Raw genomic sequence first — 106370 nt, 5'->3', positions numbered from 1 at the left:
TCATCGACCATGCCGATCGCGACGCCTTCATCGCCAGGTTCGTCCACGACTACAACCGGACTCGCCTCAAATGCCTCGGCTACCAGGCCCCGATCCAGGCCGTTGCTAAACTCACGGGACTGAACACGTTCGCAGGGACGACACCGAGGATGTTGTGCAGCAGGTGGTCATGAATCCGCATTCTCGCGACATGATTTGTCCGATCACACCGGTAGCTTCAGCTCCATCAGATCCTTGGCCACCACGATACGGCCGGAATAATTCTTCTTCACGTCCCGCGTCCAGTCATCGTCGGTGACCTGCCGATCGTCGCCGGGGACGAAGTGGCTCAGCACCAGCGTCTTCACGCCGGCGGCGGCCGCGATGCGGCCGACGTCCTCGGTCGAGGTGTGGCTGTCGAGCAGATGCTTCTTCAGCGTGGCGCCGTTCTTGGTCGTCGCGACCAGGCGATCGACCGCGGGGACGTAGAGACATTCGTGCACCAGCACGTCGACGCCCTTGGCAAACTCGGCGAGCTTCGGGTTGTAGGCGGTGTCGCTGGAGAACACGATGGCGCCGTCCGGGGTCTCGAACTTGTAGGCGAAGTTATCCGTGATCGGCGGGTGCGGCGTGCGGAACGCGGTCACGGTGACGTCCGATGTCTTCAGCACCACGCCGTCGTCGCTGATGTCTTTCGCGATCAGCAGCTTGCGCGGGTCGGGCCGGCCTTCGTCCTCGATCCGGGTCTCGACGTCGAACTTGTTCAGCTCCCAATATTCCTTGGTCATCGCCTCGATGCCCTTGGGGCCGAACGAATGGATCGGCGTCGAGAGGCCGGCCGCCCAGGCGTTGTAGAACAGATTGCCGTATTCCAGATTGTGATCGGAATGATGATGGCTGATGAAGATGTACTTGACCTGCGGGATCGGCACGCCCGCGCGTACAAGCTGGCGGCTGACGCCCATGCCGCAATCGATCACGAACGGGGTATCGTTGACGACGACGAGATTGGCAGGGTTCGAAGCGCCGTTGCCGACGCGCGGCCCGCCCTTGGTGCCGAGGAACACGATGCGGGTCCGCGCCTTGTCGGTTTGCGCGCGCACGCCCGGTGCCGCGAGCACGGCGGCGCTGCCGAGCGCCAGTTTCAATGCGTCGCGGCGATCGATCATCGGTCTCTCCCTGGTCTCTTTTGAGTGCTGCGACCCTAGCCGCCGCGCAGGATGCCATCAAGCGCCGGCAGGCCGACGATGACGGCAGCGGCGATCAGCGCGTAGCAGATCGCGCGAAACACCTTTTCGCTCGCCTTGCCGAACAGCGCGGCGCCGAACCAGACGCCGATGCCGTAGATCGGGCCGACGATCAGCGAGAACTTGACCGATTCGATCGTGATCAAGCCGGTGAACCAGTAGCTGACCAGCGAGAAGAAGTCGGAGGCACCGAAGAACAGCACGATATTGGCGCGCGAGATCACTGACGAGATCGGGCGGCCCAGCCAGTAGGCGACGATCGGCGGGCCGCCGGTCTGCGCGAGGCCGCTGCAGAAGCCGGAGAGGCCGCCGACGCCGACGGAGAGGGCGACGTGCTCCTTGCCGTGGTAGCGCCAGCCCGACAGCAGCAGTGCGAGCAGCGCCGCGACGAAGCAGGAGATGATCCAGCGCGTCGTGACAGGCTCGAGCACGGTCAGGAAATAGGTGCCGATGGGAACGCCGACCAGCGCGCCGGCGACCATGACCGCGGTCGCCTTGCGGTCGGCATGGGTCCACGCGTTCGGCAGCAGCGGCGTGGCGGCGATGAAGTCGATGACGAGCAGCAGCGCCGCCACCAGCCGCGGCGCCGCGACGCTGCTCGCGAGCGGCATGAAGATCAGCGCGGAGCCGAAGCCCGAGAAGCCGCGCGCCGTGCCCGACACGAACGCGATCGCGCAGATCGCGAGCGCGATGCTGGTCGAGATGTCGGAGGGGATCAGGCTGAAGGAGGTCATGAAAGGATAACGAGATTCGACTAGCTGGCTGGCAACTCAAAGCGCCCCTACTCAGACCCGTCATCCCCGCGCAAAGGCTTCGCCTTTGTCGCTGGAGGTGCGAGCAGAGCGAGCCTCGAAGGATGCACGGCCACAGGCGGGGCCGTCGACCCTTCGAGACGGCCGCTACGCGGCCTCCTCAGGGTGACGGTGCAATAGACCGCCTATGGTTCACATCACCCCCGCAACGTGCCGCCGGTCTTCTTGGTCACCTCGGCGACGACCTTGGCCGCGACGGCGTCGATTTCCTGGTCGGTCATGGTCTTCTCGCGCGGCTGGATCGTCACCGCGATCGCGATCGACTTCTTGTCGGGGTCGATGCCCTTGCCTTCGTAGACATCGAACACGGTCACATCAGTGATCAGCTTCTTGTCGACATTCTGCGCCGCGCGGACGATGTCGCCCGCCTTGACGCTGCGATCGACGATGAAGGCGAAGTCGCGCGACACCGGCTGGAATGCCGAGAGCTCCAGCACCGGCTTGGCGCGCGTCGCCCGCTGCTTGCCCTGCGGGATGCGCTCGAGGATCACCTCGAACACGATCATCGGGCCGTCGGCGCCGAGCGCCTCGGCCGCACGCGGATGCAGCTCGCCGAAAGTGCCGAGCACGTTCTGCGGGCCGATCTGGATGGTGCCGGAGCGCCCCGGATGCAGCCACGCCGGACCGCCGGGGACGATCTGCAGCGCCTGCATCGGCGCGCCGGCGGCCGCCAGCACGGCGAAGGCGTCGGCCTTGGCATCCAGCGCATCCGCCACGGCCGAGCCGGTCCAGTGCCGCCCGATCCCCTTCGACGAGGCGAAGCCATGGCGTACGCCGGAGGCGGCCACGAATTGGTCCTCCGGTCGGTCGCCGCGGAACACCTGGCCGACCTCGAACAGCGCCACATCGGGATAGCCGCGATTGATGTTGGCCTGAACCGCCGCGACGAGGCCGGGCAGCAGGCTCGGCCGCATGTCGGAGAGATCGGCCGCGATCGGGTTGGCGAGCACTAGCTCGCTCTGGCCGCCGCCGAACAGTTTTGCCGCGTCATTGGTGATGAACGACCAGGTCACGGCCTCCACCATGCCGCGCACGCCGAGCGCGCGCTTGGCGCGGCGGGTGCGCAGCTGCATCGGCGTCAGCACCGGCTTGCGCGGCTCCTCGCCGCGCTCGAACGGCGTCATCGGCACCTTGTCGACGCCGACGATGCGCACGATCTCCTCGACGATGTCGGCCTTGCCGTGCACGTCGGTGCGCCAGGACGGGATCGCGATCTTCACCACGGGGCCGTTGCCGGCCAGCATGAAGCCGAGCCGGGTGAGGATCAGCTTCACCTCGACCAGCGGCACCTCGATGCCGGCGAGGCGCTTCACTTCACTGAGCGGGAAGTCGATGACGCGATCCTCGCCGAACTGCTTGCCGACCACGACGTTCTCGGACGGCGTGCCGCCGCACAGCGCCAGCACCAGTTTGGTCGCTAGCTCGAGCCCGGGCACCATGAAGGCCGGATCGACGCCGCGCTCGAAGCGATAGCGCGCGTCCGAATTGATGCCGAGCTTGCGGCCGGTCTGCGCGATGTTGATCTCGTTCCAGAGCGCCGATTCGATCAGCACGTCGGTGGTGTTGTCGTCGCAGCCCGAGGCTTCGCCGCCCATGATGCCGGCGAGCGATTCGACGCCGTGCTCGTCGGCGATCACGCAGATGTTGCTGTCGAGCGTATAGGTGCGGCCGTCGAGCGCGAGCAGCGTCTCGCCGTCCTTGGCGCGGCGGACGGTGAGGTTGCCCTGCACCTTCTTGGCGTCGAACACGTGCAGCGGGCGGGCGCGGTCGTAGGTCATGAAGTTGGTGATGTCGACCAGCGCGTTGATCGGGCGCAGCCCGATCGAGGTCAGCCGCTTCTGCAGCCATTCCGGCGACGGGCCGTTCTTCACGCCGCGCACCAGCCGCAGCGCGAAGCCCGGACACAGCGTGGCGTCTTCCACCTTCACCGCGACCGGGCAGGGGAATTCGCCCTTGATCGGCCTGATGCCGGGGTCTTTGAACTTGCCCATGTCGGCGGCGGACAGATCGCGCGCGATGCCGTGCACGCCGGTGCAGTCCTGGCGGTTCGGCGTCAAGTTGATCTCGATGGTGGGATCGCCGAGCCCGGCCCAGTCGGCATAGCCCTTGCCGAGCGGCGCGTCCGCCGGCAGCTCCATGATGCCGTCGTGGTCTTCCGAGATCTGCAGTTCCGCCGCCGAGCACAGCATGCCGCGGCTCTCGACGCCTCTGATAGTGCCGACGCCGAGGGTGATGTTCTTGCCGGGGATATAGGTGCCGGGCGGCGAGAACACGCTGATCAGTCCGGCACGCGCATTCGGTGCGCCGCACACCACCTGCACCGGCGCGCCGCCGTCGCCGGTGTCGACCATGCACACGCGCAGCCGGTCCGCATTCGGATGCTGCTCGGCCGAGATCACGCGCGCGATGGTGAACGGCGCCAGCGCCTTCGCCTTGTCCTCGATGTTCTCGACCTCGAGCCCGATCATGGTGAGCTTGTCGGCGAGCTTGTCGAGCGGCTCGTCGGTCTCGAGATGTTCCTTCAGCCAGGAGAGGGTGAACTTCATGACGATGACTTCTCCAGTCCCCTCTCCCGCTTGCGGGGGAGGGTTAGGGTGGCGGCTTTCTTCACAATGGGACCGAAGACAAGATTCACGAACTCAAGCCTCCCGCGATCGACGGGATGTCGAGCGGCTTGAAGCCGTAGTGGCTGAGCCAGCGCACGTCGCTGTCGAACAATTGGCGCAGGTCGGCGATGCCGTATTTCAGCATTGCGATGCGGTCGATGCCCATGCCCCAGGCAAAACCCTGGTAAACGTCGGGATCGAGGCCGCAGGCGCGCAGCACGTTGGGGTGCACCATGCCGCAGCCGAGAATCTCCAGCCAGTCCTCGCCCTCGCCGAAACGGATCTCGCCCTTGTCGCGGCGGCACTGGATGTCGACCTCGAGCGACGGCTCGGTGAACGGGAAGAACGATGGCCGGAACCGCATGTTGATGTGGTCGACCTCGAAGAACGCCTTGCAGAACTCGTGCAGGATCCATTTGAGGTGGCCGAGATGCGAGCCCTTGTCGATCACCAGGCCCTCGACCTGATGGAATTGCGGCGTGTGCGTCGCGTCGGAATCGATGCGATAGGTGCGGCCCGGGCAGATCACGCGGATCGGCGGCTGCTGGGTCAGCATGGTGCGCACCTGCACCGGCGAGGTGTGGGTCCGCAGCAGCATGCGCGAGCCGTCCTCCTTCGGGTTGAAGAAGAAGGTGTCGTGCATCTCGCGCGCCGGATGGCCTTCGGGGAAGTTCAGCTTGGTGAAGTTGTAGTCGTCGGTCTCGATGTCGGGACCTTCGGCGACCGCAAAGCCCATGTCGGCGAAGATCGTGGTGAGCTCGTCCCAGACCTGGCTCAGCGGATGGATGCGGCCGGTCTCCGCCGGGGCCTCGCGCAGCGGCAGCGTGACGTCGATGGTCTCGGCGGCGAGGCGCGCATCGAGCGCGGCCGCTTTCAGCACGTCGCGCCTGGCCGCGAGCGCCTGCGTCACCGCATCCTTGGCGAGGTTGATCTTCGCGCCTTCGGTCTTGCGCTCGTCCGGCGACATCTTGCCGAGGGTGGCGAGCAAGGCCGAGATCGAGCCCTTCTTGCCGAGCGCCGAGACGCGGACCGCCTCGAGGGCGGCCTCGTCAGCGGCTGAGGCGATCTGGTCGAGGATGGATTGTTCGAGCGTTGCGAGGTCGGACACGGTCAATTCCTGCGCTTGAGCGGAGCATGATCCGGTGGGAAGAACCGCTGCCCGAACCGGTACCATGCGCCAAAATTCGGCTGGGTTGTCGCCGCCCGAAGGCGGTAACGTCAAGCAAAAAGCCGGTCATTTCGGGCCGATGGCCGGCAGCATTGAACCCCGCGCGGAGGCCGGGCTACCCAAGGGGAGTTCAAGGAGGCCCATGCGATGTTGCTGCGATCTTGCCTGGCCGTGCCGGCGGTGTTGTTGATGCTCACCACGGCGCATGCCGCGACCGAGGAATGTCCCGCCAAATCGACCCAGATGGACGACATCATCGCGGAGCTTCAGAAGGCGCCGAGCTGCAACCGCGCGATGAAGATCTTCGAGGCGTGCGAGTACGGCGCCAGCGGCGACGTCCAGTTCGGTGCCGTGGTCGAGAAGAGGTGCGAGGGGGACTTCCTGTCCGGCCTCGGAGCGTCGCAGAAGAAGGCCTATGCCGGCCAGCTCAAGCGCTGCGACCACAAATACGACAACGAAAGCGGCACCATGTACCGCTCGTTCACGGCGTTCTGCCGGGCGATCGTCGCCCAGCGCTATTCGCAGAAGGCGCTGAAGGCGGGCCCCAAATCGCGTTAGGGCCGCCCGCTAGGATCAGGCGGCCAGCGCGGCCTTGGCCTTTTCGGCGATCGCCTGGAACGCAACCGGCTCGTGGATCGCGAGATCCGACAACACCTTGCGGTCGACGACGACGCCCGACTTGGAGAGACCGTTGATAAACACGCTGTAGGTCATGCCGAACGGACGGACCGCGGCGTTGATGCGCTGGATCCAGAGCGCGCGGAAGGTGCGCTTCTTGCGCTTGCGGTCGCGGAAGGCGTACTGGCCGGCCTTTTCGACGGCCTGCTTGGCGACGCGGATGGTGTTCTTGCGGCGGCCGTAATAGCCCTTGGCGGCCTTGTAGACTTTCTTGTGCTTGGCGTGAGCGGTCACACCGCGTTTGACGCGAGACATGACGGAAATCCTTGATCTGGAAGAGGTGACGGGGCGCCGCGCAGTCGCGGCGGGGGTTCAAGCGATCGGTGCGATCAGGCGTTCGGCAAGAAGTACTTCTTGACGTTGTCGCCGTCGGTCTTGAACAGCACACGGGTGCCGCGGAGCTGACGGATCTGCTTCTTCGTCCGCTTGATCATGCCGTGGCGCTTGCCGCGCTGGGCGTGCATGACTTTGCCAGTGGCGGTCACCTTGAAGCGCTTTTTAGCGCCCGACTTGGTCTTCAACTTGGGCATTTGGCTCTCCTGTCGCACAGCACGAAAATCGCCCCGAGAGGCGTCCGGCCGGCTAAAATGCTCGTTAGAGCGTTGAAAGTGCTAAGGTTTTTTCCGAATTGAAAGAACCTGCACCAGACGTCGCCACGGCAGCCCTTGATCAGCCGGGCGGCGAAGGCCCGGCTTATGACAGAGGATCGGCGGTTTTGCAACGTTTCAGGCGGGAAATCGGGGCCGGAACCCGGTAGCCCGGATGGAGCGCAGCGCAATCCGGGGCAGGTCGCGCCGCGGACGCACCGGCCCCCGGATTGCGCTGCGCTCCATCCGGGCTACGGAAACGAAACAGCCCGCCAGATCGCCTGACGGGCCATTTCATTTCAACAAAGCGACAAATTCGAACTAGCGCGGCGCCAGCACCATCACGACCTGGCGGCCCTCGAACTTCGCGTCCTGCTCGACCTTGGCGAATTCGGCGACGTCGGCCTTGACCTTGTCCAACAGCTTGGTGCCGATCTCCTGGTGCGCCATTTCACGACCGCGGTAGCGCAAGGTGATCTTGACCTTGTCGCCTTCCTCGAAGAAGCGCTGCATCGCGCGCATCTTCACGTCATAGTCGTGATCGTCGATCATCGGGCGGAGCTTGATCTCCTTGATCTCGACGACCTTCTGCTTCTTGCGAGCTTCGGCAGCCTTCTTCTGCGCGGAATACTTGTACTTCCCGTAGTCCATGATCTTGCAGACGGGAGGGCTGGTATTCGGCGAAATCTCGACGAGATCCATGCCGGCTTCCATGGCCATCTTGATGGCCACCATGGTTTCGACGGTGCCCTGATTGACACCCTCCGCATCGATCAGCTGGATCTGTGCGTTGCGAATCTCGTCATTGGTGCGCGGCCCTTCTTTGGCGACTGTGGGCGGGGCTCTATTGGGACGGCGAATGGGTAACTCTCCAAAGTTGTGAAAGGGAAGGCCGATATTTTGAAGCAAGATGCTGCAACGGGCAAGCGAACTCGCTTCCTTAAGCGGCAAAACCGCCAATTGCGAGGCATTTTGGCCACGCCCGGCACATATAGCGGGCGCGTCTGCTCCGCAAGGCGGGGGCGCAGCCGTTGACCGGTGCCGCGCGACAATTGAAAAGCAGATGTCTGACACGCGAGTGACCGAACCATGAGCCAAACCGCCGCATCGGAACAGGAACCTGCCTTCATCGAGGTCGGCGAGGGCAGTGAGGCGCGCCGGATCGCGGTGCGCGCCCGCGCCGGCAGCAGCCCGGGACTGATCTGGCTCGGCGGTTTCAAGTCCGACATGGCCGGCACCAAGGCGCTGGCGCTCGATGCATGGGCGGCCGAGCACGGCCGCAGCTCGGTCAGGTTCGACTATTCCGGCCATGGCGAATCCGGCGGCGAGTTCGCCGACGGGACCATCGGCCGCTGGCTCGAGGAGAGCGTGGCCGTGTTCTCGCAGTTCTGCAGCGGGCCGCAGGTCGTGATCGGGTCTTCGATGGGCGGCTGGATGGCGCTGCTGCTTGCGCGTGAGATCGCTAGGCGCGGGAACGGGAAGGCACAGCTCGCCGGCCTCGTGCTGATCGCGCCGGCGCCCGACTTCACCGAGGAGCTGATGTGGAAGGCCTTCTCGCCGGAGGTCCGCGCCGAGATCGAGGCCAAGGGCATGTGGCTGCGTCCGTCCGACTATGGCGACGGCACGCCCTATCCGATCACCCGCAATCTGATCGAGGAGGGCCGCAATCATTTGCTGCTCGGAAGCAAGATCGACGTCGGCTGCCCGGTGCGCATCCTGCAGGGCGCGCAGGATCCCGACGTGCCGTGGAAGCACGCCTTCGCGCTGGTACACCGCCTGCCGGCCGAGGACGTCGTGCTCACCATGATCCAGGACGGCGACCACCGCCTGTCGCGTCCGCAGGACATCGCCCGGATCATCGCCGCGGTGGCGGAGATCGGCTAAGCTTTTTTCCTTCTCCCCTTGTGGGAGAAGGTGGCGCGGACGATGTCCGCGCCGGATGAGGGGTTCTCTCCGCGGACACAGACCCCTCACCCGTCTCGAATGAGCTCTCGCTCATTCGATCCACCCTCTCCCACAAGGGGAGAGGGAAGAAGAAGCGAGGAGCCGGGAGAGAATACCAATGGACACGACAACGATGCTGCGCGCGTTCTGCGACGCGGTCGAGCAGCGCAACGGCAAGGCCTTCGCGAGCCTTTTCACCGAGGACGGCGTCTATCACGATGTGTTCTACGGTGCCTTCAAGGGCCACGGCAAAATCGCCGAGATGATCGACGACTGGTTCTACCGGACCGCGACCGATTTCCGCTGGGTGATGCACGATCCCGTCAGCGACGGTACCACGCTCTACGCGCGCTACACGTTCAGCTACCGCTCGACCTTGCCGGAAGCCAAGGGCGCGCGTGCGATGTTCGAGGGTGTCGCGATCATGCGGCTGCGCGACGGCAAGATCACGGAATACCACGAGGTCGCCAACACCGCGCCGGCTTTCGTCGATTTGAACTTCGCGCCGGAGCGCATCGCCAAGATTGTCGGCAAGCAGGGCGCGGAGCTGAAAGCGCGGCCGGAGATGCAGCGGCATCTGGCGTGAGGACTCTCCGTCGTCATTGCGAGGAGCGAAGCGACGAAGCAATCCACGCCTCGGCAAGCCGAGACATGGATTGCTTCGCTTCGCTCGCAATGACGACGGTGAGAGCCTACGGCGGTGGCGGATTGGTCATCGGCTTGCGCTGGGCGAGCGCCGCCACCGTGGAGGTGCCGATCGGACCCTTCTCGTCATAGAGCCAGCATTCGCCGATCGCGATGCCGTCCGTGGCGTGATGGTTGACGACCTCGAAGCCGATCCAGTTGGTCACCGGCAAGCGATGCAGGTAGATCGTGACGTCGCTGTTGATGTAGCCGAGCCCCTGGTCGCCGGCATTGGCGAAGGGGCTGGCGAAATCCGCGCCGGTCGCGACATGGACGAACGGCGTCATCTTCACGCCCGCGACGAGCTCGCGCACCTCGCTCATCCAGAGCCGTCGCTCGCCGAGCGAGCCCATATGGCCGACGATCGGCCGCGTCTCCCATTTGCCGTTCATGCCGAGCCTCGGATCGGTCGGCTTCGGAATGTCTGATGGCGCCGGCACCTGCCAGTTCGGCGGCGACCACACATTGCCGGGGGCATTTTCCGTCCGGCGCAACAATTGGCAGGAGGCGCGCGCCATGCTGGTGCCGCCGGAGACAAACTCGGCCTCGATCATCTTGATGCGCATGCCGTCGCGCACCAGCTTGGTCGTCACCTCGATCGGCGTCGTGATGTTGGGCAGCCGGAACATGTCGACCGTCAGCCGGGCGGGGACGAAATCGTCGGAGCCGTGGCGCTCCTCGATGACGAAGGCGAGCAGGCCGATCACGACGCGGCCGTGCAGGGATTCCGGACTCCACGGTCCGTTCGCAACGGCCGTCGGCATGAAGCCGTCGCCGTGCCTGGTGAAGAAGGGCTGGTTTGTCATGGCGTGCGACCATGACGGGAATGGCGCGATGAAATCAAGAGGCGGTGGCCGCGCGCCACTCCTGCTGCACGGTGACGTCGGGCTCGCCGCCGGCGCGCGATGCCAGCGCCGCGAATGCTTCGCGGGCGATCAGTTGCGACAGCGCCCACACCGCGGCGCCGCGCACCAGCGGGCTCGCGTCGTCGAGCAAACGCCGCGCTTCGCCGACAAGGCTTGCGTCACCGGAGTTGCCGATCGCGATCAGCACATTGCGGATGAAGCGGTCGCGGCCGATGCGCTTGACCGGCGACTTTGTGAACAGTGCGCGGAATGCGGCATCATCGAGCCGTGCGAGATCGGCGAGCGCGGGCGCCCGCAACGTATCGCGCGCGGCGAGCTTCTGCTCGCGCCCCGCTTGCGCGAACTTGTTCCACGGACACACCGCGAGGCAATCGTCGCAGCCATAGATGCGGTTGCCGATGCTCTTGCGGAATTCGTGCGGGATCGGGCCCTTGTTCTCGATCGTCAGATACGAGATGCAGCGCCGCGCATCGAGCTTGTAGGGCGCGGGGAACGCCGCGGTCGGACAGATGTCCTGGCAGGCGCGGCAGCTGCCGCAATGATCGGCCTCGGCAACATCGCGCGGCAGCTCGGTAGCCGAATAGATCGCGCCGAGAAACAGCCACGAGCCGAATTCGCGCGACACGAGGTTGGTGTGCTTGCCCTGCCAGCCGATGCCGGCTGCCTGGGCAAGCGGCTTCTCCATGACAGCGGCGGTGTCGACGAACACCTTCACCTCATCGCCGGTGATCGTGGCGAGCCAGCGCGCCAGGACCTTCAGCCGCTTCTTGATCACGTCGTGATAGTCGTCGCCCTGCGCATAGACCGAGATCGCGCCATGCGACCGGCGTGCAAGGATGTCGAGCGGGTCGTCGTCGGGCCCGTAGTTGACGCCGAGCATGATGATCGAGCGCACGCCGCCCCACAGCACGCGCGGGTCGGCGCGCCGCTCCGGATTGGCCGCGAGCCAGTCCATGTCGCCCTGGCCGCCGGAGCCGAGGAATTCGAAGAAATATTTTCCGGCCTCGCTGGTCGCATCAGGCGCGGTGAAGCCGACGGCGTCGAAGCCGAGCGCATGCGCCTCGCGCTGAAGCGCTGCTTTGAGATCGGAAGGGGAGAGCCTGACCGCCGGGTTCAGAAGTCGAGGTCCACATAGGTGCGCGACGCCGGCACCCCCGCCAGCCATTCGCTGAGCAGCGGGCGGAACGACGGGCGGGACTTCACCCGCGCGTACCACGACTTTGCCGCGTCGTCCTCGCTCCATGGCACGTCGCCCAGATAGTCGATCGCCGAGAGATGCGCCGCGGCGGCGAGATCCGCGTAGGTCAGGCGGTCACCGGCGAGATAATTCCGCGTCTTCGCCAGCCAGCCGATATAGCTCAGATGATAGCGCACATTGACCTTGGCGGCGCGCATGATGTCGGGCGCCGGCGGGCCGCCGCCATTGTCCTCGCTCATGAAGCGCTTGTAGATCCGCTCGGTCACCAGCGGGTTGGAGGCTTCCTCGAAGAATTTCTCGTTGAACCACGCCATCAGCCGGCGCACCTCGACGCGCTCGGCCGTCGACGTCGGCAACAACCGCCGATCGCCGGCATCGAGGCCGTGCGTCTCGTCGACGTATTCGGCGATCACAGGCGCACCCGGAATCGGCGGAAAGCTCTCGGCGATCAGTACCGGCGTGGTGGCTGCCGGATTGAGCGCCAGGAACGCCTCGCGCCGTTCCCACACCCGTTCCTCCACAAGACGCAAATCGAGCCCATACTCGCCGAGCACGAGGCGAATGAAGCGCGAATGCGGACAGAACGGATGGTGATACAGCGTGTACATGAAGCCCTTGGTAGTTTCGCGGCGCTTAAGAAATCATCAACCTGTGCGGCCTGGACCTGTGCTTTGGCCAGACCAGTTCCGGTCGTCTCTATGTCGCGTCAGCACGCAAACCGGTAGCCACCCCCGCAGATGGTGCGGGTCACAAAAACGCTATAGCTCAGCAAATCGGCCGGGTAACCCATTGTTTGACGATTTTTTGCGATTGCGGCCAATGTGCGAATAAGCGAGAAGAATCCCGTTTTCCACACAGGGCAGGCCACAACATGATGACGGATATGCTGCGGGCGGTGATTCTCGGCATCATCGAGGGCGTCACGGAGTTCCTGCCGGTCTCCTCGACAGGCCACCTGCTGCTTGCGGAGCGCTTCTTCAATCTGGGCGAAGGCAATTTCTGGAAGAGCTTTGCGATCCTGATCCAGCTCGGAGCGATCCTCGCGATCCTCGCGCTCTACTTCGTCAAATTGTGGCGCGTGGCGCTTGGCATGTTCACCAATCCCGACGACCGCCGCTTCGTGATCGGTGTGCTGGTGGCGTTCCTGCCCGCGGTCGTGATCGGCCTGATCGCCGGCAAATACATCAAGGAGTTCCTGTTCAATCCGTGGGTGGTCTGCTTCACGCTGATCGTCGGCGGCGCCGTGCTGCTGTGGGTCGATCAGCTCGATCTCAAAGTGTACGAGGACGATGCGACCCGCTTCCCGCTGCTGATGTATTTCTGGATCGGCGTCGCGCAGTGCCTGGCGATGATTCCGGGCGTGTCGCGCTCGGGCGCCAGCATCGTGGCGGCGATGCTGCTCGGCGCCGACAAGCGCTCGGCGGCGGAGTTCTCGTTCTTCCTCGCGATCCCGACCATGGTCGGCGCGTTCGCCTATGATTTCTACAAGAACCGGGCCGACTTCACCTCCGACAATCTCAGCGTCATCGCGGTCGGCTTCGTGGTGTCGTTCATCACGGCGATGATCGTGGTGCGGGCCTTCCTCAACTTCGTCACCCGCCGCGGCTTCACCTTCTTCGCCTGGTGGCGCGTGATCGTCGGCACGCTCGGCCTGATCGCGCTGGCGATGGGACGGTAAGGCGCGACGGACACCATCCCATCACCCTCACCCTGAGGAGGCCGCAAAGCGGCCGTCTCGAAGGGCGACGGCCCCGATCTCGGCCGTTCATCCTTCGAGGCTCGCCCAGCGGCGCAATTGCGCCGCAAGGCTCGCACCTCCAGCGACAAAGGCAAAGCCTTTGCGCGGGGATGACGGGGAAGGGCTTGGTAGCGTGGGAAAAACGTAGTGGTGCCGTGCCGGCTCGCGCGGAGCCTGTCATCGGGCGCGCGTTCGCGCGACCCGTTGGCTTGGCCGGGACGACAGGTGGAGAAAGCTGCCTACGCGCTCTTCTTCTGGAACTGACCCGTCGCGCGGAAGCGCCAGAGATATTGCGGGGCGATCGCTTCCATCGAATCCGGCGCGATGCCGAGGCCTGCGAAGGTCAGGCCGGCGGCCCTGGCGGCGTCGGACACCACATTGTCCGAACGCAGCATCTCAACCTGGTCCGGCGTCAGCGTGAACGGCCCCGGCGCGAACTGCAGGAAGTACGACTGGAACTTGGCGAGGCCGAACGGCAGCGGCGCCAGCATGCGATCGCGCTGGGTGATCTTGAGGATGATCTGCATCACCTCGCGCATGGTCAGCACTTCCGGCCCGCCGAGCTCGTAAGCTGCGCCCTGCTTCGCCTTGCCGTCCACGGCATGGACCACGGCGTCCGCGACGTCGCCGACATAGGCCGGCTGCACCGTGTTGACCCCGCCGCCGACCAGCGGCAGCACCGGTGACATCCGTGCCAGCGCCGCAAAGCGGTTGGTGAACTGATCCTCGGGCCCGAACAGCAGCGACGGTCGCATGATGGTGGCCGACGGCAAGGCCGCCAGCACCGCCGCCTCGCCCTCCGCCTTGGCGCGGAAATAGCTCGAGGGCGAATCCGCGTCGGCCCCGATCGCCGAGACATGGACCATCCGCCCGCCGGCAGCGGCCGCCGCCGCCTTGGCGATGGTCTCGGCGCCCTTCACCTGCACGGCATCGAAGCTCTGCCCGCCGCCCTCGGCCAGGATGCCGACCAAGTTGATGGCGATATGCGAATCACGCATCGCCGCCTCGACCGAGGCCGGGTAGCGCACATTGGCCTGGACGGCATGGATCTGCCCGACCCGGCCGAGCGGCTGCAGATGGCCGGCCAGCTCGGGCCGCCGCACCGCGACTCGGACGCGGTAATCGCGCTTGCAGAGCGCCCGGACCACGTTCCGCCCCAGAAAACCCGATCCGCCGAAGACCGTGACCAGCGTGTCCAGGTTCGATGCCATGGGGTGATTCCTGTGGGATTCGAGAGCGATTGACGTAGGTTAACCGTCTGGCGATACGCCATCGGCCTTATCCTGTACAGGGTATTTGAATTTCCAATCGCGAATTTGACAAGCGCGCAACCGATCCTTACTAAGCCGCTCCACATGCCCAGGTGGCGGAATTGGTAGACGCGCTGGCTTCAGGTGCCAGTGGCTTAACGGCCGTGAAGGTTCGAGTCCTTTCCTGGGCACCACCGTTCTTTTAGGTGATTGTTTCTCCACAACTAATGCAAAATCAGAGACTTAGGGCTACCGGCTTGGTACAAAAGGCTGGTACAAATGCCCCTCACTATGTCTCGTCCCTGGAAGCATCCCGACAGCGGTGTCTATTGGTTTCGCAGAGCCGTTCCCGCGGAATTGCGCGCGCTCGTTGGCAAGCGCGAAGAGAAGCGCAGTCTGCAGACGAAGGACCCATCGATCGCCCGGCGTCGGCACGCCGAAGCACTGGCTGAGGTCGAGGCCCGGTGGGCAAACCTGCGCGGCGGGGTCCGCACGCTAAGCGAACGAGAGGCTCACGAACTGGCCGCCCAAGCGCATGATCGCTGGCTGGCGGCCTACAAGGACAATCCTAGCGGACAAACCACCTGGCGGGTGGATCTCGGCGAACGGCTATGGAGTTCCCCAGCTGCTCTCGCTGGCCCGCTGACGTCAAACTTTCTTTCTGAATACGATCCGGACGCCGCCAAGCTTCGCGACATGGAGAATTGGTGCCGTGCCAGTGCCAAGGACTGCCTTGCCGCGAAGGGTCTGGTGGTCAACCCCGACAGCGAACTGGTTCTCGCTAAAGCGCTCAGTTTTGCGATTCAGCGCGCCAGCCTAACGCTTGCGCGGTACGCGAAGGGCGAATTTGGCATCGACTCCAGGGCTGGCGGGATGTGGCAAGCCAACTCTCCGACGCCCGGCGCGGGCTCGACGGTGCCGCTAGCCGAACTCATCAAAGGATGGTCCTCCGAGCGCAAACCCGCGCAGAAGACGCTTTATGAATGGAACCGTGTGCTGCGGCAGCTCGAGGCGTTTCTTGGACACGATGACGCCGGCAGAATTTCGAGCGAAGACCTGATCACCTGGAAAGGCTCAATGGTAGAGGCCGGCTTGCGGCCGAAGACGATTCAGGACGCCAAATTGGCACCGGTGAGGGCGATTCTGCAGTGGGGTGTCGATAATCGCCGGATCGCTAAGAACCCAGCCGATCATGTCACGATCGAGGTAAAGGCGATAGCTACCGAGAAGAAGCGCAGCTTTACCGATGAGGAAGCCCGTGTGATTTTGGCGGCATCCTTGCTGGAGAAAGATGCGGTCCGCCGCTGGGTACCGTGGCTCGGGGCCTATTCTGGCGCGAGGGTCTCCGAACTTTGCCAGTTGCGGGTCGAGGACGTAGTTGAAATCGACCGGATCTGGTGCATGAAATTTGACCCGGAAGCGGGTCCGCTCAAAAATAGCAGTTCGGAACGCACCATCCCACTGCATCCCGCGCTGATCGATCGCGGGTTTTTGAAATTCGTTGCAAGCGTTAAATCGGGCCCACTCTTTCCTCATCTGCCACCCGATAAGTTTGGCAAACGAGGTGGAAACGGCACGAAGGTCATCGGCCGATTTGTGCGTGCGCTCGGCATTGTCGATCCACGCCTTTCGCCCAGCCATTCCTGGCGGCATCGAATCAAAACGCTGGGACGTCGGCACGGACTTGCGAAGGACATCCTTGAGGCAATCACCGGTCACGGGCAAAAGAGCGTCGCTGACAGCTATGGCGAGTTTCCGATGGAAGCCTTGTTTCGCGAGTTGAAGAAAATTCCAGAGCTCGATCTCGAGGCCACAAAAAATCCGGACGGGGGGTGAGAATCCCTCCCTCTTCGGGGCAATGCCAACACTCGACGATCAAATGCCAACCTGTCCCTCCCCTCCATACCATGGGCGTCGCTCCGCCGTTGGCTGGAGAAGATCGAAGCGATCGACGTGGACGGAGCGACGCTAGCTCAGTCGCTTTAAGCACCGGACGATGTCGTCGATCAACCTCGGCCGGCGACCTCATTCGTCATCTCGCCTTCTTGCCCGACAGCCGTTGCCGGAGGTTGTCATCGAACATCACGGCGGGGGAAATCATTGCCCCCGTTGATTGGATCCAGAACTGCAAAGACGGAATCGACGGGTCTCATATCAGTGTTCTCTTGCGTACGAACCCTGGCGCCAGCGAGTCAGCGGGTGAGCCGGCGTGCAGGTAAGCAACCTATCAAGCCGACGAACTGGCAAGTAGACAGGTTAGCAAGCGAGCTAGGCCACGAGCCAACAAGCTAGCAAGTCGGCAAGTTAAGAAACTAGCAGCCAGCAAGTCATCGGGTTATCGAGATGGCGAGCTAAGGATTAGCAAGCCGACAACTGAACAGGCGAGCAATTTAGCAAGTCAACGACTAAGCACAGCAACGAAACGACCATCGTTTGGCACGTCAACACATCCTATGATCAATTGCTCTGCGTCCGATGGCTTTCGCCAGATCGGATTGGGAATCAGAGCAGCAACGACGTAGCCTCGCTGACTACCTTGGTTCTGTGCGGGCAGCGTGCCGTGACTCGCTGGTCGTTCATCGTATGTGGTGCTCTTCTTCTTCTGAACAGAACCTCTCTGAGGCCCAGACGGAGGGGCGCGTTGTAAGCGCCAATGGCCAAGGAACCGGCGCTGGTATAACTTCAGCCGTGAAGGGATTATAGCTGCGCGCTCGCGACGGTCAGCTATCCCGCAGCTTTACGCCTTCCTCCTGACAGACCCGTAGGATCCTTTGGACATCGATAGTGCCGAGACTCGACTGGGCGTAAAGGTCCGAACGGGAGATTCGGCCAAAGTCGGATAGCTTTTTGACGCCGATGCCCCCGAGCACATCGACGACACGATCTGAGAATCCGATTTCGCTCAATGTGATCTCAACGTTAGCGGGCGGCCTCGCGAGCGACCTGGCATAGTCCTTCAAAGTCGCGATTTTTTTTCTGCTGAGGTGCGGGGCGAGCACTTTCTCGCTTACGTTGATTAGTTCGCGCAGTGACCGTATATTCAGTGAATGCAATAGCGCCATGTCTCGGGCCGGTAGGCCTAGCACCTCCAGGCTCCCTGCACGCGCAATCGTCCTCAGGTGTTGAGCGGGCTCGCTATCAACAATTATGGTAGACGTGATCGAGGCAGCGGATTGCTGGGTCCGCCGTGGCTTGATGGTAGGGCGCGCACCAAGAGAAGCTTGCATTAAACGCGTCTTGATTATTTCTCGGGCTACTGGGCCAAACGTAGAGCCGCCGCCGGTCGCTAGATCGTCACCAAGTGAGCCCATTGTCTTCCACTTGAGCCGTCGTTGCGTCCCCGCCTGAAGCAGGCCCCGCCCATCGACGACTTCCTCAAGCTTTTGTTGAAGGTCGACTTCAAGTCCCCGCGCGTAAGGAGTGTAGATGAACTCGGATCCTGTAAGTTCGCGAACGTCCAGTATGTCCACGTCAGGAAACTCTTGGAGGAATCCCGGTAAGCTCAAATCCGGTAAATCATCCAAAGCGACCACGTCCGACCACTTCGAAGTAGGCACCTCCAGGTTAGATAGCCAATCGCAGATTGTGCCTGAGTAGGACAGAATCAGCTGGGTTTTCGCTCGCGTCATTGCGACGTAGAATTCGCTTGCGCTTCGAAAAACTTCCTGCTCGGGAGCCCATGAAGGCGGCAGATTTCCCTTGGCGCAGTTTACGATCACCATCGTGTCGAATTCGTAGCCCTTTGTTTGTTCCAGGTCAGACAAAAATCGACTGCCGCGAAGAAATTGTGAAGCGCCATCGAGCACAGGTACCCCAATATCTTTGCCGTACTGCTGAACTTCGTAGCCAGAATAGCCTACTAGCGCGATGCAGCCCGAGTGAGTGCCTCCGCGTCGCGCGGCAAGCTCGTCATTGTAGTCGAGAAGCCGAAGTGCAGCCGCAATCTCGACCTGGAGGGAAGGCGCTTCTAGGATCAGAGGTTCGGACGAAGACCGATAGGACAATTCGGGATCAGAAATCTCCATTTCTCCAATCTCGAAATGGAATTCGGAAAGATTTGATGTTAGCACCTTGTGTGCCAGCCTAAGAATCTCCCTGCTGTTTCGGTAGTTGCGGCGGATAGCAAAGGATCGACCCTTAACGTCTATTCCTGCGGATTCGAACGATTGGTGCTTGGGTAGGATGTGCTGCGCCGCGTCACCGCAGAGGAAGATGTCATTCTTGTCAGGCTTAACGAGGCGCCGCAGGATGGAGAGCTCGACGCTACCGAAATCCTGAGCCTCATCGACGAGGATGCAGCGGTATTGGGGCTCGATTTGTTCGGTGTGCTTTGTCAGCGCTGTGACCACGCCCATGTAGTCGATGACGCCAACGGCGGACATCTTCCGCTCCCATCCGCCCAGCCCTTCGAGTATGGCCGGCCTATGCTGCTCGGAGATCTTGTAGCCTCGCCCTTGTCGCGCAATCGCGTTGTAGTCGGCGCGATTGTCGCGTCCAAGCGCACTCCGGATCCAGTCAAATTCCTCGGCGAGGTATCGCTCCGCCTCGATCGACTGTGAGGTCAGTAGACGGTGGATAGGGCGAAGGACTTCAGCGTCCTTGACGTTGTTGAGACAACGGTAGAACTCGCGATAGACCTCATCCTTGTGCTCCTCAAGCCGCCACGTCACGTCGCGGTACAGCTTGGCGCTCATGGGCTCAAATCCCACGAGCAGACGTTGGCAAATCGAAAAAAGCGAGTTCACTTCGATTCGCGACCTGAGGGCGGCGTCATCTCCGCACGCGAAATCCACGATCTCGGAAATGAACTCGCAGAGTGCCCTATTCAGGCTCAAGATCAGTATCTTGCCGTCCTGGTATTCACTGGCCAGCCGCACCGCGCGCTTGATGGCGATACTCGTCTTGCCCGAGCCCGTCACTCCTGAGAGCTTCGCAGGACCGGAGTAATCCGCCAGTACCAGCTTCTCCTGTTCGGGATGCATAAACAGGAACCATTCAAACGGATGCTTCGTTTCGATGAAGCGTTGAGCCCACTTATTGTATTCTACAGAGCCGATCTCCACTTTCCTTGTACTGTCACCCATGTCGAGCTCGACAAGTTCGTCTGGCGAAAGTTCTGAAAGTGGTTTGAACATCCCGAGGTGGTGTAGCACCCTGTTTTGCGCTTCGTCGAGGGCGCCATTGTTGAGGAGAATGAGGATGTCGAAGAGGGCCGTTCGCAAGCTCTCATCGGCCAAATGTGCGAGTTTGCTCTTGACGAGACCTTCTGGACTCCCCGCAAGAAGTTCTCGTATTGGTTTTACATCTCGAAAGGGAAGATGTCCCAACAGCTGTTCAGATAGATCGTCTGGCAGCCTGTCAATTAGAATGCCGGACCAATTATCTGGTTCGTTGCTAATCGATATCCCCCTTTTCTCATCTGAAATCTTTGTCGTTCCAAGAAGGTTGCCCTCAACTGCGCCGATTGTGAGTCCTCGGTGCTTCTCAATCCATGTGTCTGTTTCGTTGTGGTCGCCCACGTAGAGCAAAAAAATGCAGCCGTTTCCAACAACGGTGACGAGACGACAGAAATCTTGCAGGTCGTATTTTACGCACCCTGAAATTCTGGTTTCGCCATGTTTCGTAAGTCGGAGTGCGTCAAACGGGTCCTCAAAACGCGAAACGCTACCAAGCATAGCGAGCACTTGGCTTGCAGCTTTGCTTTTCCTGCCGCCGGAGAGCTTCATGGTTCTGAGAGCGTTCATGAAGTCCTTGGTCTCGTAGAGTTCGACGTCCACGTTTGCCTCCTTAGCGCCTATTATTTTATTTGTTGCAAGAATCAACAGCGCTGCCCAGCGTAGTTGCGCTGGAGTAACCATACAATTTGAGTGGGTTAGCAGAGTTCTGAGCTGTCGATCAATGGTTCATTGAACCATGTCGGTTAAGGGTGACGGGCTTGCTTGCTCCTGCGTCGGACAGGTCGTTGGCTCGCACGTGCTGGTTTGGGATTATCCCCGGGGCGGCTGCCTTCGTTGCAAGACCTCCTCATTGAAGAGGTCATGATGAGTGGGGCTGGCGGGACGCTTGCGTGATGACATCGGTCGCCTTCCTCTCAGGCCGCCTTCATCCGGGCCGAGGGCGAGACAGTGACCACCGTGCCGGTGGTCATCAACACGATCAATCCCTGCTCGGCGCCAGTCATGTCGAGATAGGTCCGGACCTGCGAGCGATAGTGCTCGAGCGTCTGATGATCGGGGTTCACATCGCTCTTCCAGTCAACCACAACGGCGGCGCGGCCATCGGCGGTCAGTGTCAGCGCGTCCGCGATGCCGGTGGTCGCCGTCTCCTCGTCGCTGTCGGCATAGGCGGCGTATACGGGAAACTCGGCCAGTAGCCCCAACCGCAACGTCGCGATCTCCGGCAGGGCCATTGTGCGAACGATGCAGCGTGCCAGTTCTTCCGGCGAAAGTCCTGCTGCGGGATCAGCAACGGGCGACCGACCAAGCTCTCGGATCAGGTCGTTCGCGCGTTCCATGACGGCTGGAGCGGCATCATCGATTTCCCCACTCAGGACCTCTTCCATCAGCTTGTGGAGGATCAGCCCGCGCTCACGTCCGCCCTGGACCTGAATCGTAGCCTCCAGATTTCGAGGCTGATCGTCGGCGGCGCTTATCCAGATCTCGGCTTCTTCTTCTTGGAGCACCGCGCCAGAGGCGTTTTCGTCGCGGCTGGGCGCCAGCCAGGTGAGGTGCGTCTGCCGCGCAGCGATTGCGGCGGCCTCGGCAGCAAAGATTTCGCGTGTCTGGGTGTTGCTCGGCCCGGCGTCAGCGGCCCCTTCTCCGAGCGGCCGATGGGGGACGTCGAGTGCGGGAAGTTCGGCGAGCGATAGATCGAGAAGACCGATCCAGGCCGATCTTGCAGGAGTCACATCGAGCCGGGGCAGCACGAGCAGTTCGCGGGCGCGTGTCGCAGCGACATACCAGAGTCGGATGCGCTCGCGATCCAGCTCATCCTTCTCTGCTTGCTGCGCAGCGTCATAGCCGTTCGGCTCGACGCCGAAGACCGGGCAATAGAAGGCATCATTCTGCCGGTCGACTATCGCGCTGTCGGGTGACATGATGCCTGTCATGGTGTTGACAGGGATGACGATTGGCCATTCCAGGCCTTTCGCGGCGTGCATCGTGAAGAGCGCGACGGCTTCCTCCTGCGCGTCCGGGCGTCCTTCCACCACACGTGCTTCATCGGTCCAAGCTGCGGTCATGGCCTCAGCGAAAGCGCGAAGACCGCGCACAGCGTAGCGGGTCGACAGGCTTAGATATAGATCGACATTGGCGAGCGCGCGTTCGGCCTGACCGCGATGACGCTCGTGAAGAAGGGGGCGCACTCGCATCACGTCGACGGTCTGCGAGAGAAGCTCATGAGGTGTTGTGCTGTTGCCGCGCCGGTAAAGCGCCTGCAGCTTCTCGATCGCTTCGCGTGCGAGCGAATGGGTGATGTTGGCGGCATCGACGTCGAGATCCAGGCGGGGAATCCGGTCAGGCTCTTCCTCCGAACGCGGGAGCGTCCAGACAATATCGAGCAGTTCCTCTTCGGTGAGGCCAACCAAGGGACCACGCAACAGCGCCCCGAGCGCCAGCGTATCGCGCCGATCGGCGAGCACACGGGTCAACGCGATCAGGTCTTGGACCTCTTGCCGGCGGAAAAGGCCCTTGCCAGCCTGCGTCGCCACTGGAATTCCCCGACTTTCCAGCGCCTCCTCATAGCGCCACAGCTCGGCGCCGGTTGGGGCCAGCAAAGCGATGTCGCCCGGCTGGCAGATCCTTTCCGCGCCGTTACGCCGGTCGACAATGCGTTGGCTGCCAATCAGGCGCGCGCATAAATCCGCCACCGCATTGGCTTCGGCGTCGCGCTGCTGCTCGCTAGTCGCCTTTCCGTTCTCATTGGCGACCGGGATGTCGAGGGCGGCAACGCACAATCCGTCGCGGGGATCCTCATGGAATGGATCAAGGGCGGCGAAGCCGGGTTGCCCGTCCGCCGACAGCACGGCCTCGAAGCGCTCATTGACGAACGTGAGAATCGAGGCGCAGGAGCGAAAATTCGTCGAGATCGACAGGAGGCTGTCGGGATACTGGGCGCGAAAAGTGTCGCGTGCCTGCACATAGGCGCCGACGTCGGCACCGCGAAAGCGATAGATTGCCTGCTTGGGGTCGCCAACCAGAAAGAGCGCTCCTGGTCGGATCCGAAACCGAGTCCAGTCGGTCTCTCCAACGGCGGGCTCGCCGCAGAGCCGCCAGAAGATTTCGGTCTGCTGGGGGTCCGTGTCTTGGAATTCATCGACGAGGACGTGCGCGAAGCGCTGCCCCAGCGAGCGCCGCACATCATCATGATCGCGCAGCAGGTTGCGCGCGGCAAAGATCAAATCGTCGAAGTCGAGCTGGGCGCTCGCGCGCTTGTGCTCGCGATAGCGTTGCAGGATCGGACGTGCTTCCTGGATCAATGACGTCAGAACATGGCTGGCCGTGGCCTGAAGAAGCGATGTCCAGGCATCGCAGCAGGCGATGTAGTGGCCTTGGGCGGCGACGTTCAATCGCTCACCATCCGCCTTTGAGAGGCCTGCCTGCTTCGCCGCTTCAGTCCATTTCCCTTTCTTACGGTAGGAGGCGAATGCACCTGCCTTCGTGCAAAGATCAGGATGCAGTCGCGAGGCAAGGAGGCGAACCAAACCCGAGGGCATCGCAGGACCGAAGCCTGCGGCAAGCGCGGCCATCATGTCGGTCAGACGGTCGACAATCGCCGACGTTTCGGGTTCGATCGCTGCAGCGTTGCGGAGGAAAGCTGCAAAATCCGTCGTCGCTTGCCGGAAGGACGCCACATGATCGTCGAGCGGAGTCGCGGGTGGCGCTAAGAGAGTGCGTCGGCGCCTGAGATTTTCGGCAATCTTGTGAATGAGCTTTACGGTCTCGCCAGGGCTATGCAGCACCATTTCAGCGAGAATGCCGGCGCGATCACTGGACAAGCGCTCGCGCAACCAACCATCGACGATCTCGATGAAGGTGAGATCAGCCTGATTGGGGTCCATGACGCTGGCGCCCGGATCGATATCGGCTTCGGCCGGAAAGGGCTTGATCAAGCGCTGGCAGAAGCCGTGGATGGTTGAGCAGGCGATTTCGTCGATAGCGGCGCTCGCGGCTACGAGATTGTCGCGCTGCGACTGCGACAGCCCATCGGGCAGCGCCACACGGAGCTCGGCCGCAATACGTCCGACGGTGAGGTCGGCAACAAATTCGCGAACACGTGAGAGGAGCTCGCTTGCCGCCAGTTCTGTAAAGGTGACGGCGGCAATACTACGGGGCGGGATGCCCTCTGCAAGCATGAGAGCAATGCGCCCGGCCATGACGGCGGTCTTACCCGAGCCCGCGCCGGCTTCCACCAGGATTGATTGATCATGAAGGCTGATCGCGTTGCGGCGAGCGCCGTCGTCCCTGAGAGCTTTGGATACGCTTCTCATCATTCTGCCTCCCAGATCTGAGCAATATCGCCAAGCCGCTCGATCGCGGCCGGCAGCTTGCGTTTGCAATAAGTGGCGCTGGCGTTCGCCGGCAGAGCGAAAGCCAACTCGTCATAGTCGCCGCCCGTGTCTGGGCCAGGCAGTGCAGCGCCGCCCAAGACGCTGTTCCTCGCCGAGCGAAGATAGCCGGTGATCTCAGCAAGCACCGCCTGAGGATCGTCAAGCTGGAGATCGATCTGCTCACGCGGGAATAGTAAGGAGGCGGTGATCTCGACATCGCCCAAGAGCGCCTTCACCGCGAATGCATAGAGGCACCGCTGAAGCTCGCGACCGCCGTTCAGCCGGATTTCGGTCCGCGGCGGTCGTCCGGTCTTGTAATCGCGAACGAGTGCGCGCCTGCCGTCGCCGGCTATGTCGAGCCGGTCGATATAGCCTGCGATCTTGAAGCCCGCGTCGGGTATCGAGACCGGCAAGGTGGGATCCCAGGGGGGCGCCGCCGTCGACTTGGGCGCCGACCCACCGAATGGCACCTCAACATATGAGCGAGCGCCCGGCAGACCATTGTCGCGATAGGCGAGGGCCCGGCTCGCCAATAGGCGTACATCGTCCAGAGTGCGCTCCCAGATAACGGCCGGCGGGACCCCGCGCTTGTTCTCCCAATCGGCGGCGATGAGGCGAGCGGCATTGTCTACTGCCGTCATGATCGCCGCGCTGTCGGCCGACGCGAGTCCGCCCGCGCTTTCAAGGTCGCGCAAGGCGCGATCGAGAACCATATGGACGAGATCACCGACGTCGATCGCGTCGAGTACCAAGGGTTCGGCGGTGCTTTCGGGCAGGCGCCAGCCGAACGCATAGACCCAGACGAAGCTCAGCGAGTTGCGCAGCAGACGCCGGAGCGAGCTGGCCGACTGAGTGCGGCTCAAGATCGCAAGAATGAGTGGATGATCAGGCCGAACGAGGCCGTCGTGCGCGGTGATCTCGGTGCGATGCCAGTCACGCCAGCAGCCTCGTGCGCTGATCGCCTGCGGATATGCACTGAACTCCTGCGGCCGAGCTGTGAGACGGTCGGTTTCGCTGAAGGCATGTAGTGGCACAGCGTTGCGGCGGAGATAGATCTCCTCGCCGTGCCCGGCGAGGAGCGGGCTCCGTCCCAAGAGACGTCCGTCGCTGTCGCGTCGGGCGCGTGAGAGCACGACCTCAACCGTTGTAGTGGCCAGGATCGTCTCGAAATCCCGGCGATCGGCGAGCCCGACTGGCAGCGGATCGAGTTCGGGGGTGGAGATGATATGATGTGGGATCAGCCGGTCTTCGGCGATCCCGCGCGGCCAGCGAGAGGAGTTGAGGCCGATCAGGCGCACGAAGCGGCGCGGGGATGCCGCTAGCATGCTGGCCGGCATCCATGCGACGGACACGCAGGCTTCCAGCCCGTCGTCTTGCTTTAGCGTTTCAAGCGTGGTGTCGATCGAGGCCGCCGGTCCGGCGAGAAGGGCTTTACGCCAGACGGCTAGCGCCCGGCCTTTGAGGAAGGCATCGCCAATCTCTTGCGCCGCGTTCGGCCCCCTGGCGAGCAGATTCACAGCCGCGCGCAGTGTCGAAGAGTGATCTACACCATCGGGCCAGTCCTGGGGGGTCAGCCGCGCCAACAGGCGGCCCCAAGCGTCCGGCGTCGACAATGGCGCATCGCTCGGCAGGACGCTCAACCATCCCTTAGGCAGGAACTCGAAGGCCGCCGAATCGGTGCAGAGCGTAGCGAGACGCCGAAGGCGTGACTGCGACAGGCCGCGAACAACAATATCGGCTAAAGCCGCAGCCGCCTGTCCGTCGCGAGTGGTGACAGTCCTTACGCCTTGGGCGAAGTGCAGATCGATGTTGGCATCAGCACGCAGCGCCAGGAAGTGATCATCATAGTCGGCGGTCGAGGCGGAGGCGATTGCGATGTCGGAGGGTGCAGCCTTGCCAGAGGCCAAGATCGAACGCACCCAACGCATCGCCTCGATTGCTTCGTGATAGGCCGTGGCTGCGCTGACGACGCTGACGGCAGGCGAGGTAGATGGCGCCCGCGTCACACGCACGCCTGTGCTTTCCAGCCAGGCCGGCGTTGTTCTTGGCCCGGCGGTCCATTGCACCGGGATATGCTCCGCAAGCGCTCTCAGCAGAGGCCGCCAGCAGGGCGAAAGTTCGGTGAGGCCAACGATCTCTATCGATCCGAAGACCGCTGGCGCGTGGACGATACGTCTTGTAGCCGCGGCGACGATATCGACGGGACGCATCATGCCGATTGGAAATTGCGCCAGGACCGCGGCCTCAAGCTCAGCAATTGCGGCGAGCCGCGGATGGTCACCCGCGCGAGCCGAAAGATCGATGCCGGCGCGCCAGACCTTGTGCAGGGTGTCCGCCGCCGCATCGATCATGCCGGGGAGCGACTTGATGCCTTCGAGCTCGCCCATAGGCGTGGTGCGAAGTACCGCCTGGAGAGCTGCGCGTAAGCTCTCATCATCGATCGTCTTGGTGAAGCCGCCAGCAAGGCGCGCCGCCGCTTGCTCGAAGGGCATGATCTGGAGGCCGTGACGACGCTCTCGAGCGGCGGACAGGCGGCCTTCTCGCGTGGCCAGGCGGCCATGCACGACAAGTGTTGATCTACACGCGACGGGCATGACCGCTTCCTCCCAAGACTATTTCTTGTTCGGACGCTGGGTCAGCGCCGACCCCGCCGCCGTCTTGGCCGCCTTGCTACTTTTCGGGTCCCGGAGGACCTTGGAGGCAGCGCTCGCCGCCTTCTTGCTGGTGACTTCCTGATTCGAGCCGCGCTTCGCCATTGTTTTCCCTCATCAATATCCAGCTCGTCCCTATTGACGAGCATCGTTGATAGGGATAATAAATACACGGGTATCGTTCCTATGTCCATATAGTTTTTATACGGACGTATTTTTTATACGTACCCGGAGATTGGATCGATGAAAGAAGGCGCTGCGGCGTTGAAATGGGGTGTGGAGCGCCGGCTCGAGTTCATCGAGTTTCGGCTGTTCTGGGAGGGCGGAGTCAACCGCTCGGACATCATCGAGATGTTCGACGTCTCCGTTCCGCAAGCCTCGAAGGACCTAACGCTTTATCAGGAGCGCGCGCCTCAGAATGCGATCTATGACAAGAGTGCGAAACGCTACGTCGCGAGCCCGCAGTTCTCACCGATTTTTCTGAAGCCCGATCCGGACAGTTATCTCTCGCGTCTCCGCTCCCTCGCCGAAGGACTTACCGACCCCGGTGACTCCTGGATAGCCAATCCGCCGCAGACGGACATCGCTCTAACCCCGCGGCGGGAGGTCGATCCGATCGTGCTGCGAGCAATCATCAGTGCGATCCGTGACAAGCGCTCTATTGAAATCTACTACCAATCGATGAACCGGGAGCGGGCAGAGCCGATGTGGCGTCGGATGACACCGCATGCCTTTGGTTATGACGGGTTACGCTGGCATGCGCGCGCCTATTGTCACGTTGACAAGAAGTTCAAGGATTTCCTGCTTACCCGTATTCTCGATTTGCGCGAGATGGGTAATCCGGGACCTGGCCGCGATCAGGATACGTTGTGGCAGGAGACTTTCGACGTGGAGATAGGTCCTCACCCGCACCTGACGCCGAGCCAGCGCGCGGTTGTCGCGAAGGATTACGGGATGACGAATGAGCGTGCCGTCCTCACGACACGCTATGCAATGCTCTTCTATGTATTGAGGCGTCTTGGTCTTTTGGGCGACGCAACCCAGCAGGATCCCCGAACCCAGCACATTGTTTCCCTCAACGCGGCCGAGACGGCGCGCGCGCTGAAGCGTGCCGAGTTCGAACTTGACGACCCCGCGCCATCTGCAACTCTCAGCGGGAGTGCTTGATGCAGAGCGCGGAGCAGCGTCCCTACCTTATGTCCTTCGGAACCGGCGGCCTCTACATCAATGAAAGTGTGGCAGTCGCTCGTCTTCATCTTCCTGGCGCTGATTGGGATTCGACCTTGGCCGCGGCTCAGGAGAAAGGGGCATTTCCGGTTCGCAAGACAAGTTCAGCGCGTCGGTCAATCCGCGAGATCGTGAATCGCCTCAAGCTCCTTTCCCCTGACGAGCTGGCTCTGTTCATCGAAGGGGACCGGAGTGAGCAGGCCGCGCTCCTGTGGCTCGCCGCCTGTCGAGCCTACAGATTTATCGGCGAGTTTGCGGTTGAGGTCGTGAGCGACAGATTCCTGTCGTTGCGGACCCACCTAACCTACGATGACTTCGATAGGTTTCTGTCCGCGAAGGAGGAATGGTGTCCGAAGCTTGCGGCTCTGTCTACCTCGACGCGGGCCAAGCTTCGCGCCGTGCTTTTTCGCCTCATGCGTGAGGCTGAAATCCTGTCGCAGGATGACCGAATCCTCGGTGCGATGCTGTCGCCGCGCGTGGTCGCCCTGATTCAGGCCGGCAACCCGGAAGAGCTCCGCTTTTTCCCGGGCGCCGAACGACAGTTGCGGAGAAGCTAACGATGTCGCGAACGAGCAAGGCGCTGAGCCCCAAAGAACGCTTCGATCACCTGCTAGAAGTGATCGCGAGCGAGCGCTTCCTGAAGAAGCAGGGCCTCGGCAATGAAGTGCCGTTCTTCATCTGCCCCTATCCGGCTGATGAAGGAGCCGCCATGGATGCGATGCGTGCGAGCCTAGTGAAGCAACTCGAAAACCGCGGCGTGCGTGTAGTCGAGATCAACATCTACGACCTCAGCGTTGCCTTGCTGCGCGAACGCGGTATCTGGGACGAGATCCTTGCGGCGGAGCCTGGCATCAAGAAGGACGAACTGAAGGAGCTTCTTCAAGGTGTTCTGGATCCCGAGACGCACCTCATTCCCGAGATCGCCGCGCGACTCTCAACCCAGGAGTTCGATGTCCTATTTCTGTCGGGCGTAGGCGAAGTCTATCCCTACGTCCGGTCGCATAATGTATTGAACAACCTCCAGAGCACCGCGAAGGAAAAGCCGACCGTGATGTTCTTTCCAGGAAAGTACACGCATAGCCTGGCAACAGGCGCATCGCTCGATCTATTCGGAATTCTGCACGACGACAAATATTACCGGGCGTTCAATATTACGCACTACGAGGTCTGAGGGGGCTATGATGAATCTTCGGGACATTTTCGAGAAACCCGTCGATCGCGCGATCGAGGGAGTCATCAAGGCCGATGACGAGGCGAGCCTTCGGGTTGAACTCGGAGAATATGTCATCACCAATGAGATCGAGCGTCAGCTCGAAAGATTCCTCGACGCCTACAACAATTATGAGACAGCCAACGGCGTGTGGATCTCCGGCTTCTTTGGGTCGGGCAAATCGCACCTGCTGAAAATACTGGCGTTGCTTCTTGAAAACCGAAATGTCGGTGGATGCCCGGCCTATGAGCTTTTCAAGCAGAAATGCACCCGCAATGAGATCCTAGCGGCCGATCTGCGGAAGGCTGTCTCAATTCCATCGAAGAGCATCCTGTTCAACATAGACCAGAAGGCCGATGTGATTTCAAAGGAGCAGATCGATGCTCTGCTTTCTGTGTTTCTGAAAGTATTCGACGAAATGTGCGGCTACTACGGGAAGCAACCTCACATCGCTCAGTTCGAGCGCGATCTGGATAGCCGCGGCTTGCTCGACAGATTCCGCGCGGCCTATCAGTCAATCGCCGGCAAGTCGTGGGACCGCGGACGCGAACAGGCGCTGCTCGAAAACGCAAACATCGCTAAGGCCTATGCACAAGTTTCGGGGGGTAATCTGTCCGAAGGACAGGGAATCCTCACTCGGTATCGGCAAGATTTTCGCTTGTCGATCGAGGACTTCGCCGACAAGGTGAAGGCCTACATCGACGCGCAGAAGCCGGGTTTCCGGCTCAATTTCTTCGTCGATGAAGTTGGCCAGTACATTGCCGACAACCTCAAGCTCATGACTAACCTGCAAACGATCGCGGAAAGCTTGAACACAAAGTGCCGCGGTCGGGCCTGGATAATCGTGACGGCCCAGCAGGATATGGGGGCCGTCATCGGCGACATGAACCATCGGCAGGAGAACGATTTTTCGAAGATTCAGGCGCGCTTCGCGAACAGGATACCGCTTAACAGCGCCGATGTTGCGGAGGTGATCCAGGAGCGCCTGCTCAAGAAGACCGATGCGGGCATCGAGATGTTGTCCGATCTCTACCATCGCGAGTCGAACAATCTGAAAACGTTGTTCGATTTTTCGGACGGCTCAATACGACTGGAAAACTTCCGGGATCGCGATCACCTCATTCACAGCTATCCTTTCATCCCGTACCAGTATCCGCTGTTCCAGGTGGCTATCCAGAATCTGTCCCAACACAACGCTTTCGAGGGCAAGCACAGCTCGGTCGGCGAGCGGTCGATGCTGGGCGTCTTTCAAGAGGTTGCAGTAAGGCTTGCGGACATTCCGGTCGGAGGTCTCGCTACCTTCGACCAGATGTTCGAAGGCATCCGAACAGCGCTCAAATCGAATGTCCAGCAGTCGATTCTGATTGCCGAGAGGAATCTCGGTGATCAGTTTGCAACGCGGGTTCTGAAGGCCCTGTTTCTGGTCAAGTATGTCAAGCCGTTCAAGTCTACGCCCCGCAACGTCGCGATCCTCATGCTCGATAGGTTCGACACCGATCTGACAAAGCACAAGCGGCGCGTCGAAGAGGCACTGAGCCTGCTCGAGCAGAATACGTACGTTCAGCGTAATGGTGAGCTGTTCGAGTTCCTGACCGATGAGGAGAAGGACGTCGAACAGGAAATCAAGGCGATCGAGGTCGATACGGCGGAGATCGCCAAGGAGTTGGAAACCCTGGTTTTTGACGGGGTTATCAAGGTCCGGAAGCTCCGACACGAGGCGTCGTCGCAGGATTACTCCTTCGCGCGCTATCTCGATGACCGGCCGCTCGGCCGCGACTATGAGCTTGCGATCAATGTCATTACGCCATTCCACGAGCAGAGCGGGAATGCGGAGGGGATCGCGATGCACACGATGTCGAGGGACGAGCTTGCCGTTGTTCTGAACCCTGACGCGCGCTTCGTCAGTGACCTGATGATGGTCAAGCGGACGGATAAGTATGTCCGCCAAGCCCGCGCGGTGGCCCAGCAGCCTACCATCGAACGCATCATCCGCGACAAGGGTGAACAGAACAGCAGCCGTCAGCGTGATCTCGCGCTCAAGGCCCGCGCCCTGGTGGGCGACGCCCGATTGTTTGTACGAGGCGAGGAGATTGACGTTCGCTCGGAGGATCCGCAGGCCAGAATCGAACGCGCGTTTCAGGTCCTCATTGACAAGGTCTATGTCAATCTCGGCATGCTGCGCGGCATTGCCTACGCCGAGAACGAGATCGGCAAGTTCCTCACATACGGCAATGACGGCATGCTCGGCGACGGGGCCGCCAACCTGACGGAGGCCGAGCAGGAGATCCTGAACTATGCGCAGTCGAACGCCCGGAACGGCATCCGGACGACGGTGAAGGCTGTCGTCGAACGGTTCGATCGCAAGCCTTACGGCTGGTCTTATGCCGCGATCCTGTGCACCACAGCCAGCCTACTCGGCCGCGGCAAGCTCGAGGCACGCTCGGACGGCAGCCCGTTGGAGGGGGACGCTCTGCTGCGCGCCCTCCAGAACGCACATACCTTGGGTAATATCGTGCTCGAACTGCAGGTGGAGTTCACGCCTGCGCAGACACGCAAGCTTAAGGAGTTTTACCGCGAGTTCTTCGACTCGCAGCCGGCTGGTACCGACGGAAAGGCGCTCGGGTTCGAGACGGCTGCGGCCTTTGCAGCGCTCAAGCAGGAGCTTGCGGGGCTAGAGGCGCAGGCGTCACGCTATCCGTTTCTCGGTGCGCTGAGCAGTGTGCGGGAAGCCGTGCGCGAGATCACGGGCAAACCCTACGCATGGTATCTGCAGGAGCTCGGCCGCCATGAGGACCGACTGCTCGATTTGAAGGAGGGGATCCTCGACCCGATCCGTCGCTTCATGGGTGGGGCTCAGAAGGCGATCTATGACGATGCCCGCGCCTATTTGTCCGATCAAAGCGCCAATTTCGTCTATGGCGGGGACGACAAGGCCAACGCTATGCAGGCGGTTCTGGATGATCCGAATTGCTACAAGGGCAACACCATCCAGCAGATGAAAGGCACGTTCGATGCTCTGAAATCCGAGCTCGATGCCCGGATCGCGGAAGAGCGCAAGGCGGCGCTTTCCGCCGTGGAAGAGCTTCGGGAGAAGCTGCTGGCGCTCCCCGAATTCGCTGCCGTCGCGGATTCTCATCGCTGCGAAACTGAGGCTGCATTTGCTGCGATTCTCGAGACGGTCAGAAATAGCAAGCTTATCGCGGTGATTCGCGAGCGCGCAAGTGGATTCAGGTCGTCAGTATATCCGGCGCTGCTCGGCCGCGTAACGGCGGCTACCCCTCCGTCGTCGCCCTCCCAAAAGGCTGATACAGGCGGAGAACGGCGGGGGTTCGATGGAGGCGTCAGCTCGCCACCATTGGCTTCGCCACTCGCCCAGCTCGAATATGTCGCCGTCAGTGGGCTGCGCGTCACCTACGCCAAGCCGTATCTTGCCGACGAGCGAGATGTCGAAGCCTATCTGAGTACTCTGCGCGAGAAGCTGATTGCGGAGATCCATGCTGGCAAGAGGATTACGATCTAATGGATATGATCTCCGCCAAGAGCCTTGTGGACCGGATGCCATTGGACACCGGTGCCCTGAAGAAATTCGCGCAGGAAGCGCGCCGGCTGCTGCGCGATCAAGTGTCAGCCAAGCTCGTCCGGGTTTTGGTCGAAAACAGTGCGGCCCGGCGCGAAGCACCCAAAGCGGTTCGGGAGCTCGAAACTGAGATCGTTCGCACCTCCCGTGATCGGATTATCGAACGCGTCGCCTATACATGGTTCAACCGCATGACTGCGCTGCGCTTCATGGACGCCAATGGTTATACGGCGGTCCGAGTCGTGACGCCGGCGGACGGACAGACACGCCCCGAGGTCCTGTCGGAAGCCATGGCCGGCGTGATCGGCGACGAGGTTTCTGAAGCCGCTGCGGCGCAGGTTCGCGCACTGCTCGATAACCGGACGCCGTCGCCCGACCCGCAGGGCGAAGCGTATCGTCTCTTGCTGGTTGCGACGTGCAATCATTGGCATGCCGCGATGCCCTTCATGTTCGAGAAGATTGCTGATTACACTGAGCTTTTGATGCCAGAGGATCTCCTGTCGCAGGGCAGCATTCTTGCCAAGTTGCGCGCAGTGATGACAGATGAGGCCTGCCTAGACGTCGAGGTCATTGGTTGGCTTTACCAGTTCTATATCTCCGAGAAGAAGGATGAGGTGTTCGCTGGGCTGAAGAAGAACGTCAAGATTTCGGCGGAGAATATTCCGGCTGCCACGCAATTGTTCACGCCGCACTGGATCGTGCGCTACTTGGTCGAGAATTCGCTTGGGCGGCTCTGGATCGTCAACCGGCCCGACTCGCGTCTGAAGGAGCGAATGGAATACTACATAGCGCCGGAAGAAGCGGAGACGGACTTCCTGCGCATATCTTCGCCGGAGGAGATTACGATCTGCGATCCGGCGTGCGGTTCTGGACACATGCTGACCTACGCCTTCGACCTCCTGCACGCGATGTACGAGGAGGAGGGCTATGACGCTAGCGAGATCCCCGGCCTGATCCTAGCGAAGAACCTTTATGGCATCGAGATCGACGACCGGGCCGGCGCGTTGGCGGCGTTCGCCCTAACAATGAAGGCGGCTGCGCGTCGGAAGCGGTTCCTACGACGGACTGCCAAGGACGGAGTGCAGCCAAACGTGTGCGTGCTGGAGAATGTCAGCTTTAAGGACGATGAACTCGCCGATTATGTGAACGAGATCGGACGTGACCTGTTCAGCATGGACTTGCGCGAGACGCTCGGCCAGTTTCGCGAGGCGAAGAACTTCGGCTCGCTGATCGTCCCCAAGCTGAAGGACGTTGCCGAGTTGCGCCGAGTGATTGCTGAGAAGCAGTTCGACGACAACCTGTTGCTGCGCGATGTTCACGAGCGGGTGCAGGTTGTGCTGCGCATGGCTGACTATCTGATCTCGAGATACCATGTCGTGGTAGCCAACCCGCCATATATGGGTGGGAAAGGGATGAACGGGGCGTTGGATTCGTTCGCGAAGGAGTACTACCCGGACTCAAAATCTGACCTCTTTTCGATGTTCATTGAACGTTCGTCTGCGCTTGCAAAGACGCACGGCCTTGTAGGCATGATCACGATGCAGAGTTGGATGTTCTTATCCCGACACCAAAAACTGCGCGAAAGCGTGATCGAAAATACTCCCATCAGAACAATGGCGCACCTTGGCACAGGAGCATTCGATTCTATTGGCGGCGAAGTGGTGTCAACCACCGCCTTCGTCTTGGAAAAGGAGGGCAGTCCATCCACTTTCGGCGATTTTATCGATCTTCGGGAAGGACGCTCTGAAGCACTTAAATCTCTCGAGTTGCAGAAGGCGGCTCGCGGGCAAGGGACCATTCGTCGCGCAAGCACCGAGACATTCGAAGTTATTGATGGGTGTCCAATTGCTCACTGGATCTCTCCTCAGTTCCGTTCATCGTTCAGTGAGCTTTCAGCGATCAAAGATGTGTTCAAGCCAGCAGTTGGATTGAATACTGGAGATAATGACCGATTTCTGAGGCAGTGGTACGAGGTGGGGAATTTAGACATCTGCTTTGACGCAAACAGCATTCAAGACGCTGCCACGAAATCACAGAAGTGGTTTCCCTATAACAAAGGCGGTGGTCATAGAAAGTGGTATGGGAATCAAACCTACATTTTGAACTGGCAGAGCGACGGTTCGGAAGTCAAAGCGTTTGCAACCGAGCGAAATAAGGGAAAGCATTGGTCGCGCTATATACAGAATTTGGATAAGATGTTTCTTGAGTGCGTAACTTGGTCGGATATTTCGACAAGCTCCTTCGCGGCTAGATACTCTCCAGCAGGCTTCCTTTTTGATGTTAAGGGGTCTTCTGGTGTACCTCATGATTCCAGCGACCTCGCGCCCGTCTTAAGTTTGCTGTGTAGCAAACTCATGCCTGAATTCATGAGGTGCGTTAATCCTACTGCGACTTTTCAGGTCGGCGATTTGGCGCGCGTCCCGTATGCGAGGCCAAAAACGTTCCAGAATAATAGCGCTGTAAACTTGACAGTAGTTCAATTCGCTCGCGCCGACTGGGACGCTTTTGAAACTTCTTGGGATTTCAGGACGCTCCCGCTGCTCTTGCCCGACCATCGGGCCGAGACGCTGCAGAACACCTATGCCAACCTCCGCACCCATTGGCGCGACATGACGAAAGAGATGCAGCGGCTTGAGGAAGAGAACAACCGCATTTTCATCGAGGCTTATGGCTTGCAGGACGAGCTGACGCCTGACGTGCCTCCGGAGGAGATCACGCTCACCTGCAATCCGGCCTATCGCTATGACGGTCAGAAGGCCGAGGCAGAGTTGGAGGCGCTGCTCCTCGCCGATACGGTCCGAGAGTTGGTGTCCTATGCCGTGGGCTGCATGTTCGGCCGCTACAGTCTGGATGCGCCTGGCCTGGTCCTCGCCAATCGGGGCGAGGGTCCGGAGGACTATCGCGCCAAGGTCCCGAACCCGTCCTTCGAGCCAGATACCGACAACGTGATCCCGGTGCTCGATGGCGATTGGTTTGCCGATGACATCGCCGCGTGTTTCCGCCGCTTTCTGCGAGTTACCTTTGGTGAGAAGCACTTCCAGGAGAACCTGGCGTTCGTCGAAGAGGCGCTCGGGAAGGACATCAAAAAATACTTCATCCGCGAGTTCTTCAACGATCATGTAAAGCGATACAAGAAGCGGCCCATCTATTGGATGTTTTCGAGCCCAAAGGGCACCTTTAATGCGCTGATCTATATGCACCGCTACCGTCCTGACACGGTGAGCGTGGTTCTGAACGACTATCTCCGGGAGTTCCGTTCCAAGCTGGAGGCGTATCGCAAGGCGCAAGAGGCGCTCAGCATCAGCGCTGATGCATCCCCGACACAGAAGACCAAGGCCCTGAAGGCGATCGAGGCGACGGCCAAGCAGCTCGATGAGCTGGATGACTGGGAGCGTGATGTCCTTTTTCCGTTGGCAACGCAAAAGATCGAGATCGACCTCGATGATGGAGTGAAGGCCAACTATCAGAAGTTCGGCGCTGCCCTAAAGCCTATCAAGGGCCTCAATGATTCGGATGATTGAGCATGCTCGATCGGATTGCCAAGGGGCTGGCTGCTCAGTTTGACAGGCACCGGATCGTCTTCTGGTACGATCCGAACCACGAGTTTCGGCAGGCGTTCGAGATGGTGGCGCTCGACGGCATTGAGAAAGTCGAGCTGGCGAACACAGAGTTCGCAGTGAAGCATCGTGTCCTGCGAGAGAAGCCGAAGCAGCGCTTCTTGCTCTATCGAGAAGGGCCGCGTCCAGCCGACATCGATAACTGGCTGCTCGACGTCGAGCTGGCGCATGGGGTTTTTAAGGCCGATCAGATCGCAATCTGGCTGACGGACTTGGGTTTGCCGGTCAGCTTTGAAGCTCTCGCACGGGAACATCAGGAATTCTTCCGCTCCACCCGCCGGCTAGAGAGGCTGAAGGCCGTCATCCGCGGAGACGATACGAAGCCTTTGCTGCGCCTGCGGATGCTCGTCATCTGCGCCTGCGCTGACGGCGATTTCGACACTGTCGTCGAAGCATTGCTGGGGGAGCTTGCGCAGGGTAAAGACGACAGCTTGCGCCTGATCGGCCGTGTTGGCCTACACGAATTCCTCTGGGATCAGATAGCGCGAATCTTTGGCTACCGAGCCGAAAAGCCAAGCATCGGCGATTTCGCGATCACGCTGTTCAAGTCCTGCTATCAGAGCGCAGTCGGGGGCGAAACGATCCTAACATCCGAGGCTATGGTGTTCTTCCGTCGCTGGAAAAACAACCGGAACGCTGAGGACGCTTTCGCAAAGCTGTCGGCCGACTATGCGGAGGTGCTGGGTATTGCACAGGATCTCGCTAGGCGCGACTTCCGCACCCTGATCGAAGTCGACTACTTCGAAGAGGTGGATCGTGCGATCATCCGTGCGCTAGTCCATGAGGTTAGCAACCAGACCGCGGCGCAAGCCGATGTCGCGAACTGGATCCGTCAGCGCCGGCAAAGCCATTGGTATAGCGCCTATCGCGATCTCTACGAGGCGATCGGCTTCGCCGCGGAATTCCAGCAGTCGATGGCGCAGGTAACCGTAGGTATGACCAGCCTCGCGGAAGGTGTTGAGCGTTACGCCATAAGCTGGTTTCGTATCGACCAGCTCTATCGGAAATTTATCTGGCGCATGCAGAAATCCGGGCAAGCAACACTGATGCGCGAGCTGTTCGAGCAGGTCGAAAACCACTACGTCAATAATTACCTTCTGCGCTTAAACGATGTTTGGCAGACCCACGTAGATGCGGCCATATCCTGGTCGGCGCCACCAATTCTGCCGCAGCGGAGCTTCTATCGAGAGCATGTGGGTGAGTTCCGCCGGCGTGATCAGAAGGTCTGCGTTATCATTTCCGATGCTCTGCGCTACGAAATTGGCGAAGAGTTGTTGGGCCGCATCCGTAGTGTTGACCGCTATGAGGCTGGGATCGAGCCAATGTTGGGGAGCCTCCCCAGCTACACCCAGCTTGGAATGGCGTCTCTCCTTCCCAACGGCGACCTGCAGATTGCCGATAACGATTCCGGCACCGTTCTCGTGAACGGCCAAAGTTCACAGGGGCTAGATAACCGCAGCAAGGTTCTGGCGACTGGACGGGCTGGCGACAGGACGACCGCTGTAAAAGTCGAAGACCTGATGGGGATGGACAAGGAAGAGGCCCGGGCGCTAGTTCGCGATCACGACGTCGTTTACGTCTTCCACAATCTGATCGATGCGATCGGTGACAAGCAGGTGTCGGAAGATCGCGTTTTTGAAGCCGCCGACGATACGATCGAGGAACTCGTTAGGGTGGTCAAAAAACTCAACGGCGCCAACGCCAACAATCTGATCGTCACGTCCGACCACGGCTTCATCTACCAGCACCGGCCGATTGAGGAGAGTGACTACTCCTCGGCGCAGGTCGAGGGTGATACGATCTTGTTCCGCGACCGGCGGTTCATCCTCGGGCACGGCTTGAAGGGCAATCGGGGCTTGCGGCGCTTTACGGCAGAGCAAGCGGGCCTCGAAGGCTCAGTTGAAATGCTGATCCCCAAGTCAATCAGCCGGCTGCGACGCCAGGGTTCGGGGAGCCGGTATGTGCATGGCGGGGCGACTCTGCAGGAGATCATCGTCCCGGTTGTCAAGATCAACAAGAAGCGTCAGAGCGACACTTCGGCGGTCGATGTCGAGATCATCGGCAGCACCAACCAGATGATTACGTCGAGTCAGATTTCAGTGCGGTTCTACCAAGTTGCGGCCGTTACAGAGAAAACGCAAGCGCGCACGCTCAGAGCTGGAATCTATGCGCAATCGGGCGAGCTGATCTCTGATACCCATGAGCTGGTCTTCGACTTCCGGTCCGAGAACCCGCGCGAGCGCGAAGTGTCGGTTCGCTTCCTGCTGTTGCGCCAGGCCGACACATTCAATGGTCAGGAGGTCATCCTGAGGCTTGAGGAACGGCACGGCGACACGTCCCATTTCAGGGAATACCGCACGGCTCGCTATACGCTGCGCCGCAGCTTCTCGAGCGATTTCGATTTTTGAGGGGAGAGCGATGACCGCGCTGGACGACAAGATCAATGAATGCTTCCCGGGCCTCGTCGTGCGCAAGGACCTGGTCAAAGCCGTGAAGGGTAACGCGATTGTCCCTTCCTACGTCCTGGAATTCTTGCTCGGCCAGTACTGCGCCACGAATGACGAGGCTTCGATCCAGTCGGGAATCGAGACGGTCAAGGAGATCCTGCGCAAGCATTACGTCCATCGTAACGAGGCGGGACTGATTCGATCTAATATCCGGGAAAAGGGTCGTTGGAAGGTGATCGACAAGATAAGTGTCGATCTCAACACAGACAAGGACGCCTATGAGGCGACCTTTGCCAATCTGGGTATCAAGAAAGTCATCATTGATTCCGATACGGTGAAGGCACATCCTAAGCTGCTGGTGAGCGGTGTCTGGTGCATCGCCGATGTCGAGTATGAGCACAGCGAGGACAAGAACGTCGAGCCGTGGATCCTGGGGAGCATCAAACCGATCCAGCTCTCCAAGTTCGATTACGACGCCTTTCTCAAGGCGCGCGCCGGCTTCACAACCGATGAATGGATAGACCTGTTGTTCCAGACGGTTGGGTTCAACCCGGAAATGTTCGGCCGTCGCAGCAAGCTCCTGCAACTGATGCGCCTCGTGCCCTTCGTTGAGCGAAACTACAATCTGATTGAGCTCGGCCCCAAGGGAACAGGCAAGTCGCACATTTTCTCTGAATTCTCGCCGCACGGCATCTTGATTTCAGGTGGCGAAGTGACCGTACCCAAGCTGTTTGTCAACAATAGCTCGGGCAAGATTGGCCTCGTCGGCTATTGGGATGTCGTGGCCTTCGACGAGTTCGCGGGGCGCCAAAAGCGCGTCGACAAGGCCCTGGTCGACATTATGAAAAACTACATGGCCAACAAGAGCTTCTCGCGCGGTGTGGAGACGCTCGGGGCCGAGGCCTCGATGGTGTTTGTCGGGAATACAAAACACAACGTTCCCTATATGCTGAAGCATACGGATCTGTTCGACGAATTGCCCGAGAAATATTACGATTCGGCCTTTATCGATCGCCTTCACGCCTACGTGCCGGGCTGGGAGATTGATGTCATCCGCGGAGAGATGTTTGCGTCGGGATATGGGTTTGTCGTCGATTACCTTGCCGAAATCCTCCGGCATATGCGCAACGACGACTACTCCAACCGATATCAAGGACTGTTCACGATCTCGTCCGATATTTCGACGCGCGACCGCGACGGCGTGAACAAGACCTTCTCTGGGATGATGAAGCTTCTTTTCCCCGCCGATAACGCGGCCGAGGCTGAGGTGGAAGAGATCCTGCACCTGGCTGTGGAGGGGCGGAAGCGCGTCAAGGATCAGCTCCTCCGGATCGATAGCACCTATCCGGAAACGGACTTCTCCTTCACGGCACGGGACGGCCGTAAGGTCAGCGTCACGACTCTCGAGGAGACGGAGTATCCGTCATATTATTACAGAAAGCGCGCCGCTGACCAAGAGAACACGACGCCGGCAGCGGATGAGACGAATGGCCCTCTTGCGCCAGCCATGCTTGCACCGAGGGAAATTGAGGTCGCGCCAGTACGGCCGCGTGAAGGGCACAAGATCTTCATCGAAAACCAGAAGGGCGTTGCGTTCGCCGACTTATTCTGGCCCTGGATTGACGGGGCGACCAAGGTTGTTATCACCGATCCATATATTCGCATGTTCCATCAGCTTCGAAACCTGATGGAGTTCGTCGAAATGATTGCACTACGAAAAGCGCCGGAGGACGAGCTCTCGGTGCATCTCATCACATGTGTTGATGAAAACCATCCGGAGAAGCAGCAGTCTAATTTACTGGCCGTGGAGGCAGCGGGTGCAGCCGCCGGCATCAAATTTACCTGGGAATATGATGGCACGAACACCATTCACGCGCGCCATATCACGAGCGACACTGGCTGGAAGATCAGCCTCGATCGCGGTCTCGATATCTATCAGAAGTTTGAAATGAACGACGCATTTAGCCTCACTAATCGATTGCAGGTATTTCGTCAGGTCAAAGCGTTCGAGATCACCTATCTCAAGATAGCATCTTAGCTGGGGTAGTTGATCGAGGAAGTTAGATTAGCTGGGCTTGCACGAGAAGTGGATCACGACGCATCTTGCGGTGCGTGGCTATTGGCGCGTCGGGCATAGGCTGAGCTTCCTGCTCCCTGGGAAGGCGTCGTCTAAGAGAGACCATGTAGAAACAAAATCATGAGGCGACAATGTTTGTCACCAGACGTTCTCTCTTTAACGATGCGACTGCGGCCTTCGCCTCTTTTACCGGTTTTGGCATTGCGCCGGGACAATTAAAAGGCGGCACCCGGAAGGTTTCGCAAGATGAGCTGACGAGTGCAATTGCCGACCACGCCGCATGGCTCGACGATGGGAAGCAAGGGCAACGAGCCGTCTTTAGCAACTGCGATTTATCCGGCCTAGATTTTGGAAGTCGCGTCGATTCACTCACCAATTTGAGAGGAGCGGACTTCAGCGGCTCCGATATGACGGGCGTTACGGGAAGAGACGTCAGTTTCCTTCGCGCTGCTTTACACGGCACAATTCTTTCCCAATCGCGCTTCGAAAGAGTGGTGTTCTCTTACGCGAGCTTGAGGCGAGCGAAGTGCGACAACGTTGTCTGGGGTTGGGACCAGGTATCTCTCAACCAGCCAGTCAGAGTTGAGCCGGGCTACGCATCCGATTTTCAACACACGGATGCCGGAATGGCAGACTTTACCCAGGCCAAGATCCGAGGGTTCTTCTGGGAATCGTGTTTCACCGGGGCAAGGCTCATTGAAGCGGATTTTTCTTACTCGCATTTTTGCGGAACCGGATGTTCCGAAACAACGTTCCACGCAGCAGAACTCACTTCAGCGAAATTTCGATGCACGAGGTTATCGCACGTCAAATTTTCGCACGCGAACTGTACCGAAACTGATTTCGAGAACGCCGACATCGGTCCACGAGTACGATTTGATCGACCTTCGTCGTGTTAGCGAGCGGCGGGCAGTAATGCGGCGTTTGCTTAGGCGTTGAATGTTGCTGCAAATCTGACGTCAGACAAGGGAGGAGCTAAGTTTCATGTCGCAATACAAAACAGCGTACAGGTGCGTGTCTACAGGCGTCAGCTTCTTAGGACCAGAAGATGTGCCGAAGTATGATATCTTCGTATCTCTCTTATCGTATGGCAATCGGGCCGGACTCGGTCCACCTCCGTTTGATATAGAGCCTCGAGTTCGCGGCCTTCTCCGGGAAGATGCCATTTTCTGGGCATTGGGATGCGCAAGCCATCTGGAAGCCGGAGGCTGGCGCATCACGAGACGTGATCTCGAAGGGGACAAGCTGAGATACGAAATTTCTCTCGAAGACCAGTTGGGAGCGCGCCGAGAGATCGTAATATCAGAAGACAGTGAACGGAATATTAGGTGAGCGCTAACAACGCACCCGCGCGACGGGCAGTAATAGCGGTGCCGCGAAACGATAGCCCTTCGTGCGAGCGCCTCCGGCGAACGAACAATTCGCGATACCACAACGTCTGTACTGGTAACCCACAGTTGCGCTAGGTGTAGGTATCGCTCAGATGCATTTCACCCCGACCGGAGCGGCTAATGCGTTTACCACAGCCCACCCACCTTAACTATTCGGCCCTCACGGCAGACATCGAACGAGGGCGGATCAAAATTCCGCAATTCCAGCGGGACTTCGTTTGGTCCGTCGAACGCTCGGCCAAGCTTCTCGACAGCGTGGTCAAAGGCTATCCAATTGGCACGATGATTTTTTGGGCGACACGCGATCGGCTGCGGAGTGTAAAGAACATCGGAGGAATCGATCTTCCCGCCCCAATCGAGGGCGAGGTTGTGAAATATGTTCTCGACGGGCAGCAGCGGCTGACTAGCCTGTTCGCCGCCCTGAAAGGACTGACCGTCGTTAGGGCATCCGGCACTAACGACGAGTTTTCAGCGATCTATCTCGACCTCGCAGCGTCTGAAGATCAGCAGATCGTTGTCACAGATCTGGCGGGCCGAGATGCAGCTTTATGTATTCAGCTTCGCGATTTGCTGGGCGGGTCATTGAAGAAGCTCGCTTCATACCCGGAGCACACTCACGCAAAACTCGACGAATACAAGCGGCGGATCGAAGCCTATGATTTCGCGATCGTCGAAGTCCAGGATGTTCCGATTGATGTGGCGACGGAGATATTCACCCGGCTGAACGTTGGGGGGCAGGCCCTATCTCTGTTCGAGATCATGGTGGCCAAGACCTACGATGAAGCTAGTCAGTTCGACTTAGCGGAAAGATTCGAAGAGCTTGTCGGTCGGCTGCAGACGATTGATTACGAGACGGTCTCGGCGGCAACGCTTCTCCAACTGGTTTCGCTCCTTCTTAAGAAGGATTGCAAGCGTCAGACTGTGCTAAATCTCGCCAAAAGGGAGTTCATCGATACATGGCCTCGTGCTGCTGACGCGATCGAAAGGGCGGCAGAGTATTTACGAAATACGTATCGAATTCCCGTGTCAAAGCTGTTGCCCTATAGCGCCTTGCTTGTGCCGTTTGGTTACTTCTTTTTCCATCATAAGGATAAACCCGCCGTAGAGCAGAAGAAGGAACTCGAAGACTTCTTCTGGCGGTGTTCTCTTGCCGGACGCTATTCATCTTCGGTCGAAAGCAAGCTTGCTCAAGATGTCCAACGCATCGACGACATTCTTGGGGGGAAATCGCCTGAATACGATTGGGCTGTCGATCTTTCACCTTCGTTCCTCTTGAAGAATGGTTGGTTCAGTACGAATCGCAGCTTCGTCAAAGCGCTTCTGTGTCTTTATGCATACCACGAGCCAAAATCGTTCAGCGATGGCGCGGCTGTGCGCATCAGCAATGATTGGTTGAAGCAGGCGAACAGCCGTAACTACCATCACTTCTTTCCAAGAGCGTACCTTGCCAGAAAAGGAATTGATGAGGCGGAAGCCAATAACGTTTTGAACATTACAATCGTTGATGACTATTTGAACAAACGGCGTATCAAAGACAAGCCGCCTTCTGCTTACATGCAGGAGTTCAGAAATGAAAACGTCGCGCTCGCCGCTACGATGGCGACGCATCTCATTGTAGACATGTCTGCCTTCGGCGTTTGGACCGATGAGTACTCTCTATTCCTGCAAAAGCGCGCCGATGCCGTAAGTGAGGAACTTTCCAAGAGGGTCATCCCTCGGGAGTCCGACGCGCAGGGGCAAGCGTTTCGAAACGACGACGTCGAGGAAGACACAACCAGCCTCGAATGAGAGCGTGATCGGAACAGCCACCTCAAGTCAGGATCGTTGTCTTGAGCGAGCCGTGGTCGATAAGTCCGGTCGCCTAGCAAGCAGATAGATCGTAAGTCGAATTGGCTCGAAGTATCTCGAAGGGCACAAGTGAAGCATGCCAATCTATGAGGCCAAAGTTGTCGAACGAGCAGGACGTAACTGACGATGAAGACTCATTGTGGCCAGAAGGCGTGGAGGAATTGATTGAGGAAGCGCATGCAGAGGAATCGCGCTTGGCTGCGCCCCTTTATGAGAAGGCGGCATCGATCGGTGGCTCCGCCGTCTACCTAGAAGCAGGCGAACGCTATGAGGATGACGGAAACGAGCGCAAGGCAATTGAATACTATCGGAAGGCTGCCGATGGCGGCTGCTATATAGGGTTTGCGCTAGCTGCGACGGTATATTATGGCCAGCGCAATTATTCAGACGAGGCTCGATGCTGGAAGAAGTTTGTAGATGCTTATGTCCGCGACGGAAATTCGAGAAAAGCTGAGCCCTGCTCGCTAAATTCTTTTAGGAGACCACTGCGCTACTTTGGCGGCTGGTATCTGCACGGAAGATTTCTTCCGGATGGGACGCCCGTGACTGAGTACGCGCAAGCACAGATCGACGCAGGTGAACCACTCAAGGAATGGAAGCGCTACCTTGATCGAGGCGACCTCAACGACAAGCTTCTTCTCCCCATCGCTTCGGAACTGCTCGCCGAAATGGACCAGGACAGTTCGTTTTCGGGAATGGTGTTGGGAGACACAACAGCATTGCGGAACCATCTTAGGTCGCTCTTAAGCGAGCAGCCGGTACCGCGGGCGCCGCTTACCAATTGCGAGCAGCCGGATGTCAGCAACGAAACGTTCAAATCTAAACAAGTGGGGACTGACAGTTTCCTCGTAAGATTGAAAAAGGCCATCGGGTACAACTAAACGGCCCGACGTGAACGGATCCCGCCCCAGCGGGGTGCCGATTTGGTGCGGCGCTGGGCGCGAGCGTTGCCGCGGAGCGGGATCGTGCCGCCGTTGGCGGTGATGGTCTCACCAAAGCGGCGTCCTGCAGCAACGTTTTTTGTTGTCTGTACCCGTCAATCATCTAACGGTTTCTTGGGCGCGTCGCAGTATCATCCCCTCCGAATCACTCCCTCTCGCGATTTTTCAAAGAAGCTCACTCTATGAAATGTTTGACGCTGGCTGGCTTCGCTCTCCTGGTTCTTCAAAACATTCCCGCCAATGCCGCGAGCTTGGAAACAATATCGAGACTATCCTGCTCTGACGTCTCGCAATCTGCGGTGGCCAGACAATCGTGGTCGGCCAGTGGGGCGCCGTATGGTGTGCCGCTGGCGGAATGGCGTCAGGACGAATTTGCCCAGCTCCGCAGCCGGATCGTCGAGTGTGGCAAGCAGTCTGGCTCCGACTCCCGCGCGCTCATCGCCTACCTGCAACGTCTTGAGGGCATGACCCGTCTCCAGAACTCGGCGGCCGACCGCGCGGGGCGCCAAACCAGTGTCGATGAGGCTCATAGACGAAGTCAGGCCCTCAACGAATCCATGGAACAGGCGCAGAGTGATCGGCAGAAAGCTAGCGAGGCAGAGAAAGAGGTCGAACGGGGTCTAGTGACCAAGGTGGAGGCTTTCACTTCGGCAAGCGAACTGAAGTTATTTTGCTCAGAAACGTGGAAATCCCAGCTTCCCGAGACCACCCGCGTGGACGTAGTCGTCGCATGCAAGTCCAAGCTTTCTCGGTTGGCCATTGCTGATCAGGAGAATGCGGAGGCCCGAAAGGCTCAGACGTCCGCCACGCAGCTATCGGAGCTGATCCGGAAAGTTCGGGAGATGCCAGCAACCAATGAGACCGTCCAGCAATTACAATATCTGCGTTCCGATAATCACTACCGTCTTCCGACTCTCACGTTCCAGGATCAGAACAGCTACATCAATGCGATCGACGGTAGGCTGGGTGAGATCGGCAACCAGTTGACCGATGCCACGTGCGCCGGCGTCGTGTCAAAAATCGCGGTGCCTCAGGATCTGCGTGACGCCGTCGTGGTCGACGGCCTCGCGGGCGTCTCCTTGACCTACTTTCTTTGTGGCCCGGCCTAACGACGAGGAACGTGTCAGTCCGACTTGGGCAGCGAGATCTCGTCGAAGTCAAAGTCGAATCTGTCATCCTGACGTTCGCGCGGCGGCGCTACTTGCCGGATCGTAAGATCGACATGGCGGTCGATTCACCGATCCAGGGCGGCGTTAACGCGCTGGTGCTGACTGGCGCGGCTGACGGAGGGAGGCCGGTCCAGATCGGAAATCCCAACTTTTTCGTCATCAACTTCTATTCGCAATTTACGCCACAGCTCGACGAGTTCCTGAAGCAGTCCTCCAGCTCGAACGCCAGAGCGGACCAATTCATGCGCGTGGAATGCCAAATGGGCGAGTGCATCTGGTCAGCTCTGGCGGAAAAGAAGGTCGTCAAACAGCTGCCGAACGGAAACCTTGTCGAAGCGCTCTTGCGCGAATGCGACGTCAGGTATGAGGACGATTATCCAGATCATTACTCATGCCGGGATGCCGAGACTTCGAAGGCGCAGTATGCGGCCTTCTGCAGCACCAAGTTTCCGAGTATCGCGTACAAGGATGGCAATCGCTGGCAACGGACGCGGCTCTCGATCTCGTCGGACGGGGTGTTCAAATATAACAGCGGCTTGATCGCTCGATATCTGCGCATCTGTCACGACAAGGTACGCGGTCCGGGAGACCTCGATACAGTCGTTGCCGAGTTTGGCTATATGAGCCGGGTCGAGGCTCTCGGAGACAACGTGCAGGATGCCGTCGATGAAGTCTCCAAATTGGCCGAGTAAGAGCTGAGCTCTCCCAACGAACCAGTCGCTATGTCAGGATGGCGAGTTTGAGCAGAACTACACAGTAATAATATAGCAATTTCATAGAGTTATTTGACAGATAATCGAGCTCATCTAGTGTGTTTTTCGCGGCGCGCGGATCGCCACGATTGCAAACACCAAGGAGTAGTCAATGACTTTTGATTTGAACAATTATCTTCCTGTCGAGCCAGACTTTTTTGCTGGCTCTGCTGTCGAGGCGGCCCAGAAGGTTGTCGGATGCCTCGTAATCTTCACGGATCTCCGCCGCGAGACCGACAGCGGGATCATCATCGTCGAGGACGAAGCCTACGACGAGACCGACATGGCCTCGCACTGTCATCCTGGGGCAGCCGCGCAGCGCCGCAACCGCAGCTCGTCGATGCTGCTTCCTCATGGGCACGTCTACATCCATCACGACAGGGGGATGCCGTGTCTGAACCTGGTATGCGGAGAAGAGGGCTTTGGCAGCGCAATCCTGATCAGGGCTGGCGTGCCGGTGATCGGAATCGAGGAGATGGCTGAGCGCCGCTCCGCCCATCCGTCGGCGGATCGCACAATCCGCAGCCGTGCCTCAGGGTTCGAACGCAAGCTGTGCAATGGACCTGCAAAGCTGGGCGAGGCGCTCGGGCTCTACCCACTCCTCGATGGAGCCTCGCTCCTTAAGGCTCCCTTCCGCGTCTTGCGCCCGGCTGAGCCGGTGACCAACCTGCTCAATGGACCTCGCATCAACATCTCCAAAGACGCTGATCGCCCGTGGCGCTGGGGCCATCCGGGCTATCGCGAATGGCTGAGCGCTCCATTTCCGTCGGTGGTGGACGCGTGAGCGGAAATCGTGCGATCCGCATTCCTGCCGATCACGAGGCTCACGCATGCACGATTATGGCGTGGGCGGTGCACCGGGAATGGGGAGCCGAAAAGGAGCAGGTCGAGTGCGAGCTCGAGGGTTTGGTCAGGGCCATCGCGGAATACGAGCCAATAAAGCTGCTGACCCCGCGGGACTTGGTGCCGGCGGCTCGGGGGCGGAAATTCGGGCCCGACGTCGAGATCGTACCAGCGGCGGTAGACGACATCTGGATGCGTGATATCGCGCCGGTGTTCGCAAAGCGCGGAGCCGAAACGATCGCGATCGACTTCAACTTTAACGCCTGGGACAATTCCCGGCGCGGCCGAGCGGGCGACCGCCTTGCGCGCACGCATGATTTCGGCGTTCCGGTGATCGGCGTTCCAATCGTTGCGGAGGGCGGAGCGTTCATCACCGACGGTAACGGGCGCGCCGTTGTGACGCGAAGCTGCCTGCTGTCGCGCAACCCACACCTAGATGAAACGGCCATCACCGTGGCGTTCGGTTGTGTTGGCATTCGCGATGTGATCTGGCTTGACGGTGACCGGACCGAACCGATCACCACAGGGCATCCGGACGGATACATGGCGTTCCTGCCCGACGGCAGACTCGTGGTCGAGGTCATTGCATCCGGACCGGGAAGCTGGCGGCGCAAGCGCGACCTCGGAATGTTGCGGCAATTGAGCACGGAAGGAAAGTTGAAGGGCGTCGAAGCGTTCGAGGTGGTCCCGGATGCCTTGGCCGGCAGCGCGATGATGGCCGCGACCTACATGAACCTGTACATCACCGGCGGCGCTGTCCTTACGTCGCGATTTGGCGAGACCCAAAGTGACTTGCGAGCCAAGCTGGAGTTGGAGCGCCTTTTCCCGGGGCGAGACGTCTGCATGATGGAAATGAGGACGATCCTCCGTGGCGGCGGTGGCATCAGGTGCCTGACCCAGCCGGTGCCGATCTGATGCTTCCCATCGCCGGACCCGTATAAGCCGCCTCGGCAAGTGACTTTCAATTGGCGCCCTTCATCGATGGATAGCGAGCCGGATGTGTACGTCGTTGGAGCCGGCGAGGCTCAACCAGAGCTTTTGACCGACGTCGCTTCCGTCAGGGCGGCAATCAGGGCAGGTAAACCATACTACGTGTATGTTCTCCACAGGCCAGATGGTCGGCCGTTCTACGTTGGTAAGGGCCTGAATTTGCGGGTGCTCGATCATGAGGCTGAAGCACGCAATACGACTCGTCTGACCCACAAGCTCAACGTGATCCGAGGTCTCTTTCGGCTGAAGCCGTCGATCCACTATCGCTTCGACAGCTTTTTTGAGAACGAGCCGGAGGCGCTCGCCCGAGAGCGCCAGCTAATCCAGACCATCGGCCGTCATGACCTCGGAACGGGACCTCTCACGAACCAGACTGATGGCGGCGAAGGCATCTCGAACCCCTCGGAAGAATCCCGCCAACGACGTCGGGAATCGCTCTGGGGCGATGCTGCCGATAGCGAGCGGCAGATCGCCAACAACTATTTCAGGCAACTCGCTGTGGTGGAATCGGTCACCTTGAAACCAACATCGACCTGGCGCAGCGCCACCGCGCTGCGCAGGAACCGCGCGGTTCTCAAAATGACATCACGTCAGGCAGCGACCCTCGCCGCAAGTGCCATCCAAAACCGGATCATGCTGGAGCCGGGAGCTTTGATTCCGAGGCGCCTTCGTGTGGAAGGCTTCGAATTCATCATCGAGAATGGCGTTGGCAACGACCTGCTTTCGAGCGACATGGTGACGGTTGTCGATGCTTCGCCGACCCGCGAGATCCTCCGCCTGACTGAGGGCGGATACCGCTTCCTGGTTGGGAAGCTGGATAGGCGGATGCTCATAGATGCCGGCGTATTATCGCCGGATGAAGAATGAATTGGCAGCCGACTGCCGCCAGCCTGGCTAATTCTTTCGATTCCGTGAGCCGTTTCCCCGACGCGCGTTGCTATAGACGGACCTGCGAGCCCCTCTCGCGATTCGCGCTAGTTTTCTATTGCGACAACGATAAGATGAGACAGTCTTGGCAGGGGGAGAGAGATGAGGTGCACCAGCTTCACGGTTCAGTGCGCGTCGATATTGCTGGCCTGCGCGTGGCTCGTCGGCGAGGCCAAGGCGCTGGATTTCACCGTCACCGGCACCGTGCTTACTCCTGTCGGCGTGGTGGCCGACGGGGCGCTCGCCGTTTCTGGCCAGAACATCGGAGCGGTCGGCCCGACAAGCTCCGTCTCAGGGGCCGGTACCGCCATCAAACCCGCGGATGCCGTCATCCTTCCGGGCTTCGTCGACTTGCACAACCATCTCACCTGGAACGTGCTGCCGCGGTGGCTGCCCGGGCGAAAGTTTGCCAGCCGCTACGAATGGCAGGATGCCGCGGAATACGACAGGCTCCTGGTGGCACCTCACAACGTCGTATTGGCAGACGCGGCGTGCGAATCGGCAATCTATGCGGAGATAAAGGCGCTCGCTGGTGGCGCGACCTCCTCGATCGGAAGCCTTTACCCCACCAAGGATCACCCGAACAACGGCGACTGCGCGAAAGGTCTCGTTCGCAACCTTGATCTGGCCTCTGGCTTGGATCGCAAGAATCCAGACGACAACGATGGATGCGGCAAAGCACAGCCGATTCTAGACGTTGTCGATAACGAGGTCTTTCCGCTGGAGATGCCCCACGCTAGGCTGGACTACCTGCTCTGCGAGCTCGGCCTTGGCACCTTGCGCGGTCTCGTCGTCCACTTGTCGGAAGGAGCCGCGACCGATTCCAGCGCTCACCGCGAATTCACGATGGTCGACCGTGCGCATCTGCTCCGCCCAGGGGTGGTGATTGTCCACGGTACCGCTCTGCGCGACGCAGACTTCGGCTCGATGAAAACAAGCGGAGCCGGACTCGTCTGGTCGCCGCGGAGCAATGACGAGCTTTATGGTTCGACAACAAATGTCTCGGCCGCACATCTTGCTGGTGTGCCGGTGGCTATCGCCCCCGACTGGAGCCCGTCGGGAAGCGCGGGGATGCTACAGGAGATCGGCTATGCGTCCAGACGATACCCGTCGATGGACTCGGCGGATCTGATCAAGATGGCCACTTCCATTCCCGCGCAGATGGTGCGGGTCGACGCCAGCATCGGAGACCTGACGGCCGGCAGAAAGGCGGATTTCATAGTCGTGAGGGCCAAAGCCGATCCGAACGCTCGCAATCCTATGCTCGACCCGGTGGTCAAGGCTACGCCGGCAGACATCCTTTTGGTAGTCGTCGGAGGAGAACCGCTCTATGGCGATCCAGACTTGATGAAGCAATTGAGACCGACAGCAAAGCTGGACGATCTCACCGTCTGCGGCGCTCCCAAAAAGCTGTACCTGGGCGAAAGCGATGCGCCATCGCTGAAGAATTCCAGCTTCGCGGGTATTGAGAAGGCGCTTAACAACGCGCTGGTGAAAGCAGGATCGAGCCTGCCCAAGATCGAGTGCGAGTGAACTTTTTGTCCGGGAGTTAGGTCCCGAATCTATGATCTGTCGAAGGACTTTCTGCCGACATTTGCCGCCTCTATTGCATTGTGCGCCGCCGCACTGGCGTATTTGAGCGCAAAGGGCTCATTTTCGATTCGGATTTGTCTCCCGATTCACGGAAATGCTAGACGATGCCTCACCTTCTTCGTGCGGAATGCGGCGAAGATCACTTTGTCTGACAGGAAATGTCCGGACAGATCGCAGGTCAGATCATCAGCAGATTATTCTCGATGCTCAATTGGCAAGCCGAGTGTCCTGCATACCGGTGGCCTGGCCTTCAAAGAGTTCAGGATCAGCGCCGGCTGCATCGGATGGAAGATGACGCTGACGTAGATTGGACCATGGCGTGAGAGCAGGACAGGCGACCAGTCGACCGACTACTGTTTGCAGTTCGTTTAACTAATCGCGGCTCGCCGCATCGCCGCATCGCCGCCTCGACGCTCATGATTTTTCGCTATGCTTGCGACTAAACTTCGAATTAATCTACCCGCATTGAGCAATCTATAGTCGAAACGGATCGTTGGGGGACGCCGTGACCATTTTTCGCCGCGCTGCGGCAGCAGCATCAGTGATTTCGATACTTTCGGGATGCGGACTGTACGTGCCTCAGAAAGATCCGTTAGTGCAGAATGACGTCGATCCGCGAAACGGCATGTCGAGGCAGGGAAAGATCGAGAGCAACATCATCGCCAACATTCGGTGCGAGGTCACCAAGGGGCTATATCGGGCGGTCAGCACGGGGAAAGTACCATGGCTGACGGGGTGGGGCACGAGCATCTCTCTCAACCTCACGTGGGAAGAAACCTCGAACGTCAATCCGGGCATCCTCTACACGACCCCGATAGGCGGCTCCGATATATTTTCGGCAGCGGGTGGAGTGTCCGGTTCGGCACATTCGACACGAAACGAGGCGATCACCTTCACGCTTGAGAACAAGACGCTGTTGAAGGAGGCAATTCTCACTAGCCATGCTCGACAGGGGCTTGATTGCAGCGCTTTGGAAGACGGGGTCACCGTTTCCAGCGATCTTAATATCGACGAGTTCATCTACGACAAGGCATCGATAGCTGCCGGAAACGAGGCTCGCACGAGACCCATCGAGTATCCCCAATTCTCTACCTTCCAAGAAACTCTGACCTTCGTCGTTTCGGTAGGCGGCGACTTCACTCCAAGCTGGAAGTTCATCCGGTTAACTGTCAATCCCGGAGCGCCGTTCTTAGGCGGATCGCGTACCAAGACCAGTCAAGTCATCATAACGCTCGGCCCGCTCGCAAAACCCGCAGGGCCCGCCGGATCCGCGCAACTTGCCCTCCAGGCTGCGGTCCAGCACGACGCTGCGGTCGCGGGAAACGCGACCGCAGCGGCGATACGAAGCCAAGCTAGATAGGGAGCTCGCAGATGTCCGGAGCAGATAACGGGAACGGCTCGGTGGACCCCAGCAAGGGAGTAGTCATCGACGGCGAGACATTCTTTCCATTGTCGCGACCTAGCGGATTGAATCCTTGCGCCGGCAAAGACGATGGGACATCGTGCGGGGCAGGTTGCGTCTGCCGAGGCGGACAATGCTACTACTCTTTGCAGAGATTGAGGGAGATGGGCATAAAACTGCCAGACCTTTGAGAATGCCATTGGCGATGGACGCGAAACCTCAGTTCGCTATCAGGCCTGCCCGATGCCCGAATGCGTCGCCTTCGACGAGAGTCTCCTGCTTCGCCGGCATCTGGACCAGCTGGACCTCGGTCCGGAAGATCAAGGAAGGCGAGATCACCAACGACCTCTACGCGTTCCTGACGAAGGAGGCCAACGCCGAAGTCTTCGCCATCCATCCGAAGGCGATGCCCGTGATCCTGACTACACCGGACGAGGTCGAGACCTGGATGACGGCGCCTGCCGAGGAGGCGCTGAAGCTGCAGCGGCCGCTTCCTGACGGGACGCTCAAGATCGTCGCCCACGGCACGAAGGAAGACCCCGCGCCGGCGACGTAGCATTCTCCACAGGCGCTGCGGAACAGGTGGACAAGCCGAAGCCCTGCCGATTGCGAATCCCTGACCCGTGCTAACCGCGCGGAACGAGCGGGCGGGCGGAAGGATTCGTCCCGGCAGGAGCGATCTCGATGCTGAGGACGAAGGAACGACGGCCGGCGATCCGGACGCTGCGCGGCTGGGCGATCTCCGTGCTGCAGGAAGCCGGGGCGATCCACGAATGCGAGGAGCACGGATGGGCCAAGGATCGGGCCGATCCGCACGCACGAGAGCGGGCATTCGAAATCGCCAGGCAGGATCCGCCGCGCGGCCTTCCAATGAATGCGGCCATCGCCGAGCTCCGTGAGGTCTTGGATTCGATCGGCGACACCTGCCCCGAGTGCCCATCCGGAGACGAGCAGGACTGTTGAAGGGCGCGGCCGCCGGGCAGGAGACGCGGCGCAATTTTTTCCCCTGATCGGGGCGGCAATCCTGCGATCCCGAATCCGAGACTAGCCATTAGCCGCGAACAAGTCCCACTTGCCCGGCAATCCCTTGAGCTCATACGAACCGCGTTCGGTAAAGCGCAGACCGGCGCCGGCGACGAGATCGGTCACCACGCGCGAGACCAGAACCTCGTCGGGCCCGGATTGCGACATGACGCGGGCCGCTGCATGAACCGCGATGCCGCCGATGTCACTCCCCCGCACCTCGATCTCTCCGGTGTGCAGACCAGCCCGCACTGGCAAACCGATCTGGCGCGCAGCATTGCTGAACGACAGGGCGCAGCGGATGGCCCGGCCCGGCCCGTCGAAGGTCGCGAGCACGCCATCACCGGTGGTCTTGACCAGATTGCCTCGGTGCCTTTCAATGAATTGACGCGCGAGCTCGTCGTGCTGATCCAAACGGCTCCGCCACTTCTGGTCGCCGATCTCGGCGGCCTGTCGCGTGGAATCAACAATGTCCGTGAACATGACGGTTGCGAGAATCCGCTCCAGGTCAGCGTCTCCGGTATCACGATGCCCCGTGACGAACTCCTCGATATCGCCGACCACCGTTTCGGTATCGCCGGTCCAGAACGCGTGATCTCCTGTCGGATATTCGATGTACTTCGCACCGGGGATTTCCTCCGCCATACGTCGGCCCAAGGCGACCGGCACCTGCTTGTCCGTCGCCCTGTGCAGTACGAGCGTTGGAGCCCGGACACACGGAAGAATGCCGGTGACGTCTATCCGGCGGTTTGAGATGATGTAGGCCTTGATGGCGCCCGGACTGCTCGCCAGCTTCTCGAACTTGGCGATGCGCGCGACAGCCTCCGGGTTCGAGGCGTCACTCGCGAAGACGTTCCCCAAAAACGCTCCGCTACCCCACCGCTTGACAAGGTTCGCCAGCCTTTCTTCGGCGGCCGCCGGGGTCAGATTCGGCGGAAAAAGGTCGGCGACGCGGGCGAGTCCGCCGAAAAGAACCAAGTGAGACACACGCTCCGGATAGGTGCTCGCGAACAGAACGCTCATGGAGGCGCCCTCGGAGAATCCGACCAGCGCGGCTCGCCGAGATCCGACCGCGTCCATGACCGCGCGCACGTCGTCGATGCGCTCATCGAGAGAAGGCACGTCGGCCAGCCTGTCGGAGAGGCCCTGTCCTCTCTTGTCGAAGGCGATGACTCTGGAGAACTTGGCCAACCGGCGCAGAACCTGCGTGTAGCCCGGCAGCTCATGTTGATAGTCGACATGCGAGATGATGCCGGGGACCAGGACAATGTCGATTGGCCCGCTACCCATTACTTGGTAGGCGATGGCGAAATCGCCGCTCTGCGCATATTGCGTCTCTGGCAATCCTAGTTCAGCCACGGCCAACCCCGCTGCTCCCTGGGCCTGGGCAAACTATCGAGCATATCGCAAAGAAGATCAACGGAGCCGTCGGATCTCGTCGTCTATCAAAAGAGAAGGGGCCATTGGAAGCGAGCCTGCGTTCTAGGCAGACTTCCGCCGCGCTCCAGCCGCCGGCTTCTTGGCGGCGGTCTCCTTCGCCGGCTTCTTGCCGGCGATCGGCATCAGCATTTCCCTCTGGCCGGCCGACGCCTTTTTAGGCCTCTTGGCGGGCTTCTTTGGCGCCGCCGCCTCGGCCGCAGCGCCACCCACGCTCTTGCGAAGCGCGTCCATCAGATCGACGACGTTCTCGCCCTTCGGTCGTTCCTTCGGGCGGATGACCTTGCCGGCCCTCTTCTGGTTGATCAGGTCGACCAGCGCGGTCTCGTAGTGGTCCTCGAACTTCTCCGGATCGAACCGCCCCGCCTTTTGGTTTACGATGTGCTTGGCGAGGTCGAGCATGTCCTTGGTGACCTTCACGTCCTGAATCTCGTCGAAATATTCCTGTTCGCTCCGGACCTCGTAGGGATAGCGCAGCAGCGTGCCGATCAGGCCCTTGTCGCGCGCTTCGAGCGCGATGATGTGCTCGCGGTTGGTCAGCACCACCCGCCCGATCGCGACCTTGTCCATCTCGCGGATGGTCTCGCGGATCACCGCGAAAGCGTCGTGCCCGACCTTGCCGTCGGGGCGCAAATAGTAGGGGCGGATCAGATACCGCGGGTCGATGTCGGACCTGTCGACGAACTCGTCGATCTCGATGGTGCGCGTAGACTCGAGAGCGATCTCCTCGAGCTCCTCCTTCGTCACCTCGATGTACTGGCCTTTATCGAATTCGTAGCCCTTCACTATGTCCTCGTTCGGCACCTCGTCCCCAGTGTCCGCGTCGACCTTCAGGTACTTGATGCGGTGGCCCGTCGCGCGGTTCAGCTGGTTGAACGAGATCTTCTCGCTTTCGGAGGTGGCCGGATAGAGCGCGACCGGACAGGTCACGAGGGAGAGACGCAGAAAACCTTTCCAGTTGGCGCGGGGGGCCATGAACGCGGTACTCCGGAGGGACGATGCTGGATTCAAGACGAACGGAGCCCGCCGGTTCCGACATGCTCCGGGCCCGCCAACGGGAAAATTGGCCATCTTCCCGCAGCGCCCCCCGGGCACGTCCGAAAATGTCGTGAATCGCTTGTTTTCCAGGTACCTCGTGGAGCTTTTGGCCGGTATTGTGGACCATGGACGCGCTGACCCAGCCCCGCAGACACAACACTCTGGACCCGGCGAACCTGGCTGCAATGGCCGACGCCTTGGCTCAGTCGTCCGATTACAGGGTTCTTCGACGCCTGATCGCCCGTCCTCCCTACACGCCGGCGGCCGGGCAGGAGGTCAGGACCGGCATTCTGCTCGACACCGAGACCACCGGCCTCGACCACTCGAAGGACGAGATCATCGAGCTCGGGATGGTCAAGTTCGACTACACGTCGGACGGGCGGATCGTCGGCGTCAGAGACACGTTCTCCGCCTTCAACGAACCGAGCGCGCCGATCTCCGCGGAAGTGACGGCGCTCACCGGCATCACCAACGAAATGGTCACGGGGCACAAATTTGACGATGCCGCCGTAACGGCCTTCGCCGAAAGCGGGCTCATCACGATCGCGCATAACAGCGCTTTCGACAGGAGGTTCGTCGAGCGCTACTGGCCCGTGTTCGAGCACAAGGCCTGGGGCTGCAGCATGAGCGAGATCGACTGGCGCAAACATGGCTTCGCAGGCTCGCAGCTCGGCTATCTCCTGAACGGAGCCGGCTACTTCCACCAGGCGCACCGCGCCGTCGATGACTGCCACGCGCTGCTGGAGGTCCTGGACTTCGTACTGCCGACGACCGGTGCGCCGGCGCTCGCGCTCCTCCTCGAGACCGCCCGCAGGCCGACGCTGCGGATCTGGGCGGAGCAGACCGCATTCGAGCTCAAGGACTCGCTGAAACGGCGCGGCTATCGCTGGAATGACGGCAGCGACGGCAGACCCAAGTCCTGGTTCAGAGATGTCGATGAGAGCGGTCTGGACGACGAGATCGCGTTCCTACGGACCCAGATCTACATGCAGGATGTCGAGCCCAACGTGCAAAGGCTGACCGCCTTCACCCGGTTCTCCAGCCGCATCTAACTCCCGTTCCGGCTGACGGAGAGCTCAGTCCGCGGGTGGCTTCAACGGACTGTCCACCCACTTGAGAGCGGCAGGGTCATGCAGCGGGTCGTCGTCGCAGACCGGACACACATAGCGCTCCCTGCCGGGGCTCGCGTCGTTCTTGACGAGCTTCATGGGCCTTCCGCAGACCGGACACGCCTTCCGGATCGGGTGCAGCACCGTCATGTCGAATTTCCCTGCCGCCGGCAGCTTAGGCCCGCCGGAGGCGTCGGTACAAGCGCACGATGCAAGGTTTTCAGGACCGCCGTCGTGGCACTGGCGCCACTTGACTCCTCGCCTGCGGGCCACGCAAATTTGAGAAGTGATGTCGTGGGGGGGCGCCATGGAGCAGGAATTCTATCGGGGTCTCGCGCACCGGGTCCGGACCATTGCCGAAAGGGCCGACCCGTTCACCCGGCGACGCCTCCTGGACTTGGCGAGGCGGTATGATGCGAAGGGCGGCCAAGCGTCGCGATCCGCCCCGCCGGAGCGCCCGCTCCCCCTACCGCGCACGACGCCCCCAAACTCGATCTACTCCGGGCCCAGCGAGGCCTGACAGGCGAGCGGCGGAGCGGCCGGTCAGACGGCCGACTCCTCTTCGAGCGCCAGATCGTCTTCGGTCAGCTTCGTCTCGAGCCGCAGACTGTTCACCTTGGCGCTGCGATGCCGGAATCGGGTGCCCCGCATCAGGACGAACCTGAACCTACCGGCGATCAGCATCTGGAGGATCGGCGTTAGCGCGTCTCGTGGGATTCCGATGTTGCCCAAGATCGCGTCCTGCGTGACGTGGAGCGACCCCAACGCGATCGGGTGCAAGTCCCTGCGCCGCTCCTCCTCCAGGTCGGACGAGGGGAGCAGCGAGATCTCCGCCCTGTCGGTCTTCTGCCCCGCCGGCCGCAGGAGCCGCCCCTTGATCTGCAAGTGACGGAATTCGTCGTACGGGTCGATCGGCTGCCGCTCGCTGTTGAGCGAAAATGAGTAGCCCCAGTCCCAGTCCTCGATCGCCAGGACGTAGTCGACGATCTCCTCGCGCGGCTTGCGCCGAGGCCTCTTCTTCGGTGACCTGATCAGCTTCTGTTCGGTGGCCATTGCCCGTAATCCGGATAACGGCTTCGCTATCCGAGCGGCTCAGAGGCGTCCTAGCGGGCTAGACGTTTCTCGACGCGCTTGCGGGAATTGCCGACCTTCTTGACGGCCTTCTTCACGGCCGATGCCGAGCGGCCTGTCTTCTTCGCTTCGTAGCGGACTTCGTAGTCCTGCCCATTGGCCACGCGGGCCCGGGTCCTGTTTGCGTCCACGCGCGGTCTTCTTCTTTGCTGCGGCCATCGGCTCCTCCTCTTGCGAACTCATGGCGATGCAACGCCGCAAGGATTCGCGGGTTCCGGAAACGAATCCTGCCGTCCCGGCTTGAATCTGCTTAGTTGTGCGTTGGAGTCCTGCGTGGCGTTTCAGCGGCGTAAACCGGCGGCGATCGGCGTGAAGGCGCCGTTCCCGGGCTTCGTAGAACCGGCCTTGGCATCATCGATCGAGAAGGTGCCGTCCGGAGCGCGATGGATTCACGAAATCAAGTTCGATGGCTACCGCGTCCAGGTCCATCTGGCGAACGAAGCCGTGAAGGTCTTCACCCGCCGCGGTCACGACTGGACCAACCGCTTCAAGAAGGTCGCCAATGACGCCTGGCACATCAAGGCGGGATCGGCGATCGTGGACGGTGAAGTCGTTGTCGCCGCCGCGGACGACACCACGGACTTCTCGGTCCTTCCGAACGAACTGAAAGGCCGGTCGACCAGCATCGTACTGGTCGCCTTCGATCTCCTGTTACCTGAATGGCCGCGACCCGGAAGCTGCCGCTCTTCCAGCGCAAGACCGAACTCAAGAAGATCATCGACGGCACCGAGATCCAGTTCAGCGAAAGCTTCGAGATCGAAGGCCGCGAGATGTTCGAACACGCCTGCAAGATCGGGCTCGAGGGCGTCGTCTCGAAGGTATGGTTTGGCGCCAGCTCAAAGAGAAGACTGCACTTCCCGGGGGAATCTGTTGATGAACGGAAGCTTATGTCCAGATTTCTTCAGCAATCGCGACCAGCCGTTCTAGAATGTCGCGTTCCGTGCGTAGCCGATCGCGCTCCTGGAGCAGGCGGGTGAACTCCGAAGCCTGGTCCGCCGACATCGGCTTCTCGGTCGCCGATGTCGGCGCATGCGGGAACTTGTCGTCGGCAATCCGACTCTTCACGCGTGCCTCGTCAGCGAATGTCGACAGTGGCTTACTCGCGATGAAGGGATGATCTAGCTCGACTGGAAGTCCGAGGCGTCGTCGTATTACTTCGGTCGCCGGAGCGGAAAGAGATAAGGGAAGAGAGATAAGGGAAGAGCGTATCGCCGGTTTTCACCGGCGGGTCTAAAGGGGATTACGCGAATATTGACCTGTTCACAGTTGTCCACCAGCCAGAGCGGCCGAAAATGTGGTCATCTGTCGTAGCGTTTTCGACAGACGAATCATGCAGCAAGAATCTGCGTTCGTTAGGACGTTGCCTCTAACCTAATTCGTCAATCAGTGTCTGCGTCTGCCTGGTCGGTGGTCCATAGCTCACCAAGCGTACGTCCAGGTTGAATCCCAGGACTTTCTTGAGCGCGCGCTTGATGGCGGTATGAATCCACTCAGGCTCGTTGCCGAACGCCCCACCGCCCAGGGAAGTTAGCAAGACGATATTCGATGCGTTTCGTCGGACGTTGATGACACCTTGAAGCATCGTAGCTTCATAGGCGGCATCGAGCACAAACTGTGCGAATGGTGTCCAAAACTTTCGTGGTACATGACCGTAGGCCACCGGCAGCGCTGAGCAGAAGACTTGGCTTACAAGAGGTCTGGGCGCGCGGGGCATGTCCGTTACTTCGAAATCGCGATGATGCCGATGCGCAGCTTCCCGCTATCGCGTCGATTTGCTCCTGGCCGGCCGAGTGAAGATAGTCCGAGATCAGGTCCAGACCTCCCCCGGCGCAAAGAGCATAATCGTTACGGTACTCCCAGAGGTCAGCGATGGAGCGATCGAGCCGAACACTCAGCTCATCGCCAATGTCTGCAAGGCCGTTAAGCTGGCATTCTGCAGTTTGGTCGATCTGGTCACCGACCGGAACGAAGTAGTTGCGGTAGATCGTCGCCGCGCCCGCGATGCTAACTATCCATTTGAAAAGAAGGCGATTTTGTCCATCGCCTTCGGTCCCAAAAACCGGACTCTTCGGAAAGTAGGGAACACTGGAAAGCAATACCCTATCGCCATTTCTTCCGTGCTGCTAAGATGTTTGCGGCACAAACATGAACTTTAAGTAGCGCGGAGACTTTTGGATTTCAAAAATCAATTGCTGTAGGGAGCGGAACCTTGAGGATCGCGGATTGGCTGAACGCGGTCGGTCTGGCCGAGTATATTGCCGCATTCGAGGCAAACAAAATAGATTTGGAGCAACTGAGCGAATTGACCGATGCCGACCTGAAGGACATCGGTGTTATAGCTTTGGGCCACAGACGGACCCTTCTTAAGGCGGCGAAAGAACGTTCCTTCATCATCCCTGCTCGCAATGAGCGAGGAGACTATCCATCGTTCTCCTCCGAGCGTCGCCACTTGACGATTCTGTTTTTAGACATCGTCGATTCGACCGCTCTTGCAACGGCTGTTGATCCAGAAGATCTGAGCGATACTATTGGGCGCTTTCAAAAAGCCGCCATCTCCCAGATCAATTCTTTTGAAGGTTACGTCGCGCGGTCGTTTGGCGACGGCCTCCTTGCTTATTTTGGATGGCCGAGGGCTCACGAAGACGATCCACAAAGGGCGATCCTCGCGGCTGACGCCACTCACTGCGCGATCAGTGAGTTACGTCGGCCAGACGGGGGACCATTGTTCGCCCGCGCAGGAGTGGCAACTGGATGGGTAGTGCTGGGCGACATCGGCGGGGCCGTAAAGGACGAGGTTGTTGGAGAAACACCCAATTTGGCCGCAAGGCTGCAGTCGGTCGCAGCGCCAGGACAAACTGTTGTTGCTTCTTCGACTGCGGCTCTCCTTGGTGAGGAATTTGCGTTGCAGGATCTTGGTCCTCAGATCCTGAAGGGCTTCGATAACAATCCGCGAGCCTACGCCGTCACCTCCATTAAGCAACGCGCGCGCTTTCAAGCTCGAGGGGTCCGAACCACACCCCTTGTGGGACGTGCCAGCGAGATCGAGTTGCTACGCGACCTTTGGTCAAAGGCAAAGAACGGCCAGGGCCAGGCTCTCATATTGAGGGGGGAAGCGGGCATCGGAAAAACACGGATAATCAGGGAGCTGGTTGATCAGATCCGGAGCGATCGCCAGGTCACGATGCGGTATCACTGTTCGCCATACTACCAAAACAGTGCTCTTAGACCGATGATCGCGCAATTGTCGGAGGCTGCTGGTTTTCTGCCAGAGGACAGTGCAGCAGTCCGACTGACTAAACTGAGAGAGCTCTTAAGCGTAACGAGCGCCAGCGATGAAGCCGTCTCTTTGATCGCGGAACTCCTGTCCATCCCTGCATCTGGCCATCTTAGCCCATTGCAGCTCACGCCTATTCAGAAGCGCCAACGCACCTTCCACGCTCTTGCTGAGCAATTCCGCAATCTTGCGAAGGGCGCGACAGTGCTGGCCATCGTCGAAGATGCTCACTGGATCGATCCCACCACTGCTGAATACCTTGACCTGATCATTAGGTCGGTCGACGCCGTGGCCGCGCTGGTGATTGTGAGCGGACGACTGGAATATAGTCCGGCATCCAGCTGGCAGCAGTTGCCAAGCTCCAATTATCTTCTGCTCAAATCTTTGAACGATGACAGTACTAAGGCTCTGGCAGAGAAGGTTGCCGGTGCATCATTGCCAGCCTGGGTGACTGCGGAGATCGCAAGCAGGACTGATGGTGTGCCGCTCTTCGTGGAGGAGCTGACAAAGGGGCTCGTTGAGGGCGGTCTCTTGAAATACGATGGCCATAGCTACGAGTTGACGGAGTCCTCTCTTCGACTCGCCATTCCCTCTACTCTTCAGGACAGTCTAACCGCCCGGCTTGATAATCTCCCAGGATCAAAATCGATCGCCCAGATCGGAGCGGCGCTGGGTCGTGAATTCAGATTGGACCATCTCGCGGCGATCACCGGATTGGCCGTATCATCCATCAAGGAGCAAGTGAATGGCCTCGAATCTGCTGGCTTGGTGTTTGAACGGCGCGCCCCGCTCGATGGAACTTACGTTTTCAAGCACGCGCTTGTACAAAGCGCTTCATACGAAAGCCTTCTTTTGTCAAAGCGGAAATCATTGCATGGTCAGATCGCGGAGATCCTGACTGCTCAGTTTCCTGAATTTTGCGAGAAGGAGCCAGAAGTAATAGCTGCGCACTGGTCGCGCTCAAATAGTCCTTCCAGCTCGGTTACCTTCTGGCTGCGGGCTGGTCAGAATGCCTTGAAGCGTTCGGCTTATTTGGAGGCGCTTAACAACTTACGACACGGTTTAGAGTACTTTAGTCCGAGCACAAAATGCGATGAGAACAGTCGCATTGAGTTTGACCTCAATCTGAGCGCGGGCCAGGCCTCTTACGTCGTCAACGGGCCTGCTGCTGAACAGACGACGAAGGCATACTCCCGTGCGCTTGAACTTATCGAGCTCGTAGATCAGCCAGACCAGCGCTTCGATCTGCTCTATGGCATTTTCTCCGGATATCACTTCGCCTCAAAATTCGATTTGGCACGTGAGCCTGCTGAGAAGATGTACGAGATCGCAACCAAAATGAACGATGAAAGCCACATCTGTCAGGCTCATCGTATGTTGGGCTATCTCAACTTTTTTGAAGGCAAGCTGGTTGCCGCTATCGGCAACTTTGAAGCCTTAGCGGCGCTTTACAGGCCCGAACTGCATGCCCCAATGGCAACACGCTACGGTGCCGATTGTCTCGTCGCCGCGCGAGGTTTTGAAGCGGTGGCGCACGGAGTTTGCGGTCGCGTGGATAGGGCGCAGCGATTGGCAGACGAGAACGTCGCCTATGCGAGGCGATTAAATCATCCTCCAAGCCTTGGGTGGGCGTTCGCAGCCGGAGGGTATCTGAATTACTTCCTGGATGGGATTGAAGCAGCGCTGAAGTACGTCGAAGAAGGTGCTCGCTACTGCGAGGTCAACAACGTGGCTGTCTGGGGCATCCATTGCCGATTGTTTGAGGCCTGGGCGAAGTCGGCATCCTCTGCGAACCCTGAATCATCTATCGAGGTCATGAGGAAGGGCATTGCAAACGTGAGCTCCCGCATTTCTCTCGGAGTTCCCCTTTTCAGAGCGGCGCTTGCCGATTTGCTGTTGACGACAGAGCAAATCGAATTAGCCAATCAAGAGATTGACACTGCACTAAGCGAGCTAGCGTCAACCGGGCAGCGCTTTTTCGCTCCCACAGTCTACTTTGTAAAAGGAAGCTGTTCTCGCAAACTCGGACGGGCGCATGCGGAGGACAGTATGACATGGTACGAGAGATCTGCTCTGACTGCCCGCGAGATGCGCGCGACTCTCCTTGAATCAAGAGCTTTGAGTGCACTAGCGCAAAAAGCGAGTTGATGCTCTCAAAGTTCAGAGAAGGGCGCGATCTCAGCAGCCCGAGAGGCACAATTCAGAATGGGAACGGACAATCAAAAGACCCCGGGCGAGGAGCCAACGTTGTGTCATGTGTTGACTGAAATTAACTCTTAAGCTGGCAGAAAAACACGGATCCGGTTGTATGAAGACGTAGTCCCTTGGAGGGAGAATGCGCTCGACGAAGGATTTTGCTTTCGATTTTGTTTCGAGTTACCCATCACTCTGGCGTCTAGTCAGCAAGTGGGAATGGTTGAGGCGGCTACTCAATCGGCTTTTCATAAATATTATTGCCAACTCCTCTAAACCGCGGCCGTACCCGCTGTCGCTGTGGGGCGCAAAGACACCGGGGGGCAGCGACGACTACACATCGTGGACGGGCTTGGTCGATCGCTCTTACACTGGGCGGCACTTGCCACCGGCCTCCGAAAAGAGTGTCAGTTGCCTTCCAAAGGTCGCGGACGTCGGCGCACTATTCGTTCGAGACCCGGACCAAGTACCCTGCCCAAAGAGCACCGCTCTCTTCTGCTTCTTTGCGCAATGGTTTACCGACAGCTTTCTGCGAACCCATCCAGACGACTTCAGAAAGAACACGTCGAACCACGAGATCGATCTCTGTCAGATCTATGGTCTATCGGCGGCGGACACGGCCCTTCTAAGGGCCAAAAAACGAGGTCGGCTGAAGAGCGTGCAAATTAATGGCGAAGAGTTTCCGCCGCCACTGTTCGAAGAAGACGGCAAGCGTGTGCGCCAAGAGTTCGTGGGTCTGTCCTATATCGATCCGCAGACGGGAGATTTCCGTAAAGCGCTCGACGATCCCTTCAACACTCCCGATAGGAAAAAACGGCTTTTTGCCTCCGGTCTAGAACGTGGCAATTCAACCATCTTCTATAGCGCACTCAACACGGTATTTCTGCGCGAGCACAATCGTCTCTGCGAGGAACTTGCAGCGGCACATCCGGAATGGAATGATGATGACGATCGACTGTTCGAGACGGCGCGGAATATCAACATCGCGCAACTGCTCAAGATCATTGTCGAAGACTATATCAACCATCTCTCCTCGGCCCAGCTAAAGTTCTCGCTCGAGACTGGTTTTGCTGAAAAGCAGCCTTGGTATCGGACTAATCGCATCTGCGCGGAATTCGACCTGCTCTATCGCTGGCATGCGCTCGTGCCTGCAGAAATGGAAATGAGCGGCCGGCGATTTCCTGACAGCATATTCCGTTACAATAACGAATTCCTCGTGAATGTCGGTCTCGCCTCAGCATTCGACGCGGCGTCGAGTCAGGGGGCAGGAAAGATCACCCTGCACAACACAGCGCCATTTCTGATCAATGCCGAAGTCGAGGCAACTAAGAAGTCTCGTGCCTGGCGCCTGCGCTCATACAACGAGTATCGAGAACGCTTCGGATTGCAGAAGTTAACTTCTTTTGAAGAGCTGACGGACGATCGAAATCTGCTGCTGGAGCTCAAGGCGTTGTACGGGCATGTCGATCGCGTCGAACTGCTCGTCGGTCTTTTGGCAGAAAGCGACGAGGACACGGTGCTCGGCAAGCTGATGACCTTGATGGTCGGCGTCGACGCCTTTTCCCAGGCACTGACCAATCCTCTGCTTGCGGACAACGTCTACAACGAAGACACATTCACAAAAGTCGGTCTCGAGAGTATTGCGAACACCTCTTCGCTCGCGGATATTGTCCACCGCAACAAGGTTGCTGCCGATGCAAAGGTCGCCTTTGGCGGCGAGGATCCGCCCGGTTCCTACGGCTGGCCGCTGATTGGGGCCGCATGGGGCTTGCTAGACTTCTTCTTCATCAGCGGGTGGTTGGAATTCCTTCGGAAGCGTCAGCGCAAATACGGAAAGACAGTTTTCAAAACGAATCTGTTTGGCCCGACGATCATCGCACTAGATCATCGCGCCATTGCACCCCTGTTTGCTTCCACAGACCTGGTGCAAGACCATCCCGTCGCCGGTTTCAAGTTCCAGCTTCCGCCACTGGCGTTGGTTGGGAACGTATCGCCAAGCATCTATGAGGCGGGACCGGAACACGATCGGCCGAAAGCCCTTTACCTCGATCTACTGAAAGCACGTTCGACAACTCTCGTGGCCTCGTTCGATGCTGTTGCAGGCGAATTCTTCAAGAAATGGTCTGCAAAAAAAACCTTCAGCTTCCGCGACGAGATCGAGGATTTCGTCGTGGCGCTGATCTTCGAGTGGATGCTCGGGCAGCGACCGGTATTGGCCGATGTCCGTGAACTCTACAGCGGTATATTCACGCACACATTCCTATCGATCACTCGCTTCATTCCCGGATCGGCCTATTCTAAAGCACTGAAGATCTTTCCAAGACTGCTGGCTTTCGTGAAGCAGACGCCGGCGTTTCCTCAGATCGTGGAGCTTGCCAAGGGTCACAATATCACGGACGAGGAGGTGCTCGCCAAGCGGCTGACATTCCTGCTGGGGATGAATTCCTTTCTCGGGACACAGTCACTTCTGAAATCGATTGTAGGAGAGTTGGGGCAGAGACAGAAAGTGCGAGCGGGCCTGTGCGATGAAATAGATGCGGTCATCGGATCGGATCCCAGGATCGCTGATCTGCGCTGCCTCGACAAACTGAAAATGCTCGACCGTACGCTGCGTGAAATCCTGCGGCTACATCCGCCGGTATTTTTCGTTCCTGGACGCGCGACGCGTGATCGTATCCTGGATTCGAGTTCAGGAACATTCCGCATTCGCAAGGGTGAACTGGTGCTGGGTGTGTTACCGTTGGCGCAAAGGGACGAAGCGAATTTTCCGCGGCCAGACGACTTCATTCCAGACAGGTTCGAAGACCCGCAGGCCTCGCAACATCTAATTTGGCCGCGCGGGCTTCACGACGCCGTTGTCGACCCGCAGGACCGGACCTGTCCAGGCAAGGACCTGGCGCTGGTCATCGCTAAACTGTTCTGCATTACCTTGCTGCGCAAATGCTCGTGGGAGCTGAAGCAACCGCCGACCTGGAACACTAAATATTTCAGCCTCAATGTCGCTGCTCCAGAAGGAGACCTTAGGGTGGACGGATTCCAGTATCGAGAATAGATCGCCAGTGCCGTCCAACTGTTCATAGGTTACTTGAAGAGGCAAAAGAGGTTGTCGTTGTGGCTGGACGACCAGAAATTGACCCGATTCCAAAAGGTCTTTGTATACGGATATCGATCCAGAGACGCCAAAATTATTGTTCAACTCTAAATCGGCGCAAACTGCCTCTCGCATGACGGAAATTATCGGGGCAAGCTCAGCAGGATATTCTCCTGAGCCTCGTTGATGTCGCGCTCGAACACCTTGGGACCATATTTGTCGTAGTAGCTGAATGAGCATTTGCGTGGTCCAGGGATTGAGCGGTCAGAAATTTTGTAGGGCTGAGCCTCCCCAAGCCGGCCAAACAGCCCAACGGACGCGCCGGCCGCGATCTCTGGAAAATGCTTGGTCTGGGTCTTCGGATCGTAGAAAGTGAATCGAAAGACCATCCGCGAGTCACCTTCATCCTTTCCCGTGCACAAAAAGCTGCTCGACAAGGTGGTAAGGGCGTAGCCTTCGTTGATCAGCATGACTCTTAGTAGTGAGTCGTACTCGGTCACAACGTCCACACGTTTTCCAGCGCCGCGGTCGTCAAGTCCGGCGTTGACAACATCGGGGTTCAGCAGGAAGGCAATAACTCTCGCCCTGTCCCAGCCGAGCAGACCGCGTACTGTTTCAGCGATTGGCGTGTAAAGCGCCGCGACGAGTGCAAGAACTGCCGTTGGTAAGGTGATGTAATCGCGCCAACCGAGGATGCGCTGACCAATTCCTTTTGGCGCGAGATCGGATAGGCAGTATCGGCATTTTGTTGCACCTAGCTGAATATTCTCAGCGCATTTGGGGCATTGCTTCACATGCCTCTCCCGCCAGTACAACTTGGAGCCATCGTCATAGACCGAACACACTCTGCTTATCGCTCAGATTGCGTTGGTTTCGGCTATCGATTGCACAATCCAGTTCTACAATCTATACGAATGTGCCTCTTCCAGCGTGGTCGGAGGCGTCGCCTTGCCCTCGTGGGCTGCCGCGCGTCCAGGTGATTGAAAGCGGCTGAGCGTGCCATGCCGTGAAGAGAGGGCCGAGGAAGCCGGCCGATACTTCGCGGATCGAAGACGATCGCCTCGCGCACCTGCTCATGCGCGGCGATGGCCGTGCCGGCTACGAAAAAGCGCGCCGCAGGCTCGACCGGGCCGCTCTTGTGCTGATCGCGGAGGGCGGCCACCGGTCTACCGTGGGGCCAGGTGGCGCTGCTGGCGGAATGCGGCTGCTTAGTTTCCCAGCGGCGTTAATCTCGGCTCGGATTTCGCCGACACGACCGTGGTCCAGACAAATCGGCAGACGGCCTCCGACGGCATCGCGAACTCGTCGGCTGCAGGACCGCGAACGCTCCCGGCAAGCCGATTGACATGTCGAGCGTCGTCAGAAACTGCCGCAAGCCGCTTCAAGGCGCAGTCTTGCTGCTCCGGCAGTGCGTTCGGTTCGGCGATCAGAGCAGGGTCGACACGAGCACAGTCAAGTGGTACAAGCGCCGCACCTGGCGGAGAAGTAAGTCCTTGTTTTTGCTATAGTTTGACGGATCGAGCCCCAACCCTTTCCTAGGCAGCACTTGATCGAAGCGCTTCCAGATACACCCGAACAAACTAAGCCAGTTCCTTCACCAGCTCGCGTGTCTGAACCGATGGCTCGCCATAGCTTATCAGCCGCACATCCAGGTCGAAGCCCTGTATTTTGATCACGGCGCGCTTGATGGCAGCATGAATCCACTCGGGCGCGTTGCCGAACGCCCCGCCGCCAAGGAATGTGAGCAACAGAATGTTCGATGCCCCGCGCCGGCAGTTGATCACTGCCTCAAGCATCGTTGCCTCATAGGCGGCATCGAGCACCAACTGTGCGAATGCTGCCCAGTGTTGCTGCGGCACACTGCCGTACGCGACGGGCAACGCTGAGCAGAAAGCCTGGCTCACTACAGGCCTTGGTGCGCTCGGCGCATCCGTCACCTCGACGTCGCGATGAATGCCGATGCGCAGCTTGCCGGCAAGCGCATCAGCCAGTCTGGGGCCCATGCCTCGCAGATGATCCGTGATCAGGTCCAGGCCCTGGCGCGTGCAGAGAGCATAGCCATTGCGCCACTCCCAGAGATCGGTGACGGGTCGGACCAATTGGGCGCTCAACTCGGCGCCGACATCCGCAAGGCCGTCAAGTTGGCGCTGTACCGTCTGGCCGATCTGGTCGCCCACGGGCGCAAAGTAGTTGCGGTAGATCGTCGCCGCGCCCGCTGCCACGGCGCACGCCGGGCCCTGCGTGCGGTCGTGCTCGTAGCGCGTGACGCCATCCTCGGGCGTCACGCTGGGGCTGATCATCTCCAGAGAATTGAACTGGCTGGCAACTTGGAACAGCGCACCTGCATACTCGGGCACCTGGTGCATCTTGCGCACGTCGCCGGTAACGATCCGCACGCGAGCCTGGCCTGCGGCGCCGGTGCCACCGGCTACTCGGGCGCGCAGGTCGTCGAGCGATGCCAGCTCGAACTCGCCGATTCCATAGCTGCAGCCGTTGGCCTTGGAGCGGAGAGTACTGCCGTGCACCTCAAGCTGCGCGCGTGTAGCGGCGTACGTGCTTTCATTGAAGCCGGTGATGCGCGTGAACCAGTCCATTCTCATGCTCCCACTGGTCTCGTCAGCTATGACCGTGCGGCGTGCGTTAGGAGCATCTCGGTCAGCTCGCGGTAATGACCGCCGGACGCCGGAAACGTGCGAGAACAGCGTCTGATCCAGGCTAATTTTCCCTATGGTAGCATCATGACATAGTACTCTCCCGACGCCATGGACTGAACCGAATAGTTGATGAGAGAGTCTGGGGCCGCATTCTGCCCCGTGCTTTGTGCTTTCACTCTCACCGCCGCGATCTGCTCATCCGAGTATCCCTGGACCTTCTTGAGCATCTCGAAGAGGTCGATCGTGATAATAACTGAGCATCGAGCGATCTGGTTGTTCGGATCCGTCGACAGGTGGGTTGCCGACTTATCTCTCACAAGAACGATGCCGGGCGGCATCTTATAGAACTTTCCGAACTCCTGCTCCTCGAACAGTTGCTTAACGGTTGCCAGCACGTCTGGGTCGCTGCAAACCTCTGACTTGCCGCAGCCCGCAAGCAGAGAGGCAAGGGTAACGACGGGGGCTATTGAGAGGATAGTTTTCATAGGGTTTGGTCTCCCGCAATGTGACGCTGCGTGAGCGGACCGTGCCGAACTCTGTCGTTGACGAAGGTCCGGGCCAAGTTGGCGAGCCAGGTATTCCTAGTGAAATGCCCCGTCCGATCCACTGCCTTGATATTCAGACGGGGGCCAAAGAAATTGCGGGGCTGCGAGAAGAGCGCGAGGCAGCCTCATGGGCGTAAAAAAGAGAGCCCCCCGATCGACGGCGATCGACGGGGGGCTCTTTGGCTTTCGCACCTTGCAAGTCATCAGGCTACGTCACGTTTTCAAAGTCCCTCACGTGCCGGTACCCCTCGTCGCTGCTCTGGGAAGATTCGCACGAAAGTCGTTTGCAAATGGAGAGGTACCGAGGTGTACCGCTCCCCGGCTGCTGCCATCGAAGGCAACAGCCGTAGCTCTTGTGAGTCCGACCTGCATTTCACTCCGCATGGTGCGTCGGCTCAGGTCACGATCCGTCCCTTGGCCCGCGCTTCGTCGGCATAAGCTGAGAGTGGCTTGTCCGCGACGAAATGAAGGTCTCGCTCGACCGGAAGTCCGAGGCGACCTCGGACCTCCATGATTTCCGCAAGGCTGACGTAGCCGAGCTCGGGACAGCCAAGGCCGAGATCGCAGAGACCGAACAGCAGATCCGGTTCATCCGGATCGCATTCGGTGAGAAGCCATGTCGCGCCGCCATCTGGCGTAAATAGCTTCACCACAGGCAAGTGATCGGTGTCCGGATGAAGAGCGTTCACGAGAAGCTCGACGCGGTCGGAGACTGTCAGCAGGGAGCCCGTCTTCACTGGGACCCTCCCGCGGCCTTTTGAGCCCTGCTTTTCGTTGCGCGCTTGTCCGTCGCTCTCGTCGTGACCTTTTGAGGTGAGGCGTCGACGTCTTTCGATGAAGGCGCGGTAAGCGGCGCTGCGATGGCTTGGCCGGAGGGCTGTTCGAGGTATTCGCCCAAGGCGAGGTGATAGACACGCTCGAAGTCGCAGTAGCGACCCCACAGATCGCGAGCGAGGCCATCGGCGCCGGACTCGGCAAGGGCGTCGATGAAGCGTTCCAGTGTGAAAGCTTGGAATGCGACACGGTTGGCGTCTTGGTCGTCGGCATCGATCAGTTCGTTTTCGTAGACTCGAAAGGCGGCCATGACCCTGCGATTGAGCCGAGGGCCGATGGCAATGAACATGGCCCGGGGCGTGAGGCCTTGGTCGACGGTCAGTTGGGCTAGCATATGCTCACGCCAAAGCTGCTCCAGCGCCAACGAACGGAGCGTCGGGCTGTCCGGGTCGACGAAGAGACCGACGGAGCGGCAAACTTCGTCGTAGCGATCCCGGAGCCTAGCCGCGGGTCCGCTCATGTCTTCGGAATATTTTGTCTCGACGAAGATAGTCCCATCTTCACGCTCAGGCGTGATGACGCGGATGGCGAGATCGAAGGCAGTGCCGTCATTGAGAAAACGTTCTTGGCGACGGCCGGGTGAGTGCTCGAAGATGAAACCTGTCACCTCATGAACGAAGCCTGGCAGCAGCTGACGCAGGGCGGCTGTGGCAAGCTTGAGGTCGAGGGCCATCGGCCCAAACAGGTTAAAGGTCAGCGGCATGGAGCTGAGGGCGTTGCCAAACAGTCGATCTTCGTCGATGGCGGCGCCTTCCTCCCGCATCAGCAACTCGCGACGAACGAGGGCATGGATTTCTGGCGAGAGGAAATTCCGCCCGGCACGCGCAGCGTCACGGCTGAGGTATGAATGAAGCTCCATGGTGACGGCGTCGTCGCCATCGCCGCGAACGTGCTGACCGGTGGGGATCTCGCGATCTCTCAGCCACAGGCATTGAAGAAGGCGAGCGGCGCGGCGGAAGCGCGTGTCGATTTCGAAGAATACGTTGTTACGGCGGACGATTTCGTCCGGGACGAGTGGTACGCGCGGCAAAGAAGTGAACTTGGTATACGTGATGGCGGTCATGAAGGGCTCCTGCGAAACTATGCGGGAGATTCAGGCGCAGACAGGAGTTCTTGCGACACGCAGCAAGAATCGCCGAACTCAAAGCGAATCGTGAAATCTAAGAAAGGTGGCAGGAGCGCCGCATGCGCGGCTACGGAACTGGTCACCATGAGTAGCGCTTGATGAGCGCTACGAAGTCGTTACTTGGCGGCTGTGGCGATTTGAGTGCTTATAACAGCAAGTTAGCAAGATCGAATTCGCCTCAAGCTTCAGACAGCTTAATCGAAACTGCTTCGACATCTGTATCGATGTGTGCTTTTGGGCGCAACTCATCAGCGTTGTGGCGGAGGCGATCCATGACAACCGCATCCGTCTTTATGAGCCTAACAAACTTTTCCAGGCCGCGCTGGGGAACAGGCGATGTTTCTCCGTCGATATGAATTGTCCCACGCTTTGGCCAAAAATTGTAGCGATCGACTTTGAGGTGGAAGGGCGTAAGCTTTTTGTACCAGATACCTTCAGCTTTCAGCCGCTTCATGGCGAGCAGTGTTTCATAAGGGGTGTCCGTTGCCATGGGATTATCTCCGAGAGAGCAGGATAGCGATGAGTGATAGTGGATAGAGGTGAGTAGTTTGGTGGATAAGACAGCCGCAGAGTGAGATAAGTCTCCGATTGGAGTGAGCTGCGGATGGTCAGCGCGTCAGGTGGAGAGAGGGAGTAGGATAATATAGGGGGCGGTCAGTAGCCGTTGACAGGACAGTGGCCGACAAAATGCGGATACCCCTATAGCGTTTTGCGGACCGAACACGGCGTCCACCAGCTAACGCTCTAGTAGCCTAGTCGCATCGGTTCGACCTCAATCCGAGACTAACGCAATACTTTGTATAAGGCGGAACCTAACTTGGCCGATTGTCTGGTGTTTCGAAGTTGAAGAAGCGTCTAAGAGGGGCGCCGACGCAATCTTGTTCATCGTCCGCAACCAGGCGGCAGATGCGACGAGGTCTGAGCGAGTGTATTCGATTCAGGCCTGTGAACCGCCGTAGCATTTGCCTCCAAGAGGCTTCCAACCCTGACCCCATCCACGGCGTTTGAAGCTCTTGCCGCTGCGAAGGAAATCAGCGTCGATCTGGGACCACAGTTGGGCGCCGATAGGGGTCAAAGTTCAGAGCCGCTACACAGGCTCCACATTGACGGAGCAGTGATGACCCTGTCCAATAAAGCTGAAATCGGCCGCTCGCTAGCCGGCGTTATGCTCAACTCGACGATGGGACAAGCAGAGTCCTTCTGATGATCCCGGAGTGGTCGGCCGAAAGCATCAAGGCGCGTGCGCTGAACTGCAGCTTGACTTCGGTAGACGCGGGCAGAGCTGACGTGGCCTTATCGAGATCGCTGACACTAAACCGCAGGTTTTTCAGTGCGTCGGCAAAATCAGCCGTGGTTGGCTCCATCCGCGCAGAAATTTTGATGTTCCAGGGAAGAGCGCCGAACACCGCTGTGATCGACAATTTTGCGTGTGCATCTTCGGTGCTGTCTGCCTCAACATCGAAGCGAACCGTCTGAAGCTCTTTCGAGAAGGCGCCCAGCAGCGTAAATTTCGAGCAAAGCAAGTCAGACCTGATGTGTAAGGTGATGACGGGATCATGCCGATCGAAGGCGCCAGCCAGCTCCCTTGGCAAATTTGTGTCGGAGTCAGACCATCCTCCCTTTAATCTAGTGGTGGCATTCTCAATCATGACGGCGCCGTTCTGGGTGTCGACCCATGCCTCTCCGTTCATAGCTCGCAGAACGTGAATGGCGTTAGCCAGTTGAGAATGAGGCACCACAATGTCCAATTCTTTTGGGATCTCATTGCTGGCGATCTGCGAGAGGCCCTGGATGTGTCCGCCCATCGCAAAGCCATTCCAGATCCGTGCGCCATGATACGTTCGCTCATCTGAAATACGGCGCTGCCGCAGCACGGTCGCATCGTGTAAGCAAGTACTAAGAGTCTTGCCAAAAATTCGGTGTCGCCTCGTCAAAAGTGATGTCGGCAACAAGGCCGTTTCTACGGCTTTGCATTGAGACCGGTAATCCTCGTTTGTCCAGCTAAGTTCTTGGGATGCTCGGTCAAGTCGAAAGGACCAACGACCCAAAAGCAATTTCCCCAGCTTTGTCAAATAAGATCGGTCGGTCACGATCGCGAACTCGCGATCGTCCGATGTCAGAGCGTCGAGCAGCGAGATCGACCCTTCCAGCCATAGCGTGCCGGTTTCATCCGTCACGCGAGCGGTCAACCGACCATGACGGATTTGGAGATGGAGCTGGTTGGTGGGACGGCGCGGGAGATCAAGAGTGTGGAGTAGTCGCCCAAACGACTGCGCATCGACGTCAAATTTGATGAAGGGCTCGTATTTCGAGTTGGGGTCACGATCGACCCAGAAAATCATCGACAGTTGAGAGTCGGAAAGGTCCGCGTCATCTGACGGACCAAGTTCATTCGAAATTAGCATGATTGGCTCCGCCGGAATATAGAGTCCAGCTACGTCCATTGCACTGGAAAGTTCAAGCTCGCAGCCTATAAAGCAGAATCATATTGGCAAAATCCAAAAAATCTGCCCGTCAAAAGCGAATAACAGATGATCGATCTTACTGAGAAGTACCGTCCAAAACGGTATGCGGACGTAGTGGGCCAAGAAAAGGTAGCCGACGAACTTCGGTCTCAAAGCTTCCGAGACAAACAATCGATTATTCTCCTCTCCGGGCCGCATGGAACTGGAAAGACCTCGCTGGGCCTCATTTATGCGCGCAGCTTGCTTTGTCTTTCGCCAAAAGACGGAGAATGGTGCGGAACCTGTGAGGCGTGCGTCTCATACTCCAAAGAGCGCAACTACGACTTCCACTATGTTCCCTGTGGGGAGAGGTCGAGAATCGAGGACATTAGAGACGTGCTGGATCAAATCAAAACAGCGCCTCTCCTTTCGCGAAAACGAGTGCATGTCCTCGATGAAGTCGCAGGCCTCTCCAAAAAAGCGTTCGAGGCGTTGCTGAACGTCACGGAAAACACGCCTCATTTATCGTCGCTCATTTTACTGACGACAAATCCAGAGCACATCTCGCCGCCGCTTTTCTCACGACTGACGGAATTCAAGACAAAATTGATTGGCGTTGAGGCTGCCGTCCAACATCTATCAAGGATCTGTTCAGCCGAGGAGATCCCGTACGAGCGAGACGGCCTGATCGTTCTTCATGCGGAGCTCAAGGGCCATGTCCGGTCCATGGTTGGTGCTCTGCAGAAATGTGCGTCATACGGTCGTGTCGACGTATCGACAGTTAAGGGCATGTTGGGTCTCAATGTCATGTCCCAACTCGACGAATTCTTTGACGCGCTTTGTCGTGGCGATCTGCAGGCGCAAATCGATGTGATCCAAGCGTGGGATGAGAATGCAACGCGAAAGTTGACGCTGCTGCACCGCTATCTCGTTGAGTGCTACTTCAGCGAGATTAGGCAGATTCGAAGTGGAGACCTACTGATGCACGGCGCTGATGCAGCATCACGTCTTGGCCTCATAACATTGTTGGAATCGCGTGCTGTTGAGTTGCAGGCGGATCTTGGTTCCCTGTGGCAGGGGCTGATTGACAAATATGAGCCGCGAGATTCGATAACGGACCCTCAATTAAGGATGGTGATCACCAAGGCCAATGATGCATTGGGAAAACCGACGGCTATTCGCCGTATCAAACAGAAGAAGCAAGGGTCAAAGCGTCTAATTGGTGTTGGTAGTGCCGAGGTCCAAGCCGGTTATCTTCCTTGGAGCAAGATCGAACCGCATTGGCGCGCAGCATCGTTTCTGATGCAGCACTACGGCCAGACTTTCAACGTACGCACGACGGTTCATCACCATGGTACCGCGCAAGGAGACCACGAGAGTGGAGCCGATTTGGTGTCTCAATTCACGCATCAATTGGGAATGCGGATATCGGAATGGTGGATAGGGACTGAGCAAGACCCTGACCGGTTTCATTGGGAATACCGACACGAAACCGATGAGTATGGTTGGCTCGTCACGCGAATTGCTATTGCAATGCCGTACCAGTTCATAAAGAGAGCGCAGCGGTGGGCGAGCAAATTCTTTGTTGCCCGTCAGCAAAGACGGGAAGTCCTACGCTATCATTTCGCTTTCCGGACGGATGCCACGAGCCAAACTAGGTTTCATTGGCAGTCAATCCGCGCCTTCAGCCGCTCCCTTGATCCGTCGGTCTTGGCCAAATCGGAACGCGGAGACTTTGCGCCGTTGACGGACCTTCTCAACATACCGCGGCGTTTGCAGGCGCCGGTAGCCGCCGGCGTGAAATGCGCTCGGGCGCGCGGATCTTCCAAGACCTTAACACCGACTGCGCAACGCAGAGCACATCAAGGCCTAATGCCCTTCCTAAGCGCACTGCAGGATCAGGTTTGGAAGTCCATCGATAGTGGTTGGGAGTTGGTGGAACATTTGGATCGTCTTCGCGAGCTTGAACGGCGCGGCGATATCGAAGCGAAGCTCCGCGCTCGATTCAATCAACACGACCAACTCGACGTCGCGAAGTACACTCACGAACTCGCTGCATTGCGCGCGTCATACCCATCCGACCCGCGCAAGATGCTGCGAAGTTGGGGCGCATGGTGGCGAGAGCCTTAAGCCAGTCCCTTATCGCATTGCCGGAGTGCAGGAGACAAAAATATAAATAAAATCAGTAGCATAAATGACGATAGCAGATCGCCTAGCGAACTATGATCCTGCATAATAGCGCTCGAAAACCTGCAAACTGGGAATCCTGCAAACTGTGCGATGCTGCGGTGGTGGATGCGCTGTCGATGGGCGCCGAACCGGACGGGCCCGCGGGTAATGGAGAGGTGATGCTCACTCTGATGGCGATAACGTGGGCTGTTCCCGGACGGACCGTTGCTGGCCCTCACCTGTCTGCCGCACACTAACTCTTTCTCGGCCGTGGATCTGTTGCCGGCGCAGTGCCACGTGGACGTCGCCCAGGAAAGGTGCGCCCGTCGTACCACTCGTCATCGCGCTGGTGCATTGCGGCGCGACGCCAAAGGTGAGGCATTGAGGTCCTGGCCAATCCCTTTAACGCCCTTAGTACAGCGACGCGATGCCTCTTTTCCACGGCTTCAATGCCGTAGACGATCTGGCAAAGCATTTCGGTCGAATGTATCGCGCCGGGCGATTCGTCGAAAATAGCCTTCAAAGTCTGCGCGACGTGTCCCGGCCCTCGACCCAAGCTCTCTCCCCGCCGAATCTAAATGTTTCCCTTTTATGTTTAGATTACAATCATTGGGATCACGACATTGCAACACCTCAACGTCCGGCACTGACCATGCTGGGGCGTGAGGAAGCGCGTCCAGTGCAGATCAGGGAGGCTGGTTTGATGAAAGCAAGGCAGGATCGGATGAAGTCATTTGATGCAGACTTTTTCCAACGCGTATTCGGAAAGGAGCCGGCCGCAAGCCGTAGGCCAGTTGCCCAAAAGACCAGTCAACCTCCTGTTCGTAGGAGCGCAGCAAACCACCACAAAAACGACGGCGTTCCGGAGTGGTTTATCAATGAAGCTGCTTACATCAGGCATTTTGGCTACTGATTGGGGGTCGGCTTTATGACGCTAACTTTGACGAGGCACGCGGGTGTTCGACTGGCGCACCCCCACCCGGCGGCTGTCTGTTCAACCGGTCGACATCGATACATTCTTCTGGTACAAAGGGGTAATCGTTGGTGGCTGTAAGTATCTGATTTTGCTAATCTTAAGAGGAGTGAGAGACAATCCTTTCCTGGGCACCACCCCCTTTTTAAGCGATTGAAATCGCTCAGTATCCGGAGGGCGGGTGCGGGCAAGCCGTCACCCAGCGAGGGTAGAGGCGAGACAGCGATTATACCGTTGGCCCTCATTTCTCGTCGTTAGACGCGACGGACGTAATCTCGTTCGATCCAAATCGAGTGCATGTAGCTGGACTCCTCGACCACCTCGCCGACTTCGAGTTCGACCAGATCTCCCTTGAGATCGACGATCGGAAAATGGCGGCCGAGACATCTCGTGAGGAGTGTCCGCGTTCCCATGTCTTCCGGTAGCGCATCCGGAATCGCCACCACTTCGACTCTGTCCCCGATCTTCATTCCACCACCTCAGGACGGGCTTGACGAGCTTGGCAGGCATCCTGCTCAGCCGGCGCTCGCGATCGTTCTCCCGTGTGGCCGCCGCTCCAGTGCGCCGCAAACTTCGGGTTCTCCAGGGGTCGGCCCGAAGGCTTCGCGCTTCGCCTTAGATCGCCCATCCGTCGGCGGGATAGGCGATTGTCTCCGCGGGCACGATCGCCGCACCGAGCCCGTTGCAGAATCGGCTGGAATAAAAGGCGAGCGGGCAACCGTCTCGCTGCCGGCACCAGCGGACCTCGCCAATGAACAGCGTGTGGTCGGCGACGTCAATTGATCGGACCACGTCGCAAGCGAACTGGGCGATCGCTTGCGACAGGACGGGAAACTCTTCCCGTTTGACCAGCGATGGCGAGCCTTTGGCCCGCGGCCTGCCGGAGAAGTGCGCGCAGAGTGCGAGATCTTCCGCGTGAAGGACATTCACGGCGTAACGCTTCGAATCCATGATCGCCTGCCAGGTCCGCCCTCGCATCATCGACACCAGCACGGTCGGCGGCTTGGTGGAGACGGTTGTGAAGCTGTTGGCCGTCATGCCGACCGGAGTGCCGTCGCGGTCGATGCTCGCCACGACTGTCACGCCTGTGGGGAATCGCGCAGCGGCCGCCCGGAAGCTCGCCGGATCGGGATGCGGGTTCATCGATAGCGCTCCATGGCGAAACGGCAAGAGGTCGCGCCTCTCGGCGTGTGGCTCGAGAGATGGTTTGTCGGCAGGCAGCCGCTACCTGGTGCAAGTGGACCGTACGGCCGGCTCGCGATCATTGTTGCGTCAGGCGGCGAGCGGCGCGCGCCTGTCGATCCAAGCGTGGATGCGCTTGTCGGTCGCGACACGATCCCACTGACGCTCCGGGTAGTTGAAATTATCGGTGAACTCGTCGCAGAGTTCCCGGTCCTGCGCCATGGCGAGGATCAGCCGACCCATCGCCTCGGACGGCGGCCGCAGCATCAGATTCGTCCAGCGCGCAGCCCCGAAGACGCGATTTTCGCGGGCGCGATCCACCTCCTCAACGAAGCGAGCGTCGAAGGCCACCGTTTCCACGATCGCCTTGCCGAGTTCGAAGGCGGCGTAGGAGGCGATGTTGGCGCCTTGGCCCATCAGCGGGTCGACCACTGAATGTACGTCGCCCAGCGCGACGGCGAATTTCTCGCCATCGAAGGCGACCGACGATTGCCGCACGGTCGGCACCACCGCGCCTTGGAGCAGGTCGAGCGGCTGGGCAAGCCCGAAGCGATGGGTGTCGATCCGGTCGTAGGTGTGCGGGTGATGCTCTTCCAGCTTGTCGAGAATTGTCTGGCGGAACGCTGCGGGGTCCGCGTCGTAGCTCAGCGAGACCAGATCGGCCATGTCGCCGCCGGGAATGTTCTCCATCAGGAGCGCCGTCTTCATGCCGCTGAATGACAGCGTTGGAATGACGATCATCTCGCCATGTCCGGGCGACACCGAGAGCGTGACACCGCGCGGGTCGTCACCGTCCGGGCTGCCGTGATCGACGCCGTCATAGAGGCCCACGCAGAGCAGGCGCTGTGGCTGGCTGTAGGGGGACAACTCCGGCCGATGGGCGAACATTCGCCCGAGCGCACCTTTGCCGGTCGACACGACGAGAAGGTCAAAGCGTGAAACCAGAGCCGGGATGTCGTCGTCCTGGATGCTGGCATATTCGATGCTGCCGCCGCGATCCTCGAAATCCTTCATCAGCGCGGGCAGGTACATGCGGTAATCCACTGCCCGGCTGGGCTTCTTGAACGCGCCGCGAAACAGCAGCCCGTTGCCCGGGAAATTAAAGAAATGGTCGTGGTGGTGGTAGATCGTGGCGGCGTCATCCCAATGGTTCACGCCTAGCTCGTTCTCACGCGCGATCGTGACGCTGTGATGGGCGACCGTGTTCATCAGCCGTGCCGAGGCGTACTGCTCCGGAGTGCGGTCGGTCAGCACCGTCGCCTGGATCCCATGCCGTTGCAGATAAAGAGCCAGATGCAGGCCCCCGATTCCGGCGCCGACGATCCCGATCGATTTGTTCATTGTTGATCCTCCCTGGTTACCGAGAGGCTAGACCGGATCGACTGTGTCCATGTAGGGAATGATAAGAATATTACAAATTCCTGGGAGGAATGCATGGATCGGATCGATGCGCTGCAAACCTTCATTCGCGTGATGGAGGCCGGCAGCTTCAGCCAGGCCGCGAGCGATCTGGGCCTCGGACAGCCGGCCATCAGCAAGCGCGTGGCGCTGTTGGAGGCGGAGTTCGGCTGCCGGCTGTTCGTCCGCACCACGCGCAAGGTTCGTCCGACGCCGGAAGCCGATCGCGTGCTCAAGCTCGCCAAGGATATCATCGCGCTGTTGGAAAGTGCCAGCACGCCGGCGCAGAGCCGGGTTCGCAGTCCGTCGGGGACCTTGCGGATCACTGTGCCGACCTCGTTCGGTCGGTATTTTTTCCGCGGCATTTTCGCAGAATATCTTCGCCGCTATCCCGACGTGCGGCTCGATGCGAGCTTCACCGAGCAGTTCGTAGACCTGGTGGAGACCGGGACGGAGCTGGCAATTCGGATCGGAATGCTGAACTCCAGCTCGCTGGTGGCGCGGCGCGTCGGCACCATCAAGCGCCTCCTGGTGGCGGCCCCTTCACTGCTCGCACGGCATCAAGCCCCGCTCCTCCCCGACCATCTGCGCCGCATGCCGAGCGTAACGTATTCACGCTTGTCGCCGCGGAATCAGTGGACGTTCGAAGCCGAGACCGGCCGCCATGTGGTCGAGATCGCGCCGTCGATGACCTGCGACGACGCCGACGTGATGACGCTCGCGACGGTTGAGGGGCTCGGTGTCGCGGTGCTGCCAAGCTGGTGCGCCGTCGAACACATCGCCGCAGGCCGGCTTGTTCATCTGCTGCCGGATTATGCGGTACCATCGCTACCGATGCATCTCGTCTATCCTGACCCGCATTGGATGTCGCACCGCGCGAGACTATTCCGCGATCTGATCATTGAGCGTGCCGACATGTTTGCGATTGGCTGAACACGTCGGCCGATGCGGCGAATTTGAGAACGCTGGCGATCGCCGCCGCAGCCTCTGCCGTCACACGATCCGCCGGCCCGCGCGTCGCGCGATCGGCCGCTGCACGAAATACATCGCGATCATCGAAATAATGGTCGTTGCGACGACGATATAGCCCAGCCGGTCGAAATGCAGCAGCGAACCGTCGGGATTTTCCGCGATGATCGCCGCCGCAAAGACCGAGCCCAGCCCGCCCGACAGCTGCTGCACCGAGGCCGAGATCGCGCTGAACGATCCGCGCTGGCTGGCGTCGGGAATCGCCGACATCAGGGCCTGGGACGGGATCATGCGCGAGAAGATGCCGATGAACATCAGCACATTGACCACGATCGCGGTCAGCAGCGAGACATGGCCAAGGTTGGTGTAGATCAGCACCATGATGACGGACACCACGCAGCCGAACACGAAGGTCGGATATTTGCCGAACGCATCGCTGGCGCGGCCGACTAGCGGCCCGATGATGATGCTGAACAGGCCCGAGACGAGATAGATCGTCGGCAGGTGGACGATGTCGATGCCGAGATTGTGCACGGTGAAGGCGCTGCCGAACGGCATCAGCATGAAGCCGCCGGTCGCGAGCAGCGTGGTCACCAGGAAAGCCAGCGTGTAGCGCGGCTGGCCCACGGTTGCGATCAGATGGCGGAACGGATTGCTGTCGTGCTGCAATTTGAGATGGGCATCGACCGGCTGCATCGCGATCGCAATCGCGGCGATCGCCGCAATCGACAGGCCGACGATGGCCACGAAGCAGATGTGCCAGTTAAAGTGATTGGCCAGGAACAGGCCGGCCGGGACGCCGAGCACCTGGCTCGCGGCGAACGCCGTCTGCAGGATGCCCATGGCGCGGCCGCGCTGTTGCAGCGGGAACAGGTCGGTGACGATGGCAAGCACGACGGAGCCGATCACCCCGCCGAAAACGCCGGTGACGATGCGGCCGAGCAGCAGCACGTGAAAATTCTGCGCCAGCGCGCAGAGCACGGTGCCGAGCGTGAAGCCGACGTAGAAGAACAGCAGCAGCCGCTTGCGGTCGAAGCGATCGGCAAAGCCGGCGGCGAGGACGCCGGAAATCCCGGCCGCGAACGCGTAGGCCGAGACCGCGACGCCGAATTGCCCGGCCGTGATGTTCAGCGACGGCATCAGGATGGCGCCGAGCGGCGACATGATGATGAAGTCGAGGATCAGCGTGAATTGCGTGAAGGCAAGCAGCGCGATCAGGAACGATTGGTACCGCGAGAAGCCGCGCTCCTGCTGGTCGTCGATCGGCGCGGCGATGGTCTGGTCGGACATAAGGCTCATTTCATTGGGAAGGCGGGTTCGGGCTGGCAACAGATAGGGTCGGCGCGGCCCGATTTCATGGGGCGCGCGGGCAACAGTTCCCTCGAAATTGAACGCGTCACGGCAATGACTTGGCCCCCGACTTGGCCGCGTGCCCACGTCGAACTTGGCGAGAAAATGGGGACAGCGGCGCACCCGAGACGCCATGGCGATTTTGTTTCCGGTTGTGTCGGTCGATAACTGCAACGGGTGAATGCTGTACTTCACAACCTTGAAAGCGTACGCACGTCAAGGATGTGAATCATGCGGATGCATCTCATGGTTCCGTCTGTGGCGACCGCGCAACAGGTCGCTGCAAATCGTTTCAAGCTTGAATGGAGCGATCGGCGGAGCTGAGGGCGGGGCGGGGGTAGCAGGTGGCGCGAGGCCGGGGGCTCGGTTTCGCGCCGACGTTGGAGTAAGGGCATGGTTTCCTCGCGGCTCGCGGCGATCGTGTCGTGCACGGCTTTAAGTGGCGGTTGCCTGTTGTCCGCGTCGCCCGCGTTGGCCGCCTGCGACAGTCTCGCGCCGGCGAGCGGGCAGACGGTAACCTGCTCGAGCGCAGCGCCGAATCCCTCGCCGACCGGCGTGCAGGCCGCTGCCGGCAGCTCGAACGTCACCGTGAACGTGCTGCAGGGCGCCGGCATCACGCCCGGCGCCGGAGCGACCGCGATCGGGCTTGTCTCCGGCAGCGCCGCCACCAACAACGGCACGCTGACCGTCAGCGGCGGTGGCACCGGTATCTTCGGCAGCGGCGACGGCAACGTCTTCACCAACGGCGCGTCGGGCGTGATCACGACCTCGGGCGCCGGCAGCAATGCGATCGCCGCCAGCAGCAACGGCAACACGCTGATCAACAACGGTGCGATCACGACGCAGAACGGCACCTCGCGCGGCCTTGCCATCACCGGTCTCACGCAGCACAACAACAACGCGCTGATCAATACCGGGACGATCACCACCCAGGGCCCGCAATCGCACGGCCTTTATGTGCAGACCGGCGACAGCAACACCTTCACCAATAGCGGCACCATTATCACGGCCGGCGCAGGCGCCCGTGCGATCTTCTCCGCCGGCCAGTTTGCGACCATCACCAATACCGGCACGTTGCTGACGACCGGTGGCGACGCGGGCGGCACCGCCAACAACACCGTGTTCATGCAGGGCAATGCGGGCGTGTTGCGCAACAGCGGCACGATCGAGGCGCGCGGCGTCAATGCCGACGGCGTGTTCTCCAACACCGCCGGATCGTCGTTCACCGCCCGCATCGAGAATCTCGCCGGCGGCAAGATCATCAGCCAGGCGGGACCTGCGATCCGCACGCTCAACGGCGCCACCACCATCGTCAATGCCGGCCTGATCGCCGGCAACAGCGGCACGGCACTCGCGGGCGGCGGCGGCGCGGTGACGATGATCCTGCAAACCGGCTCGCAGATCGTCGGCGTTGCCGACGGCGGCGGCGGCAACAACCAGGTGCGGCTGCAAGGCAGCGGCACGGCCAACAATGCGTTCGCGCGATTCCAGACGTTGACGATGGAGGGCAATGACTGGACCTGGGCCGGCGCCGGCACCTTCGCCAACACCTTCGTCAACAGCGGCTCGCTGACGCTGCAGACGTCGCTGACCGGCAATGTGTCGATCGCGGCCGGCACCAGCCTGCTGGCGGGCAACGGCGCCAATCCGTCGATCACGCCGTTTCCGGGCGGCCCGCCGATCACCGTCACCAATGCCGGCGTCATCAACCTGACCAATGGCGGCGCTACCGCGGCGAACAGCCTGACCATTGCCGGCAACTATGTCGGCAATGGCGGCGGGCTCTATCTGCGCACCGTGCTCGGCGGCGATGGCTCGCCGTCGGATCGGCTCGTCATCTCCGGCGGCAATGCGTCGGGCTCGACCGCGGTGACCGTCACCAATGCCGGCGGCGCGGGCGCATTGACCAGCGCCGACGGCATCATGGTGGTGCAGGCCGTCAACGGCGGCACCACGGCTGCGGGCGCATTCGGCCTCTCCAACGCCGTCGTCGCGGGCGCGCACGAATATCTCTTGTTCCGCGGCGGCGTCTCCGCCGGCAGCGCCGACAACTGGTATCTGCGCTCGACATTGTTGCCCGGCACGGCGTCGCCTGCGCCGCCGGCTGCGCCCGCACCGGCGCCGCCCTCATCGCCCAACGTGGTGCCGCCGCCTCCGGGGCTGCCTGCGGAGGATCTGTCGTCGCTGACGCCGCCGCCGGCGGGCGCCGCGCCGGTCCAGCTCTACCGTGAGGAGGTGTCGGTCTATTCGGCGCTGCCGCAGGTGGCGCAAAAGCTCGGGCTGGCGACGCTCGGCACCTTCCATCAGCGCCAGGGCGATCAGGCCTTGCTGACCAGCGGCGGCGAAGAGCTGGCGGCGTGGGCGCGTGCCTACGGCTCGCACAGCTCGCAGAGCTGGGCCGGCGCGGTCAGCCCCGCCTTCGACGGCACCATGGCCGGCGTGCAGGTCGGCGTCGACATCCTGCGCTTCCAGTCCGCGCCCGAGCATCATGATCGCGCCGGCTTCTTCTATGCGTATGGCTGGGCCAGCGGCAACATCAGCGGCTTCGCGCTCGGCCTGAACGACGTCCGCACCGGCACGCTCTCGATCGACAGCCAGAACATCGGCGGCTACTGGACCCATGTCGGCCCGTCGGGCTGGTATGTCGACGCCGTGCTGATGGGCAGTTTCTACGGCGCAAGCCCGCAGTCGGATCGTCAGGTCGGCGCACGGGTGTCGGGCACCGGCGTCGCTGCATCGCTGGAAGCCGGCGCGCCGATCCCGCTGAACAGTTTTCTCGCGATCGAGCCGCAGGTGCAGCTGATATGGCAGCGCCAGTCGTTCGACAGCTTCAACGACATGTTTTCGAGCGTCGCGCTCGGCAGTGCCGATACGCTGACCGGGCGGCTCGGCGTGCGCATTCCCTCAACCTTCGTCGTCGGCACGGCCGAACTGCGTCCCTATCTCGAGGCCAATCTCTGGCACACGGCCGCGAATGACCGCAGCATCGCGTTCGCGACGACGGACCTGATCGGCGTGCAAAGCCGCGGCACCGCCGTCGAGATCGGTGCCGGCATCTCCGCGCAGCTCAATCGCACGATCCGCGCCTATGCGAGCGCCGGCTACACGACCTCGGTGGATAGCCTCCATCGCGAGGATATCACCGGCCGCTTCGGCCTCCGCGTCAGCTGGCAATGATGGCGCGCCCTCGCGAGGGCGCGCGGCGGGGATAGCAACCCATTGTCTCCGCTGTACAATAGCGGTACACCCTGAACTATCTGTGTCGGAACAATTAAGGATTCCCGCTGCTCGTGTCCGGCCCTGACGGGCCCCGATAACAATGCGCGATCCGAAGACCGGCGCATGCTCGCCTGTCGGCGGATTGGACGGTAGTTTATTCCGACAGCGATTCGACGAGGTTTTTGACAGCATGACCATCCGCCTGCATCGCGGCGACCTGCCCGATCTGTCCCGCTACACCGACTCGGTGGCGATCGACACCGAGACCATGGGGCTGCATCCGCACCGTGACCGGCTCTGCGTGGTGCAGATGTCGAACGGCGACGGCACCGCCGACGTGATCCAGATTCCGAAGGGCCACACCGATTCGCCGAACCTGAAGGCGCTGCTCGCCAATCCCAAGATCACCAAGATCTTCCATTTCGCACGGTTCGACGTCGCGGTGCTCTACAACACGTTCGGCGTGATGCCGACGCCGGTCTATTGCACCAAGATCGCCTCGCGGCTGTCGCGCACCTACACCGATCGCCACGGCCTGAAGGATCTGGTGCGCGAGGTGCTGAACGTCGAATTGTCGAAGCAGCAGCAGTCGAGCGACTGGGGCGCGCAAAGCCTCAGCGAGGCCCAGCTCGCCTACGCCGCCTCCGACGTGCTGCATCTGCATGCGCTGCGCGAAAAGTTGAATGTCATGCTCGCGCGCGAGGGGCGGACCGATCTCGCCCAGGCCTGCTTCGATTTCCTTCCCGCCCGTGCCAGGCTCGATCTCGACGGCTGGGAGGCCGAGGACATTTTCGCTCATTCATGATGAGCGCCGAATTCGTCGCGGCCGGGGCAGTTCCGCCCCGTTTCGGCCAAACTGTTCACGCGTGGTCCGCTGCGGGGGCGCGAGGTGAGGTCCGGGCTGCATATTTGGGCGGCTCCGGCTAGAATAGGGGCAGTTTCGCGCCTCTGGAGCTCAGGTGAATTCGGTTCAGAATCCAGCCTATGTCACGGGCCTCGAGGCGCGCTTTGCCGCCGCCGCGCGGCACAGCCGCATGGTGCGGATCCTGCGCGTCGCGGTTCCCGCGATGGTCGGGCTGGCGATGGCCGTGATCATCTACATCGCGCTCTTCAATCCGTTCCACGACCTGATCCCCAAGCTACCGCTCGAGATGGATAACCTCGTCGTGTCCGGCACCAAGATCACGATGGAAGCGCCGCATATCGCCGGCTTCTCCAACGACGGACGGCCCTACGAAATGTGGGCCAAGGCGGCGATCCAGGACGTCACCGATCCTGACCATGTCGAGCTGAAGACGATCCGCGCCAAGGTGGCGCAACAGGATCAGTCGACGGTGACGATGGATGCGCGCACCGGCTTCTTCGACAACAAGAAGCAGCTGCTCGACTTGCGCCAGGACATCTTCCTGCAGTCGTCCACCGGCTATGAGGCCAGGCTGACGCAGGCCTTCGTCGACATCAACAAGGGCAACGTGTCGTCGGACGAGCATGTCGACGTCAAACTGCTCGACGGCACGCTGACCGCCGACAGGCTCCGGATCTACAACAGCGGCGAGCTGGTGCGGTTCGAAGGCAATGTCGTGATGAATCTCGACAAGCTCGGCGACAACAATGCTGCCCCGCCGGCCGAGCCCGCTCCGCCGCCGCCGCCGAAGCCGCGCAAATCCGCCAACACGAAATGATTTTGATGATGAGACGTTTTCCGCACGGCATGGCAATTGCGGCGTTCCTGCTCGCGCTTTTCGCCGCGAGTGCCGCGTTCGCGCAGGGCTCGATGAGCGGCGTGCCCAACGCCATGCAGGGCTTCTCGCAGAACCGCGACCAGCCGATCCAGATCGAGGCTGCTTCGCTCGAAATGCGCGACAAGAAAAAGGAGGCGACCTTCGCCGGCAATGTGAAGGTCGTGCAGGGCGACACCACCATGACGTCGAAGACGCTGGTCGTGTTCTACGAGGATAAATCGACCCAGGCGCCGGCGCCCGCCCCGGCCGGCACCAAGGGGGCAAACGCCAAGGGCGCCGCGCCGATGCAGACGGCAACCCCGGGCCCCGGCGGCGCCTCCTCGATCAAGCGGCTGGAGGCGAAGGGCAATGTCGTCGTGACCCAGAAGGATCAGGTCGTCACCGGCGAGACCGCGATCTTCGACACCAAGACCAATTTGATCACGATGCTCGGCGGCGGCGGCAGCCAGGTGGTACTGACCCAGTGCCAGAATGTGCTGCGCGGCGACCGCCTTTTGGTCGACATGACCACCGGCGTCTCGCGCGTCGAAGCCGACAATGGCAAGGTGCAGGGCCTGTTCATTCAGTCGCCGGGCGGACAGAGCGGCAAGTGCGGCACGCCGGCCGCCCCCGGCTCAGCCCCGGCCCCGTCGCCGATGCAGCTGCTTCCGGGCGGCAAGTCCAAGTAAGCTTCACGTAAGGTCAAGCAGAATCAATCAGTTAGATAATATTCTGCGGCCGCGTGGTTGAAGCCGGCGGGGCGAGACTGTATCTACTGCAGCGGCCCGGCCGAACAATGCGCCTCGAGGGGGAATTATGTCGGCCGGGACAGGGGCATCCATTCATTCAAGGCGCGGGTGATCGCGCTTTGCCGTGTTGTTCGAGCATGATCTCCGCGCAAACGCGTCCGCTTTTGTCGCGCGGGAAGGCCGGTATTCAGATTTCCGGCTCATGCTTGCGGCTTCGCACGCGAATCGATCGATGCGCAGGCGAGGTCGCGGGATCACCGTGAAAGGCTGAAGCGAAGCGGGGATGGTGGATTTTCTCGGCATGTTCCGGCGGCGCTCTGCGAAACGCAGTACCGGATTTGCGCGCTCGCATGACGACATCACGGCGCTCGATGACCAGTTCGGCGAGATGCTGACGTCTCCAGTGCGTGACGCGCCGCCGATGGCGCGCGCCGCGTCGGCTCCCGGCGTCGAGCTGCCGCGATCCCAACCGGCAGCAGCGCCGGCGCGTGCGAGGCCGGCCAGGAACAGCGCTCCCGCCGCGCCGCAGCTGATCAAGCGGCCGGGTTATCTGGCTGTGCATAGCGTGGAAAAGAGTTTTGGCAGCCGCCAGGTCGTGCGCGGCGTTAGCATCTATGTGCGCCGTGGCGAGGCGGTCGGCTTGCTCGGGCCCAACGGCGCCGGCAAGACCACCGTGTTCTACATGATCACCGGGCTCATCAAGGCCGATCGCGGCGCGATCGAGCTCGATGGCCACGACGTCACCAAGCTGCCGATGTATCAGCGCGCGCGCCTTGGCATCGGCTATCTGCCGCAGGAAGCCTCGATCTTCCGCGGCCTGTCGGTCGAGCAGAACATCCGCGCGGTGCTCGAGGTGGTCGAGCCCTCGAAGAAGAAGCGCGAGCACGAGCTGGATTCGCTGCTCGACGAGTTCAACATCACGCGGCTGCGCAAGAGCCCGTCGATCGCCCTGTCCGGCGGCGAGCGCCGCCGCGTCGAGATCGCGCGCGCGCTGGCGACGCGCCCCAATTACATGCTGCTCGACGAGCCGTTCGCCGGCATCGACCCGATCGCGGTCGGCGACATCCAGGACCTCGTCCGCCATCTCACCAACCGCGGCATCGGCGTGCTCATCACCGACCACAATGTCCGCGAGACGCTCGGGCTGACCGACCGCGCCTATATCGTCTATGCCGGTGAAATCTTGACTGAGGGAAGCCCGGAGGAGATCGTTAATGATCCCGATGTACGTCGGCTTTACCTTGGCGAGGAATTCCGCCTCTAGCGCTATTTTCCAATCCGTCAAGCCGTGTACAAGGGCTTCGGACTAATATAAGCAAGAATCGAGCCAACTTTTAGGATCGTTCTTGCCTCCATGGCGCTGACCCAAAGACTAGAGTTCCGCCAGTCGCAGTCGCTGGTGATGACGCCGCAGCTGATGCAGGCGATCAAGCTGCTGCAACTGTCGAACCTGGATCTGTCGACCTTTGTCGAGGAAGAGCTGGAGCGCAATCCGCTGCTGGAGCGGGCCGCCGACGGACCGGAGCCGCCGGTAGCCGGCGAGCCGGCCATGGAGCGGCCGGACTACGGCGATTCCGATGGTTCCAGCAGCTATGGGGACGATGGCGACGCCTCCGACATGGCCGCAGGCCCAGGCGGCGAGGCCGGCTTCGAGCCCGGCCAGGAGGAATGGCTGAACCGCGACCTCGGCAGCCGCGCCGAGATCGAGCAGACGCTCGATACCCGCCTCGACAACGTGTTTTCCGAGGAGCCGGCAGAGGCGGCGGCGCGCGCCGCGCAGGATGCGCCGCCATCGGTCTACACCGAATGGGGCGGCGGCGCCTCCAGCGACGACGAGTACAATCTCGAAGCTTTCGTGGCCGCCGAGCTGACGCTTGCCGACCACCTCGCCGAACAGCTCGCGGTGGCGTTCTCGGCGCCGGCGCAGCGCATGATCGGGCAGTATCTGATCGACCTGGTCGACGACGCCGGCTACCTGCCGGCCGATCTCGGCCAGGCCGCCGAGCGGCTCGGTGCGTCGCAGCAAGCGGTCGACGAGGTCGTCGCCGTGCTGCAGAAGTTCGATCCGCCGGGCGTATGCGCGCGAAACCTGAGCGAATGCCTCGCGATCCAGCTGCGCGAGCTCGATCGCTACGATCCCGCGATGCAGGCACTGGTCGAGCATCTCGACCTGCTCGCCAAGCGCGACATCGCGGCCTTGCGAAAGCTCTGCGGCGTCGACGACGAAGACATCACCGACATGATCGCCGAGATCCGCCGGCTCGACCCGAAGCCCGGACTGAAGTTCGGCACCGCGCGAACGCAAATCATGGTGCCCGACGTCTATGTGCGTCCGGGTCCCGACGGCGGCTGGCATGTCGAGCTCAACAGCGACACTCTGCCGCGCGTTCTGGTCAACCAGACTTATTACGCTGAGCTGTCGAAGACGATCCGCAAGGACGGTGACAAGTCGTACTTCACCGACTGCCTGCAGAATGCGACCTGGCTGGTCCGCGCGCTCGATCAGCGCGCCCGCACCATCCTGAAGGTCGCGACCGAAATCGTCCGCCAGCAGGATGGCTTCTTCACTTATGGCGTCGCGCATTTGCGGCCGCTCAATCTGAAGGCGGTCGCGGACGCGATCCAGATGCACGAATCGACGGTGTCGCGCGTCACCGCCAACAAATACATGGCGACCAATCGCGGCAGTTTTGAATTGAAGTATTTTTTCACCGCCTCGATCGCGTCGGCCGACGGCGGCGAGGCGCATTCGGCCGAGGCGGTGCGTCACCACATCAAGCAGTTGATCGACGGCGAGGCCCCGTCGGCGATCCTGTCCGACGACACGATCGTGGAACGTTTGCGCGCCTCGGGCATTGATATCGCCCGCCGTACCGTCGCGAAGTATCGCGAGGCGATGCGGATACCATCCTCGGTGCAGCGCCGCCGTGACAAACAGAGCATGCTCGGTAATGCCCTTTCGGCTCCTGCCTCCTCGTCCGACCGGTCGCGCGACACAGCCTCCGTTTAGGTTACTTCTTGAGCGTGACCCCGTTCGGGTACGGATCGGGCCATGCGCGCGTTGCGTTCGCGCCAAATCGGGATAGTCTCAATCTTTCCAGGTCGAGCGTCGTCCAGAAAGGGAGGTAACCGGAAGCCCAGCAAGCATCATGCTCCTGCAAGAGTGATCGAGGCATCCAGCAATTGAGGCATCAAATGACCCTTCGAATCTCGGGAAAGAGCATCAGCATCGGCGAGGCGCTTCGCGCGCGCGTCAGCGAGCGCACCGACGAGGTCCTGCGAAAGTATTTTGATGGCAACTATTCGGGTCACATCACGCTGAGCAAGGATGGCTTCGGCTTCCGAACCGATTGCGCGCTGCATCTGGACTCCGGCATTACGCTGGAAGCCGAATCCAACGCCACCGACGCCTATGCCAGCGCGGACGCCGCGCTCTTGATGATCGAGAAGCGCCTGCGCCGCTACAAGAGCCGGCTCAAGGATCGCTCCGCCCGCAAGACCTACGCCGCGACTGCCGCGCTTGCCGAATTGAACGGCGTCGGGCTCGACGCGCCGAGCTACGTCATCGAGGCGCCCGAGAACGAGGACGAGGTCACCGAATACAGCCCGGTGATCATTGCCGAGGCAACCACCGCGCTGAAGCGGCTGTCGGTCAGCGAAGCCGTGATGGAGCTCGATCTGACCGGCGCCTCCTGCCTGGTGTTCCAGCATGGCGGCAGCGGCCGGTTGAACATCATTTACCGCCGTACGGACGGCAATGTCGGCTGGGTCGATCCGCCGGCGGTGAGCCCTTGAGGATAGTTGGCAGATGGCATTGACGTCCGAAGCCGGCCCTGCTTATGGTCCGCCGCCTCCAGGAACAAGGGGGCGGAACAGGGTTCGCAGGTGTTGGCACCGCCGATACGTTGGAGTAGAAGCCCTGCCAACCGGACCCGGGCTAAGCCCGCATCCCACCTCATCTTCTTGACGCCGCCGCTGTAAAGCCTATTTCGCAACCTGACGGTCATTCACCTCGGAACGTCCCAATGCCGATTACCGATTTGGTCGCACCCGAGGCGATTCTCCCGGCTTTGAAAGTCATCAGCAAGAAGCAGGCGCTGCAGGAACTCGCTGCGCGTGCCTCCGCTCTGACCGGGCAGAATGAGCGCGCCATCTTCGAGGTGCTGCTGCAGCGCGAGAAGCTCGGCACCACGGCGGTCGGCTATGGCGTCGCCATTCCGCACGGCAAGCTGCCCAAGCTGGAGAAGCTGTTCGGCTTCTTCGCCCGACTCGAGCGCCCGATCGATTTCGAGGCGATGGACGGCCAGCCGGTCGATCTGATCTTCCTGCTGCTCGCACCCGAAGGCGCCGGCGCCGACCACCTCAAGGCGCTGGCGCGGATCGCTCGCCTGCTGCGCGACCAGGACGTCGCCAAGAAGCTGCGTGCCTCACGCGACGCCCAGGCGATCTACTCGGTGCTCGCATTGCCGCCGGCGAGCGCGGCGTAATCATCCGAATTCGCGAATTCGTTTTCTCGCCATTGTCATCAGAGCGTAGCCAGTGCGTCACGCGCTGGCGTGCGCCAATGCGTTGTCGATCGTTCAGGCTCCGTAGCCCGGATGGAGCGAAGCGCAATCCGGGGCTACTCTAACTGCGGATAGTTCAGTCCGGATTACGCTGCGCTCCATCCGGGCTACGGAGCGTTCGCAAGTCTCTCAGCAGATCGTCGGCAGCAGACGGCGGACTTCGTCGAGCAGATCGGGGATAGCCTTCTCGTCATTGGCGAGATGCCGGAGCAGCGCGCTCTGGAACAGGCCGTCGAACAGCGCGTACAGCGCCGCCGGTGACGATGCCGGCCGCTTGTTGCCGAGCTCGGCGTAGCGCGTGGCGATGCGCCAGATCATTGCTTCCAGGCTCTTGTCGATCTCGAGCACGTCCTTGCGGAACGCGGGCTCGAACATCGCCTGCGAGCGCAAATCGTACCAGAGCCGATGCATGCGCGCTTCGTTCTCGAGCGTTGCCGCGAGCTTGGCGAGAAAACCTTCGGTCAATTCGTCGCGGCTGCGTGCTGTCGTCACCACCTCGTCATAGCGCGTCACGCATTTCGCCTTGTAGTGGCGGACGCAGCAGCAGATCAAATCGAGCTTGTCGCTGAAGTAGTAGTGAAACACGCCGTGCGTGAATGCGGAGTTTTGCGCGATCTCACGCAGGCTGGTGCGCGCGAAGCCGAGTTCGCCAAGCGTCTCCAGCGCGGCCTCCGCGAGCTCGACGCGCCGCGCGTTGAACTTCTCGTCGCGCAGCGCCTCGGCCGCTACGGCCACGCGTTGGGCCGCTCCTGTCGCTTGCCGCGCCATTCCGTGCCTTTCCTCTGCTTCTTCCCTTTAACAACTATACCGCGACGACCGCGGCGCGCTCCATCTCTTCACAACCATCCTCTTTGACACTTGTCAAATTCAGACTTGACAAGTGTCAAGTTCCTGGACGAGGGTTGGCGAAATAATTTGGACAACCGTCAAGACGGCTGACCAATCGACAAATCAGGAGGAAATGCACCGCCGGGGCGCGCCAACGCTGCGCCCTGCCGACGCCGGCCGCGATCACCATTGCGCTCCAAATGCGCAGGCCCCGGCCCGCGCTGCCTCTGTCAGCACCACCATCAATCGGCAAGCAAAGGGAGGACTACGTCATGAGTGGGAAGAGCCTTGAAGGCAGGAAAGCCCTGGTCACCGGCGGCGCCCGGGGGATTGGCGCGGCGATCGCGCAGGCATTGGCGCGGTCCGGCGCCGCGGTGATGATCGGTGACATTCTGGATGACGCCGGCAAGGCCAGCGCCGCCGAGATCGCCAAGGCCGGGGTGAAGACCGGCTTCGTCAAGCTCGACGTCACTGACGATGCGCAATGGGAGCGGGCCGCCGCAGCGACGGTCGAAACCCTCGGCGGCTTCGACATCCTGATCAACAATGCCGGCATCGAGATCACCTCGCTGGTCGCCGACATCAAGGCCGAGGACGCGCGCCGCATGTGCGACGTCAACATCGTCGGCACCGTGCTCGGCATGAAGCACGCCTTTCGCGCGATGCGGCCGGGCGGCGCCGCGGGCAAGGGCGGCGCGGTCGTCAACATCGCTTCGGTCGCGGCGACGATCGCCTTCCCGAGCATCGCGGTCTATTCCGGCACCAAATCCGCGGTCGACCGCATGACGCGGGTCGGCGCGATGGAAGCCGGCAAGCTCGGCTATGGCGTGCGCGTCAACTGCATCTATCCCGGCCTGATCCCGACCGACATGGGCCTGCAGCTTGCCAACGACATCGTGAAGATCGGTCTCGCGCCTGACGTCAACGCCGCGGTCGGCTCGGTGGTGGAGCAGACGCCGCTCGGCAAGCTCGCGGAGGTCTCCGACATCGCCGACGCCGCCGTGTTCCTGTGCTCGAACGATGCGCGCTTCATCACCGGCATCGGCCTGCCGGTCGATGGCGGCATGGGCATGTAGCAACAAAGCCGACAACAAGCATTTCGGAGGATCGCAATGAGCGAGAAGAAGCCCGTCATCGTCTATGGCGCTTCCGGCTATACCGGCCGGCTGGTCTGCGAATATCTGCGCGAGTACAACATCCCCTTCATCGCCGCCGGCCGCAGCGCCGAGAAGCTCAACGCCGCGATGAAGTCGAACGTGGCCGGCATCGAGACCGCCGACTACGAGGTGGTGTCGGTGCCGCACACCGTGGCCGCGCTGACCGAATTGTTCAAGGGCGCCTTCGTGGTGCTCAACACCGTGGGCCCCTTCGCCAAGTTCGGCGGCGAGGTGGTACAGGCCTGCCTGGCTGCCAAGTGCCACTACACCGACACGACCGGCGAGCAGGACTGGCTGATCACGCTCGAACACGAGTTTGGCACGAGGTTCGCCAATGCCGGCCTGCTGCTGGCGCCGGGCATCGCGCAGATGTACACCACCGGCGAGATCGCCGCGCAGCTGTGCCTGGAAACGCCCGGCCTCGACACGCTCGATATCGCCGTGTTCTGGGGCGGCAGCCCGACCATCGCCTCGACGCAGACCATCCTGGTTAACGCCGCGATGGCCAAGGCCTACTATCTGGAGCAGAACAAGTACGTCGAGCATCAGCCCGATGCCGGCCTCTACAACCTGGCCATCCCCGGCCAGCACGAGCTGGCACTGGCGCTGCCGTGGGGCGGCACATCGCACCCGGTGTGGTTCAAGCAAGATCCGCGCGTCGCCAACGTGAAGGTGCTGGGCGGCGTGTTCAATCGTGCGCTCATGCTGGGCGTGCCGCAGATCGTCGCCGCCGCGCTGGAGGCGACCAAGGACATGAAGCCCGACGAGCGCTACGCCGCGCTGGCGCAGACCGCTGCCGGCGTGATGAACACCATGCCGCCGCGCGAGAATCCGCGCGTCAACAAGTCGCTGGATTCGGTGTATGCCTCCGGCCCGCTGGGGCGCGCGCACTGCGTCATCTACGGCAACAGCAACTACAAGCAGACCGGCATGTTGCAGGCCTATGCTGCCGCGCATCTGCTGCAGCAGCCGCCCAAGCGCGTAGGCTTCGCCTCCGGCTGTCAGGCGTTCGGCCATCGCGAGCTGCTCGGGCAGTTGCGCAGTTTCGGCCTGGTCGGCAAGCCGGTCCTGACCGTGCATGATTGAGCTTGAGCCCCGCTCGGATCGGGGCTCGACACTCCGTTCCCTGAAGCGTTTTCGTTTTGCTCGAAAACGCACCTTCCGCGGGTGACGCAGTAGCGCGTCACCCGCCTCTTGCGCGAGACCTGCCATGCGCTTCATCGATTATCTCGACAAGGGTGCCTCGCTCGGCGCCGACGCGCCGTGTCTCACGATGGACGGCCGCGATCTCAGCTATGGCGAGGTGCAGCGGCTGAGCTATCGGATCGCGCGCGGGCTCGACCGATCGGGCATCGCTCCCGGCGAAAAGGTCGCCATCCTGTCCGGCAACGATCCGCTCGCTTTCGCCTGCGTGTTCGGCATCTCGCGCGCGGCTGCCGTGTGGTGTCCGATCAATCCGCGTAACGAGGCGGCCGAGAACAAGTTCATCCTCGATCAGTTCGATTGCAGCCTGCTGCTGTTTCATTCGAGCTTTGCGCCGATGGTCGAGGCGGTCCGGCAGGACCTGCCCAAGCTGCGTGCGCTGGTCTGTCTCGACGCCGAGCTGCCGTTCGCGCCGTCATTCGACCGCTGGCTCGGCGGGCTCGCCGACGATGTCCATCAGCGCGCCACGAGCGACGATCTCGCGATGATCCCGGGCACCGGCGGCACCACCGGCAAGCCGAAGGGCGTGATGCTGTCGGGACGCAACATCGAGGCGATGACCGCGCTGACCCTGATGGGCTACCCGTTCAAGGGCCGTCCGATTTATCTCGCGCTGGCGCCGCTGACGCATGCCGCCGGCGTGCTCTGTTTCCCGATCATGACGCTGGGCGGCCGCGTCGTGATCATGCACCACCCTGACATCGGCGAGTTCCTGGCGCTGATCGAGCGCTACCGCGTCACCCACACCTTCCTGCCGCCGACCGTGATCTACATGCTGCTCGATCATCCCGGGCTCGACGCGGCCGATCGCAGCTCGCTGCAATGTTTCTGGTACGGCGCGGCACCGATCTCGGCGACGCGGCTCGCCGAAGCCCTGAAGCGGATCGGGCCGATGGCGCAGCTGTTCGGCCAGACCGAGGCGCCGATGATGATCTCGATGATGCCGCCCGCCGATCACTACAATCCGGACGGCACCATCGCAATGGAACGACTCTCGTCGGCCGGGCGGATCGGCCCGCTGGTGCAGGCCGGCATCATGGATGGCGACGGCAAGCTGTTGCCGGCAGGATCGCGCGGCGAGATCGTGGTGCGCGGTTCGCTGGTCATGGAAGGCTACTACAAGAACCCCGAGGCCACGCGCGAGGCTTCGGCGCATGGCTGGCACCACACCGGCGATATCGGCTACATCGACGGCGACGGCTATCTCTATATCGTCGATCGCGCCAAGGACATGATCATCACCGGCGGCTTCAATGTGTATTCGATCGAGGTCGAGAACGCGTTGCGCGCCCACGAGGCGGTGCAGGATTGCGCCGTCATCGGATTGCCCGACGACAAATGGGGCGAGCGGATCGTCGCCGTGGTGCAGCCGCGCGTCGGCCACACTGTCGATGCGACCGCGCTCGCCGCCTTCGTCAAGCAGCAGATCGGCAGCATCAAGACGCCGAAGCAGATCGAGGTCTGGGACGATCTTCCGCGTTCCAAGGTCGGCAAGGTGCTGAAGCCGGACATCCGCAAGCGACTCGAGCCGCGGTTCTGATCCGCTTCGCGCGAAAGTGCCTTGTCCTGAACATGTATTGACAACCAGCCGATGACGCCGGAAGACGGGCGCGCGCAACATCGCGTGTGCGAACCAGGGATGACTGATGTCCCGCGATTTTCGCCTTGATCGCGTTCCCGTCGACGTTCTCGCTTACGAGCTCGCCGAAGAGAGGGCGAGTGCGCTCGGCCGCATGGGCCGCGCGCTGGAACAGGCGCTCGCCAGGCTGCGCGAGTTCGATGCCGCCCATCCGCACACTGAAGCACCTGCGCCCACACAGCAGGCACGGCGCCTCCTGGTGCGGGAGGCCGGCCATGCGCTCTGGATGTTCGTGGTGCAGCGGGAGGCCTGCGGGCTGCGCAACAACCGCATGCTGATGCGCGACTACAATGTCCCCGGCGAGGTGCAGCTCAGCATGGGCCCGATGCTCGCCCCATCGACGCAATCGCCATAAAAAATGCGCGGGCCGCCTCGGTGTCGAGGCCTGCCCGCGCATTGAATTCGCGGATGCTGAATTCAGCCGTAGATTTGCGTCAGTGGACGCTGACGGCCTGCAACTCGTTGCTCCATGCGTTCGCGACCGCGGCTTCGCGGCTGTCGGTCAGCATGATCGGCGTGCCGTCGGCGGCGTGCAGTGCGAACAGCTTGAGGCCCGGCGCGATCTTCGGCGCCTGCGGAAAGAGATCCGGCACGTCCTCGGAGCGGACCTGCTTCACATAGGCGATATGACCTTCGCCCAGATGGGCCAGCGCTTCCGGCGTGACGCTCTCGGATTCGATGGTGGTGGTACTCAGTTCACTCATGGTCTCGACTCCTCAGTCAGATAAGCGGTCGAGTCCGCTCGTTGTTTCTATTATTCGTGCTCATTGATAGCGATTGTCTTAATGACCCGTTCAGGTTCCGGCCTGGCCAGGTCAATCGACAACAACCCGTTCTTCAGATCCGCGCCCAGCACCTGCATCCCCTCCGCCAGCACGAAGGTGCGCTGGAAGTGGCGCGCGGCGATGCCGCGATGGATGTATTGCCGAGCCTTGTCGTCCTGCTGGCGGCCGCGGATGACGAGCTGATTTTCCTCAATAGTTACATCGAGTTGGTCGCGGGTGAAGCCCGCCACCGCCAAGGTGATGCGCAGCCGCTCAGGCTGCCCGTTGGTACGGTCGCACCGCTCGATGTTGTACGGAGGATAGCCGTCGGCGCCCTTCACGACGCGGTCGAGCGCACGCTCGATCTCGTCGAATCCCAGAAGGAACGGACTGGACAACGATGGAACACGAGACATTACAAAGTCCTCTCGAAGCGACTTTGAGGGGCCCTTGCGGCGCCCCATGCAACCGGCGGGCCGTCTGGCCTCCGGTCAGTGAGGGATATGGGGGCGATCTGGATAGCGTTCAAGCAGCCCCGAAACCAGCCTAAACGCCCGCAACATGGGGGTAAATTCTTCCCGATCGGTTACTCCCCGACGCGCTTGCGGCCGTCGGCAGTAAAAAGATGCAGCTTGTCGCGGGAGGCGACGGCCCGGATCCGCTCGCCGATGGCGGGACCCGAGACGCCGGGAACCCGGACGATCACCTCGCCGGGCGGCAGCTCGCCCGGATTGGTGGCAACGCCCTGCTCCTCGCGCTGGCGGCTGCCATAGACGAAGGTCTCGGCGCCGACATGCTCGATCGCCTCGACCGTGAGGCCAAGCGCGACGCCGCCGGATCCGGTCTCGCTCGAGATCACGAAATCCTCCGGCCGGATCCCGACAATGCCGGCGCCGTCGGCGCCCGTGATCTGGGACTTCAGCTCGTCCGCACGCAGCGGCATCAGGTTCATCGGCGGCGCGCCGATGAAGGAGGCGACGAAGGTGGTCGCCGGCTTCTGGTAGATGTCCAGCGGATTGCCGATCTGCTCGACCTGGCCGCCGTTCATGACGACGAGGATGTCGGCGAGCGTCATCGCCTCGAGCTGGTCGTGGGTGACGTAGATCGATGTGGTGTTGAGCCGGCGCTGCAGCTTGCGGATCTCGACCCGCATCGCGATGCGCAGCTTGGCGTCGAGGTTCGACAGCGGCTCGTCGAACAGGAACACTTTCGGCTGGCGCACGATGGCGCGGCCCATCGCGACGCGCTGGCGCTGGCCGCCGGAAAGCTGGCGCGGCTTGCGCTCCAGCATCGGCGAGAGCTCGAGGACGCGCGCGGCTTCCTCGACGCGGGTCTTGATCTCGGCCTCGGCCATGCCGCGGTTGCGCAGGCCGTAGGCCATGTTGTTGTAGACGCTCATATGCGGATAGAGCGCGTAGTTCTGGAACACCATCGCGATGTCGCGATCAGCAGGCTCGACCTGGTTGACGACGCGGCCGCCGATGTCGATCTCGCCGCCGGTGATGGTCTCGAGCCCCGCGACCATGCGGAGCAGAGTGGACTTGCCACAGCCGGATGGGCCGACCAGCACGCAGAACTGGCCGTCGCCGACGTCGACATCGACGCCCTTGATGGCCTCGAAGCCGCCGGGATAGGTCTTGCGGACGCTGCGCAGCGTGACGTTAGCCATTACTTTTCCGTCTCCACCAATCCGCGCACGAACAGTTTCTGCATCACGACGACGACGAACACCGGCGGCAGCATCGCGAGCAACGCGGTCGCCATCACGATCGGCCATTCGGTCAGCGCATCGGTCGTCGTGATCATCTTGCGGATGCCGACCTGGATGGTCTGCATGTCGTCACGCGTGGTGATCAACAGCGGCCAGAGATACTGATTCCAGCCGAGGATGAAGAGGATCACGAACAGCGCGGCCATGTTGGTGCGCGACAGCGGCAGCAGCGTATCCCAGAAGAAGCGGAACGGGCCTGCGCCGTCGATGCGGGAAGCCTCCAGCAATTCATCCGGCACGGTCATGAAGAACTGGCGGAACAGCAGCGTCGCGGTCGCTGACGCAATCAGCGGCAGCGACAGGCCGGCATAGCTGTCGAGCAGATGCAGATCGGCGACGATCTTGTAGGTCGGATAGATGCGTACCTCGACCGGCAGCATCAAGGTGATGAAGATGATCCAGAAGATCGCCATCCGGAACGGAAACCGGAAATACACGATCGCGTAGGCCGAGATGATCGAGATCGCGATTTTACCGACCGCGATCAAGAGCGCCATGATCAGCGAGTTCAGCATCATGTTCAGCACCGGCTCGCGGGTCGAGCCGCTCGTGCCGACAAACAGCGTCTGGTAGTAGGTCTGGAGGAAATGGCCGCCGGGCAGCAGCGACATCTGGCCGTTGGCGATGACGGCGTTGTCCTGGGTCGAGGCGACCAGGGCGAGATAGACCGGGAAGGCGACGATCGCGATCCCGATCCACAGGATGGCGTGAGCCAGATAGCGCTGGAAGCCCTCCTCCTCGACCATCAGTAGGTCACCTTGCGCTCGACGAAGCGGAACTGGATCGCCGTCAGCATGACGACGATGACCATCAGGATGACCGACTGCGCCGCCGACGAGCCGAGATTGCCGCCGAGCAGGCCGTCCGTATAGACCTTGTAGACCAGCGTCTCGGTTGCCTTGCCGGGGCCGCCGCGGGTCATGGTGTCGATGATGCCGAAGGTGTCGAAGAAGGCGTAGACGATGTTGATGACCAAGAGGAAGAAGATGGTCGGCGACAACAGCGGGAAGATCACGGTCCAGAACCGCCGCATCGGACGGGCGCCGTCGATCGCGGCGGCCTCGATCACGCTCTTCGGAATGCTCTGCAGCCCGGCGAGGAAGAACAGGAAATTATAGGAGATCTGCTTCCATGCCGCGGCGAGGATGATCAGGGCCGCCGCCTGGTCGCCGTCGAGCAGCGGATTCCAGTCGATGCCCATGGCGCGCAGATAGCGCGACAGCACGCCGAGCGAGGGGTGCAGCATGAACACCCAGAGCACGCCGACCACCGGCGGGGCCACCGCATAGGGCCAGATCAGCAGCGTGCGATACAGCGTCGAGCCCCGCAGCGGCCTGTCAGCCATCACAGCGAGCAGCAGCGCGAAGGACAGCGAGGAGACCGCGATCGCGAAAGAGAACACGAAAGTCCGGACGATCGCCGCGAAATAGGCCGGCTCCTTGAACAGCTCGAGATAGTTCTCGAACCAGACGAAGCTGGTGGAAAGGCCGAAGGCGTCCTGCAGCAGGAAGGACTGGATCACCGCCTGCACGGCCGGCCAGTAGAAAAAGATCAGGACGATCGCGAGTTGCGGGGCAACCAGCGCGTAAGGCAACAGCTTTGATTGGAAAATCGCTTGCTTTTGCATGGGCTCGGAAGAAGGGCAGGCCGCGGATGCGGCCTGCCGGTTGATGGCCCTAAAGCGCGATGAGATGAGGTTGGATCGTCATCGCGCTTTAGCTTGTCGTCTGGGCATGCTGGAAAACCGCTTCGCGCTTTTCCGGATCATGCCCGAAGGCATCATGTCAGCGGACGGCGGTCTTTTCAAACTGCCGCAGCATCTGGTTGCCGCGCTCGACGGCGGCGTCCAGCGCCTGCTTGGCGGTCTTCTTGCCGGCCAGCGCCTGCTCGATCTCCTCCGACCACATGTCGCGCAGCTGCACCATGTTGCCGAGGCGCAGGCCGCGGGAATTCGCGGTCGGCTCCTTGTTGGTGAGCTCGAGCAGCGGGGTCTCGAGATAGGGCTGGTCCTTGTAGAAGCCTTCTTCCTTGGCCTTGGCATAGGCGGCCTTGGTGATCGGCAGATAGCCCGAGGCCTTGTGGATCCAGACCTGGCGATCGGTGTCCGAGAGGAAGGTCAGGAACTTGGCCACGCCCTTGTATTCCTCGGCCGACTTGCCGCCCATCACCCAGAGCGAGGCGCCGCCGATGATCGAGTTCTGCGGCGCGCCCTTGGCGTCGGGATAATACGGCATCGGCGCAGCGGTGAAGTTGAACTTGGCCTGCGCCTTGACGTTGCCGAAGAAGGCCGACGAGGTCAGGTAGATCGGGCATTCGCCCGAGGTGAAGCGGCCTTCGCCGGTGTTGGTGCGGCCGGCATAGTCATAGGTCTTGTCCTTCTGCAGCTCGACGAGGTTCTCGAGATGCTTGACCTGCAGCGGGCCGTTGAATTCGAGCACGGTGTCGAAGCCGTCGAGACCGTTGGCCTTGCTGGCGAGCGGCACATTGTGCCAGGCCGAGAGTTGTTCGAGATTGACCCAGGTGACCCACGAGCCGGAGAAGCCGCAGGTGTTGTAGCCGGCTGCCTTCAGCTTCTTGGCGTCGTCGAACACTTGCGGCCAGGTCTTCGGAATCTCCGCGATGTTGGCCTTCTTCAGCGCATCGAGATTGATCCACATCACCGTCGACGACGAGTTGAAGGGGAACGACAGCATCTCGCCCTTGGAGGTCGAGTAGTAGCCGGTGATCGCGGGCAGATAGACGCCCGGATCGAACTTCTCGCCGGCGTCGGCCATCAGCTTGTAGACCGGTTTGACGGCGCCGGTGGCGGCCATCATCGTCGCGGTGCCGACCTCGAACACCTGCATGATATGCGGCGCGTTGCCGGCGCGGAACGCGGCGATGCCGGCGTTCATGGTGTCAGCGTAGCCGCCCTTGTAGGTCGGGATCACCTTGTAGTCGGATTGCGAGGCGTTGAAGTCGTTGGCCAGCTTGACGATGACGTCGTTGTTGGCGCCGGTCATCGCGTGCCACCACTGGATCTCGGTCACCGCGAACGCGGGCGACGCGAATGCAAGCGCGGCAGCGGCTGCCGCGGCAGCGCCTAGTCGTCGAAAGAACATCAAAACCCCTCCCAATTGGAACATCATCTTTCGTTGCGCGCGTTATCAGCGCCGGATGACGTTCAAATGACCGTATAAACGAAAGTCATGGTAGGGGGGAAGCCGAAGCGAAGGGAAGCGGTAAAAAAGGCGAAGACCGCAGCCGGCTCCGTGCGGTGTAACGCCGGCCGCGACGCTGCACCGCAGTGTTGATGCGTCGGCCGGTTCGATACGGGCCGACGCTCCAGCTTTGTCCTGACGCGAACCGGTGCCCATCACGCATCACGTGCGGGACAGGCTCGAAAACGTCTTTAGCGCTTGCGCTGGGGACCGCAGACCACGCCTTTTTCAACCAGGCCGTTGATCTCGTCCTTCGAGTAGCCGAACTCGCCAAGCACTTCCGCGGCGTGCTGGCTGAACTTCGGCGGCGTGCGGCGCAGGTTCGGCTTGGTGCGTTCGAGGCGGATCGGCGAGGCGACGCCCTTGTACCAATCCTTCTCGATGACGTCGCCGCGATGAATGGTGTGCGGGTTGGTCAGCGCCTGGTCGATCTTCTGCACCGGGCCTGCCGGCAGGCCGGCGGCGAGCAGCCGATTGCACAGCGGCTCGGCCTCGTGCTGGCTGAACACCGCGGCCAGCTCGACGCGGAGCGCATCGCGGTTGGCGATGCGGTCCTTGTTGCGGGCAAAGCGCGGGTCGGTGCCGAGCTCGGGCTTGCCGATCTCCTTGGCGAGCTTGCGGAAGGTTCCGTCATTGCCGACGCCGATGAAGATGTTGTCGGTCTTGGTCGGGAAGATCGCGTACGGCACGAGGTTGGGATGCTCGTTGCCGGTGAGCGACGGCGGCTTGCCGTGCATGAAGTAGTTCGCGGTGTGCGGGTGCATGATCGCAAGCCCGGTCTCGTACAGCGTCGTCTCGATGAACTGGCCGAGCCCTGAGCGCTGCCGCTCCGACAGCGCCATCAGGATGCCGATCGTAGCGTAGAGCCCGGTGGTGATGTCGACCAGCGGCACGCCGGTCCGCATCGGACCGCTCTCCGGCGAGCCGGTCGCCGCGATCATGCCGGTCATCGCCTGGATGATCGCGTCATAGCCGGGATTGCCGCCGCGCGGGCCGTCGGCGCCGAAGCCGGAGATCCGGCAATGCACGAGGCGCGGAAATTTCGCGCGCAGCACGTCGTTGCCGATGCCCCATTTGTCGAGCGTGCCCGGCTTGAAATTCTCGATTAGCACGTCGGCGGTCTCGAGCATCTTCATCAGCACCGCGCGTCCGCCCTCGGAAGCGAGGTCGAGGCCGATCGAGCGCTTGTTGCGGTTGATGCCGACGAAATAGGCCGCGTCCTCGTCATGGAAGGGAGGGCCCCAGTCGCGCACCTCGTCGCCGGCGGGCGGCTCGACCTTGATTACGTCGGCGCCGTGGTCGGCGAGAATCTGGGTGCAATACGGACCGCCGAGCACGCGCGTCAGATCGATCACGCGCAGGCCGGTCATCGCGCCCGTAGCCGCTGGGGTATTCATGGAAACAACCTTCGCTCAGTTGGGATCAGATAACGAGGGTCCCAGAGCTAACGGTCTTCAGCCGGGGCAGCAATGCTTCCGTCGGCGCAGGCCCATGCAGCAGGCGGCGCATGCGTTCGCCAAGCGAACCAGCCGCTGAAAGAGCAATGGTCCGCCACGTGTCGCGGCGGACCATTGCGTGATGTGGAATTAGACGACGCTCAGCTTGACGTCGACATTGCCGCGGGTCGCGTTGGAATAGGGGCACACATGGTGGGCCTTCTCGACCAGCGCTTCAGCGTCGGCGCGGGAAAGGCCGGGCAGCGACACCGCGAGCTCGACGGCGAGGCCGAAGCCGCCTTCCGAGCGCGGGCCGATGCCGACCGTCGAGGTCACCGAGGCGTCGGCGGGAACCTTGGGGCCGCCCTGCGAGGCCACGAACTTCATCGCGCCGATGAAGCAGGCGGCATAGCCGGCCGCGAACAGCTGCTCCGGATTGTTGCCGGCACCGCCGCCGCCACCGAGCTCCTTCGGGGTCGTGAGCTTGACGTCGAGTGCGCCGTCGAGCGTCGCCGCATGGCCGTCGCGGCCGCCGGTTGCCTTGGCGCTGGTCTTGTAGAGCACGTTCACAGACATCGTGGTCTCCCTTGGTGGATTGGGCTTGAATTCGACAGCGTATGTATTGCACGCAAATAGATTGCGCACAATATAAAATATGCGGTCTCACATTTAATTGTTCGCAATTGAATCCGCGGTCCCGTGAGCCCAGAATGACCCGGAAACGAGATGGATTCGATGGGAATCATGGCCAGGAAACCGACGGCCGCGGATCAGGCGCTGCGGCTCGATAACCAGATTTGCTTTGCGGTCTATTCGACCGCGCACGCCTTCAACCGCGTCTACAAGCCTCTGCTCGACCGGCTCGGGCTGACCTATCCGCAGTATCTCGTGATGCTGGCGCTGTGGGAGCGCGACGACGTCGCGGTGAAGGACCTCGGCGAGCGCCTGTTCCTGGATTCCGGCACGCTGACGCCGCTCTTGAAGCGGCTGGAGGCGGCGGAGTTGATCAAACGGACCCGCAGCACCGCGGACGAGCGGGTGGTGCTGATCGCGCTGACGCCGCAGGGCCACGCGCTGCGCGAAAAGGCCAAGGCCGTGCCGCAGTCGATCCTCGCGGCCTCGGACTGCACCGTCGGCGAACTGATGGCGATGAAGGACGAGATCGTCGCACTGCGCGACCGGCTGAATGCGGTGCTGCGGGTCCGTTTGATC

Annotated in this window: 83 protein-coding genes, 1 tRNA gene and 3 pseudogenes; 46 read left to right on the top strand and 41 right to left on the bottom strand. The window is 60.6% G+C overall.

The features are described from left to right. Positions 1 to 203 precede the first annotated feature (203 nt). From I6F38_RS19735 to pheS, 4 genes are all read right to left on the bottom strand, one after another. On the bottom strand, positions 204 to 1148 hold the full coding sequence (locus I6F38_RS19735) for an MBL fold metallo-hydrolase (protein WP_225161502.1): 945 nt from the start codon (positions 1146 to 1148) through the stop codon (positions 204 to 206). A 35-nt stretch (positions 1149 to 1183) separates the two neighbouring features. Further along, positions 1184 to 1960, bottom strand: coding sequence for a sulfite exporter TauE/SafE family protein (locus I6F38_RS19730; RefSeq protein WP_050383477.1), 777 nt, complete (start codon positions 1958 to 1960; stop codon positions 1184 to 1186). A 215-nt stretch (positions 1961 to 2175) separates the two neighbouring features. Then, entirely contained in the window at positions 2176 to 4584 is a 2409-nt protein-coding gene (gene pheT, locus I6F38_RS19725) for a phenylalanine--tRNA ligase subunit beta (RefSeq protein WP_225161501.1), read from the bottom strand. An 85-nt stretch (positions 4585 to 4669) separates the two neighbouring features. After that, a complete protein-coding gene (gene pheS / locus I6F38_RS19720) occupies positions 4670 to 5752 on the bottom strand; it encodes a phenylalanine--tRNA ligase subunit alpha (protein WP_225161500.1) in 1083 nt (360 codons plus the stop codon). Between the two features lie 207 nt (positions 5753 to 5959). On the opposite strand from pheS, the gene I6F38_RS19715 reads away from it, so the two are divergent. Next, a complete protein-coding gene (locus I6F38_RS19715; RefSeq protein WP_225161499.1) occupies positions 5960 to 6370 on the top strand; it encodes a hypothetical protein in 411 nt (136 codons plus the stop codon). Between the two features lie 15 nt (positions 6371 to 6385). Here the strand turns inward: I6F38_RS19715 and rplT are convergent, their stop codons facing one another. The 3 genes from rplT to infC form a co-directional block, all read right to left on the bottom strand. Further along, a complete protein-coding gene (rplT, locus tag I6F38_RS19710) occupies positions 6386 to 6745 on the bottom strand; it encodes a 50S ribosomal protein L20 (RefSeq protein WP_018269297.1) in 360 nt (119 codons plus the stop codon). 74 nt (positions 6746 to 6819) lie between these two features. Next, a complete protein-coding gene (rpmI, locus tag I6F38_RS19705) occupies positions 6820 to 7020 on the bottom strand; it encodes a 50S ribosomal protein L35 (RefSeq protein ID WP_008539890.1) in 201 nt (66 codons plus the stop codon). A gap of 378 nt (positions 7021 to 7398) precedes the next feature. Then, complete coding sequence (infC, locus tag I6F38_RS19700) at positions 7399 to 7938, bottom strand: translation initiation factor IF-3 (RefSeq protein ID WP_026192043.1); 540 nt, start codon at positions 7936 to 7938, stop codon at positions 7399 to 7401. Positions 7939 to 8166: 228 nt separating this feature from the next. Here infC and I6F38_RS19695 point away from each other — a divergent pair, with 228 nt between their 5' ends. Further along, the gene (locus tag I6F38_RS19695) at positions 8167 to 8961 is read left to right on the top strand and encodes an alpha/beta hydrolase (protein WP_225161498.1); all 795 of its coding nucleotides are present in this window, start codon (positions 8167 to 8169) and stop codon (positions 8959 to 8961) included. A gap of 178 nt (positions 8962 to 9139) precedes the next feature. Then, positions 9140 to 9607, top strand: coding sequence for a nuclear transport factor 2 family protein (locus tag I6F38_RS19690; protein WP_225161497.1), 468 nt, complete (start codon positions 9140 to 9142; stop codon positions 9605 to 9607). Between the two features lie 106 nt (positions 9608 to 9713). Here the strand turns inward: I6F38_RS19690 and I6F38_RS19685 are convergent, their stop codons facing one another. From I6F38_RS19685 to I6F38_RS19675, 3 genes are read right to left on the bottom strand one after another with little or no spacing between them, the layout of a single operon-like run. After that, the gene (locus I6F38_RS19685) at positions 9714 to 10511 is read right to left on the bottom strand and encodes an acyl-CoA thioesterase domain-containing protein (RefSeq protein ID WP_225161496.1); all 798 of its coding nucleotides are present in this window, start codon (positions 10509 to 10511) and stop codon (positions 9714 to 9716) included. A gap of 34 nt (positions 10512 to 10545) precedes the next feature. Then, positions 10546 to 11736: a tRNA epoxyqueuosine(34) reductase QueG gene (queG, locus tag I6F38_RS19680; protein ID WP_225161495.1), complete on the bottom strand. Its 1191-nt coding sequence runs from the start codon at positions 11734 to 11736 to the stop codon at positions 10546 to 10548. Beyond that, positions 11685 to 12377, bottom strand: coding sequence for a glutathione S-transferase family protein (locus I6F38_RS19675; protein ID WP_057020382.1), 693 nt, complete (start codon positions 12375 to 12377; stop codon positions 11685 to 11687). Before I6F38_RS19675 ends, queG begins: the two co-directional genes overlap by 52 nt. 263 nt (positions 12378 to 12640) lie before the next feature. On the opposite strand from I6F38_RS19675, the gene I6F38_RS19670 reads away from it, so the two are divergent. After that, positions 12641 to 13447 carry an undecaprenyl-diphosphate phosphatase gene (locus I6F38_RS19670; protein WP_028341730.1) on the top strand — a complete coding sequence of 269 codons (807 nt, stop codon included), beginning with the start codon at positions 12641 to 12643 and terminating at the stop codon, positions 13445 to 13447. A 299-nt stretch (positions 13448 to 13746) separates the two neighbouring features. Here the strand turns inward: I6F38_RS19670 and I6F38_RS19665 are convergent, their stop codons facing one another. Beyond that, positions 13747 to 14718, bottom strand: a complete 972-nt coding sequence (locus I6F38_RS19665; protein ID WP_225161494.1) for a complex I NDUFA9 subunit family protein — start codon at positions 14716 to 14718, stop codon at positions 13747 to 13749. Between the two features lie 146 nt (positions 14719 to 14864). On the opposite strand from I6F38_RS19665, the gene I6F38_RS19660 reads away from it, so the two are divergent. Beyond that, positions 14865 to 14951 (top strand) — tRNA-Leu (locus tag I6F38_RS19660). Positions 14952 to 15036: 85 nt separating this feature from the next. After that, positions 15037 to 16593, top strand: coding sequence for a DUF6538 domain-containing protein (locus I6F38_RS19655; protein ID WP_225161493.1), 1557 nt, complete (start codon positions 15037 to 15039; stop codon positions 16591 to 16593). 884 nt (positions 16594 to 17477) lie between these two features. Here I6F38_RS19655 and I6F38_RS19650 read toward each other — a convergent pair. The 4 genes from I6F38_RS19650 to I6F38_RS19635 form a co-directional block, all read right to left on the bottom strand. Further along, positions 17478 to 20534, bottom strand: a complete 3057-nt coding sequence (locus I6F38_RS19650) for a UvrD-helicase domain-containing protein (protein ID WP_225161492.1) — start codon at positions 20532 to 20534, stop codon at positions 17478 to 17480. Between the two features lie 314 nt (positions 20535 to 20848). Continuing rightward, positions 20849 to 24244 carry a UvrD-helicase domain-containing protein gene (locus I6F38_RS19645; protein ID WP_225161504.1) on the bottom strand — a complete coding sequence of 1132 codons (3396 nt, stop codon included), beginning with the start codon at positions 24242 to 24244 and terminating at the stop codon, positions 20849 to 20851. After that, positions 24244 to 26898, bottom strand: a complete 2655-nt coding sequence (locus I6F38_RS19640) for a PD-(D/E)XK nuclease family protein (protein WP_225161491.1) — start codon at positions 26896 to 26898, stop codon at positions 24244 to 24246. The genes I6F38_RS19645 and I6F38_RS19640 overlap by 1 nt, the downstream gene beginning before the upstream one ends. An 18-nt stretch (positions 26899 to 26916) precedes the next feature. Beyond that, on the bottom strand, positions 26917 to 27060 hold the full coding sequence (locus I6F38_RS19635) for a hypothetical protein (RefSeq protein ID WP_225161490.1): 144 nt from the start codon (positions 27058 to 27060) through the stop codon (positions 26917 to 26919). A 138-nt stretch (positions 27061 to 27198) separates the two neighbouring features. Between I6F38_RS19635 and I6F38_RS19630 the strand changes: the two genes are divergently transcribed. The 19 genes and pseudogenes from I6F38_RS19630 to I6F38_RS19540 all read left to right on the top strand — a co-directional run bounded on the left by I6F38_RS19630 (position 27199) and on the right by I6F38_RS19540 (position 53929). Then, positions 27199 to 28122, top strand: a complete 924-nt coding sequence (locus I6F38_RS19630; protein ID WP_225161489.1) for a WYL domain-containing protein — start codon at positions 27199 to 27201, stop codon at positions 28120 to 28122. Then, a complete protein-coding gene (locus tag I6F38_RS19625; RefSeq protein WP_225161488.1) occupies positions 28122 to 28739 on the top strand; it encodes a DUF1819 family protein in 618 nt (205 codons plus the stop codon). Before I6F38_RS19630 ends, I6F38_RS19625 begins: the two co-directional genes overlap by 1 nt. Before the next feature lie 2 nt (positions 28740 to 28741). Further along, positions 28742 to 29353, top strand: coding sequence for a DUF1788 domain-containing protein (locus tag I6F38_RS19620; protein ID WP_225161487.1), 612 nt, complete (start codon positions 28742 to 28744; stop codon positions 29351 to 29353). 7 nt (positions 29354 to 29360) lie between these two features. Further along, on the top strand, positions 29361 to 32912 hold the full coding sequence (brxC, locus tag I6F38_RS19615; RefSeq protein WP_225161486.1) for a BREX system P-loop protein BrxC: 3552 nt from the start codon (positions 29361 to 29363) through the stop codon (positions 32910 to 32912). Continuing rightward, positions 32912 to 36490, top strand: a complete 3579-nt coding sequence (pglX, locus tag I6F38_RS19610; RefSeq protein ID WP_225161485.1) for a BREX-1 system adenine-specific DNA-methyltransferase PglX — start codon at positions 32912 to 32914, stop codon at positions 36488 to 36490. Before brxC ends, pglX begins: the two co-directional genes overlap by 1 nt. Before the next feature lie 2 nt (positions 36491 to 36492). Beyond that, positions 36493 to 38994 (top strand): BREX-1 system phosphatase PglZ type A, encoded by a 2502-nt coding sequence (pglZ, locus tag I6F38_RS19605; RefSeq protein ID WP_225161484.1) that lies wholly within the window; start codon positions 36493 to 36495, stop codon positions 38992 to 38994. A gap of 10 nt (positions 38995 to 39004) precedes the next feature. Continuing rightward, a complete protein-coding gene (brxL, locus tag I6F38_RS19600; protein WP_225161483.1) occupies positions 39005 to 41071 on the top strand; it encodes a BREX system Lon protease-like protein BrxL in 2067 nt (688 codons plus the stop codon). Positions 41072 to 41241: 170 nt separating this feature from the next. Beyond that, on the top strand, positions 41242 to 42009 hold the full coding sequence (locus I6F38_RS19595) for a pentapeptide repeat-containing protein (RefSeq protein WP_225161482.1): 768 nt from the start codon (positions 41242 to 41244) through the stop codon (positions 42007 to 42009). Between the two features lie 612 nt (positions 42010 to 42621). Beyond that, positions 42622 to 44289, top strand: a complete 1668-nt coding sequence (locus I6F38_RS19590; protein WP_225161481.1) for a DUF262 domain-containing protein — start codon at positions 42622 to 42624, stop codon at positions 44287 to 44289. Positions 44290 to 44447: 158 nt separating this feature from the next. After that, positions 44448 to 45230: a hypothetical protein gene (locus tag I6F38_RS19585; protein WP_225161480.1), complete on the top strand. Its 783-nt coding sequence runs from the start codon at positions 44448 to 44450 to the stop codon at positions 45228 to 45230. A 242-nt stretch (positions 45231 to 45472) separates the two neighbouring features. Further along, a complete protein-coding gene (locus I6F38_RS19580) occupies positions 45473 to 46399 on the top strand; it encodes a hypothetical protein (protein WP_225161479.1) in 927 nt (308 codons plus the stop codon). Between the two features lie 11 nt (positions 46400 to 46410). Further along, positions 46411 to 47151, top strand: a complete 741-nt coding sequence (locus tag I6F38_RS19575) for a hypothetical protein (RefSeq protein WP_225161478.1) — start codon at positions 46411 to 46413, stop codon at positions 47149 to 47151. Positions 47152 to 47323: 172 nt separating this feature from the next. Then, positions 47324 to 47995, top strand: coding sequence for a DNA-3-methyladenine glycosylase (locus I6F38_RS19570; RefSeq protein WP_225161477.1), 672 nt, complete (start codon positions 47324 to 47326; stop codon positions 47993 to 47995). Continuing rightward, positions 47956 to 48969 carry an agmatine deiminase family protein gene (locus tag I6F38_RS19565; RefSeq protein WP_225161476.1) on the top strand — a complete coding sequence of 338 codons (1014 nt, stop codon included), beginning with the start codon at positions 47956 to 47958 and terminating at the stop codon, positions 48967 to 48969. Before I6F38_RS19570 ends, I6F38_RS19565 begins: the two co-directional genes overlap by 40 nt. 66 nt (positions 48970 to 49035) lie before the next feature. Then, a complete protein-coding gene (locus I6F38_RS19560; protein WP_225161475.1) occupies positions 49036 to 49911 on the top strand; it encodes a GIY-YIG nuclease family protein in 876 nt (291 codons plus the stop codon). Positions 49912 to 50073: 162 nt separating this feature from the next. After that, entirely contained in the window at positions 50074 to 51504 is a 1431-nt protein-coding gene (locus tag I6F38_RS19555; RefSeq protein WP_225161474.1) for an amidohydrolase family protein, read from the top strand. Between the two features lie 565 nt (positions 51505 to 52069). Further along, complete coding sequence (locus I6F38_RS19550; protein ID WP_225161473.1) at positions 52070 to 52924, top strand: hypothetical protein; 855 nt, start codon at positions 52070 to 52072, stop codon at positions 52922 to 52924. A 313-nt stretch (positions 52925 to 53237) separates the two neighbouring features. After that, positions 53238 to 53522: pseudogene (locus tag I6F38_RS19545) on the top strand (SOS response-associated peptidase family protein); the annotation flags it as partial. A gap of 128 nt (positions 53523 to 53650) precedes the next feature. Further along, entirely contained in the window at positions 53651 to 53929 is a 279-nt protein-coding gene (locus tag I6F38_RS19540; RefSeq protein WP_225161472.1) for a hypothetical protein, read from the top strand. A gap of 81 nt (positions 53930 to 54010) precedes the next feature. Here I6F38_RS19540 and I6F38_RS19535 read toward each other — a convergent pair whose 3' ends face one another. After that, on the bottom strand, positions 54011 to 55348 hold the full coding sequence (locus I6F38_RS19535) for an adenylate/guanylate cyclase domain-containing protein (RefSeq protein WP_225161503.1): 1338 nt from the start codon (positions 55346 to 55348) through the stop codon (positions 54011 to 54013). A 123-nt stretch (positions 55349 to 55471) separates the two neighbouring features. Further along, positions 55472 to 56401: a Ku protein gene (locus tag I6F38_RS19530; protein ID WP_225161471.1), complete on the bottom strand. Its 930-nt coding sequence runs from the start codon at positions 56399 to 56401 to the stop codon at positions 55472 to 55474. 188 nt (positions 56402 to 56589) lie between these two features. On the opposite strand from I6F38_RS19530, the gene I6F38_RS19525 reads away from it, so the two are divergent. After that, complete coding sequence (locus I6F38_RS19525; RefSeq protein ID WP_225161470.1) at positions 56590 to 57516, top strand: 3'-5' exonuclease; 927 nt, start codon at positions 56590 to 56592, stop codon at positions 57514 to 57516. Positions 57517 to 57540: 24 nt separating this feature from the next. Here the strand turns inward: I6F38_RS19525 and I6F38_RS19520 are convergent, their stop codons facing one another. Then, positions 57541 to 57723 carry a hypothetical protein gene (locus I6F38_RS19520; RefSeq protein ID WP_225161469.1) on the bottom strand — a complete coding sequence of 61 codons (183 nt, stop codon included), beginning with the start codon at positions 57721 to 57723 and terminating at the stop codon, positions 57541 to 57543. Between the two features lie 157 nt (positions 57724 to 57880). Between I6F38_RS19520 and I6F38_RS19515 the strand changes: the two genes are divergently transcribed. After that, on the top strand, positions 57881 to 58093 hold the full coding sequence (locus I6F38_RS19515) for a hypothetical protein (RefSeq protein ID WP_225161468.1): 213 nt from the start codon (positions 57881 to 57883) through the stop codon (positions 58091 to 58093). 23 nt (positions 58094 to 58116) lie between these two features. Here I6F38_RS19515 and I6F38_RS19510 read toward each other — a convergent pair whose 3' ends face one another. Beyond that, positions 58117 to 58626, bottom strand: coding sequence for a hypothetical protein (locus tag I6F38_RS19510; protein ID WP_225161467.1), 510 nt, complete (start codon positions 58624 to 58626; stop codon positions 58117 to 58119). A gap of 50 nt (positions 58627 to 58676) precedes the next feature. Then, positions 58677 to 58863, bottom strand: a pseudogene (locus tag I6F38_RS19505) (DUF3606 domain-containing protein). Between the two features lie 114 nt (positions 58864 to 58977). Here I6F38_RS19505 and I6F38_RS19500 point away from each other — a divergent pair. Then, positions 58978 to 59525: pseudogene (locus I6F38_RS19500) on the top strand (DNA ligase); the annotation flags it as partial. A 545-nt stretch (positions 59526 to 60070) separates the two neighbouring features. On the opposite strand, the gene I6F38_RS19495 reads toward I6F38_RS19500, so the two are convergent. Then, positions 60071 to 60418, bottom strand: coding sequence for a hypothetical protein (locus I6F38_RS19495; RefSeq protein ID WP_225161466.1), 348 nt, complete (start codon positions 60416 to 60418; stop codon positions 60071 to 60073). A gap of 495 nt (positions 60419 to 60913) precedes the next feature. Between I6F38_RS19495 and I6F38_RS19490 the strand changes: the two genes are divergently transcribed. Both I6F38_RS19490 and I6F38_RS19485 read left to right on the top strand, forming a co-directional pair. Then, positions 60914 to 64126: an AAA family ATPase gene (locus tag I6F38_RS19490; protein ID WP_225161465.1), complete on the top strand. Its 3213-nt coding sequence runs from the start codon at positions 60914 to 60916 to the stop codon at positions 64124 to 64126. A 187-nt stretch (positions 64127 to 64313) separates the two neighbouring features. Then, positions 64314 to 67223, top strand: coding sequence for a cytochrome P450 (locus I6F38_RS19485; protein ID WP_225161464.1), 2910 nt, complete (start codon positions 64314 to 64316; stop codon positions 67221 to 67223). 182 nt (positions 67224 to 67405) lie between these two features. Here I6F38_RS19485 and I6F38_RS19480 read toward each other — a convergent pair whose 3' ends face one another. The 7 genes from I6F38_RS19480 to I6F38_RS19450 form a co-directional block, all read right to left on the bottom strand. After that, positions 67406 to 68056, bottom strand: coding sequence for a hypothetical protein (locus I6F38_RS19480; RefSeq protein WP_225161463.1), 651 nt, complete (start codon positions 68054 to 68056; stop codon positions 67406 to 67408). 786 nt (positions 68057 to 68842) lie between these two features. Then, positions 68843 to 69856, bottom strand: coding sequence for a hypothetical protein (locus I6F38_RS19475; RefSeq protein WP_225161462.1), 1014 nt, complete (start codon positions 69854 to 69856; stop codon positions 68843 to 68845). A gap of 131 nt (positions 69857 to 69987) precedes the next feature. Beyond that, the gene (locus tag I6F38_RS19470) at positions 69988 to 70401 is read right to left on the bottom strand and encodes a hypothetical protein (protein ID WP_225161461.1); all 414 of its coding nucleotides are present in this window, start codon (positions 70399 to 70401) and stop codon (positions 69988 to 69990) included. Between the two features lie 455 nt (positions 70402 to 70856). After that, positions 70857 to 71198 carry a DUF2958 domain-containing protein gene (locus I6F38_RS19465; protein ID WP_225161460.1) on the bottom strand — a complete coding sequence of 114 codons (342 nt, stop codon included), beginning with the start codon at positions 71196 to 71198 and terminating at the stop codon, positions 70857 to 70859. Beyond that, the gene (locus tag I6F38_RS19460) at positions 71195 to 72358 is read right to left on the bottom strand and encodes a hypothetical protein (protein WP_225161459.1); all 1164 of its coding nucleotides are present in this window, start codon (positions 72356 to 72358) and stop codon (positions 71195 to 71197) included. The genes I6F38_RS19465 and I6F38_RS19460 overlap by 4 nt, the downstream gene beginning before the upstream one ends. Before the next feature lie 241 nt (positions 72359 to 72599). Next, positions 72600 to 72911 (bottom strand): hypothetical protein, encoded by a 312-nt coding sequence (locus I6F38_RS19455; RefSeq protein WP_225161458.1) that lies wholly within the window; start codon positions 72909 to 72911, stop codon positions 72600 to 72602. Between the two features lie 679 nt (positions 72912 to 73590). Next, positions 73591 to 74826, bottom strand: coding sequence for a hypothetical protein (locus tag I6F38_RS19450; protein ID WP_225161457.1), 1236 nt, complete (start codon positions 74824 to 74826; stop codon positions 73591 to 73593). Positions 74827 to 74952: 126 nt separating this feature from the next. On the opposite strand from I6F38_RS19450, the gene I6F38_RS19445 reads away from it, so the two are divergent. Continuing rightward, positions 74953 to 76995, top strand: coding sequence for an AAA family ATPase (locus tag I6F38_RS19445; protein ID WP_225161456.1), 2043 nt, complete (start codon positions 74953 to 74955; stop codon positions 76993 to 76995). Positions 76996 to 77461: 466 nt separating this feature from the next. Further along, complete coding sequence (locus I6F38_RS19440; protein ID WP_225161455.1) at positions 77462 to 77947, top strand: hypothetical protein; 486 nt, start codon at positions 77462 to 77464, stop codon at positions 77945 to 77947. 314 nt (positions 77948 to 78261) lie between these two features. Here I6F38_RS19440 and I6F38_RS19435 read toward each other — a convergent pair whose 3' ends face one another. The 3 genes from I6F38_RS19435 to styA form a co-directional block, all read right to left on the bottom strand. Continuing rightward, positions 78262 to 78477, bottom strand: coding sequence for a hypothetical protein (locus I6F38_RS19435; RefSeq protein WP_092081115.1), 216 nt, complete (start codon positions 78475 to 78477; stop codon positions 78262 to 78264). A 145-nt stretch (positions 78478 to 78622) separates the two neighbouring features. Beyond that, positions 78623 to 79150, bottom strand: coding sequence for a flavin reductase family protein (locus I6F38_RS19430; protein WP_225161454.1), 528 nt, complete (start codon positions 79148 to 79150; stop codon positions 78623 to 78625). A gap of 129 nt (positions 79151 to 79279) precedes the next feature. Further along, positions 79280 to 80530: a styrene monooxygenase subunit StyA gene (styA, locus tag I6F38_RS19425; RefSeq protein WP_225161453.1), complete on the bottom strand. Its 1251-nt coding sequence runs from the start codon at positions 80528 to 80530 to the stop codon at positions 79280 to 79282. Between the two features lie 93 nt (positions 80531 to 80623). On the opposite strand from styA, the gene I6F38_RS19420 reads away from it, so the two are divergent. Next, positions 80624 to 81520, top strand: a complete 897-nt coding sequence (locus I6F38_RS19420) for a LysR family transcriptional regulator (RefSeq protein WP_225161452.1) — start codon at positions 80624 to 80626, stop codon at positions 81518 to 81520. Positions 81521 to 81580: 60 nt separating this feature from the next. On the opposite strand, the gene I6F38_RS19415 is transcribed toward I6F38_RS19420, so the two are convergent. After that, the gene (locus tag I6F38_RS19415) at positions 81581 to 82846 is read right to left on the bottom strand and encodes an MFS transporter (RefSeq protein ID WP_225161451.1); all 1266 of its coding nucleotides are present in this window, start codon (positions 82844 to 82846) and stop codon (positions 81581 to 81583) included. A gap of 453 nt (positions 82847 to 83299) precedes the next feature. Here I6F38_RS19415 and I6F38_RS19410 point away from each other — a divergent pair, with 453 nt between their 5' ends. The 8 genes from I6F38_RS19410 (at position 83300) to ptsN (ending at position 93082) form a co-directional block, all read left to right on the top strand. Next, the gene (locus tag I6F38_RS19410; RefSeq protein ID WP_225161450.1) at positions 83300 to 86083 is read left to right on the top strand and encodes an autotransporter outer membrane beta-barrel domain-containing protein; all 2784 of its coding nucleotides are present in this window, start codon (positions 83300 to 83302) and stop codon (positions 86081 to 86083) included. Positions 86084 to 86315: 232 nt separating this feature from the next. Continuing rightward, positions 86316 to 86930: a ribonuclease D gene (locus I6F38_RS19405; RefSeq protein ID WP_225161449.1), complete on the top strand. Its 615-nt coding sequence runs from the start codon at positions 86316 to 86318 to the stop codon at positions 86928 to 86930. A 154-nt stretch (positions 86931 to 87084) separates the two neighbouring features. Beyond that, positions 87085 to 87807, top strand: coding sequence for an LPS export ABC transporter periplasmic protein LptC (gene lptC / locus I6F38_RS19400; protein WP_225161448.1), 723 nt, complete (start codon positions 87085 to 87087; stop codon positions 87805 to 87807). Between the two features lie 5 nt (positions 87808 to 87812). After that, the gene (locus I6F38_RS19395; RefSeq protein ID WP_225161447.1) at positions 87813 to 88535 is read left to right on the top strand and encodes an LptA/OstA family protein; all 723 of its coding nucleotides are present in this window, start codon (positions 87813 to 87815) and stop codon (positions 88533 to 88535) included. A gap of 343 nt (positions 88536 to 88878) precedes the next feature. Next, positions 88879 to 89859 (top strand): LPS export ABC transporter ATP-binding protein, encoded by a 981-nt coding sequence (gene lptB / locus I6F38_RS19390; protein WP_028341724.1) that lies wholly within the window; start codon positions 88879 to 88881, stop codon positions 89857 to 89859. Positions 89860 to 89949: 90 nt separating this feature from the next. Next, complete coding sequence (gene rpoN / locus I6F38_RS19385; protein ID WP_225161446.1) at positions 89950 to 91605, top strand: RNA polymerase factor sigma-54; 1656 nt, start codon at positions 89950 to 89952, stop codon at positions 91603 to 91605. A gap of 185 nt (positions 91606 to 91790) precedes the next feature. Then, the gene (gene raiA, locus I6F38_RS19380; RefSeq protein WP_028337939.1) at positions 91791 to 92390 is read left to right on the top strand and encodes a ribosome-associated translation inhibitor RaiA; all 600 of its coding nucleotides are present in this window, start codon (positions 91791 to 91793) and stop codon (positions 92388 to 92390) included. A gap of 230 nt (positions 92391 to 92620) precedes the next feature. After that, on the top strand, positions 92621 to 93082 hold the full coding sequence (gene ptsN / locus I6F38_RS19375) for a PTS IIA-like nitrogen regulatory protein PtsN (protein ID WP_016843543.1): 462 nt from the start codon (positions 92621 to 92623) through the stop codon (positions 93080 to 93082). A 207-nt stretch (positions 93083 to 93289) separates the two neighbouring features. Here ptsN and I6F38_RS19370 read toward each other — a convergent pair whose 3' ends face one another. Continuing rightward, a complete protein-coding gene (locus I6F38_RS19370; RefSeq protein ID WP_026192040.1) occupies positions 93290 to 93895 on the bottom strand; it encodes a TetR/AcrR family transcriptional regulator in 606 nt (201 codons plus the stop codon). Positions 93896 to 94260: 365 nt separating this feature from the next. On the opposite strand from I6F38_RS19370, the gene I6F38_RS19365 reads away from it, so the two are divergent. The 4 genes from I6F38_RS19365 to I6F38_RS19350 all read left to right on the top strand — a co-directional run bounded on the left by I6F38_RS19365 (position 94261) and on the right by I6F38_RS19350 (position 98342). Further along, positions 94261 to 95064 (top strand): SDR family oxidoreductase, encoded by an 804-nt coding sequence (locus tag I6F38_RS19365; protein WP_016843541.1) that lies wholly within the window; start codon positions 94261 to 94263, stop codon positions 95062 to 95064. Between the two features lie 36 nt (positions 95065 to 95100). After that, entirely contained in the window at positions 95101 to 96231 is a 1131-nt protein-coding gene (locus tag I6F38_RS19360; RefSeq protein ID WP_225161445.1) for a DUF5938 domain-containing protein, read from the top strand. Positions 96232 to 96355: 124 nt separating this feature from the next. Beyond that, a complete protein-coding gene (locus tag I6F38_RS19355) occupies positions 96356 to 97888 on the top strand; it encodes an AMP-binding protein (protein WP_225161444.1) in 1533 nt (510 codons plus the stop codon). A 106-nt stretch (positions 97889 to 97994) separates the two neighbouring features. Further along, entirely contained in the window at positions 97995 to 98342 is a 348-nt protein-coding gene (locus I6F38_RS19350) for a DUF6665 family protein (protein WP_225161443.1), read from the top strand. Positions 98343 to 98421: 79 nt separating this feature from the next. Here the strand turns inward: I6F38_RS19350 and I6F38_RS19345 are convergent, their stop codons facing one another. The 8 genes from I6F38_RS19345 to I6F38_RS19310 form a co-directional block, all read right to left on the bottom strand. Then, positions 98422 to 98691: a DUF1150 domain-containing protein gene (locus I6F38_RS19345; RefSeq protein WP_016843536.1), complete on the bottom strand. Its 270-nt coding sequence runs from the start codon at positions 98689 to 98691 to the stop codon at positions 98422 to 98424. Positions 98692 to 98741: 50 nt separating this feature from the next. Beyond that, on the bottom strand, positions 98742 to 99167 hold the full coding sequence (locus I6F38_RS19340) for an Hsp20 family protein (RefSeq protein ID WP_021082592.1): 426 nt from the start codon (positions 99165 to 99167) through the stop codon (positions 98742 to 98744). Positions 99168 to 99337: 170 nt separating this feature from the next. Continuing rightward, positions 99338 to 100420, bottom strand: a complete 1083-nt coding sequence (locus I6F38_RS19335; protein ID WP_225161442.1) for a sn-glycerol-3-phosphate import ATP-binding protein UgpC — start codon at positions 100418 to 100420, stop codon at positions 99338 to 99340. Then, positions 100420 to 101268 carry a sn-glycerol-3-phosphate ABC transporter permease UgpE gene (ugpE, locus tag I6F38_RS19330; protein WP_225161441.1) on the bottom strand — a complete coding sequence of 283 codons (849 nt, stop codon included), beginning with the start codon at positions 101266 to 101268 and terminating at the stop codon, positions 100420 to 100422. Before ugpE ends, I6F38_RS19335 begins: the two co-directional genes overlap by 1 nt. Next, positions 101268 to 102149 (bottom strand): sn-glycerol-3-phosphate ABC transporter permease UgpA, encoded by an 882-nt coding sequence (ugpA, locus tag I6F38_RS19325; RefSeq protein ID WP_225161440.1) that lies wholly within the window; start codon positions 102147 to 102149, stop codon positions 101268 to 101270. The genes ugpE and ugpA overlap by 1 nt, the downstream gene beginning before the upstream one ends. Positions 102150 to 102306: 157 nt before the next feature. Then, positions 102307 to 103623, bottom strand: coding sequence for a sn-glycerol-3-phosphate ABC transporter substrate-binding protein UgpB (ugpB, locus tag I6F38_RS19320; RefSeq protein WP_028337533.1), 1317 nt, complete (start codon positions 103621 to 103623; stop codon positions 102307 to 102309). A 290-nt stretch (positions 103624 to 103913) separates the two neighbouring features. After that, positions 103914 to 105119, bottom strand: coding sequence for a CaiB/BaiF CoA-transferase family protein (locus I6F38_RS19315; RefSeq protein WP_225161439.1), 1206 nt, complete (start codon positions 105117 to 105119; stop codon positions 103914 to 103916). A gap of 189 nt (positions 105120 to 105308) precedes the next feature. After that, entirely contained in the window at positions 105309 to 105734 is a 426-nt protein-coding gene (locus I6F38_RS19310) for an organic hydroperoxide resistance protein (RefSeq protein WP_028341711.1), read from the bottom strand. Positions 105735 to 105902: 168 nt separating this feature from the next. On the opposite strand from I6F38_RS19310, the gene I6F38_RS19305 reads away from it, so the two are divergent. Then, positions 105903 to 106370 (top strand): MarR family transcriptional regulator (locus tag I6F38_RS19305; RefSeq protein WP_225161438.1); only part of this gene is annotated, 468 nt, incomplete at its 3' end.

The organism is Bradyrhizobium sp. BRP56, assembly GCF_020194035.1.
Lineage (GTDB): Bacteria > Pseudomonadota > Alphaproteobacteria > Rhizobiales > Xanthobacteraceae > Bradyrhizobium > Bradyrhizobium australafricanum.
The sequence above is the reverse complement of the archived record's forward strand: the minus strand, read 5'-3'. Positions and strand labels throughout refer to the sequence as shown.

Excerpts from the sequence above, each read along its gene's own strand:
- I6F38_RS19735 (WP_225161502.1), bottom strand. The coding sequence starts at position 1,148 with ATGATCGATCGCCGCGACGCATTGAAACTGGCGCTCGGCAGCGCCGCC.
- I6F38_RS19730 (WP_050383477.1), bottom strand. The coding sequence starts at position 1,960 with ATGACCTCCTTCAGCCTGATCCCCTCCGACATCTCGACCAGCATCGCG.
- pheT (WP_225161501.1), bottom strand. The coding sequence starts at position 4,584 with ATGAAGTTCACCCTCTCCTGGCTGAAGGAACATCTCGAGACCGACGAG.
- I6F38_RS19715 (WP_225161499.1), top strand. The coding sequence starts at position 5,960 with ATGTTGCTGCGATCTTGCCTGGCCGTGCCGGCGGTGTTGTTGATGCTC.
- rplT (WP_018269297.1), bottom strand. The coding sequence starts at position 6,745 with ATGTCTCGCGTCAAACGCGGTGTGACCGCTCACGCCAAGCACAAGAAA.
- rpmI (WP_008539890.1), bottom strand. The coding sequence starts at position 7,020 with ATGCCCAAGTTGAAGACCAAGTCGGGCGCTAAAAAGCGCTTCAAGGTG.
- I6F38_RS19695 (WP_225161498.1), top strand. The coding sequence starts at position 8,167 with ATGAGCCAAACCGCCGCATCGGAACAGGAACCTGCCTTCATCGAGGTC.
- I6F38_RS19690 (WP_225161497.1), top strand. The coding sequence starts at position 9,140 with ATGGACACGACAACGATGCTGCGCGCGTTCTGCGACGCGGTCGAGCAG.
- I6F38_RS19685 (WP_225161496.1), bottom strand. The coding sequence starts at position 10,511 with ATGACAAACCAGCCCTTCTTCACCAGGCACGGCGACGGCTTCATGCCG.
- queG (WP_225161495.1), bottom strand. The coding sequence starts at position 11,736 with ATGGCTGGCGGGGGTGCCGGCGTCGCGCACCTATGTGGACCTCGACTT.
- I6F38_RS19675 (WP_057020382.1), bottom strand. The coding sequence starts at position 12,377 with ATGTACACGCTGTATCACCATCCGTTCTGTCCGCATTCGCGCTTCATT.
- I6F38_RS19670 (WP_028341730.1), top strand. The coding sequence starts at position 12,641 with ATGATGACGGATATGCTGCGGGCGGTGATTCTCGGCATCATCGAGGGC.
- I6F38_RS19665 (WP_225161494.1), bottom strand. The coding sequence starts at position 14,718 with ATGGCATCGAACCTGGACACGCTGGTCACGGTCTTCGGCGGATCGGGT.
- I6F38_RS19655 (WP_225161493.1), top strand. The coding sequence starts at position 15,037 with ATGCCCCTCACTATGTCTCGTCCCTGGAAGCATCCCGACAGCGGTGTC.
- I6F38_RS19645 (WP_225161504.1), bottom strand. The coding sequence starts at position 24,244 with ATGAGAAGCGTATCCAAAGCTCTCAGGGACGACGGCGCTCGCCGCAAC.
- I6F38_RS19640 (WP_225161491.1), bottom strand. The coding sequence starts at position 26,898 with ATGCCCGTCGCGTGTAGATCAACACTTGTCGTGCATGGCCGCCTGGCC.
- I6F38_RS19635 (WP_225161490.1), bottom strand. The coding sequence starts at position 27,060 with ATGGCGAAGCGCGGCTCGAATCAGGAAGTCACCAGCAAGAAGGCGGCG.
- I6F38_RS19630 (WP_225161489.1), top strand. The coding sequence starts at position 27,199 with ATGAAAGAAGGCGCTGCGGCGTTGAAATGGGGTGTGGAGCGCCGGCTC.
- I6F38_RS19625 (WP_225161488.1), top strand. The coding sequence starts at position 28,122 with ATGCAGAGCGCGGAGCAGCGTCCCTACCTTATGTCCTTCGGAACCGGC.
- I6F38_RS19620 (WP_225161487.1), top strand. The coding sequence starts at position 28,742 with ATGTCGCGAACGAGCAAGGCGCTGAGCCCCAAAGAACGCTTCGATCAC.
- brxC (WP_225161486.1), top strand. The coding sequence starts at position 29,361 with ATGATGAATCTTCGGGACATTTTCGAGAAACCCGTCGATCGCGCGATC.
- pglX (WP_225161485.1), top strand. The coding sequence starts at position 32,912 with ATGGATATGATCTCCGCCAAGAGCCTTGTGGACCGGATGCCATTGGAC.
- pglZ (WP_225161484.1), top strand. The coding sequence starts at position 36,493 with ATGCTCGATCGGATTGCCAAGGGGCTGGCTGCTCAGTTTGACAGGCAC.
- brxL (WP_225161483.1), top strand. The coding sequence starts at position 39,005 with ATGACCGCGCTGGACGACAAGATCAATGAATGCTTCCCGGGCCTCGTC.
- I6F38_RS19595 (WP_225161482.1), top strand. The coding sequence starts at position 41,242 with ATGTTTGTCACCAGACGTTCTCTCTTTAACGATGCGACTGCGGCCTTC.
- I6F38_RS19590 (WP_225161481.1), top strand. The coding sequence starts at position 42,622 with ATGCGTTTACCACAGCCCACCCACCTTAACTATTCGGCCCTCACGGCA.
- I6F38_RS19580 (WP_225161479.1), top strand. The coding sequence starts at position 45,473 with ATGAAATGTTTGACGCTGGCTGGCTTCGCTCTCCTGGTTCTTCAAAAC.
- I6F38_RS19570 (WP_225161477.1), top strand. The coding sequence starts at position 47,324 with ATGACTTTTGATTTGAACAATTATCTTCCTGTCGAGCCAGACTTTTTT.
- I6F38_RS19565 (WP_225161476.1), top strand. The coding sequence starts at position 47,956 with ATGGCTGAGCGCTCCATTTCCGTCGGTGGTGGACGCGTGAGCGGAAAT.
- I6F38_RS19560 (WP_225161475.1), top strand. The coding sequence starts at position 49,036 with ATGGATAGCGAGCCGGATGTGTACGTCGTTGGAGCCGGCGAGGCTCAA.
- I6F38_RS19555 (WP_225161474.1), top strand. The coding sequence starts at position 50,074 with ATGAGGTGCACCAGCTTCACGGTTCAGTGCGCGTCGATATTGCTGGCC.
- I6F38_RS19540 (WP_225161472.1), top strand. The coding sequence starts at position 53,651 with ATGCTGAGGACGAAGGAACGACGGCCGGCGATCCGGACGCTGCGCGGC.
- I6F38_RS19530 (WP_225161471.1), bottom strand. The coding sequence starts at position 56,401 with ATGGCCCCCCGCGCCAACTGGAAAGGTTTTCTGCGTCTCTCCCTCGTG.
- I6F38_RS19525 (WP_225161470.1), top strand. The coding sequence starts at position 56,590 with ATGGACGCGCTGACCCAGCCCCGCAGACACAACACTCTGGACCCGGCG.
- I6F38_RS19520 (WP_225161469.1), bottom strand. The coding sequence starts at position 57,723 with ATGACGGTGCTGCACCCGATCCGGAAGGCGTGTCCGGTCTGCGGAAGG.
- I6F38_RS19515 (WP_225161468.1), top strand. The coding sequence starts at position 57,881 with ATGGAGCAGGAATTCTATCGGGGTCTCGCGCACCGGGTCCGGACCATT.
- I6F38_RS19510 (WP_225161467.1), bottom strand. The coding sequence starts at position 58,626 with ATGGCCACCGAACAGAAGCTGATCAGGTCACCGAAGAAGAGGCCTCGG.
- I6F38_RS19495 (WP_225161466.1), bottom strand. The coding sequence starts at position 60,418 with ATGCCCCGCGCGCCCAGACCTCTTGTAAGCCAAGTCTTCTGCTCAGCG.
- I6F38_RS19485 (WP_225161464.1), top strand. The coding sequence starts at position 64,314 with ATGCGCTCGACGAAGGATTTTGCTTTCGATTTTGTTTCGAGTTACCCA.
- I6F38_RS19475 (WP_225161462.1), bottom strand. The coding sequence starts at position 69,856 with ATGGACTGGTTCACGCGCATCACCGGCTTCAATGAAAGCACGTACGCC.
- I6F38_RS19470 (WP_225161461.1), bottom strand. The coding sequence starts at position 70,401 with ATGAAAACTATCCTCTCAATAGCCCCCGTCGTTACCCTTGCCTCTCTG.
- I6F38_RS19460 (WP_225161459.1), bottom strand. The coding sequence starts at position 72,358 with ATGACCGCCATCACGTATACCAAGTTCACTTCTTTGCCGCGCGTACCA.
- I6F38_RS19455 (WP_225161458.1), bottom strand. The coding sequence starts at position 72,911 with ATGGCAACGGACACCCCTTATGAAACACTGCTCGCCATGAAGCGGCTG.
- I6F38_RS19450 (WP_225161457.1), bottom strand. The coding sequence starts at position 74,826 with ATGCTAATTTCGAATGAACTTGGTCCGTCAGATGACGCGGACCTTTCC.
- I6F38_RS19445 (WP_225161456.1), top strand. The coding sequence starts at position 74,953 with ATGATCGATCTTACTGAGAAGTACCGTCCAAAACGGTATGCGGACGTA.
- I6F38_RS19440 (WP_225161455.1), top strand. The coding sequence starts at position 77,462 with ATGCCTCTTTTCCACGGCTTCAATGCCGTAGACGATCTGGCAAAGCAT.
- I6F38_RS19435 (WP_092081115.1), bottom strand. The coding sequence starts at position 78,477 with ATGAAGATCGGGGACAGAGTCGAAGTGGTGGCGATTCCGGATGCGCTA.
- I6F38_RS19430 (WP_225161454.1), bottom strand. The coding sequence starts at position 79,150 with ATGAACCCGCATCCCGATCCGGCGAGCTTCCGGGCGGCCGCTGCGCGA.
- styA (WP_225161453.1), bottom strand. The coding sequence starts at position 80,530 with ATGAACAAATCGATCGGGATCGTCGGCGCCGGAATCGGGGGCCTGCAT.
- I6F38_RS19420 (WP_225161452.1), top strand. The coding sequence starts at position 80,624 with ATGGATCGGATCGATGCGCTGCAAACCTTCATTCGCGTGATGGAGGCC.
- I6F38_RS19415 (WP_225161451.1), bottom strand. The coding sequence starts at position 82,846 with ATGTCCGACCAGACCATCGCCGCGCCGATCGACGACCAGCAGGAGCGC.
- I6F38_RS19410 (WP_225161450.1), top strand. The coding sequence starts at position 83,300 with ATGGTTTCCTCGCGGCTCGCGGCGATCGTGTCGTGCACGGCTTTAAGT.
- I6F38_RS19405 (WP_225161449.1), top strand. The coding sequence starts at position 86,316 with ATGACCATCCGCCTGCATCGCGGCGACCTGCCCGATCTGTCCCGCTAC.
- I6F38_RS19395 (WP_225161447.1), top strand. The coding sequence starts at position 87,813 with ATGATGAGACGTTTTCCGCACGGCATGGCAATTGCGGCGTTCCTGCTC.
- lptB (WP_028341724.1), top strand. The coding sequence starts at position 88,879 with ATGGTGGATTTTCTCGGCATGTTCCGGCGGCGCTCTGCGAAACGCAGT.
- rpoN (WP_225161446.1), top strand. The coding sequence starts at position 89,950 with ATGGCGCTGACCCAAAGACTAGAGTTCCGCCAGTCGCAGTCGCTGGTG.
- raiA (WP_028337939.1), top strand. The coding sequence starts at position 91,791 with ATGACCCTTCGAATCTCGGGAAAGAGCATCAGCATCGGCGAGGCGCTT.
- ptsN (WP_016843543.1), top strand. The coding sequence starts at position 92,621 with ATGCCGATTACCGATTTGGTCGCACCCGAGGCGATTCTCCCGGCTTTG.
- I6F38_RS19365 (WP_016843541.1), top strand. The coding sequence starts at position 94,261 with ATGAGTGGGAAGAGCCTTGAAGGCAGGAAAGCCCTGGTCACCGGCGGC.
- I6F38_RS19360 (WP_225161445.1), top strand. The coding sequence starts at position 95,101 with ATGAGCGAGAAGAAGCCCGTCATCGTCTATGGCGCTTCCGGCTATACC.
- I6F38_RS19355 (WP_225161444.1), top strand. The coding sequence starts at position 96,356 with ATGCGCTTCATCGATTATCTCGACAAGGGTGCCTCGCTCGGCGCCGAC.
- I6F38_RS19350 (WP_225161443.1), top strand. The coding sequence starts at position 97,995 with ATGTCCCGCGATTTTCGCCTTGATCGCGTTCCCGTCGACGTTCTCGCT.
- I6F38_RS19345 (WP_016843536.1), bottom strand. The coding sequence starts at position 98,691 with ATGAGTGAACTGAGTACCACCACCATCGAATCCGAGAGCGTCACGCCG.
- I6F38_RS19340 (WP_021082592.1), bottom strand. The coding sequence starts at position 99,167 with ATGTCTCGTGTTCCATCGTTGTCCAGTCCGTTCCTTCTGGGATTCGAC.
- I6F38_RS19335 (WP_225161442.1), bottom strand. The coding sequence starts at position 100,420 with ATGGCTAACGTCACGCTGCGCAGCGTCCGCAAGACCTATCCCGGCGGC.
- ugpE (WP_225161441.1), bottom strand. The coding sequence starts at position 101,268 with ATGGTCGAGGAGGAGGGCTTCCAGCGCTATCTGGCTCACGCCATCCTG.
- ugpA (WP_225161440.1), bottom strand. The coding sequence starts at position 102,149 with ATGCAAAAGCAAGCGATTTTCCAATCAAAGCTGTTGCCTTACGCGCTG.
- ugpB (WP_028337533.1), bottom strand. The coding sequence starts at position 103,623 with ATGTTCTTTCGACGACTAGGCGCTGCCGCGGCAGCCGCTGCCGCGCTT.
- I6F38_RS19315 (WP_225161439.1), bottom strand. The coding sequence starts at position 105,119 with ATGAATACCCCAGCGGCTACGGGCGCGATGACCGGCCTGCGCGTGATC.
- I6F38_RS19310 (WP_028341711.1), bottom strand. The coding sequence starts at position 105,734 with ATGTCTGTGAACGTGCTCTACAAGACCAGCGCCAAGGCAACCGGCGGC.